The organism is Corynebacterium occultum (assembly GCF_009734425.1).
In the GTDB taxonomy this organism is placed as follows: domain Bacteria; phylum Actinomycetota; class Actinomycetes; order Mycobacteriales; family Mycobacteriaceae; genus Corynebacterium; species Corynebacterium occultum.
Genome location: NZ_CP046455.1, coordinates 2,751,401 through 2,866,743, shown reverse-complemented (window position 1 = coordinate 2,866,743; position 115,343 = coordinate 2,751,401). Strand labels below are relative to the sequence as shown.

Sequence of the window (115,343 nt, the reverse complement as noted above, 5' to 3'; positions counted from 1 at the left end):
TGAGACACCGAAATCTTCCTCGGGTTACAGCGAATCATCTGGGAAGGTGGAGTTGTCTGGGCTGGGCCTGCATTTCGGGTTCCGTGTCTCCGGACAGTGCCCTCCCAGGGTCAGGAATCCCCTGGGGGGAGCGGTGACCGCAGCGGGGAAACTACGGCAGATTCACGGTTCTGAGGACCCATGTTCTTAAAGCGAAAACACTGAGGATAATCGCATTAGATTTCAAGAATCACCATTTTCATCTCGTGACAATTTTAAGCACTAAAGAAGCAGGAAAAGTAGCTAATTAGCCATCTTTACAATTAGTGCAGATGCCTTTCAATACATAAACTGATATAACTATTAGCCTTTTCACATAATATGAGGGGGATTACAGTTAATTGGCTCCAGCGGATTTTCAAATGGAAATATTTTTCCCCCACTGGGGGTGGCGACAGGACTGCAGCCCCTATAATAGGGGTCTGAAATGGGGGTTAATGGATTAACAATCTATACTTCCACGCTGAATTCGGTGCCACCGAAAAAGGGGGCGCTCACACTGGGGCCCTTGATTATGGCGGAAAAGGTGGAAAAATAATGAAATAAACCCTTTTCTTCTCCTAGTTGAAAAGGTAATCTATTTCTTTATTAAGTTCTTTAACTTTTCCTCATCGATAATGGGATCATATCCCTAATTTTCCCAAAAAAAGTACTGCCCCGAATTTCTGGGGGTATTCTAATGGAATACTCGTCCCCTCGAGAAAAGCTGAGAAGTAGACCGAGGGTGGGTGCTGTATTCAGAGGAGCGCTGCAGCCTCTGAGGAACCGTGGAAAGGAACCCTCCCCATGCACCTGGTTGCCGTTAATGCCGGAGCAGATGTCTCCGGTGCCGAAAGGGTGCTGATTGACCTGCTGCGCCATGCCCGTTCGCAGGGGCACCGGGTCACCCTGGCCTGCCCCGAGGGGGCGCTGCCGGAACAGCTCGCCGATGAGGTGGAGCATGTGGCACTCGGGATCAACCGCCTCGGCCGGACCCGGGGATGGCGGCGTCGGTTGGAAATTCTGCAGCTGCCGCTGAACTGGTTCCGGGTCGGTCGGCAACTCCGCCGGATCAGTCGGGATGCCGATGCCCTGATCAGCAACTCCACCTTTGCCCTGCCGGCCATCGGCATGGCCTTCCCCCACCACCGGTTCCGGGGTGGAAACTCCCCCTGGATCTCCTGGCTGGTGCATGACACCATCACCTCCCGCAAGCAACGGGCGGTGCTTCGGCTCGGTGCCCCTGCCCTGGATGTGGCGGTGGCGGTCTCGGAGGTCACTGCCGAATCGGTACGTCCCATGGTCAGCAACGCCCTGGTTCGGCCCAATGGGGTGATTATCCCCGCAGAACCGCGGGGTGGAGTGGAGACTAATCCCACACAGCCCGTGGTGGGGATCCTGGCGGTACTGACCTCCTGGAAAGGGCAGGATGTGCTGCTGGAGGCCATGGTCCACCTGCCCGGGGTCCAACTGGAGATCGCGGGTGCCGCCTTCCCTGGTTCAGAGGACTTCGAACAGCAGTTGCGGGATCGAGCTGCGGCGCCGGACCTGGCGGGGCGGGTCAATTTTCTGGGGCATGTCCACCGCGATGAGGTTTTTCCCCGCTGGGATGTGCTGATCTCCGCCTCCACCTCTCCGGAGGCAGGCCCCCTCGGGGTGCTTGAGGCCATGGCCGCCGGAGTGCCGGTGATCGCCACGGACCATGGGGGAGCGGCCGAATACCTGCGGGGTGGGGCCGGGGTGCTGGTCCCGCCCGGGGATCCTGAGGCGCTTGCCGCGGCCATCGAAAAGCTCCTGCAGGACCGGGATGGGATGCGGGCCTGCCGAGAACAGGCGCGGGCCAGGGTGCTGGCGAAGCATGACCTGGCGGAGACGGTGCCTCGGATGCTCGGGGCGCTGATCAGTGGCTGATCCGGAGAAATCCGGTGGCGGGGGAGGGGCGGGCGAAGGCAGGCGCGGGAAGGGTGACTACTTTGCCTGGTTGACCACTGCCGTGGCGGTGCTGCTCTCTACCTACCTGGTCTGGAACATCCTCACCCCGGCAGGTGGGGAGGGGCCGGAGGTGGAGATGCCGGAGGCCCCCGCCGCCGGCTGCACCAGGCTCGGCATCGCGGGGCCCGCCGCCTGGGAGAAGATGAGTGAAGAGGAATTCCGGAGGATGCTTGAGGAGCAGGTCACCCTCGGAGCAACCTGGATCCGGGTTTCCGCCAGTTGGCATGCCATGGAACGCATACAGGGGGAGCTCTACTGGGACGCGCTGGACATGCGGATCGAGGCGATCGCTGACGCTGGCCTACGCCCCCTCCTGCTCATCCACACCCTGCCCACCTGGGTGGAGGGGTTCGGCACCCTGGGTAGTGGCGCCGCCCAGCAGTACGGTGACTTCGCCGGGGCGGTGGCACAGCGGTACGGCGAGCACATCGAGGCATATGAGATTTGGAATGAACCCAATATTGAACGTTTTTGGCCCGATCCCAGCCCCGCCGCCTATGCCGAAATGCTTGTCGACGCCGCGCCCAAGATCCGCGCCGCCGACCCCTCCGCCACCCTGGTGGCCGGGGGAGTGGCCCCCGCCATCAATGTTGCCGGTGAGTCCTACTCGGCCTACACCTTCCTCGAGGAACTTCATGAACTCGGAGCCATGCAGCAGGTCGACGCCATCGCCGTCCACCCCTACTCCTATCCGGAACGGCCCTCCGGCATGTCCCGGTGGAACACCTTCCACCAACTTGCCAGCTTCAAGAAAATGATGCGCCGCTATGGGGATCCGAAACCGATCTGGCTCACCGAATTTGGTGCCCCCACCGCCGGACAAGGTGGGGTGGGGGAGCAGGAACAGGCCGCCATGATTGCTGAGGCTCTCCACCTCAGCTGGCCGGACCCCATGTTGGGGCCACTGTTCATCTACACCATGTATGACCTCGACTTCGGGGCGGAGGACCGCGAATCCCACTTCGGGATCATGTACGGGCCCGGTGACCCCAAAGCCGCCTTCACTCAGTTGCGGGAAGCGGCGGAACAGTGCCATGAGGACCTGGGGGAGCGGTGATGGTGTTCGCCGGGAAGAAAAACCGGCTGAAAATTGCTGTGAGATCCCTCATGTGAGCATGCTCGCAATGAATTTCCCTTTCATTTTCAACCGGAGAACCCTTCTTCTCCAAAATTCCACATACCTGGGAAGTAGGGGTGTTGAGGGGGTAGGGCGGGACAGAAAACCAAATAGATTCCTTCCGTAAATGTTGATTCCCCTGGGTTTTTTCTTAAGGATTCTCAGCCCCCGCTGTTAAGGGAATGGATCAGATCTTTGCAGCTCATGGCATATTTTTTCAGTGACCGAAGCCATATTTGTATCTGAAGTGAAAACACTTACCCTTTCCTTGAAGCTCCACCAAGGGAAAGGTATTACAAAAGTGAACAGCTTAAGTCTCGCCGGCACATCGCTGATCCTGGCCGCCACCACCTTCTTCGGCGCGCTCAGCTCATCCTCCGGCGCCACCGGAGCGGGCGATCCCGGCACCGGTTATGCCGACGACGCCGGGGGAACGCACGCAACCTGCCAGTCCCTCGGGGTCGCAGCTCCCGCGGACTGGGAGTACATGAGTGACCGTGAATTCCGCGACATGCTCGATGAGCAGGTGGCCATGGGATCCCAGTGGATCCGGGTCTCCGCCATCTGGAAGGACATTGAGTACCGCAAGGGCAGCTATGACTGGAGTGGGCTGGATTCCCGCATGGCAGCCATCTCCGATGCCGGCCTCAAGCCGCTGATGCTCATCCATCAGTGGCCCAACTGGGTCGAAGGTTTCGGTGTCATCGGCAGCGGTGCGGCAGGGGACTACGCGGACTTCGCCGAGCAGGTGGCCCTGCGCTACGGCGATCAGGCCCGGGCCTATGAAATCTGGAATGAGCCCAACCTCGAACGCTTCTGGCCCAACCCCAGCCCGGATGCCTTCGCTGAACTGCTCGCCGCCGCCGGTCCCCGCCTCCAGGCAGCCGACCCCTCCGCCGAAGTCCTCTCCGGCGGACTGGCACCGGCCACCGATGACCCCGGTTACTCCATCTCCGGCAAGACCTTCATGACCCGCCTCTATGAACTCGGCGCCAATGAACACGTCACCGGCCTGGCGATGCACCCCTACTCCTACCCGGAACGTCCCACCGGCACCTCCGATTGGAACAGTTTCAACCAGCTGCACAAGCTGCGCGACCTGATGGACTCCCACGGTGACGGGCACAAGCAGGTCTGGCTCACCGAATATGGCGCACCCACCGGCGGCAACCGGGGTGTCGGGGAGCGGGAACAGGCCGCTATGGTCACCGAGGCGGTGGAGCTTGCCGCCGGATCCTCCAACCTGGGTCCGGTGTTCCTCTACACCATGTACGACATCGACCTCGGGGCCAGTGATCCGGAGTCCCACTTCGGGCTGATGAAGGCCCCGGGGCAGCCCAAACAGGCCTATAATGCGCTGCAGGACATGAGTGAGAACTGCGCTTTCTGATATATCCAATAAGGTTCTGTTGACCTTGTGGTAATGCTGCTCTCATCCCAGCTCAAGGCCTAAATTATCTTTTGGTCACATGTAATGGATCAGGGGGTCCGGGCCGATACACTCAACAGAAAACAATCCCGGATAAGACCCCGGGGCCAACCGAGAAACCCTGATTGGAAGGAAACTCGCATGCTGAGTATCGCCCTGGACCTGAGCACCGAAATCATTGCCTGGATCGTCATGATCGGCAACCAGATCGCCCTGGGTTCCAGCAACTAAAGGCTGTACCCCTTCAAAGAGAGCACCCTCGGTCCGCGAAGTGCGGACCGAGGGTGCTCTGTTTTCAGGTGTCATGCATTCTAGAGTGGGGAAACCGGGGGTTAAGGGTGCCGATAAGGACCCTTAAGTGCCCTTTTCCCCACTCTATCCTGCTTGAGGGAGTGCTGCCGGAGGCTTATTACAGGTGCTGTTGCAAAGGTGGGTGAAGAACCATCCGGCACTCCGGGGTTAGGTGCCAGGGCCGCAGGCTGTACTAGACGGTGACTTTCCGGGACACCTTCGCCACACCACGCCAACCGAGCATCAGCACACCAGACATGATGGTGGCGACCATGATGAAGGACCAGTGGGGGATCCCCTCATTACGGATCGACCAGATCACCAGGCCGGTGAGCACGGTGATGACCCAGGCACTGACACCGGCAGGTACCAGCAGCCGACCCTCCCACTTGAGAACGAGAATCAGCACCCAGCTCAGTGCCACACCGATGAGGAAGGGCCAGAGGGTGGAGAGCCAGCCGTTGAAGTTCAACGGCATATCTTCGCTCTGATGCGCCATGCGCGCCAGGAGCGCGAACAGCGCAATAGCCAGGACATCCAGCATGACGGGAACTGCGGGCTTATTCACTTACTTCTCCTTAGGACGACGCTGCTTCGAGTCTATCGCCGCAGCGTCCGCCCCCCGCGTCGGCCTCGGGGTGCTCTTGCTCTCATCCCGGGTCCGGGGCTTAATTGCCTGGGCCCTGCTCTCCGCTGGCCTGGTCTTTGCTGGCCTGGTCTCCCCGGTCCTGGTGTCTGTAGCAGCCCGCGCATTGAATCCCTTGCGCACGAAGTAGGTGAGGTAGATGATCCAGCCGAGCACGGTCATCAGCAACAGGGAGATCAGCCGGTAGATGATCACGGCGGCGGTGGCGTCAATGACCGTCATGCCGGTTGCCACCAGAGTTGTGATCAGTGCGGCCTCCACCGGGCCCAACCCGCCGGGGGTCGCCTGCACCGAGCCGGCGATCTTGGCGGTGACATAGGCGAGCATCACACCGACGACGGTGGTGTTGTCAGCTTCGGGACTCAGGATCGGCACGGAACCGGTGACGGCCCAGACGCAGGCCCACAGCGTGGCGATATCAAAGAGGCGGTTGAGCAGCGACCAGAGGGAGATACCCGCAAATTGGCGGAGGGTGAGCTTGACGGTGTCCATCTGGTTGATGTGCCGCATCGCGGTGTCCACCCCGGCGCGGGGGTCACGGCGCAGCAGCCGGTTCATCTTGGGCAGCAGGCTTTGCAGGATCCGCCCCACATAGAAGGGGTTCTGTGCCGCCCAGTACATCACCCCGGACAGCAGGAGCATCCCGGCCAGGGTCAGACTCAGGGAGAGGAGGCTGATATTCGCACCGAGGAAGAAGACCCCGGCGATGCCGAGCACCACCAGCCACATGGTGGACAGGGCGGAGGAGAGGACGAAGAACCAGGAGCAGAGAATGACACTCGCACCCCATTTACGCTGCACCTGGAAGGTGAGCACCGCGGCGAAGGCGGGTCCACCGGGGAAGGTGGCGGACCAGGCATTTGAGGCGTAGGTCAGGGCATTGGTGTCCACCCGGCTGATATAGGTGCCGCCGGCACGCAACAGCAGGTGCATGACCTCGGACATGGCGAAGAAGGAGATCAGGATGGCGGTGATCCCGAGGATCACGCCCAGTGGGTGGGCCTCCTGCAGTGCGGCGAAACCCTCCCCGATGAAGTGCAGGCGGCCACGGAAGAGGAAGGCCAGTAACGCCAGGATGGTCAGTGGTACGAGCCACCGCACCCAGGCGTTGTTGAGGACCTTCCCGATACTCCGCATTATTTTTCGATCTCCCCGCGCTTCTGCCGTTCCAGCTCCAGTCGTTTCATCAACTCCGCGAAGGGTACCGCCTCCGTGTTGCGGCGGCGACGCCCCTGGTAGGCGCTTTCGTTTTCCTCCACGATCTCCGCCTCGTAGATCGGTTCGCCATTCTTATCGACGTCCTCGGCCACCTTCTCGGCGACCGGCTCCGGCTCCGGCTTGGGCTCAGGGGAAGCCGCGGCCGTGGCCGCCGCCGCGGTGGGGGCACCGACCAGGGCAGGCTCCGGGGCAGGGGGTTTCGGGGCGCCGTCAAGCGCAAGGGCGGTGGGTTCCGCGCCATGTCCGAGTTTGGCGTAGGCGGTTTTGACGAAGCCGGGTGCCCACCAGTTGTCATCCCGCAGGAGGTGCATCACGGCGGGGACCAGCAGCATGCGGATGACCGTGGCGTCGAGGAAGAGGGCGGCGATCATGCCGAAGGCGATGTACTTCATCATCACGATCTCGGAGAAGCCGAAAGCGGCAGCCACCACGATCATGATCAGTGCGGCGGCGGTGATGATCGAACCGGTGCGGGCGGTGCCGGTGCGGATCGCCTCATCGGTGCTCGCTCCCTTGTCGCGGGCCTCCACCATCCGGGAGACGAGGAAGACCTCATAGTCGGTGGAGAGGCCGTAGACGATGGCGATGATCAGCACCAGCACCGGGCTCATCAGTGGGCCGGGGGAGAAGTTGAACAGTGAGGAACCGACCCCGTCGACGAACATCAGGGTCAGGATGCCGAGGGTGGCGCCCAGGCCCAGGACCGACATGATCACCGCCTTGGCTGGCAGGACCACCGAACCGAAGACCAGTGCCATGAGGATGAAGGTGGCCACCACCATGTACAACGCCATCCAGGGCAGCTTCTCAAAGAGTGCCTCGATGGACTCGACCTCCATGGCCGGGGTGCCGCCGATGTAGATCTCGACACCCTCGGGTGCCTCGATCTGGCGGAGCTGCTCAATGACCTGGGCATTTTGCTCACGGTCCTCGATGCCGGCGGAAAGAACGGTGGTGCCCTCCTGGGTGGCGGTGGAGGGGGAGAAACGACCCGTCAGGCCCGACACCTGGTTGGCCTGCTGGTACACCTGTACTAGTTGATCATTGGTGGCGTTGGTGACCACCAATTTGATCGGCTCGGTGCGGAACTGGGGGAAGTTCTCGTTGAACTGCTCCTGCGCCACCCGGGTCTCATTGTCCGGCGGCAGGTAGGTCTCGTTGATGCCGCCCAGCTTGATGCCGATGATCGGGAAGGTCAGGGCGAGCAGTGCCAGGGCGATGCCGGCGGTGACCAGCTTCGCGTGCTTCATCGACCAGGCCGGGATCCGGTACCAGATGGTGTCCTCCAGGCGGCGGGCCTGACGTGAGGTGCGGCGCACCGACCACTTGTCGATGTTGTGGCCCAGCATGCCGAAGATCGCCGGCAGCACCGTGATCGACAACAGTGCGGCCAGGCCGACCGCAGAGATCGCACCATAGGCCACCGACTTCAGGAAGGCCTGCGGGAAGAGCAGCAGGCTGGAGAGTGCCACCGCGACCATCGCCGCGGAGAAGACCACCGTGGAGCCTGCGGTGGCGGTGGTGACCACCACCGCACTGCGCACGTCCCGCCCCTTGTCCAGTTCCTCCCGGAACCGGGAGACCATGAACAGGCCGTAGTCGATGGCCAGACCCAGCCCCAGCAGGGTGACCACCGACTGGGAGAAGACATTGATCTGGGCGAAACCGGCGATGATGGAGAGAATGCCCAGGGAACCGAGGATGGAGAGCACACCCACGATCAGCGGCATGGTGGCCGCCACCACCGAACCGAAGACGAAGAGCAGCAGGATGGCCACCACCGGCAGGGCGATGACCTCGGCGCGGAGGATATCGGCGGACATGCCGTCATCCAGGGCGTCGGCAACCGCGGTGGCACCCGCCACCGTGACGGTCACACCCTCCGGGGGATCGCCGACCAGCTGATCCTCAATCGCCCGGAAATCCTTCAGGGTCTGCTCCCCATCCCCCACCAGGCCGATCGCGGCGAAGGCGGTGGTGCCGTCCTCCGTGATCAGCTGGGCGTTGCGGGTATCAAAGTAGCTGGTCACATGGGCGATCTGTTCGGGATGTTCGGCTTTGAGTTCCCGGAGGTGCGTGGCCAGGATGTTGAAGAGGGTGGGATCATTCAGGGTGATCCCCTCCGGTGCCTCAAACTGCAGGATCACATCCCCACTGTCATCCCGGCCGAAGGTGTCCAGCTCGATGACGGAGGCAATGGTGGAATCCGCGCCCGGATCCTCCCAACCCTCCTGGCTCATCCGCTCGCCCAGGCGCATCCCGAAAGCCAGGTGCACCACCAGGATTGTGGCGATGATGACCCAGGGCACCACCTTGCGGTAGCGGTAGGTGAGCTCTCCCCATTTCTCGAACAACGAAAACTCCTCTAGTGGCGGTTCTGCAGCAGCGCGGAAAGGGGGCGGAAAGGCTGCAGCCAGGCACCCTCATCCGGCAGGGAATCCAGGCTGATACGCGGCAGCGGTTCCCGGAAGACACCCGGAATCTCCTCCAGATCGAGGAACTCGATGCTGTCCGAGGTGACCGCCCAGGAGGCATGCTCGTGGAAACCGATGACGGTGACCTGCAGGCCCTCCGTCGCCAGTTCCTCCAGGGTCTCCCGGAAGTTCTGGCCGTCGGCACTGGCCACGACCACGCCCTGCAGCAGGCCCTCGGAGTGGCGACGTCGGATATGTGCGAGCATGTCCGGATCGACATCGGTGTCCTCCTCCAGCTTCGGCTTGGCGAAGACCGCGAAACCGACATTGCGCAGCGCCTCCACCCAGGGACGGATCACATCCGCGCCACCGGGGGCCACATTGGTGAAGACCGTGGCCTCCGGCTCAATATGGACACCCCCCGCCTGGGAGAGGTGGGCGGCCTCGGCCAGGAGCCAACGGCCGATGGCATCGAAACGTGGGCGGTAGGCGGCGGTGGGGCGGCCACCCAGGATCGCACCCAGACCCATGTCCAGGTTTGGGGCATCCCAGACCAGCAGCAGATTCTGCGGGCCGCCGGAAGTTTTGGAGGAGTAATTATGGGTGTTTTCGTGAAGATCACTCATGAAATTGGACTTTCTGAAATAGCTAATAATTAATAGGGGTGCACATCGCCCCCCTGTGGGCGGGGTGCCCTGTGGGGAGGCGTGTTCCCCCTAGTGTGCCCCCATGCGAATCCGCATGGGGTGGAATTGGGGATCCCGGGGTGGCTGTTCCAACATTCCCCCGGGGGGGGGCTGCCTGGAAAAGACCCCTGGGGGCTCAAGGGACCTGTTTCAGGTCCCTGCGGTGGGCCGCGGGAAAAGGAGTGGACCGGCGCCTTGGGCAAGGTGCCGGTCCAGATGCCTAGTCACTGGTGCGACGCCACAGGAACTCTGTGATGGTGTGGTCCAGGTCCAGACCGCGTCCCTCGAACTTGGTGATGACCTGACGGTCCGTCAGCTGCGGGCAGTCCTCCCAGGGCCACCCCATGTACTCCAGCTTCGGTTCCACATTGACCAGTTCGCTGATCCACTCCGCGTACTCCGCGTGATCGGTGGCCACATGCAGGACCCCGCCCGGCTTCAGGCGGGAGGCGATCAGGTTCAGGGTGCCGGACTGAATGATGCGACGCTTGTGGTGGCGGGCCTTGGGCCAGGGATCCGGGAAGAAGATACGGACCCCGTCGAGGGAGGCTTCCGGAAACATCCGGTTGAGCACCTCGACACCGTCACCCCGGACCATGCGGACATTCTCAATGTCATTACGGACCACAGCGCCCAGCAACTTCGCCAGACCGGGGCGGTAGATCTCCACGGCGATGACATTATTACCTGCCTCCACCGGTGCCATGGCGGCGGTGGAGGTGCCGGTGCCGGAACCGATCTCCAGGATGGTGCGGGAGCCTTCGCGGCCGAACCAGGCCGGGACGTCGATGAATTCATCGCTGAGCTCACGGCCCAGGCGCGGCCAGTTCGCCTCCCAGGTGGCCTCCTGGTTCTCGGTCAGGGTGCCGCGCCGGAAACCGACGGAACCCAGACGGGGATAGTCGAGGTCATCGTCGAATTCGGACTTCAGGGGGCGACGGTCATTGCCCGCCGCCACGTTCTCGGCTGCCGGTTCCGGGTTTGCCGAGTTATTTTCAGGGATATCAGCGTTATTCATAACACCGCTATTCTTCCCTTTACGTGCGAATACTTCAATTCTATTTGGGGTGGCTCCGGGCGGATTCTCAGTCCGATCCCGGGTTGCGGTCCCCGCGCGGGTGGGTGACTATGGGCTTATCGAGGGAAGAGGGGGACTTCCATGGCGCCGGTTCCGGCGATTTTTCTGGCGGCTGCCGACTGGGCGCAGGCTCGGCCTTTCGGCTGCGTGGTGGGGCAATCCCTGCGTGAGATCCTTTCCGGGTTGACCGGCCCACCCCGGGTCACCGCCTGCACTTTCTCCGCGGTCCTCCCACTCGATCTGCCCGGCGCCATCGCCGTCCACGCCCCCTGGCCGGTCACCCAATCCGGCGTGGACCTCTGCTTCCTCATCCACCCCGGCCCACTGCCGGCCCGCGCCCGCGCCCGGATCGCCGCCGGACCCCTCACCTTCATCCATCTTCAGGACGCCGCCGAACTCTCCGGCTCCCGGATCTCCCAAAAGATGCTTCTCGACGCCCGCGCCAGGGCGCTGGCAGGGGAACTCCAGGCCCTGGCACTCCGCCACCCGGCGCTGGCAGGGGAGCTGGGGGAGTTGGCGGCGCTTGGCCCCGGGATCCGGGAGCCGGAACGGAAAAGGGTGGCGGTGATCGGCCCGGATGCTGGAGCTTGTGGGGCAGTGCGGGACTTGCTGGCGAATTTTGAGGTGCTGGACTCCGCGGAGGTGGATGCCGTGGTGGCCGTCGCCCCTGCTGTCGGTTGGGATGCGAGTGATTCCCGCACCCTCAGTGACGCCTTCCACCGGGTCGGCAGACTGCTGAGCACCGCCCCGCTCCCTGCCGGGGCGCCGGATGGGGCAGTGGTGGTGCGCTCTCCGACGGAGATCCCGGGGATGCTGCAACGGCTGTTGGCACACCCCGCGGTCACGGCCCGGCCGGAACTGCTTCCCGGTGGTGGCAGACGTGCCCTGGCGGTGCTGCGGCAGCGGGAGGGGCAACGCTTCGAATTTGAGTTAAGTGAGTGCACACAAACTTCGCAGTTCCGGGAACTGGCCCAACGCCGAGGTCTCGGCCCGATTCCAGCTCCCGGGGTGCGGCACGTCCTGGAACCTCTGGTCTTCGGGGTTCTGGCGGCTGGGGCGGTGGCTCGGCTCGGATGGCCGCTCTCCCCGGTGGTCGGTATGGTGGCGGGAACCCTGGCAGGGGGGATATCCGCAGTCCTGCGATGGCGCTCGGGGGAGCGTCGGAGAATGCGGGAACTGTCCCTGGAATTGCGTCGCCGCTGGGGCATGCCGGATATAACCAGTGGTGAATCGGGTACCCCCGGAGGGTGGATCCGTCGAGAACTTTCAATGTCCGAATGAGTTAACAGAATTCACATTTTCAAGGGGGTTCAGCTATGGCGTGGTGGCTCGGTCTGCATGGTCTCGATGAGGTTCCGGAATGGTCGGGGGAGGGGGATCTGGAGGAGGGAATACTGCACCTGAGGGTCGACGGGAGGCAGTGGCGGTTATCGGCCCTGGGGGAGTCGGCGATCCTGGCCGATGAAAATGGAATGACCATCTACGCCGATATTGACGGTGATGGGCAGGTCGACCACATCTCAACCGTGCATGCCGACGGTGCTTTTGAGGTATGGTCCACCGATCCGGAGGTGGCCGCCTGGGGGCTGGCGGCGGGTTTTGTTCCGGGCGAAGCGGAATCCTCCGTTCGGGACAATGACGGCTGGGGATTACCCTCAGACGGTACCCCCGAAATGGGTGACCCAGAAGGCGTTCTAGATCACGTTAGGGGGGAGTGGATATGTGTAGAGCGGGGGTAATCTGGCCGGTAATGACATGAGCTCCTAGGTTCCTTCGCTGAACTTTCCCCAATTCTGCGATTCAGTGGATAGTCTAGGAGTTGAGAACTCTTACCGAGGACCCCAATCAGGAGATGTGATGACCACTGCGATCAAGGGATTGAAATCCCCCGCACCCACCGAGAACGAAGAACTGCTGAAGTGGATTGCTGAAGCTGTTGAGCTCTTCGAGCCGGAGTCTGTGGTCTTTGTCGATGGCTCCCAAGAGGAGTGGGATCGCATGGCCGCAGAGCTGGTTGATGCGGGCACCCTGATCAAGCTGAACGAGGAAAAGCGTCCGAACAGCTACCTCGCTCGCTCTAACCCTTCGGATGTCGCCCGCGTTGAGTCGCGTACCTACATCTGTTCCGAGACCGGGGAAGGCGCTGGCCCGACCAATAACTGGGCACCGCCGGCCGCGATGAAGGAGGAGATGCGCACTCATTACAAGGGCTCGATGCGTGGTCGTACCATGTACGTCGTTCCCTTCTGCATGGGCCCGATCACCGATCCGGAGCCGAAGCTGGGTGTTCAGCTCACCGACTCCGAGTACGTCGTCATGTCCATGCGCATCATGACCCGCATGGGTTCCGAGGCCCTGGAGAAGCTGGGCCAGGTCGGCTCCTTCGTCAAGTGCCTCCATTCCGTCGGCGCTCCGCTGGAGCCGGGCCAGGAAGATGTTCCGTGGCCCTGCAACGACACCAAGTACATCACCCAGTTCCCGGAGACCAAGGAAATCTGGTCCTACGGTTCCGGTTACGGCGGCAACGCTATCTTGGCCAAGAAGTGCTACGCCCTGCGTATCGCCTCCGTCATGGCGCGGGAAGAGGGTTGGATGGCTGAGCACATGCTCATCCTGAAGCTGATCAACCCCGAGGGCAAGCCGTACCATATTGCGGCCGCATTCCCCTCTGCCTGCGGTAAGACCAACCTGGCCATGATCCGCCCGACCATCCCGGGCTGGAAGGCTGAGGTGGTCGGCGATGACATCGCATGGCTGAAGTTCCGTGAGGACGGCCAGCTCTATGCCGTCAACCCGGAGAACGGTTTCTTCGGTGTCGCACCGGGCACCGACTACGCCTCCAACCCGGTCGCAATGCAGACCATGGAGCCGGGCAACACCCTGTTCACCAACGTCGCACTAACCGACGATGGTGACGTCTGGTGGGAGGGCATGGACGGCGAGAAGCCGGCCCACCTCATCGACTGGAAGGGCAACGACTGGACCCCCGAGTCCGGCGAGAAGGCCGCCCACCCGAACTCCCGCTACTGCGTCGCCATCGAGCAGTGCCCGGTCGCCGCACCGGAGTTCAACGACTGGAAGGGTGTCAAGATCGACGCCATTCTCTTCGGTGGACGTCGCCCCGACACCGTGCCGCTGGTCACCCAGACCTACGACTGGGAGCATGGCACCATGGTCGGTTCCCTGCTGGCCTCCGGTCAGACCGCTGCCTCTGCTGAGGCCAAGGTCGGTACCCTGCGCCACGACCCGATGGCAATGCTGCCCTTCATGGGCTACAACGCCGGCGAGTACCTGCAGAACTGGATCGACATGGGTGAAAAGGGTGGCGACAAGATGCCCCCGATCTTCCTGGTCAACTGGTTCCGTCGTGGCGAAGACGGCCGTTTTCTGTGGCCTGGCTTCGGCGAGAACTCCCGCGTCCTGAAGTGGGTCGTGGACCGCATCGAGGGCCGCGTCGAAGCTGATGCCACCGTCGTCGGTAACACCGCCCGCGCTGAGGACCTGGATCTCGAAGGCCTGGACACCCCCATCGAAGACATCAAGGAAGCACTCACCGCTCCGGCTGAGCAGTGGGCCCGCGACCTCGATGACAACGAGGCATACCTCACCTTCCTCGGCCCCAAGGTGCCGAATGAGGTTCATGAGCAGTTCGCAGCGCTGAAGAAGCGCGTCGAGAGTGCCCTGAAGTAAGGTATTTCGGCTGCTGGTTGCTTAGCTGACTGGCTCCAAGACCCCTGTTTTCCGGACTGATTCCCGGAGAACAGGGGTTTTTGGGTTGAAGATCAGCCCTCCTATTTCCTGGTGGACCCTCTAGGCCTTCTCGGCTGGTTCGGAATCCACGCCAGTCCTGCTGAGCGCCATTGCTCCGCGGGAAACACCTTCCCTCGGTTCTGTTTCAACGTCTGGCTAAGATGCCTGATCCACGAACCATCATTCAAGGTCTGGGCGGTGATCCGGATCAGCCAGATGCCGGCGTTACCGAACTGTTTGGTCCGCTGCATCTCCGAGATTGCGGCCTCTTCCGGGGTGATCCCATACTGGCCCCGGTATTTCCCCTCGCCGTCGTATTCGACTCCGACGGAGTATTCCGGGTAGAAGAAGTCCGGTCGGCCGATGAAGATTCCATGGTGGTCCAGAATATCGGCCTGGAGGTGTGGGACCGGGAGCCCTTTCTCCCACATTTTGATCCGCACAACTGATTCCCTGGGACTTTCAGCTGCGGAGTGAGCCAGCTGGAGTGCTCGACTGGCCTGCTTAATTCCGTGACGGCCTCTCATTTCCCTTAAGAGAGAACCCAATTGTTTCCTCGTGACCATGTGGTGGTGCAGACAATGGTCGATCGCCTGTACTCCCTCGATGAGTTCATGCCATCTGGCCACATCCATCACGGTCTGCGCCGGTGAAGTCACCTGACCTGAGTCAAAAGGCGGGGGGGAGATTCTGAACTGGATAGCCCGGATATTCAACGAACTCGCGAAACTTCAGGCGGTCCTCCTTCAGTGCAGAACCACCGGTCCTGCCTCCCAGTTCAACCCACCGCGGGACCTTTCCGTACGGGATGTTCAGGACGGAAGCTGCGGCTTTTCCCACCAGCACATTCTTCGGTCGGGTGAGAGCCGTCGCAATACAGTTCAGGTCGAAACGTTGCCAGAGGTTCAGATCCTGGTAATTCGCTGGAACGTAGATCCCTTTTCTTAACCTGTGGAGTTCTCCTCTCTGGCATCTGCGTAGCATTTGGTTCTGTTCCTGCCGACTATGCGCCCCCGCGATAGTCAGCATCCCCCGATGTTGACTCATGGTGACAGCTAAGCAGATCTCGGGAGTTCATGAGAGGCCTGCAGGATAGAGTGGGGAAAACAGCCCTTAAGGATCCCGATCGAGGCCTTAACCCCCCAGTTTCCCCACTCTAGAATGCATAGGGAAAAGTTTCCCCACTCCCAGCTGCAGCGCGAACAGTCAGAGCAGCCAGAGCAACCCAACCAGCCCCTTAAGAATCACAATTTCCGCAGCACCAGCACCAGGTTGCTCACCAGAAATTCCCGCAATACCGGGACCTGCACCATCCACCAGGCCCAACTGGGGTGGTAACGCGGGAAAGCGGCCACCAGCTCTGCCCCGGCCACTGATCCACCCCACCTGAGACCCTCCGCACAGGAGACATCGAAGAGGGAACTTCCGTACACATTCTTGGGTGGGTGCCCGTGTTTTCTGGTGTATCGCTCCCTGGCGAATTCACCACCCACATAGTGTTCCCAGAGTCCGGTCTCATGCCCGCCGAAGGGGCCGAGCCAGATGGTGTAGCTGTAAATGACAAGACCTCCGGGTTTAGTCACCCGCAGCATCTCCTCACCCATCTTCCACGGCTCCGAGACATGTTCCCCCACATTGGAGGAGTAGACCACCTCAAAAACATCAGAAAGAAAAGGCAGATCCAACCCGGATCCCCGCACCGAGGCAGTGACCTCGATATCGGCTGCCGACATCTCTCCCACATCGGGTTCCACCGACACATAGTGGACGCCCCGGTTCTCAAATTCCTGCGCGAAGTAGCCGGGCCCCCCGCCGACGTCCAGGACCGACTTCCCCTGCAGACCGCTGCCCTGAACATCCGCCCATAAGGCCTCCACCATGGAGGCGGTGTCGATCGCGAGTCCCCCGTAGAAGATATCGGGGCGGGGTTGTTCATGGCGGAAGGAACCCAGCAGCCCGAGGGAGCGGCGGAGGGTGGAACGCCGCCGCGTGAACGCCAACCCGCCACCAGCGCCAGCACCGCCAGCACCACCAGCACCACCAGCACCACCAGCACCACCAGCACCACCAGCACCACCAGAAACCCTGAAAAGTCGCCTCAAAAGATTCCCCAAACTCAACGCAGGATATGAACACCCCAAGACTACAAGCAGGATTCCGCTGCTGGTCAGAGGCCCCGCTAGGCTTGGTCGGGAGATGAAGATCCTTTTGTTGTGCTGGCGAGATTCCACCCACCCCCAGGGCGGTGGCTCTGAGCGCTACCTGGAGCGGGTGGGCGAGTATCTGGCCAGGCAGGGCCATGAGGTGGTCTACCGTACCGCCGGTCACACTGATTCCCCACGGCGCAGCATGCGTGAGGGGGTCCGTTATTCCCGGAGTGGTGGAAAGTTCACGGTCTACCCGAAGGCCTGGTTGGGGATTCTGGCCGGGCACCTGGGTTTTGGCACGTTGAAGGGTTTTGATGCGGTGGTGGACACCCAGAACGGCATCCCCTTCTTCGCCCGCCCCCTCTTTCCCCACATTCCCACCATCCTGCTCACTCATCACTGTCACCGGGAGCAGTGGCCGGTGGCTGGTCCGGCGGTGGCCAAGTTGGGTTGGTTCCTGGAGAAGCAGGTGGCCCCGCGCATTTACCGGGGTGCGCCTTATGTGACGGTGTCTCAGCCGAGTGCGGAGGAGCTGGTGGAGCTGCGGATCCGGGAACGTGACATCCACATCATCCGTAATGGCATTGATCCGATTCCCGCGCATCTGCCCCGCCTGGAGCAGACGGACGCCACCCACCTGGCCACCCTGTCCCGCCTGGTGCCCCATAAGCAGATCGAGGATGCCATGGATGTGATCAGGCGGCTCGGGGAGAGCCATAACCTCATTCTCGATGTGATCGGCAGTGGTTGGTGGTCCGATGAGCTCCATGAGTATGCGGACCACACGGGGGTTACGGAGCGCATCCACTTCCACGGCCAGGTCACCGAGGACTATAAGCATGCCCTGTTGGCCCGGGCTGAGCTGCATCTGATGCCCTCCCGCAAGGAGGGTTGGGGGCTGGCGGTGATCGAGGCGGCGCAGCATGGTGTCCCCACCATCGGCTACCGCAGCGCGGGTGGCCTGCGTGATTCCATCAAGCACAATTCCACCGGCTTGCTGGTGGACAACCCCGCCGAGCTGATCACCGCCACCGAGGAGCTGCTCACCGATGCTTCTCGACGCCGCGCCCTGGGCAGCGCCGCTCGTGACCTTGCGGCCGGGTACTCCTGGGAGGACACCGGCCAGCGTTTCGCGGAACTGCTGGAAGAGATCACCGGGAGTTAGTTTCCTCCACCTCCTGGGGGGAGGGGGATTTCTGGATCTCGGCACGCTCATCACGCTTGGTCACATGTGCCTCGGTGCGCATGCGCTCCACCATGTGCGGGTAGTGCAGCTCGAAGGCCGGCCGCTCAGAGCGGATACGTGGCAGGGAGTTGAAGTTGTGTCGCGGGGGCGGGCAGGAGGTGGCCCACTCCAGGGAGTTGCCGTAGCCCCAGGGATCATCAACGGTGACAATCTCGCCGTAGCGCCAGGACTTGAAGACATTCCACACAAAGGGCAGGACGGACATACCCAGGATGAAGGAGAAGACGGTGGAGGTCTGGTTGAGCAGGGTGAAACCGTCGGAGTCCAGGTAGTCGGCGTAACGGCGCGGCATACCCATGTTGCCCAGCCAGTGCTGGATGAAGAAGGTGCCGTGGAAACCGATGAAGGTGAGCCAGAAGTGGATCTTACCCAGCCGCTCATCCAGCATCCGGCCGGTCATCTTCGGGAACCAGAAGTAGATGCCGGAGAAGGTGGCGAAGACAACGGTGCCGAAGACGGTGTAGTGGAAGTGGGCGATGAGGAAGTAGGAGTCGGCCAGCTGGAAGTCCAGGGGAGGGGCAGCCAGCATGATGCCGGTCAGACCACCGAAGAGGAAGGTTCCCAGGAAACCGACGGCGAAGATCATCGGGGTCTCCCAGGAGATCTGTCCCCGCCACATGGTGCCCACCCAGTTGAAGAACTTCACCCCGGTGGGCACCGCGATGAGGAAGGTCATGAAGGAGAAGAAGGGCAGCAGCACCGCGCCGGTGACGAACATGTGGTGTGCCCAGACGGCCATGGACAGGGAGCCGATCGCGAGCGTCGCAAAGATCAGGCCGATGTAGCCGAACATCGGCTTACGGGAGAACACCGGAATAACCTCGGAGATGATGCCGAAGAAGGGCAGGGCGATCACATAGACCTCGGGGTGGCCGAAGAACCAGAAGAGATGCTGCCACAGGATGGCACCACCATTGCCGGGGTCGAAGATGTGGCCACCGAGTTTGCGGTCAAAGAGCACGCCCAGCGCCGCGGCGGTCAGCATCGGGAAAATCAACAGGGCCATGACCGCGGTGACGAAGATATTCCAGGTGAAGATCGGCATCCGGAACATGGTCATGCCCGGCGCGCGCAGACACAGGATGGTGGTCAGCATGTTGATGGCGGAGGCGATCGTGCCGATACCCGTCATGCCCACCCCCAGAATCCACAGCTCGGCACCCACACCGGGGGTGTGGATCTTGTCGGACAGGGGGGTGTACATGGTCCAGCCGAAGTCAGCGGCCCCGCCCGGGGTGAGGAAGCCGGAGATGATGAGGAATCCGCCCAGGGCGGTGATCCACAACCCGAAGGCGTTGAGCCGGGGGAAGGCGACATCCGGGGCGCCGATCTGCAGTGGCAGCACAAAGTTGGAGAAACCCCAGACAATCGGGGTGGCGAACACCAGCAGCATCACCGTGCCATGGATGGTGAAGAGCTGGTTGAACTGCTCATTCGAGAGGAACTGCAGGCCCGGGGTGAAGAGCTCCGCGCGGATCAGCAGGGCCATCAACCCCGCCAGGAAGAAGAAGGTCATGGACATGACGATGTACATCATGCCCAGTTTTTTGTGGTCGGTGGTGGTGATCAGGTCCCAGAACGCGGAACCCTTGCGGCCATGCCCGGTGGGCGCCGCACGGGTGGGTTCAACATAGTCTTCGAGCCTGGGGGACACGGCAGTCATATGGGTCTCCGGAAGTGTGGAAGGATCCGATCGCTATAAGACGGTGAGTCAGGCAGGTGATGCTTTCAGCCGCATGGCCGAGAAGCCTGAACCAACGGATTTTTCAGGCAGAAGTATCAATACAGCCTATTTCATGTGACACAGACCACGGTATCTCTCTTGTCTGGCCAGCGACAGCCCCAGGATTGGTGGGCCCCTGGGGTGGCTTGAGGGTGGGGTGCCCGGAATCGGCCAGCGGGGCGCCGCAACGTAGAAGGCGCATTTAGGGCTGCATTCACCCGTTTTCCCCTCCGCCAGGGCATGGATGCGCCTTCTATGTTGCAGCCTTCCCCGAACCCTTGCCCCGCCCAGCAGCCTTCCGGGCACCCTTCCCAGCACCCTTCCTCAACCCCCGTCGCCTGCCCCCGAATAACAGGAAAAGCAGCGGCGCCGCCAACCACATCCCCAAGAGCGCCAATCCGAGACCGAACTTGAACCCCCGCTGGGGCTGATCCCCGGTCTCCACCACCAGATCACCGTCCACCACCACACCAACACCCAGATCATCCAGGGCCCGAAGGTCCCCCAGGGTCCAGGCCTGTCGGGCCGCACTCCAGCGGGCGGAGGGCGGATCCACCATCACCCCGTCAACGCTCAGGGATCCCGGTTCCACCAGGGAAAACGCCTTGGAGTTGGGGTTGACCGCCACCTGGCCATTCAGGGTGACCAGGGTGGGTTCATTGACCATGAGAACATCCCGGCCGGCGGCGAATTCCACCAGTGCGGTATCCACCGGCACCTCCACCGGGGCCAGCTGCTGCATGGCCTTCGGGGCATCGGGCACCTGGGCGAAGGTGAGCAGGAGGACCACCGCCGCCGGTACCCCGCGGAAACCGGAGGCCAGGGCGGCGTAGGCCGGAAGTGCCAGCATCACCAGTTTCTGGGAGTCACGGAAGAGGCCGGCGCCGGGGATATTGGCCACCACCCAGGCGGTCGCGCCGGGCAGCAGCCAGGTGGCGATCGCCCCACCCAGCCCCAGTACACCCAGCCAGAGGAGAACCGGTGGGCAGTGGCGGAGGCACAGCAGGAGGGCGGCGAAGAGTCCGATGCCGAGGAGGGCGAAACCATTTTCCCGGGAGACCGGTACCGCATCAGCATTCCAGATGCCACCAAGGCCGAGGAGGGAACCAAGTGTTCCGGCCCCCTGTTCCGCCCTGGGGGCGAAGGCGGCCGCCCCTGCCGGGGCGCTGGCGGCGGAGCCGCTGAAGAGTGAGAACAGGGCGGGCACCAGCCAGGGCAGGCACAACCCCAGCCCGACCAGGAAGGTGGACAGGCGTCGCTTCTTGGCGGTGGCAACACCCATGATCAGGGCGAACAGTGCGCCGGTGGGGGTCAGGGAAGCCAGCCACATCCCCAGCCACTGCACCACCGGGCGGCGGCTGAGACCGGCCGCAGCGATCAAGGGCAGCAGCCAGGCGGCGATCACGAGGGACCACTGCCCCTGGAGGAATCTTTCGATGATGAAGGGGTTCCACACCACCACGGTCACAGCGGTGATCTGGCCGAAGACCCCGGATTTCAGGTACCGGGCCAGCCAGGCGGCACCCACCACGGCGAGCGCTCCGCCGAGGATGAGCAACCCCCGGGCGAACCAGGAGGCGGGAAGAACCAGGCCGACCAGGGCGAGTAAACCATCCTGGGGGACATTGCGGGCGGGGAGATCACCGAAGCCCAGGGCGTTCAGGGACAGGGCCGGGGAGTCCAGGACCAGCATGTCGCGGAGTGCGAGCTGGCCGGGGGCGAAGAGCGGGTAAAGCAGCAGTCCGAGCAGGAGCGTGCCCCATGCCACCACCAGCACGCGACGCAACCCCGGGTTCATCTAGGACTCCAATTTCCTGGCGGCGCGGAAGCGGTTGCGCAGGAAGATCAACAGGCCGGCTATCACCAGGATGGTGATGATGGTGTTGGAGGACAGGGAGATGACCTCAAGCACCTTGAGGATGGACTTATTGGACTGGGCTTCCTCCCGGGCCGCAGCCTGGGACACCCCATCCCAGGCCAGGGATCCAGCGAAGAGGGTGCGGTTGGGGTTAGCCTCCCCACCTGCGGCAAAGGCATCGGCCATCTCAGTGGCTTCCTCCTGGTCAGCGGCCAGGTAGAGGTAGACCTCCTCCTCGCGGTCGAGGGTCACCCCGGAGGCCGGTTCCACCCAGAGGGAACGGTCCACGGCGTAGTAGGGGCTGAGCGAAATTCTTTCCTCGGTACTGAAACCATGGGCGGCCAGCTCCCCGGTGTCGTAGAAACGGCCCGCCGGCCCACCGATCCGGAGGCCGGAGATGCTCTCCAATTCCTCGGCACTCATCTCGGAGGGGCGCAGCAGCGGATCCAGTTCGGGTGCATCGGAGATGTCATCCGGCTGGGTGTAGGCGTGCGCCAGGGAGGACATCAGGTTGACGGCCTTAAGATCCTGCTGGAAGTGGAAGGCCCGCATCCCCTCATGTTCCACCAGGTCAACGAAATCCAGGGGAGCGGGCACCTGTGCCAGCGGGTCGAAGAAATCATAGGAGACCCGCTCAGTGGTGAAGGGGAAGAAGTGCTGCAGCCCGGTGCGGCTGAACTCACCGGTCTCCACGGACAACCCCACCCCGGGCAGGGAGAGGGCGACCGAAGAGACCGGCTCCGGCACCGGGAAGGCGGAGTCCACGGTCAGCCGAACCTGATCATCCAGGCGATAGAGCTCCGTGTCCCCCGCGTTCAGGGTGGACAGACTCTGGACCTCCACCGCCTTCTTCTTCTCACTGGGCGAGGTGGTGGTCACCCGTTCCAGCTGCACCTCGGAAAAAACCAGGAAACAGGAGAAATCAGGTTCCTCCCCCCCGCACCCCGGGCGGCCGGCATTGGCGGCGGGAACCTGTCCGGCGCGGTAGGCGGGGGCGTCGATAAGCAGGGCGGTGGTGGGCTCGGTGGCGGACTCGAAGCGGGAATCTTCGGGCAGCTGCTTGAGGGAGGTGATGATGAAACGGGGCAGGATGCTGCCCACCAGCAACAGGGCCAGGATGATGACCCCGAGCACCACGAAAATCCGGTTATGCGTCACCCAACGACGCACCCCTGACTGAGCGGAACTGCTGGTGGTCAAAAACTCTCCTTGAAGTAGGCTTGCCCCAAAGACACCATGAGAGGGAGGCGAGGTTGCATTCCGCCCAATCCTACGCAACAGGATTCATCCCCTCGCTGGAGGGCTTGCGGGCGGTTGCGGCACTCGGGGTGCTTCTCACCCACGTCGCTTTCCAAACCGGCATGGACCCCGCCACCTTCCCCGGGGATATTCTCGCACGATTCGACTTCTTCGTGCCGGTGTTCTTCGCCCTCTCTGCCTTCCTGCTCTGGCGCCGCCACCGCCGGGACTTCGCCGAGGGCTATGGGGTGGGCCGCTACTACCTGAATCGTCTGGGCCGGATCTTCCCCGCCTACCTGGTGCTGGTGGTGGGGGTGTTGCTGCTGCTCCCCGAGGCCTCCGGGGTGAGCTGGCAGGTGGCGCTGGCGAACCTGCTGATGGTGCAGCTCTACGTGCCGGACGCCCTCGCGCCGGGGTTGACCCACCTCTGGTCGCTGGTGGTGGAGTTGGCCTTCTACCTGGCGCTTCCCCTGCTTGGCCTGGGGATCGGCACCCGCTCCCGCAGGGTCCGCTTATCGACGATCGTGGCCCTCGGCCTCGTCGGTTTCGGCTGGCCCTGGCTGGGGTTTGTGGTCTCCTCGGGGACCGCGGAATCGGGGATGCCGAATATGCAGATCTTCCCCTTCTCCTACCTGGCCTGGTTCGCCGTGGGGCTGCTCGCCGCGGAATATGAGGGGCGGGTCCCGGCCGGGGTGCAGCGGATCCTGCGCTGGCGTTGGCTGTGGTGGGCACTTGCCCTGCTCACGGCCTGGGTGGCCGCCCAAAAGTGGTACGGCCCCCTGGGGCTGGAACACCCCACCCCCTGGGAATTCAACCTGCGGGTCATCGCCGGCACCTTATTCGCCGCTTTCGTGGTGGTGCCCTATGCCCTGGCGCCAGGCTCGCGGTGGTTGGAAACCTGGTGGATGCAGGCCCTGGGGCGTTGGAGTTACTCCATCTTCCTCTGGCACCTGGCGGTGCTCACCGTGGCTTTCCCCATCCTGGGGATGAGTCTCTTCAGCGGTTCCCTGATCGACTTCCTGCTCATGTCTGCCTTTGTCACGGTGGCCAGTGTGGTGGTCTCCGCGGCCAGCTATGTGCTGGTGGAGGAACCGGCCCGCAGGTGGGTGCGGGACCTGGGCAAGGGGATCTTCGGGGACAGTGTGCGGGGACGTGCCGGGGCCCAGGTGTCGGTGGGGGATGATGCCGTGCTGGGTGGCAAACACCGGAAGTGACCCGGGGTGGGGGACCCGGCTTCCGGAACCAGTGCCATCAGTGATGGATTCTTAACACCTCAGTCATGGTTTTGTCATCCAAAGTTTGTTAGCGTGGGGACTATCACACCAGTGACCCATGGGGCGCATGTGAAAATTGAGACAAGAGTGACAGTCCGCGGCGTGCGTCCGGGAGTACTGGCCCGTGAATCGACCACGTCGACTCCGCGATCGGCCGAGAAGAAAAGGCGCCACTATGACACTCAAGAACCGCTCCGGCGTACGCTCCGGACGCTCCCCGCTTCAGACCGTCTCCTTCATCTACGGCATCGTCTTCCTCCTGGTGGGCGTCGCCGGTTTCATCCCCGGGATCACCACGGACCTGGGCACCATGCAATTCGCCGGCCATGAGGGCAATGCGATGCTGCTGGGTATCTTCCACGTCTCCATCCTCCACAACATCGTCCACCTGCTCTTCGGTGTCGCCGGCATCCTCCTCGCCCGGAGTGCCACCACCGCCCGCTACTTCCTGCTGGTGGGCGGCATAATCTACCTGGCACTCTTCCTCTACGGGCTCTTCATCGACTATGACTCCGCAGCCAACTTCGTCCCCCTCAACGACGCCAACAACTGGCTCCACCTGGGACTGGGTGTGACCATGGTGGGCCTGTCCTTCCTGCCGCTCCGCACCCGGGACGCCCATGACCCCGATGAGGCGGTGAATATGCCGATGCGGGACAAGGCGGTTTAAGTCCCTGCTGGAAAACTATTTATTGAGCACCTGTTTTATCGAACCCACCCCAAAGGGGCGCGCTGTGGAGAGCGACCCCCTGGGGTGGGTTCATTATTTGGCAGGGCCCCGCTAGTGTTTCAGTCTGCTGTGAAGGCTGGGGCACTTTCGCACTGTTATCGCCAGGGCATCCCGGGGGAGTGATGTCCCTAAAAGGTAGTACATGCAGTGGAGCGGGGCCGTCCCTCCTGTGATGGGCCCCGGCTCTGGACCGCTGATGTCGCTGAAAGCACCCTTGTCCAACTCGGTCATCCAGCTATAGGGCTATAATATAGCTTCTATGATTTACCCCTTTAAAACCTATAATTTTAAAAGTCAGGTCCCTCCGGCCGCGGCAGAATCCGTGATGCCCCAGTGACCCTCAATCATTCATCCTTGGAAGTTCAGGGCCGGAACGCCACCGCGGCAGGGCGCGCCACACCGGAAGATGAAGCCCTCACTCAGCTCAACCATTCAGCCGCCCCACCTGTCGAATCACAAAAAACCCCTTTCGCCCAGCGACACCCCGTCCTCCATTACATCGGCCGACTGTTCATCTTCACGCTCGGTGTTTTCATCATGTCCCTGGGCGTGGCAGCCTCAGTGCGGGCCAACCTCGGCACCTCACCGATCACCTCCTTCCCCACGGTGCTCTCCCTGGCCACACCCCTGACGGTGGGCACCCTGACGATCCTGCTGAACCTCTTCTTCCTGGTGGTGGAGATCGTGTTGCGGGGTCGGAAGTTCCCGCCCATCCAGTTGCTGCAATTCCCGGTGGCCCTGGCCTTCGGCTTCTTCATCGACCTCAACATGTCCTGGACGGGGTGGCTCAACCCCGGCAACTACCTGATGCAGTGGGTGTGGACGATCATCGGTGTCCTCCTCGTCGCCTTAGGCGTCTACCTGGAGATGAAACCGAAGCTCTTTTACATCCCCGGGGATGGCCTGGTCGCTGTCCTGACCATGGTCACCCGCATCAAGGTGGGCACGGTGAAGATGTGCTTCGACTGGACCCTGGTGGCTATCTCCGTGGTGCTCTCCCTGATCCTCATGGGCGGGCTCGAGGGGGTGCGCGAAGGCACCGTCTTTGCCGCCTTCGGCGTGGGCCTGGTGCTCAAGATGATCCACAACATCGAGGAACGCGTCCGCGTGGATCGACGCTTCGATTAAACCCCCCGCTTATCGACGCCCCTGCCAGCCCGCCCCCAGGCAACTCCCTGGGGCGGGCGGCGGCCTTTTCTGACACCCCCCTGCCGCGGGGTGAATGACAAAAATTCCCCGGAACCCCGGGTGGCTGCCGGGGGAGGAGCCGCCGGTAGGAATCACGGGAAATATACTCATCCCCATGACCCGAATCCGAGACTTTGCACAGGTGGACGTCTTCTCCACCGAGCCCTACCGCGGCAACCCCCTGGCCGTGATCCTCGATGCGGAGGGATTGAGCGATGAGGAGATGCTGCGCATCGCCAATTGGACGAACCTCTCGGAAACCACCTTCCTTTTCCCGCCCATCACGCCGGGCGCGGATTATCTGGTGCGCATCTTCACTCCCACCGGGGAGCTTCCCTTCGCCGGCCATCCCACCCTTGGATCTGCTCATGCCTGGCTGGAAAATGGTGGCACCCCGCAACAGACAGGCACAATCATCCAGGAATGCGAGGCAGGACTGGTGGAGATCCGGAACCTGGATGGCCAGCTCTTCTTCGCCGCCCCACCCACCACCCGAAGTGGCCCCCTCGAGGAGGCCGCCCTCACCCAGCTGTGCAGCGCACTGGCCATTCCCCGCACCGATATCCTCGGCCACCAGTGGGTGGACAACGGCCCCGGCTGGTGTGCCATTCAGCTGGGCAGCGCCGAGGAGGTGCTTGCCCTGGAACCTGATTTCCAGCTCGCCGGTGATCTGAAGTTCGGGGTGATCGGGGCTTATCCGGAAGGTTCGGATTTCGCTTTCGAGATCCGCGCCTTCATCCCTTTCGCCGCCAATGGTGAGGACCCGGTGACCGGTAGCCTCAACGCCTCTGTGGCCCAGTGGCTGCACCGCGAAGGCCAGGTTGCGGGCAGTTACCGGGTCTCTCAGGGAACCAGGCTGGGACGTTCCGGATCGGTCAGTATCGAGTGCGTCGAGGATGGAGAGATCTGGGTCGGGGGAGCGGTTGCCACCTGTTTCGGGGGCACGGCACAGGCTTAAGTGAAAGTACTTCCTGTCACATCCAGGAGCCCATTGGTAGCGACATTGTCGCTGGTGATGGGCTTTTTGTTGTAATTTCGGATTTCCCAGAAGTTGAGAAGGCTCAGCATCCACGTTAGCGTCTTATTCCATGACTACAGGGATTATTGGAATAGAAGCACAAGCTGAGAACATCAAGTCACTCAGTGTGGCGTTCAAGGCTTTGGCCAATGAATCCCGACTGGCTCTGGCTGCGATCCTGGCCAGTGGTGAAAAATCCGTGGGAGCTCTCGCGGCAGAACTGGATATGGGTGTCACCACTGTTTCTGCGCACCTGCAGGTGCTTCGTCGCGCCGGCCTGGTGGAGACCCGCCGGGAGGGAACCACCGTCTACTACCACCTGGTCCGGGATGAACTCGCCAGGGTCCGGGGGAAGATCCGTGAGATCGGCCTCAACCAGAGCCCCCGCATGGCCTCACCGACCACGGATTACCTGGAGTAGGTCGGCCTTCAGCTTTCCTTCCGGCTGGACATCTCGGTGATCCAGACCGGGGCATAGGGGGAGACACACCCTGCTGAGGTTGGATAATCCTTGAGTACTTCCAGAGCCTCCCCGATCTTCAGGGCACGCCCCCGCAGTTCAGGGTGCTCAATACCGATCTGGGCGAGACAGGTGTTCATCGCCCACTGCAGCCGCTCCGGGGCCGCAACCATTTCCTGTTCGATGGTGTCCAACAGTCCCGGAAGATCGAGTCCCTCCGGCTTCTTGATCACTTTCTCCGAGGTCAGGGCCCAGCCGGCACTCCCCACAATAGGATCGGGATCTGCGAACCAGATCGCCCGTAGTACCTCCATGTGGTGAGATTTCTTCACCACATAATTGATCAGCCAGTCCTGGACCTTGGGGGAGTTGGCTTCCCGCAACATGGTGTCCAGCTCTTCCTGGCCAAATTCCTTCGGCCGACAGATCAAGAGGGCCAGCAGCCGCGCCGCCGAATCCCCGGTGGCCCATAGCTCCAGTGCCAGGTCGTGGTTCTTCTTCAGCCGCTTGGCCACTGCCCGAAGCTTGCTCAGGTTCACTGCGTGATCATCGCCGTGCTTCTGGTTGACCGTCAGAATCTTCTCATCAGCCAGCTCAGTGAGCTCTGCCATGATCTCATCGACGCTGTTCATCCCGGTCTCACTCATCAGGTTCCTCATCATTCTTGTTATTTGGGGTGGGGGAAGGGATCCCCGGTGGGGGAGAATCCCAAAAAGTATCCGCCGTGGCAAGAAGCAGCGCCGCCAATCCCAGCACGCATACCCAGCCCACCATCGGATTATCTCCGGCATAACCCACCATTGGCCAAGGGGAGCGTGCCAGCCAGGCACCTGCCATCAGGATTGGGGCGCTGGCCAGCAGCCACAACGGGATGATGGTGAATCGCATGATGGCCCAGGCCAGGACAATGATAAGCAGTGCTGGCCAGCCTGCGACCGCTGTCAACGCCAGCACCCCGCTGGCCAAGCCCACCCAGCGGAACCATCCCGGTGCTCTCTCTTCACCGACAAACCCGGGGCGCCGTAGCGTAGCCACTGCCACAGCTGCAAGAACGCTCAGAATACCCAATGCCCCACCCAGGAAAAGGCTGGCCTGATAGGCGGAATCACCGGCGAAGCTGAACTTCACCGGGCCCTGGACCCCGGGCGGAATGACAAAACCTTGGGCCCCGGCATCTATCCGACGTGGCTCCAGGTCAACGCCCTTGATGGCTGCCTCCAGCCCGGAATTCCAGGAACGACCCGTCAGCAGGAGTCGCTCATCTTCAGCGGCGGGGATCTCCTCACCTGCCCTCAGATCCTGGAAAGCGGGGGAGGGATCAAAATCGGGTTCCTTCAGACTCACCCAGGTCTGGTGGGTGCGCAGTTCATGTTGACCTGCCTCAAGTTCCACCAGATCCCCATCCCAGAACTCCTTTTCGTCGATGAAAACTGATCCTTCATCGGGGAGCGCGAGTTCAAATGACATATTTCGGGGCGTGCTGAAGGAACGAATGAGAACTCCGGTGTCCACGAACATCCGCTGGAAGAGGAAGTGGCGGACGCTTACTGAGGTGTCCGGCACGGTCACCATTCTCTCGAGCTGGTGTCCCACCAGCCCGATCTCGCTGATCCCGGTTTGCCCTTTCAAGGTCACCCGTACTGCTTCAGTGGCCCCACCCGGCACCCGGATGGTGGCCTGCTCCCCGGCACTCACCTCCACTTCGGTGGCGGCGGTGCCGGAGGAAATGACAAGAGTTGTGTCTTCCGTGGTGGTGATCTCCAGAACGGGATCCGGGAAATCACCCCGCAGCTCCAGCCACTGACCTTCGGCAGTACCTGGGGTGGGGAACCAGGCGGTATCAGTCTGACGGTCCACCGCGGCAGTCACGGAATGAGCGGGATCTGCCCCACCGAAGCTGGTGGCATCAGCTGCAGAGGAGGAGGCAAGCACCTGCCCGCCAATCTCCTCCACATAGGTGAAGGGACCGGCGGAGGGATAGTCCTTTACCGCATTACGTACATCAGCGCCTTCGGCCAGGGAAGCCAGGGGGGCGGACACCGCACCTTCCAAGGTGCCGTAATTACGGACGCTGAGCATCGGGGTGTCGGTGACTATCTCGGCGTCCTCCGCGACCAGCTCCCTGGGGCCGGGGCCGAAGATCGAATCCAGGAGTGCCAGGGACTCCCCACCACCGGCCACCTGCACCGGTGCCGCCGAGGTCACCGCCATGTCAGCGGCAGGATCAATCATGATCACCTCGATTTCGCCGAAGGTGTACCTTTCACCAGGTAATTCCTCGATGGCCCGGGAGGCAGTGTCCGGATCCGCCGCCAGATCCTGACGAACCAGCACCGCACCAATCCCCAGGCGGCGTAGTGAAGCCGCGCCTGAAGCGGGATCTTCCTCAAGCACCGCCATGACCCCGTCCAATCCGCGGATGGCCTCAGGCTCGATCAAGGGAACCGCATCGCGCACAGCCCAGGGGACGTGGAGAAGCGGCTGGACGGGTTCATCCCGGGTCCAGCCCCAGTCCTGCCGGGCGAAGGAGGATTCAGGATAAATCAGGGTGCGGGTGCCGGCGGTATTCTGACTGAGGAAATCCGCCGCCTCCTGCCAGTACACCGGCACCTCCTCATAAGCACCCCGGGGAAGCAGACGTCCGGTCCACGCCGGGGAGGTGGCTCCCAACCCGATCAGGATGACCAACCCGGCGACGGCCATCCGTCGGGCAGGGAAGGCCCGCTTCCGAACAACTGCCCAGCTTGAAGGCAAGCGCAGAACACTCCCCAGTGCAGCGATGCCCACCATCAGCGGAATCCGCACCAGGGGATCAAATTTATGCAGGTTGCGCAGTGCTGCCCCGGCACCATCCAGGAAAGCCAACCAGGTAGTGCCGAGAGGTCCGTGAGCCATGCCCAGAATCAGGAACCCAGTCAACAACATCCCCACCCACAGGCCAGCATGGCTGGACCGGTTGCGGATCAGGAGACTTAAACCCGCCAGCCCAAGTGCCGCCACCACCACAGTGGCCAGCACAAACACCGGTTCGCTGACCAGGAGGTTCCCGGCTTCCCGCTCAGTGTCCACGAAAGGTGACCAACTGGTGGTGCCCCGGAGAATCTCCAACGGATTGAGCCAACGGGTGGTCACATAAGAAGACTCAATGAAATCAGTGAAGGGGGCGGAATAGCGTCCCAGAACCAGGAGGGGACCGATCCACCAGATGCTCACCGCCAGGCACCCCAGCAGCCAGAGTCCCAGGGCACGCCAACCCCAGGGTGCGCGATGCAGAATACGCCAGATCAGAACTATCCCGGCCGGAACGCAGGCCGCCAAGGTGGCCGTGGCATTGACTGCCCCCATGGCAGCCACCGGCAGCACCGCCAGTGCCACCGCCCGGATTCCCAGGGGGCCGAGCAGCGGCAGGATCACCCAAGGTGCCAACATCACCGGCCAACTCTCGGAGGAGATGGCCCCCAAGGTGGTCAAGGTCCGTGGTGATAAGGCGAAAAGCAGGGCGGCCAACACCCTGAAAGGAACTGAACCTATCCCGAGCCGTGAAACCAGCAGCAGGAACCCGGAGTAACCCACCCCGAGGACAATCAGCCACCAGAGACGCTGCGCCACCCAGTCGGGCAGGAAATCCGTGAGCAGGAAGAAGAAGCCCTGTGGAAAAAGATAGCCATAGGCCTGATTCTGGAGCTGCCCGAGGGTGAAGATATCGGTCCAGGCATGCAGCGTGCCACCCAGAAAACCAGCCGGGTTGGCCGCCAGATCATGCTTCGTGTCCGCGGCCGTCAATCCCCAGGGTTGGGTGAATGACAAAAACGCGAGCAACAACCAACCACCCAGGTGAAGAACTCCCTGGAGGTTAAGCTGCGGCCCGCGTTTCACGTGGAACGGGGCGCTAGCCGCGGGTGCCGTACTCCGGGCCACCGAGCATCGCATCTTCCACGGTCACCGCATTTCCCTGGGGGAGGGAATCCTGATCAGAGAAAGCTGCGACACCCAGCACTGCAACAATGCCGGCAGCGACACCGACAACGGCACTGGCAATCGCCGGGCCAAGAGTACGTCGGTTGAGAGAATCAGATGTATAAGCCATAGGAGTGAAAGATTACCGTTAATCCTCCATATCTTCGAGTGGCGGAACCACGAACACCGGAATCCCGGAATTATGGATGACATTGTCCGCGGTGGAGGACTGCCACAGAGACTTCAGTCCACTGATCGCCCGGGTACCGGTGACGATGACATCCGGGCGCAGCTCCTTGGCGGCATCCACAATGGCAGACCAGATCGCGGTGGCCGATTCCACCATATGGGCACGAGCCTCCAGACCGAGAGACTGTGCCAGGGTCACACCCTCCCGACAGGTGGCCCTGCCCTGGACATAGGCCGGATCCTCATTCTCAGCATTGCTGCCGAAATCCGCCTGGCGCAAACCGGAAACACTCACCGCCCGAGCCGCCTGGCGGTGCATCGGCTCCCAGGCGGTCAGAATCTCCACCCGACGGGGACGGAGCAGGGCCGCTGCATACTCCAAGGCCCGCCGAGACTCCGGGGAGCCGTCATAGGCGATGAGCATCGTGGTCTGTTTCGCTTCACTCATGGGGGACTCCTAGCACTAGTGGTACCCCAAGTTTAAGTGCCTTCAGTGGATCCGCGCGCACTGATGCAGAAGACCGGGAAGATAAGGCAGACTGGCCAGCATGAACAAGAACTTCTCGGTGAAGGTGGCCGCCATGACCGCCGCCGCACTCTGCGGCGGACTACTGGTCGCCTGCACCCCGGAAACCATCGGCTCCGACACAACCGAGACCAGCAGCAGCCCCATCTCCGAAAAGCCCACCGGACGCCCCGGCGAACCAGCCCCCACCAGTTCCACCTCAGCCCTGCCCGCCACCGAAGAAACCCCGGAGCAGGAGGAACTACGGGCCCAGGTGGCCTCCCTCATGATGGTCGGAGTCACCAGCTACGAAGACGCCCTGGCCAAACTGCAACAGGGAGCCGGCGGCATCTTCATCACCAGCTGGGCGGACCCCGCAATCCTCACCGAACCCGGCCGAGACATCGCCGCACTCAGGGAAACCGTGGGCCGAGACTTCAGCGTCTCCATCGACTTCGAAGGCGGCCGGGTCCAACGACACTCCGAAATCCTGGGCAACTGGCCCGCACCCCGGGAAATGGCCGCCACCCGCACCCCGGAAGAGGTCCGCGCCCTGGCCGCCGAGATGGGCAAGAGCCTGGCAGACCACGGCATCACCGTGAATTTCGCCCCCGTGGTGGACCTGGACATCGCCGAACTCGATGTCATCGGAGACCGCTCCTTCTCCCCGGACCCGGTGGTGGCCGCCGACTACGCCGCAGCCTTCGCCACCGGCATGAAGGATGCCGGAGTCACGGCAGTGTTCAAACACTTCCCGGGCCATGGCCAGGCCTCCGGAGACACTCATACCGGCTTTGCGGTCACCCCTCCCATCGAGGTCATCCGCGAACAAGACCTCCCGCCCTTCGGCCGGGCACTCACCGGCGCGCCGGGTGAGGTGATGGTCGGTCACATGGTGGTTCCCGGACTGGGGGATGAATCCCTGCCGAGTAGCCTTGATCCGGCCGTCTATCAGCTGCTGCGCAGTGGTGCTTATCCGGAGGGGGTTCCCTTCAACGGTGTCGCTTATACCGATGATCTTTCCGGCATGGCGGCAATCACCGATCTGATGAGTACTCCTGAGGCTGTGGCGGCGGCGATCGGGGCCGGGGCGGACCAGGCACTCTGGTCCAGTGATGAGTCCCTGGAGGTAGTTATTGACACCGTCATGGCTGCTATTGAGGCCGGAACTATCTCTGAGGAGCAGATACAGGAGTCTGCTGAACGGGTTCAGGTGTAGCTTGGGGCATAACTCTCCCTGCGCAGTCAATGGTGAAACATCTCAATTAAGAGATCGTGCGGACAGGGCATCAGGCGGGGCGATGAAATAGGGCAGGCACGAGGCCTGGTACATACGAATTCGATCAAGAATCACCTAAACCGCTCAGGAGCACTCGAGCGTGGGCGTTCCATCATTGATCATCGGTCCCCTCTTCGACCAACTCATCCCGGTCCTCGTCCTGGGTACCTCATACACCACGATCGCCGATTCCACGCGGGGTCTCGACCCGCTACCGCGATCTCTACGACATTGCGCTGATCGCCCTCTCCCTCGAGGTCAAGGGGGGAAGAGCTTGCTCAAGCGCTGCGGGCACAGGAGAAGATCCGGGGCATGTCCCTACCCCAGGTGCTGCATCTTCCCGGGCACGAATGGGAGAAGGGATATGCGGGGTTGAACAAGAACTCCCCGTACCTGCGTGCAGAGATTATCGCTGTGGCCGATGCCCTCCAGGTGGCCGGGGCCTTGATCGACCCGATTTTGTCCACCGAAAACACGCCTGTGGGAACCTGGCCACCGAAACACCAATCCTGGACCTGGGGCCGGACCCCGGAGCAATAAACGACTCAATGACCCGGACACGACGCTCGGTACACACCTTCAACTTTTTAAAACCCCGGTTATGCCAGGAATTCGTCCGATCAACCACCCGCCGGGAAGGCGTGACCATCTACGACCACCTGGTCCGCGAGGAAATGATGCGCGTGCAGAGCTGGTCTTCCGAGATCGGCATGGGCTGGACTTCGATGCCGCAGACCTACGCCTCCGACTACCTGGAGTAGCCCAGGATCAACTATCCTTGTGTTGACTCATCTCGGTGATCCAGATCGGGGCGTAGGGGGAGATGCACCCGGGGGAGGTGGGGTAGTCCCGGAGCACTCCGAGGCTTTCTCCGAGGTCAGGGCCCGATCGCGGAGATCTGGGTGCTCGATTCCGATCTGGGCCAGGCAGTTGTTCATCGCCCACTGCAGCCGCTCCGGAGCCTGCACCATCTCGGCCTCGATGGTGTCCAACAGACCGGTCAGATCCAGCCCCTTCACGTTCTTGATCACCTTCTCCGAGGTCAGGGTCCAACTGGCGCTGGTCACATCCGGGTCCACCTCCCCGAACCAGTCCCCGCGCAGCTGCTCAGCGTGCGGGGATTTTTCACGTGGTAGTTGACCAGCCAGTCCCGGACCTTCGGGGTACGAGACTCCCGCAGCATGGTGTCCAGCTCAGTGGCGGAGAACTCCTTGGTCCGGGCGATCAGCAGGGCCAGCAGGCGGGCATTGCTGTCTCCGGTGGCCCAGAGCTCGAGAGCCAGCGGATGGTTCTTCTTCAGCTGCTTGGCCACCGCCCGCAGCTTGGTCAGGTTCACCGAGTGATCGTCACCGTGCTTTTCGTTGACGGCGAGGATCGTGTGGCCGGAGAGGTCTTCTAGATCCTGCTGGATTTCCTGGGTGGAGTTGGTCACCGGTGGCTCCTAGATGTTGACGTGCTCGGTATTGCAGCCGAAGGACTCGACCACTCCATTGGCGAGGAATTCGGTGTCTACGGCATCCCAGGTGTGAGTCCCATGCCCCCTGACCTGGATGAAGTTGAAGCGGTCCGCAGCGTAGATCCTTCGGCCCGACTCGAGAACCTCCTCCAGGAAGCGGGAGTCCTCTCCCCGGGTGCGATCGGCGAAGGGAACCGCTTCGAAGGTCTCTCGGCGACCGACGAGGGTGGGGCCGCAGACGAAGTCGGTCCACCGGTGCTCCAAATCGGGGCGTCGCAGGAGCAAGGTGCCCGAGGACTCCAAGTAGGCGAAGGCCGCGGCCTTGCCCACCAGATCTGCCCCTGAGTAGAACAACGCGTTGACCTGGTCCAGCAGATAATGGGGACCGTAGAGGTCATCATCGTCGAACTTAGCCAGGATGTCCCCGGTGGATTCGGCAACGAGCTGGTTGAGACAGGTGCCCAGACTGTGGGAGGACGGGGCGGTCAGGCACCGGACTGTCTCGATTCCACGCTCAGAGCAGGCCGACTCTACTTGGGTCGTGTCGAACTCGAAGCCGTGGCCGAGCAGGAGCAGCTCGATATCCACATCGAGCTGGGCTGCTACCTGGTCCAGGACATGCTCCAGCTGGTGGGGTCGGTTGGTGGAGACGAGGACGGATACCCGAGGCCGTTCTTGAGCGGAGGTCTCAAGGCCGACTGCATCCAGGATCTGCTGGGCCCGGTGAGTGTAGGTGTGGTTTCCCCAGATGCGCCGCTGCGCCCGGTGCACCATCCGATCCCGAAGGCGGGGGGAATTAACCAAGGAGCGCAGCATCCACTGCGTCTCCTGCGGATCCGTGACAGTGGGGATCTCATCGATGGGGAAGAACTGCTCGATGGCGGCGCTGGGGGCGCTGACCACGGGAGTGCCGCTGGCGGTGATTTCAAAGATGCGACGGGCGCACATACTCGGGCTGTCGATTACGGAGTTGACGTTTAGGAAGACTTTGAAGTCCCGATAGGCGCTGAGCATCTTCTCGTAGGGCAGGGAACCGGCGACATAGCGGTCCACCGGAGCCGGGAACTGGTACTTCTCGTCCGTCCCGATGAAACGAGAGAAGATGGTCAGCCCGTGCTCCATCCGCGGAGAGACCTCGGCGGCGGCATTGAGTAGCAGGTCCATCTGCTCCCGACGCTCGGGGAACTTGTGGGCGAAGTAGGTGCCGGCGAAAGCGATGTCCCCGCGCTGGTGCATACTCTTGATCCGAATCGGATTGTGGATCGCAGGCTGCGCGGCGAAGCTCATGACGTGGATGTTCTCGTGCCCAAGCTCCTTCCGGTACTCCGGGACCTTATTGATGTCGGTGGTGAACACGACGTCGAAAAGCTTCGCGGTGTCCAGGAAGTCCTCGAAGTGAGGCGGATCCTCCTTGTTCCAAAAAACTGTGGGGATGTCCTTCCCCCGGCAGTGACCGACTAGATCGACCAGGGCGGTGCTGGGGGCCTTGGAACCTGTCAGCTGGTACTGCCAGGCCCCGCCCACGCCATTCCATGCGGATTCCACGAGGAGGAGGTCGATGGAATCATCGATCCGGTCCCGCCAGTTGCCGGGGGTTACCGGCACGGTGTCGAACTCGTAGTCCCAGGCAGCCAGGGAAAAGTTGTCGAGAATAACCGCGACCCGGACATCCCCGAATCGACGGGGGCGGTCATTAGGCACGTACTCGGGAATGTCGAGGGGGTTCCACTCCACACCGGGGCGTAACGACGCCCTGGTGCCCGCACCGTCGATGCGACGGCGGGTCAGCCAGGTGCGCAACTGGGCGGGACCGCCCTTGCGGAGGTGCCAGAATCCGGTGCGTGCCTGCTGGAGGGAGGATGACAATCCCATGGTGTCTCTGCTTCTCTTCGTGCGGTGGAGTGATGGGTGTGTGGTGCTTAGATGCTGGACCAGGACGTGAGCTGCCGGTAGACGCTGCGCTTCAGCCGGTCTTTATAAGGCAGAGAAAGCATGGCGTGTAGCAATCGACGGGAATTCAAGGGAAGCACGACATCCGGCCCGAAGTCCGCTTCGGAGTAGCCGTAGGCAGCCCAGGAGGACATGCGGTGTTCCCAATAGAAGAGGTCCAGCAGGTCATGGCCGGCGGAATTAGCCTCGCTTAGCTGCGTGTACTGCATGTATTCGTCCATGGTCTCAATCAACCGCGGATCATGCTGAAACTCCGACTGGGTGAATTTGCTAGCCAGCACCTCCGGGGTGATGGCTGGGTAGTCCCGATCACGGTAGAAAGCGGTACCTACTTCGCCTCCGATGCCGATGATGACCGATTCCTCCGCGCTGAAGGATTCGTAGTACATGCGGGCCAGGCTGGGGAAGCGGGCCCACGAGGGAAAAGTCTTCCGGTACATCGCCCAGAAGGGGTCAGAGCCAGCCTCGTGCTTCGGTACATTGAGGACCCGGTGGTTGAGTTCTGCCAGCTCCGCGAGGCGATTGGCTCCTAGCAAGTCCTTCCGGGAATGATCGGCGTTGCGCTCGAAGAAGTGGTAGGTCATGGCCTCAGCACCGGCATCCTGAAGAAGGTCGAGGCTGCCAGCGAGGATGGCCCGGGAATCGGACCCCGAGGTAAGGGCAAGTACTGAACGCGGTCGGCGGTCTAGAGCTGCATCCATCTGGAAACGAAGCTCCGAGAGATAGCGTTCGGTGGCCTCGGCAATGCTGAGCTTTTCCGGCGGGGTGTCAAAGAAGCGGCGGTGGGTAGCTTGTCCATCCTTGACTTCTAGAAAACAGTTGGCAAAGACTAGTTTCACCCCGTCATGTGGGGCAATCATTCCGGGAAGGCACTTCCCCGCTGGGTTGACATAGTTCTTGTGGGAGAGCACCCACTGGGCCTGCTTGGCGCTGGGGGTACCGCAGGCTGCAGCCACCAGTGCGGAGTGGGAAGCTAGGACGAGCCTTCCTCCCTGATCGCTCCAATAGCAGGATCGGGTGGCCATAGCGTCGACGTGCACTCGGAGGTCTACGCCGCGGCGGGCGACAATGATGAAACGTCCGCCGAGCCAGGTCACCATCCTATCGAGCCCGGCCCAGTCGGTGGAGCCTTCCAAACTCTTCAGAAGAGCTGGCGCCACCTTGGCAGAGGTTCGGAGTCGGCGCTCCGAATCTGTGGTGTGCCCCAGAATCAAGACCTCGATCTGCCCGGTCTGATCCTTGGCCTGGGTGAATTCCAGGTCAGGGTCATGGGAGATGATCCAAGACCCGATGCTGTGGGTCTCCCATTTCCTGGGTACCAGATCCGGATGTGGGGAAGACTCAGCCGTGAGAATCCATCCCTGGGCGAAGGCATTGGCGTATTGTCGGGCCTCTGAGGCTGGGGGAAAGACAGCGCTATGCTCGGCGAAGTGTTTCCAGGCCTCATTGAGGCGGGGGTAGTCCCGAGTGAGCCCCGCCTGGGGCAGAGGAAGACGACGCTCGCCGCCTTGCTCGGTAGCTAGCCTCCTGATGTTCCATTGCCGGACCTGAGCCGGGCCACCTTTGCGCAGATGCCAGAAGGCTTGCCGAAGTAGCTCCACCTGGCTGGTCACTGTGTACCGCTTTCCTGAATGAATGTGAGAATCCGTTCCTTGAAGAGCTGGTAGGCCTCGGTGGTGTAGTGGAAGGGGGCTCGGCCCCACTTGTGGTTCAGATCCGAGACCAGTCCATCGAACCTGGCTATTTTAAGCCCTAGACCCTCAAGATGCTCGATATAGGGGGCGAAGGCCTGGGGCGCATCAACAGGAGCCAGTCCTCCCAACGGCCGAGTGGGGTTTCCCTCTGAATCGATGAGCGCCCAGTCCGGAGCCAAGACTAGGGTCCGCTCTTTCAGCTTCAACTGGCGTAGAGAATCTACGAAGAGCGAAGCAGCGCCTTTCCAGCGATCGAGGTGCTCCATGGTCCCGAAGTCGATCTTCCGAGCATCCTCGAGCCTGGCCTTGAGCTCGGGAACCTTCCGCAGATCTGGGCTGTTGGTGACGATGGAACCATCGGGAAAGACCCAGACTCCGGATCGTTCTACGTTGAGATCCCAGACAAAGACATCGACATTCCCTAGGGCTGCCAGGTCAGAGGTGATAAAGCCGTGGACATCGAACTCGAGCATGCGCTGCTGGAATTTGCTGGGCACCTGGAACTTCGGAAGACTACCTCGGGCATCACTGCCGGAGGAGAGAAGTGAATGACGGGCAATGTATCGGGCGAGTTTGAACTCTTCCTCGCCGGCGATCGCCAAAGTGTCCCGGCTCACACAACCGCCGAAAATCGCAACGTTATACTTGTGATTCAAATTGTCCGTATCCACTCGATGGTCCAATCTTGATACTGATTATTGGTCGTTAGGTCAGTATAGTGATCTCAATATGTGTCTAGCGTGACTGAGGTTGAAGGAGGTGGGTTATGGAAGAAGCCGTGGGATCTGATCCCCAGACTAAAGGAAAGTCGAATGTCATCCTTGTCGATGGCAGTAATCTTCGCCGCCTGAATTCTCGACCGAATCTATTTCAGTACATTCGGCAGCTCTGGAGTCGGCGATTCTTTATTGCCGCTGATGCCAGTGGAAAGTCTTTCGAGTCTCAGCGGGACATGTTCCTCGGCCGAGCCTGGATCATCTTGTCTCCCATGCTTGAGGCAGCGATGTACGGCGTTCTTTTCGGCCTATTGCTGCGAACTTCCCGAGGTATCGAGAACTTCATCGGCTACCTCTTTATCGGCATCATCTTCTTCGGATTTCTGCAGTCCGGCCTTACTCGGGGTACTAACCTGATCAGGAGCTCTCAGAGCATGATCAAGGCCTTCACCTTTCCCCGCGCTGCGCTGGTGTTCTCCCAGAGTCTGAGGGGTTTCATCAGTGGTATCGCCCCTGCTTTCGTGGCAGTCATTGGTGCCCTTCTGTTCCAATGGGGGAATCCTCCCACCTGGCGGCTTCTCTTGGTGATTCCGCTTTATCTCTTGATCCACGTCTTCAGCACGGGGCTGATGCTCTTGATTGCCAGAATCTGCGCTTTTATCCCGGATCTGGCGGCGTTGGTGAAGTTGGCGGGAAGAGCCTGGTTCTTCACCTCTGGCGTGTTCTTCTCTATTGAGAGATACGCGACGCATCCGGAGATTCAGGCGTTCATGGTGGCTAATCCTGCCTACCAATTTCTCCAGGCAGTGCGCGGTGCAGTGATGTACGCAGAGGTGCCGAGCCTGGAGACCTGGCTCTACTTGTCTGCATGGTCATTCGGGCTCCTTCTTGTCGGGCTCATCGTTTTCTGGTCGGTTGAGGAGCGCTATGGAACCATCAACTGATCATCCGACGGTGGTAGTCCGAGACCTAATTAAGGATTACCAGATCCGCGGAGCCGGGCGACGTAGATCCTTCCGGGCTCTGCATGGGGTGTCACTGGTGGCCAACTCCGGGGATTCCATTGGAGTACTGGGAAAGAACGGGTCTGGAAAGTCGACGATGCTCCGGTTGATCGCGGGAGGAGAGTCTCCGACCTCCGGAGATATCCGGGTATCCTCTCAGCCCACTCTCTTGGGGGTGGCCGCTGCGCTCCAACCGAAGTTGACCGGAGCCAGGAATATTCGGCTGGGGCTCCTTGCTATGGGATTGACCCCAGATGACGTAGAGGATAAGTTCGACGAGATCTGTGAGTTCGCGGATATCGGTGAGGCCATTGACCGGCCAATGAACACCTACTCCTCAGGCATGGGATCGCGCTTGAAGTTCGCGATCTCCACGAGCCTCAGTCCTGAGATTCTCCTGGTGGATGAAGCTCTGTCCACTGGAGATGCCTCCTTCACAGATCGGGCCAAGGAACGCATGGACGGATTCCTCAGTAATTCGGGGACGGTCTTCATGGTCTCCCACGCGGCAGACACGATTCAGAAGAGCTGCAACCGGGCGATTTGGTTGCATGAGGGAAGAATCATCGCCGATGGTGCTGCCGAAAGCGTGACTAAGTCCTATCGTGTCTGGGGGAACAGGGCGGCCACCGGAAAGCATGAGGAAGCCGCCGAGATCATCAGGAAGATCGAGGGCTACTACAAGCCACCGATCATTAAGCTCGAAAACGAACGGAAGTAGACCGTCAAGGTCGTTCAGAAAACCTGAACCGATGGCTGTGGAGCCAGAAGGATACTCATGACGAAGAAGTACCTGAGGAAGCTGATTTTCGCGTGGGCGGTACTGCTCATCTCTCTGCTTCTTCTCATCTGGGGACTGTTCACCCTAGCGGATGATTTCATGTTCGGCATCGGTTTGACGCTGCTCGGTATCGGAGCTCTGGTGCCCATGGTCTGGTGGACTAGGCGATCGCAGAGTGGAAAACAAACCCCCAGATTCAAAGCCATGTCCGCTGCTGGTGGTGTTTTCATGATCGCGGGAGCTGTGACTATTGTGTACCCTCTGACAACTACTGATGTCAGTATGGGCGAGGATGACATCATCCAGGCAGACGAAGTCGATGCACGATCCGCAAATGAATCGAGCGAGCCAACAACGGTGCTGAACAACACCGCAACAACCAGAGTCTCCGAGGCTGATAGCGGAACGGCTTCACTTGGGGCGATGAAGCGGTACGGCACAGTGGTTCGGACTTCGGAACCGGTCGCCCCGACGGCCAGCAGCATTACGTCCACAACCATCTCGAGCGCAACTCCGGAACCGGTCCCTACGCCATCAGAGCCCACAACTTCCCAGCCTGCGAACCCCGGTGGTCAGGGGCTGCCTGACGGTGGTGCACATGTTCTCCCGACTCAGGAACCGTCCGCAACCCCCGAACCTTCGGAGACAGAGGAAACAACAGCCGAGGAAGGTACCCCTGGAGAGGGAGGCGAAGGGGAGCAGACGACTCCCGAGACCACCACCGGAACTACTACTTCGCCGACGCCTTATGGGCTGGAGGGCCTTGTCCCAGGGCTTCTTGAGAATTCCCCTTTTGATCCTTCTATGCCCAATTGAGTGCCAAAAGGAGAAAGCAAACATTTCTCGATGAGAAAGCTCAGCTCAGGGGCAGGAATTGTCAAGTTTTGACTGATGTATGAAAGCAGTTGTACTTGGACTGTTAATCGCGAGTTGGAACAGGCTGGCAAAGGTGGGCCTGACCAATGGCACAGATGCTCCCAACAGAGGGTGGGCAATCCTCCTTCAGAAAATTAAATGACTGTATGGACTCTTTGAATCGAGAGGGTATGTGTTTGCCCCATTGTAGAGTGTTCCTAAGGCCGGATCAGGCGCGATGTCCTAATATTGCGTTGTGTCGAGACAACAGGAACTAACGCGGAATTCCGCGTCTCTACTGTCAGTCTTTAGTGGGTAGACCAGATGCTGGTAGTGAAATATTTCAGCACTAATTTAAAGGAGTTGCTTGATGGCTGATGATTACACCTTGCTGAGAAAATTTATCCGAGAGCGGCTTACCGGTCCAGGCTTGCAAATGAATCACCTGGATACTACGCGATCCGCGATCCGGAGTATAACGGGAAAATTTGAAAAATTTGGTTGGGTGGTCGAATCCATCGAGGACCCTGCGAGCCGATTTACCCAGAACAAGATCACCTCTCCAGACGGTTCCACTACCCTTTCAATGGTGGGGGGGGGGGGAAGGTGTACAAGCACCCACCTGCGACTGAACAAATTTGTCGGCGTAAGCATCTGACCAAGAGAATGCTTGATCTCGCAAATCTTTCGACCCCAGCTGGTGGAGATTTCGCACCGTCCGAGCCGGAAGTAGCGGCTGCCTTCTTTGAGAAAATGCCGAAACCGGTAGTCGTAAAGGCGACAGATTCCGGGGGGTCTAAGGGCGTTACGGTCGGGGTGCGCAATCGTGAGCAGTTTGAACTTGCTTGGAGCCATGCTCTTGCCGATGGGCGAAAGAGCTCGAACGTGTTGATTGAAAAGTACGTGGATGGCGTTGAGCTTCGGGCTTTTGTCATTGGGGATGAAGTCGTCAGCGTAGTTGCACGTATCCAGCCTTTTGTCGAAGGTGACGGCATTAGGAATCTCACAACCCTGATCGAAGAAATCCACAAATCGCGGGAGGTTCACTACCGTGCTAAGAAAATGCCGGTTGTTATAAAATGGGAATTTATCGCTGGCCAAGGGTATCAGGAAGATTCTGTTCCGGCTGCAGGTGAGATCGTGTTCTTGAACCCCTTCAACACTCCCACCAATGGAGGATTCATCCTTGATGTCACGTCGGCAGTCTGCGACGAGATCAAGGAGCTGTCGATCAGATCGATGCAGGCTATTCCTCACCTGGAGGTTGCCGGTATTGATCTGATGGTCAGTGACTTGGGGGATGCCGATACTGCCTACGTTATTGAAGTGAATACGGCGGCTTCTTTGGAACTTCATCGTTATCCGACACATGGAGAGCCACGAGCGGTTGATTTGGATATCGTGGAGTACTTCAATTCGAAGTACGGCGAAAAGTGATTGAGTGCTGAGCCTACCATTACGCGGATAGATCGAACCTCCGCAATTCTTGTAGTGGTTTCAGATTTATATTGGAATTTTCATGGTACAGCGTTAGAAACTGTTTGAAAGGACTTTCTTTCATGAAAGATGTCAATTTGCGGAGTATCTCATTCAAGGACTTGAATATTTCAAGTCGCCGAGTCTCGCTGACTATGCACTACGATAACACCGACCATGAAATTTGGTATGAGTTCGATCGTGAGATTGAAACTACATCTTCATTGGTGGCAATCGCAGTTGCTCCGTTGTGCGGTCGCGCATTTGATGAGGTCTCATTCGACTTTGAAATTGATGGTGAAGCGCTCGAAAGCATTAGGAGTTTCACTAGGGCAGACGTGAGTGCCCCGACCAAACCGAGGGAACCTCAACGAGATTCTGAGGATCGGGACGGCACCATTCTCAGCTTTAGCGGAGGCTTCGACTCGATTGCGGCCAAGGCACTCTTGCCTGATGACACTCACCTGGTTTCATTGGATCTAGGGGGATGGTTCAAGCGAGAAGCCGAGTACTTTGGCCGATTCAATCCCATTACAATCAAAACCAACATCAGGCAAGTTCCCGATCAACGGACGGCGTTGACTAGCAATAACTGGTTATTTATGGCGACAGGCACCATTCTCTGTTCTTACCATCTCGGAGCCAAGTACCACGTCTTCGGTACGATTCTCGGGGAAAGGTTCTCCTTCCCAGCCTCTCCGAGAAAGATTCCTCTCATGGAAAGCATCGGTCTTCAAGAGGCGCCGATTACCTCTGGTATCACCGAAATTGGGACCACTAGGATCATGCTGCAGACACACCCCGAAGAGGTGGCTGCCTCGTTGCAGTCCCTGGCAAATAATGGAGACAGAAAGCAGTACTACAAACAGTCGATGGTGACTTTGCTGGCGGAGGAACTTGGAGTCAAGAACCCGATTTCTGACTTCAATCCGGAGTGGAAGAACAAAGTCGGCTTTGGGGGCTCCTATACCACGGCGCTCTCTGCCCTTTATTTCATGGCTAAAGGGCGGATGGACCTAATTGCTCCATTGTATGACGAGATTCCGGCTGAAGCCGTTACTTTCTCAAAATCGCACAGGATGGATTTTATGACCCGTGTGAATACGGATTTTTATCACTGGACACCCCGCCATCTCCGCAATCCACTATTTGAAAAGCTGAGCAACCTTGATTTGGTCCCGTACTCAGAATCTGACTGGGACGAAGTTCATGAAACCCGAGAATTCCTCAAGAAATGGTTCTAGATGATTGAGTCCAAGGGTGTGCTGGGGGTTTAGTGGTCATAGGCGATCAGTGATCGCAGGGCAGGTTGGCCGGTGGCGTGGTTATGCCAGATCGCTGCGGTTAATGCCAGCAGGCGTTTAACGACCTGGCAGACCAACCCACCGGCAGTGCGGCTGCCGTGTCGTTCAAGATGGAGCTGGCTTTTCATCGTGTTGAACACCGACTCGATAGTCTGCCGCAATGGTTTCAAGAATTGTTTTCCTGGCCTGGGTTTTTCCCCTTTCCGGGCCGGGCGAAGCAACTCAACACCACCAGTTGTCAGCTCGTCTTCCAGCCAGGCACCGTTAGCCCGGTGTTTTCATGGGAATGAAGAAAATAGGGACAAGGAAGACGACGAAAGTGATCCTGACCAGGTAAAATGGGAGTTCTCGACGCTTCCAAAACCAGGTCGAAAGGATCACCTTCTTAGGTGACAACTCACCAGCTTTCATATCGATACCCCCGCCACTTCCCAACTATGTTCCAACGCCGGACTCATGCTACTGGCACAAGCCGCCGACCGGGTCGGCGTCGCCGACGCAATCGACACCGCACTTGGTGACCGGCAGAAGCCGAACCTGGTCCACACCACCGGCCACACCATGACCTCACTCGCCCTGGCCCTGGCGATCGGTGGCGACGACGCCAGCGACATCGACCTGCTGAACCCGTTGGTCGGAACCGGGCTGATCGATAAGATCCCCTCGGACTCGACGATCCATCGCCGCCACCACGAACTCCACGATTCCGGCGACGAGGACGAACACAGTGCTGAACTCATCGATGATGCCAGCACCGCAGCGGTGCTGTCAGGGATGAAAACCGCCCGCACCACAGCCTGGCGCGCGTGCAGGGCCCGCAACCCCGCCACCACAGCAACCATTGCGAATCCGCTGGTCGTGGACATCGACGCCACGGAAGTCGCGTCCCACTCGGACAAGGAAAAGGCGATGCCGACGTGGAAGAAACACTTCGGGTTCCACCCCTTAACTGCGATCATCGATCACGGAGCAGGGCTGACCGGGGAGCCGACCGCCGTACTCCTGCGCCCCGGCAACGCCGGATCCAATACCGCCGCTGATCACATCATGGTGCTGAATCAGACGATGAACAGCATGCCTGACCACGTGGACGGTCATGACTGGGGCCGTAGATTGCTGGTCCGTACGGATGCTGCCGGCGGATCAAAGAAGTTTATCAACCACCTCGACCAACAAGGCCTGGCGTACTCAGTCGGGATCGGTACGTTCTGGCAGGTCGCCGATATCGCTTCCACGCTCGGCGGTAAGGTCAAGCAGGGCATTATCCGCCCCGATGGAACAGTCAGCGATATCGATGATGCCTATGTCGCTGACATCACCAGCCGGGTGCATTGCTGGGCCGGGGAACCAGTCGGGATCACCCTGGAGGATTATCCACCGGATATGCGGTTTATCATCCGTGTTGAGCACGCTGCCAGCGGTGCGCAGTTGCGCACCACTGATCTGGATGGGCGACGGATCCAGATGTTTGTCACCAACCGGAACGGCCATGCCCAGCGCTTGGATGAGCTTCACCGGGCACGCGGCCGCTGTGAGCAACGCATCCGCGACGTCAAGGACTGTGGCCTGGGAAAACTCCCGCACACCGCCTTCCGGATGAATCAGGCGTGGGCCTACTCAGCCATGCTGGCGATGAACCTGATCAGCTGGGCAGGACTGATCACCGCCGCCACACCGCCACCATCAACCACATCTCGGCAATGGTGGTGGGTCTGGGAACCAAAAACCCTACGCGTCCGAATGCTATCGATCGCTGGTGTCGTCGTCCGGCACGCCAGACAGTTAAGCATCCGGTTCGATGGCGCTGCTGCCCACCGCGAGCTGCTGGAACACGGCTTGTCCCGGCTGAGATCCACGGCCTGACCCCGGCTCCTTGTTGCCCCGCCTTTTTTATCAACGCGCAGTCCACAGCCACCACTACTCAACGGACCTGGAACCTGGGTACCCCGGCACCAGCACCCGCCGGGATCTCGTCGATCTTTGCTGCTGCTACCCCCACGTGCTCATCACGAAACGAATTCACGTGAAAAATTCGGGCTAGATCGAGTTGATCTTGCGAAGCCAGGGCAGCGATGCTCATGAGAATGCGGATTTGTCTTTGGGCTGGATCGTCTCTGGGAGCAACCTGAACCGAAGTCTACTCCTCAGGAGATCAGATGGAGAAGTCGGCTCCACGGATAACTGAAGCAGTATGACGGAGAACCTTCTATCGCGAAGCGCTCTTGGCTTCGGGAAAGAACGGATGGAGACGGTTGGTCGGCACCCCATCTCGATTCATGATTCCCCAATTGTCCGGAGGTCCGACTTGGGTTGGTGCAGGATACTCTATCAAGATTCGATTTCTGCAGTATAGTTGCGAGTCTGTGCAGTAGCGCCAAAGTGATGAGTAGGATCTCTTCCTTACCCACCAATCTGTGTAGTGAGCAGATCTCGGGGCATATTAGTCTGAGGTGAACCGACGCCAAAGTTCCCAGTAGCAATTGCCTCTGTGATGCGAATTTTCAGGTCGTGGTGGACCATTCTCTGGGGTAAAATCTCCCCAGTGAAGCAGCCACTTGAGCAAGTCCCTTTTTGCGTGTGATACTGCTTGGTTGAGCTGAGTCAGCGGAGCGAGAGGCTCCCATAGGTGACTCCGCAGAATCCCGAGAGAAATGAGGAACGTTAGGATGCAATTGATAGCTGGTTCTCCTGCAGTCGTACTCGCGTATATAGATAGTGCGGTAATGGATGAACTTGATCTACGATTTTTGCCTTCAGAGAGTCGGTTCATTCAAGAGCTACCTCAGATCGAGGAGATCTCTTGCCCGACAAGGCTGGTAGTTGCAAACTCAGACCCAGTAATTCTCAATTCAATTGCGGACAGGGTTCTTCAGAATACCGATGTCGTACTTGAACTGATCTGGAACATTGAGCGACGGTCTGATATTGCCCATGCACTCTCCCCGGTAGCTGAGCGCGCGAATTTCTCACAGTTTCGGGTCGTCGAAGGTACCGCACATTTGCTCCTTTCCGCCTCGGGAGATCAGGAAATTTCTGCCAAACGGCCTGGTCTTATCCCTTCGACTCCTGAGCTTTTGGAAGAAATTGGAAGTGAATCGGTGCCCATGCCTCCTCAGCTGTTTAAACAGCTACTGTGGCGGTACTCCTACCTTCTTGAACACTTCGACGACGCAAATTCGAAATATGACAATGTCTTCTCTCAGCTGGAGAGGGTGAAGAGGGAGAAGAAGGCGCAGGATCTTGAACTCAAAGCTGTCCAGGAAGAGGTTGCTGACCTTTCTTCAGTGAATAGTGATTTAGATGGGAAACTGCGAGAGCTGGATTCCGAGCACTCCAAACTGCAGTCCAGTTACAACGCACTTGCCAGTTCCAAACTGGGATCGATGACACTGAAGTACTGGGCGCGAAGGAATAACAGGGCATGACTGACCTAACAAATACTGTATTAGCTTATAAGCTGCTTCAAAGTGGAACTGCAATTCAGCAGGAGCGGCAATGGCTGGATCGTCTTCAGAATCGCGACTGGAAAGACCCGAAGGTTCGCAGAAGGTATGAGAGTGGAATCTCTGTCATCGTTGCTTCATACCTCTCGGTGGGCACCGTTATTGAAACTCTACGCTCGCTCGAAGAACAGTCTCTAGATCACTCGAAGTTTGAAGTGATCGTCGTCTGCAACGGACCGGATGATGGTACTGAAAAGGCAATCCACGACTTTGCAGAAGAGTTCCCAGATTTCAATTTGAGAGTATTCGGCTCAGATGTATCTAATGCTGGGAACGCTCGGAATATTGGTATTTCCCTCGCGAAGTATGAGTACATAACTTTTATTGATGCAGATGACCAAGTTGAACCGCATTTTCTGGAGAATTCCTTTAGTCTTGCGAGTGAAGATGCAGTCGTGATTAGTCCCATCATCAACTGCTCTGAATCTGGTAGGGATGAGAACAATGCTCTCAATACGAAGATTTCCGAACGATCGGGTACCTCTGTTCCGTTGAAAGAGGTTCCATGGGTTTTGGGTTTCAATGCGTGCAAGCTGATTTCGGTCTACCAGTTGATGAAGTTCAAATACAGCACAAAACTGAGGAGTGGAGAAGATTTAGTCTTCTTTGCAAATCTTCTCAGCACGAGTGATTTGAAAGTTGTCTTTTCTGAAGTACTTTCCGATAGTGCTTACCTACGTACTCTGAGCCCTGATTCTGTGTCACGCCAACCTGAATCTTTCGACTTCAACGTCAAGCAGCGAGTTGATTGCATTTTTGAGCTGCGTAGGATTGCCGTTCCAGAAGTCAATTTGGCAGCTAGGCAACAGCTGGAGAATGCCCAACTAGGTTTTGTGAAGCGATATTTGGACGGGCATCCGGAGGAAGCAGAGGACCTGGAGAACTATCTGGGATCGTTGGGTTTTCTCGATTTTCCATGGGGTACTGTGAACAGGGGAAAAGCACATGATCTTGTAATTTCGTATTGCTTCTCGCCATTTTCGGACACCTCAGCAGTAGTTGCGGAAAAGGCTATCGCAGAGCGTCAGAAGTACGTAGACGTTATCTCAAATGATATGTCTAAGGTTCGGCGCAAGGATCAGTCGTCGTCGTTCCTGTCGGCGCGCTGGATTGAAGACAGAATCGTGATCAATTCTGCGCCTTCTTTTGCTGGTTGGGCGAGTATTTCGCAGTTTGCAGAGGAAGCCTTGAAACGTGCGGAGAGTCTGTCGGAGGAAAAATCTTACCGCAGTCTCTACTCTCGGGCGTTGTGGGTTGGTTCTCATGTGGCTGCTGCGCTCTACAAGCGGCGGAACCCACATGTTGTCTGGACCGCAGAGTTCTCCGATCCGCTTCGATTCGGAGTTGACGGTCAGAAGCGGCCTGGTGGTTTGGTCCACAATAATGTCTCGAAGTCACTTTTTGATGTTGTGGAGGCTCATCATTATGAAGTGGGGGAGGTGGAAACACTGTTTGATCTCGTCGAGATCTCGACGTTTATCCTTGCGGATGAAGTGATTTTTACGAACCAGAATCAGATGGACTACATGCTCTCACACTATGAGCCGAGCTTTCGTCACATGGTGCAGGAGAAGTCTGTTGTCCGGCCACATCCTACGCCCACGAAGAGTTCCTATTTCGCCGTCGAATCGAATTACAATTTGTCAAATTCCGTAGTGAACATCGGCTATTTTGGTTCCTTCTACACGAATCGTGGACTAGGTGACCTGTTCACGGCGCTGATAAATTGTAGAGCCGAGGAAAGATCCCAGGTCATGCTCCATATTTTCTGCAATTCCGTTGAGGAGGCGAAGAAGAAAGTTGATCAATGGAACCTGAATGATGTGGTGAAGATCAATCCTTATCTTCCCTACATGGAGTTCCTCAATGCGACGACAAAATTTGATGTTCTCCTCGTGAATGACATTTCCCGGAACGCCGGATTGAGTATTAACCCCTTCCTTCCTTCCAAGTTGTCGGATTATCGGGGATCGGGCGCAAGGATCTGGGGTCTGATTGATGACGGATCGCCGTTGTCTCAGCAAGAGTTGGACTACTCCTCGGCGGTCGGCGATTCGCTGGGGGCGCTAAAGATCATTTCATCAGTTGTCGAGGAACACATGGATAGGCCACATTAGCCTGGTGTTTTCACGGTAATGAGGAAAACAACTACTAGTGTCCTGCGCCGTTAATTCGTTGTAGGTAACGGGCGATGGATGACAGGATCTCCTCGGCTGTTTTCGTCCAGACAAACGGCTGGGGGTTTTCGTTCCACGCTTTCACCCAGTTGCGCAGGTCTTTTTCCAGGGCCTGCACGCTTCGGTGGTCACTGCGTTGCAGAAGTTCGCGAGTCACCTCGGCAAAGAGCCGTTCAACCTGATTGATCCACGAGGAGTACGTCGGGGCGAAGTGCATATGAAACCGAGGATGTTTCCCCAACCAGGTCTGAATTGTAGGGTGCTTGTGGGTGGCGTAGTTATCGCAGATGACATGCACGTCCAGCTCTGCGGGGACGGTTTTGTCGATCGGCAGATCGGCTCGACACCGAAGCAGTCCTTGTGGGAAGAGATGTAGTCGATGACTACCGGGAGGGGCGGTCTGGCTCCGCTGCGAAGAAAGCCGACGCAGACTTCAGAATTTCGTTGGCTCGACGTAGTTCTTTGTTTTCTTTCTCCAGTTGGGCCAGGCGCTCGGCGTCGCTGGTGGTGTTGCCGGGCCGGTCACCGTTGTCGATCTGGGCTTGGCGGACCCAGGTTCGCAGGGTCTCTGCGTTGAGGTCGAGCTGGGCTGCGATGCGCTTGTAGGCGCCGTGTTTGGTGGCCGGGTCGCTGAGGGCGTCTAGGGTCAGGCGGACTGCTCGGGCTTTGAGCTCGTCGGAGTACTTCTTCGGGGCGGGCATAGGATCTATCCTTCCGTGGTTTCCCACCCTCCATCAAACCCAGGAAAGCTCAACGCACCCGGGGTCGTCGACGCTGCGGGGGCGGTGGGTTCTACCGTGACTGGGGGATGTTTGCGATGATCGGTCAGCTGCTCTTTGATCCTGCGTACCGACGGCACCTGGCGGGTGCGGATGACGACGTCGCAGGCCTGCTCGAGTTCACTACGGGAGAAATCCTTCGACAGTGCCAGCACCGCAAGGCAGCTATTATAGGCCTGAGCTTCGACTTTCCTGGCGTTAAACATCTGCTCGATGACCGCGAAGGTATAGCTCTCTCAAATCAAAAGCTTCACCCACCAGGTCAGATCCGGTAGGAAAAAGTTGATGACGCAATAAACGTCTCAAACCCAACCACGGTGTCCTCAAAGTGCAATCGCTGGCGGTTGCTGATCGCTGCTTTCGCCTCGTTCCACACCTTCTCAATCGGATTATGATCCGGTGCATAGGGTGGCAACCACACCAGGTGCACGTTGGCCAATACATTGCCTTCACCCAGGTGCTCGCGGAGCTTCTTTGACCTGTGCCACCTCGTGTTATCCCACACCACGGTGATCTTCTTGCCCGGATGCCTGTCCACCAAGGTGGTCAGTGCCCGGGTGATGGTCTCGGTGTTCTGCCACGTCAACCGCAGTAAATCCACCTCGCCGGTGGTCTGTGACAGGAACCCGATGTAGGACTGTGCCCGACGGATGCGATCCACACTTAACGTTGTGGGATGACCCTTGTGTATCCCGGCTTTACGTACTTCTGCTTCATGCTCAACACGGACTTCATCAGCAGCAAAAACCACCTGGCCTGGATCTTTAAGTGCATCTGCGATCTCGTCACGGATCTGGGCCATCCGGGCATCAATGTCTGCGTCACTGCCGCGGCGTTTATCAAAGACCTGTGGGTATTTAAAGCTCAGGCCCGCATGCCGAAGCAGCAGGTGGTAGGTGGTATCAGAGTCGTAGACGACATCAAACTGGCTGGCTATCCAGTCTTTTACCTGTGGCACGGTCCAGAACTGGGCTGGGATGCCCCTAGCGGACGGCGGCTGGGATAGGGCCGTGGCTATCTCTGCGCGTTGTGCCGGGGTGAGTTTTGAGGCGTTGGTATTGGCTGCGTGGCCGGTGAAAAGGCTGGCGATCCGTAGTCGGTTGAACTCCAGAATCCAGGTGGTAATGGTGGAGGGTTGCCGCTCGACGAACCGGGCGATGATGTCCGGGGTCACGCCGTCATCAAGAAGCAGGAGTGCTTCGGCTTTGTGTTGGACGAGGCTGAATCGGGAGCGTTTATAGGTTTTGAGGATGGTGATTTCCTCACCCGTGAGGGCGGTGGTCAAGGTTGCGGCCATGGTTAGAAAGTCAACAACCCTGGTGAAGCGGATCAGCGCTCAAACACGCTTATCAGGAAGCTTTTGTTTTGAGAGAGCTATAATTACCCCCGGTACCCGATGAGCAGAACAGAGGTACCCGATCACCAGAACTTCAGTACCAAATACCCGCGCGCGTCATTCCCGCTCCGGCTGTCGGATCCGCTCGGCCTCCGTCACCGAGTGTGGTGAGGCCTATGAGATCAGCCGGTGGGTCTACGGGCTTCGTGTCGGGCGCAACGGGCACGTGGTGTGGGAGGAGAATTTCTGACTGCAGTGCCAGTCACCCATATCGGCACGAGTGTGGATCTGCGGATCACCGACCGGGTCCTGCGGATCACCGATCGGGTGCTGCAGATCTACTCCGGCCATCAGCGGCTGAGCAGTCACCTGCTACTTCCCGAGGGATCAGCCAATCAGTACCGCACCAATGATGCTGATCTCCCGTCGGTGAGCGCTACCAACCCTGGGACGCCCCGCGTGTGCGGGAGTGGGCAGGTCGGGTCGGGCCGTCCGCGACGGTGGTGGTCAACCGGATCTTCGAATCAGTGGCCGTCGACGAGCAGGGCCTGAACGTGGCCCTAGCGGTGCTGCGGTTGACGCGGCGCTACTCTGCTGAGCGGGTCGAGGCCGCCTGCCGGATTGCCCTGGCCGGGCATGTCCGGTCCCCGCGCTATGTGCACCTGCACCCGATCCTTGTCACCGGTCAAGACCAAGCCGCGAGGCTGTGGCCACAGACATTGCCGCCGGGCGGATCCGGATCAGCCGCTGTGGTCCCGTGAACAGCCGTTGCCCGAGGTCATTGACACGTCGTGGCTGCCATCCATTCGGGTGAGATTTCCGAGGACTGCATTCACGAAGCGGCCGAGAGAATTTAGGCGCAGTTTGTGGCGTGGCTTTCTAATAACAGCGGAAGTGATAGAGCCGATTTAAGTATGAGATTAAGTTCTACAGCGATACCCTGGGTGTGTGAGTCAACCTAATCATGGGAAAAGCAGTGGTCGCGGAGCGAAGATCCTCATCGGGACTCTGGTCGGCCTCATTGCTATCGCCGCAGTCGTCCTCGGGGTCGACTACTTTCTGAACAAAGATAAGGTTCCTCGCGGAGCCACCGTCGGCGGAATCGCCATCGGCGGAATGTCCCCCGAGGAAGCCCGCACCACCCTGGAATACAGCCTCGGTGGGGCCGTCGAGGAGCCGGTGATCATCCACGCCGGGGAGCTTCAGTCCCAGCTCATCCCGGCCCAATCCGGCATCAGCGTCAACTGGCAGGAGACCGTCGAGGCCGCCGGCACCCAGTCCCTCAACCCGGTGACCCGCCTGCTGGGGCTGTCCCGGGACTATGAGGTCGACATCGTCAGTGATGTCGACCCTGCCGTGCTCACCCCCACTCTGGACCGAGTCGAGAGGGATCTCACCCGTGAGCCCACGGACGCCACCGTCACCATCGAGACCGGGGCAGTAGAGACCACCCCGGCCGTCAACGGCCAGACGATCAGCCGCGAAGAACTTAACGACGCACTGGCCACCAGCTGGCTGGACCCGGCCGGCGTGGAGCTCGACGCCGAGATCACCGAGCCCGCCATCCTCGACGACTCGGTCCAGGAAGTCGCCGAGGGCCCAGCAGCCCGGGCCGTGGCCGCCCCCCTGGTGGCCCACGGCCGCGAGGAGATCGACGGGATCATCCCGCCGGAGCGTATGCCTGAGGTGGTCACCTTCCACTTCGAGGGCGGATCCTTCCGCACCGACGTCAACGTTGAGGCCGCTCAGGGCATCCTCAACGAGACCCTGGGGGCCACCGAGCACGAACGTCAAGAGGCGAACATCAGCTTCGCCAGTGGCTCTAAGGCCATCACCCCGAGCGTCGACGGTGAGGAGATTAACTGGGAGGAGACCCTGGCCGATCTGCCGGAACGCATCACCGGGGAAGGTGAGAAGGAGTTCGAGGTCATCTACATCGATGACCCAGCCGAATTCACCACCGAGCAGGCCGAGGCCGCCACCTTCAATAACACCATGGGTACCTTCACCACCGGCGGTTTCTCCGAGACCTCCGGCACGAACATGGGTATCACCGCCCGCACCGTCAACGGCGCCGTGGTCCTGCCGGGGGAGACCTTCTCGCTCAACGGCTTCACCGGTCCCCGCGGCACCGCTCAGGGTTACGTCGAGGGTGGCATCATCCTCAACGGCCGGGCCGATACCGCCGTCGGCGGCGGCGTGAGTCAGTTCGCCACCACCCTCTACAACGCCGCCTACTTCGCAGGTATGGAAGACGTGGCCCACACCCCGCACAGCTACTACATTAACCGCTACCCGGCGGGGCGTGAGGCCACCATCTTTGATGGGGCCATTGACCTGCAGTTCCGTAACACCTCCGATTCTCCTATCCGGATCGACACCAGCATGAGCGATAGCGAGCTGACCGTGAGCATCATCGGTGTCAAGACCGTCGAGGTGGAATCCGTCAACGGCGGCCGCTGGGCCCAGACTTCCCCGAACACGGTGAGCGTGCCCGCCGATGAGTGCTCGCCCTCCGGTGGCGCGCCGGGCTTCACCACCTCGGACACTCGCATTATCCGGGATCTATCGGGTAATGAGATTTCCCGGGAGACTCAAACCACCGTCTATGATCCCCAGCCGATTGTGCGTTGTTCCTAATATTTGCATGAGATCTTGGTCCCGCGGTGGGACCGGGTTTTTCGCTTATTCGGATCCTTTAGTCGGAGGCGTTCGAATATTAAGCTGATAAAGGACTTTGTTAGCCTATTCGGCATCGCCTGCAACTGATACCCTGATTCCGACGCGGATCGGGTGAAGTCCCGCCGCTTCCGTCTTGTCCGCCGTATTCGAATGTAGGCTTCAGCGTTGAAAATTCTCGTTCTCTCCCAGTACTGGCATCCTGAGAACGGTGTCCCCCAACGTCGCTGGACCTGGCTGAGCAAGATCTTGAGCGACGCGGGCCATGAGGTCACCGTCATCGCACCTCCGCCGCACTATCTTCGCAATCTGAGTCTGCGGGAGTGGTGGAAGGAACGTAAATTCTCCTCCCACCGGGAACCCGGGAGGGGGCAGTCCGGGGAATTGATCATTCGGAGTGGTTTTGTTCCCTCCGGAAGCTCTTTGACCCAGAAGGCGATCAACCAGTCAACGGTGGCCCTCGGATCGCTGTGGGTGGTGCTGAAGCGCCCTGGGGTACTCAAGGGCTACCGTCCCGACCTCATTATCGGAACCGTCCCAGCCTTGCCCACAGCTCTGACCACCTGGCTGAGCGCCTGGATTCTGTGTTCCCCCTATGTCATTGATCTGCGGGACAACTGGCCGGAACTGCTGGACCAGGCCCGAGAGTGGAATAAGGGGACGGGACAGCGCTCCCTGCGGGAGAAGCTCCTGTCCCGGGGGCCGCTGCAGGCAGCCAGTACCGCGACTCGATTCACCATGCACCGAGTGCTGGCCGGGGCCGCGGGCATTGTTGTGACCTCGGGGCACCTGCGCCGGGATCTGCTTGAGGGGCAGCCCGCGAACTCTGAGCGTGAGGTCATCACGGTGCGCAATGTGTTCCCTCCGGAGACGGATTACGTGGCCTCCGGAAAGGATGAGGGCTCGGCGGATTCCCTCAATGTGCTCTACGCCGGCACCCTGGGAAGGGCGCAGAACCTGGCGAATGCACTAGAGGCGGCCTACCTTGCCGAGCAGCAGGGACTGCACGTCCACCTGCGTTTCGTGGGCGCGGGGGCCACCAAGAAGGCCCTGGTGGAGCGCGCCAAGGAGCTGGGAGTCGAGGCCTCCTTTGAGTCACGCCGACCGGCGGATGCCCTAGAGGGCCACTACGAGTGGGCGGACACCGCGCTGGTCCACCTCACGGACTGGGAACCGCTGGGTTCCGCCGTTCCCTCGAAGACCTATGAACTCATGGCGGCTGGCCTCCACATCTCCGGGGTCATTAACGGTGAGACCGCCGAGTTGATCCGGGAGCACCAGGCCGGAGATATCGTGGAGGCCGAGGATCCGCAGGCTTTGGCCGATCTGTGGGTGACCCTGGCGAAGGACCGCTCCCGCCTGCGGATCACCGGCACCGGGCAGGCCTGGGTGGCGGAGCAGCGCGAACACGTAGTTCCTCCCCGGCTGCTAGGACTGGTGGAGAGGACCGCGCGGCCGTGATACGACCTGCCCTCCTCCTGCGAACTCTTACCCTCCTGGGCTCCGCTGGAACCCGTCTGGCGCTGGAGGACCCCCAGGGTTTCCTATCCAAGGCGAAGGAACGGGTGCGCACCGCAGACAACCGTTTCCTCGCAGGGCTTCCGGTATCGCTGCTGCCGGATCTTCCGACGGGCTCCAGTTTGGCTCGGGAGCTCATCGACCGGGGTGAGCTAAGCGCCGGGATCGAGGCAATCGAAGGAGTTGCAGGGCAGGCATCCCGAGCTGAGCGTCACCTGGGGCGGATCACCAGGCAGCGTCTCTCCCAGCTCCGTGAGCGTCCAGTGCCAGGTATCAAAGCCGTGGCTGCGGCGGAGGCCCGAGTGCTCTACGTACTGACCAATAGCCAGCCCTTTACCAACTCGGGTTATACCGTCCGTACCCAGAGCGTCCTTCAGGCGGCCACCGAGGCGGGAGTACCCGTGCACGCGGTGACACGGCTAGCCTATCCGGTGCTGGTGGGCAAGATCCCGAGTTCGCTGATTCAGGAGGTGAAGGGGATCTCTTATGAGCGGCTGCTTCCCTGGGTTTATCCCCGGAGCCTGCGGTCACGGGATGACCTGGCGGTCAAGATGATTGTGGAGCGGGCGCGACGCTTTAATGCGACGATCCTCCACACCACCACTGACTTCAAGAACGCCCTAGTCACCTCGCATGCGGCCGCTGAACTCGGGATCCCCTGGGTCTATGAGGTGCGAGGTGAGCTGGAGGGCACCTGGTTGTCCCGCCGGCCGGCAGAGCAGCAGGAGGAGGCGGCTCTGTCGGAGTTCTACCGGCTGGCGAGGGAGCAGGAGACTCGGTGTTGCCAGGCGGCCTCGGCCGTGGTGGCTCTTAGCGAGGTGTCGAAGCAAAAGCTGGTGGACCGCGGTGTCGCAGCCTCTAAAATCCAGGTCATCCCCAATGCGATCGAGGAGCAGGAGGTCGGGAGGGACTACTCCCGGGCCGAACTCCGGACCGAGCTTGGACTGCCGGAGGGATCTCTGATCGGGTCGGTGACCTCGGTGGTGGATTACGAGGGGCTGGACACCTTGATCCGTGCCCTGGAGTACCTTCCGGAGGGGACCCGGGTGCTCATCGTGGGGGAGGGGACTGCCCGGCCTGAACTGGAGAAACTTGCGAAGATGCTCGGTGTGGAGGACCGGGTGTTGTTCCCCGGGAGAAAGCCGCAGCAGGAGATCTGGAAGTGGTATGCCAGTCTGGATGTCTTCGTCGTGCCGCGTAAGGACACCCCGGTGTGCCGCACTGTGACTCCTCTGAAGCCACTGATGGCGCAGGCGCTGGGTGTGCCGGTGGTGGCCTCAGACCTGCCCGCGCTGCGCGAGGTGACCGGGGGACTGGCCGAGTACACGCAGGCAGAGAACCCGGAGGCACTGGCCCGGGCTATCAGCAGGGTGGGTTCGGCACCGGAGGTCGGGGAGTGGATCCGGACCCGGACCTGGAGGCACAATGGGCGTCGGCTCTTCGAGCTCTACGACTCACTCCACCCGAAGCGCTGAGAAAAATTCACACCCTGAGCTCTCCCGTTAGTGGAGAGCTCAGGGTGTGAGTGGACGGAGTGAATCTCCGGTTGGAGGCTACTTCCAAAGGCCCTTGGTATCGACGAGCGCCTTGCCCTTGATCTGGTGGGCGGTGATGTCCTTGAACTCGTTGTGATCGACGAGGAGAACGATCACGTCAGCGGCTGCGAGAGCGGCGGTGCACTCCTCCAGCTTGATGTTCTCGAGACCATCAAAGGCCTTGGGCAGCTCCTGGATGTTCGGCTCGACAGCCAGAATGGTGCTCTCCGGCAGGCTCTGGGCGATGTCCTTGGTGATCTCCAGGGCCGGGGACTCGCGCAGATCGTCGATGTTGGCCTTGAATGCCAGACCCAGGGTTGCGATGGTCGAACCGCCGGTCTCCTTCACGGCCTGGGCGACCTTGTCCTTGACCCACTCGGGCTTGGCATCGTTGACCTCGCGGGCGGTGCGGATGAGCTGCGAGTTCGTGGGGTCGGAGGAGACGATGAACCACGGGTCAACGGCGATGCAGTGGCCACCGACGCCGGGGCCCGGCTGCAGGATGTTGACGCGGGGGTGGTGGTTGGCGAGCTCGATCAGCTCCCAGACATTAATGCCGAGGTTGTCGCAGATCAGGGACAGTTCGTTGGCGAAGGCGATGTTGACGTCGCGGAAGGAGTTTTCGGTCAGCTTGGCCATCTCCGCGGTGACCGCGTCGGTCGGGAGGAGCTCGCCCTGACAGAAGGAGCGGTAGATCTCGGTGGCGCGTTTGGTGGCTTCCTCGGTGGCGCCACCAATGATCCGGTCGTTGGCGATCAGCTCTTCCATGGCCTTGCCCGGCAGGATCCGCTCAGGGCAGTGGGCGAAGAAGATGACCGGCTTGCCCTCGGGGTTCGGCGCACCGTCGGCGATGAGGTCCGGGCGGAGCTCCAGAATGCGGGCGGCCATGCGTTCGGTGGTCTTGGGCGGGGAGGTGGACTCCAAAACTACCAGTTCATCGCCCTCGAGCTTGGGGGCGATGGACTCGGCCACGGAGTAGATGAACTTCATATCGACATCGTGGTTGTCGGTGAAGGGGGTGGGGACGGCGACCACATAAGCATCGGCGTGAACCATATCGGTGGTGGCCCGGAAGTTGCCGGAGGCTAGGGCCTGCTGCAGTCCCTCCTCAAGACCGGGTTCAACGATGGTGACCTCGCCCCGGTTGATCCGCTCGACGTTCTCGGCCTTGATATCAATACCGGTGACATCCATGCCACTGTTGGCGAGGACAACTGCAGTCGGGAGCCCGATGTAGCCAAGACCGACGAATGCGACCGAGGAGATGCTCATGAATATTCAACTTTCCGTTAGGGTGCGAAATCTGCAGGGGGGAGTTTGTCTCCAGAACTTATGGGGCTGATTGTGGAGTTGCCCGATACTACAAGAAATAAGGTATCAATGATCCGGGCCAAGTGTTTGGCCTGAAGGGAAGTGGAGACGCAAGTCATGCACTTTCGGGGGCTCCGAATTTCGTGACATCCTACTTCGAGGCACAGCTAACCATTGCTCAATGAGCTATCATCCCAATTCTTACGGTCGTGTAAAAATCCCGTGGTACGTTTGGGAAAGCCCGCACCAAATTACAGGAATTTTTTCAGTTTAAATTCATGTTTTCATGAATCTGGCACCGCGAAAATGCTGATTCAAACGGAAGTAGTGAAGGAAAAGTATGTCGAATCCGAAGGTCATGACTGTGTACGGGACCCGTCCGGAGGCCATCAAGGTGGCTCCGGTTATTAAGGCTCTGGAGGCTGATCCGCGTCTGGAGTCTGTTGTGGTCTCCACCGGCCAGCACCGTGAGATGCTGGACCAGGTCAATGGGATGTTCGGCATTAACCCGCACCATGATCTGAACATCATGCGCCCCGGCCAGTCCCTTAATGGAATCGTCGCCCGCGCCATCAGTGGCCTGGATGCGATTATCGAGGTGGAGCGGCCCGACGTAGTCATCTCCCAGGGTGACACCTCCACCGCCATGGCTGCCGCTATCGCCGGATTTAACCGTCAGATCAAGATCGTCCACCTCGAGGCGGGCTTGCGCACCGGAAACCTCCTTTCCCCCTTCCCGGAGGAGGCTAACCGTAAGCTGATCGGGCAGGTCTCCTCCCTGCACCTGGCCCCGACGGAGATGTCCAAGGCTAACCTAACGCGCGAGGCCGTTCCGGAGCGCGACATCGTGGTCACTGGCAACACCGTCATCGACGCTCTCCTAGAGGCGGCTTCGTGGGATACCCAGTTTTCCAATGAGCGACTGAAGACCTTCGCTGCGGAGGATCGGAAGATGGTTCTGGTGACCACCCACCGCCGTGAGAACCTCGAAGATATGGCGAACATCGGCCGAGCCATGCGTCGTATCTCGGAGCGCTTCCCCGAAGTTTTCCTGGTCCTGCCGGCCCACCTGAACCCGGCTGTCCGAGCCGCCGTCTTCCCGGAGATCGAGGGGCGCAACAACATCCTCATCACCGAGCCGGCACCCTATGACCGCTTTACTAAGCTGATGGGCCGTGCATACATCGTGCTCACTGACTCTGGTGGAGTCCAGGAGGAGGCGCCGAGCCTTGGTAAGCCGGTCCTGGTCATGCGGGAAAACACCGAGCGTCCCGAGGCGGTCGAAGCCGGCACTGTCCGACTCATCGGCACCGGTGAGGACCGAATCGTCGATGAGGTGACCGAGCTGCTCACCGATGCCGAGGCTTATGAGCGTATGGCTAATGCCGTGAATCCTTATGGTGACGGCAAGGCTTCTGAGCGCGCCGTTGCCGCCATCGCAGAGCTTCTCGGCGTCGGTAAGCGAATCGAGGACTTCGTGCCCCAGAAGGCTGAGGCGCTGGTCTTTAGCGGCTGAAGTTGCCTGTCTCGAAGGGAAGCGGGTGTCGCCGGGGATCGGTGGCACCCGCTTTGTGGTGAGAATGCTAGGGATGCTGAAAACCGGGCTCCCTGGAATTCAGAACACTCTCAATTCCTAGAACCCGGCTGGTCCATGAACGTATATTTCATGGTTTGGAGCCGATGACGGGAATCGAACCCGCGCCACCTGCTTGGGAAGCAGGAGTTCTACCATTGAACTACATCGGCAGCGTCCTCGAAGTGCTCTGAGGAACTATTCCAATACTCTACACCGTTGCTGAATTTTCACGGCAACTCGGGGTGGGAAAAGCTGTGACGTACACTGAGATACGTGCTTCTTTCAGATCGTGACATTCGTGCCGCCATTGACTCCGGAAAACTCGGGATCGAACCCTATGATGAATCTCTGGTTCAGCCCTCGAGCGTTGACGTGCGGATGGACCGGTTCTTCCGGGTATTCAATAATTCCAAATACACCCACATTGACCCGAAAATGCAGCAAGATGAGCTGACCAGTCTGGTCGAGGTCAATGAGGATGAACCCTTTGTGCTTCACCCAGGTGAGTTCGTGCTCGGCTCCACCCTGGAGCGCTTCACTTTGCCGGCAGATCTGGCGGGCCGTCTCGAGGGTAAGTCCTCCCTGGGGCGCCTGGGTCTGCTGACCCACTCCACCGCTGGATTCATTGATCCGGGATTTGATGGCTACATCACCCTGGAGCTTTCGAACGTGGCGAACCTGCCCATCATGCTGTGGCCGGGAATGAAGGTCGGGCAGCTTGCCCTCTTCGATATGACCTCCCCCGCAGAGGTCCCCTATGGCTCCGGAAAACTGGGTTCCAAGTATCAGGGACAGCGTGGTCCTACCCCCTCTCGGGCCTACCTGAACTTTCGGGACTGATTTCAGAATCCTAGAACCTGCAGGTCAAGGACATCGGAAGGGTTCCTCACCTGCATTCAACCGGAATTAAGCCCTCGTTCACGTACACGGGGTAAAAAGGTGCCTTATGCGTATGACAGTGATCGGTACAGGTTACCTAGGTGCTACCCACGCAGCCTGCATGGCACAACTTGGCCATGAGGTGCTGGGCGTGGATGTTGACCAGAGCAAGATTGATCTGCTGAAGTCGGGTGAGGTCCCTTTTTATGAGCCTGGCCTCCCTGAGGTGCTCAGCCGCAATCTCGAAAGTGGTCGGCTGAACTTCACCACTGATTACGCGGCAGTGGCGGAGTTCGCGAATGTGCACTTCCTTGGTGTGGGCACCCCCCAGAAGCGTGGCTCCTACGCGGCGGATGTCACCTACGTGCGTGCGGTCATTGAGTCACTGGTTCCGCTGCTGGAGGGGGACCATTTGATCCTGGGCAAGTCCACTGTCCCTGTGGGAACTGCTGCAGAGCTTCAGGAACTGGCAGATGAGCTGGCTGGAGACAAAGCCAATGTGGAGATCGCCTGGAACCCGGAATTCCTGCGTGAGGGGTATGCGGTCAAGGACACCCTCACCCCGGACCGCATCGTGCTCGGAATCCGCAAGGGGGAGTCCTCGGCAGAAGAGATCGCCCGCGAGGTTTATGCCACCGCGATTGAAGCCGAAACCCCTTTCCTGGTCATGGATCTGGCAACCTCTGAGCTGGTCAAGGTATCCGCCAATGCCTTCCTGGCCACCAAGATCTCCTTCATCAATGCTGTCTCTGAGATCTGTGAGATCGCCGGCGCAGATGTCACCCAGCTGGCGGATGCCATCGGCCTGGATGAGCGCATCGGCCGGAAGTTCTTGGGCGCCGGCCTCGGTTTCGGAGGTGGCTGTCTACCCAAGGACATCCGCGCCTTCATGGCCCGAGCCGGCGAGCTGGGGGCCGATCAGGCACTGACTTTCCTGCGTGAGGTGGATGCCATCAACATGCGACGCCGTGACCACATGGTTCAGCTGGCCAAGCATGCCTGCGGGGGCAGTGCCCTGGGCAAGAACATCACGGTGCTCGGTGCTTCCTTCAAACCAAACTCTGATGACGTGCGGGATTCCCCGGCGCTGAGCGTTGCGGGTTCCCTCTCCCTGGCAGGTGGAGAGGTAACCGTCTATGACCCGCAGGGCATGGACAATGCCCGCAAGGTGTTCCCGACTCTGACCTACGCTGAGTCGACTGATGATGCGCTCAAGGGCGCAGATATTGTCATTCTGGCCACCGAATGGCAGGAGTTCCGGGAGATTGATCCGGTGCGTGCCGCTGAGCTGGTGGCTGACAAGGTCATCATTGACGGCCGTAATGTTCTTCCCGTCCAGGCCTGGCAGGATGCCGGCTGGAACCTGACCGCCCTGGGGCGCAGCCTCTAAAACCATTTGAATGACAACAGCGCGTGGCCCTGGGAAGGGGCCGCGCGCTGTTGTCATGCCGGGGGCGTCGTTAAGCGGTGGCGGTGGCCAGAGCCTGCCGGTTGGGGACGACCACCGCGGCAATCAGCGTGGTGATCGGGACCGCCAGGGTCAGGGCGAGGGCGCCGATGCCGGAACGCAGCAGTTCGGTGGCCACGATATCGCTACTCAGGGTCTGCAGCAGGGGGCGTTGGGAAACCGAGATGAGCAGCAGCAGGGGGAGTGCGGCACCGGTGTAGGTAAGTACCAGGGTGTAGACCATCGAGGAAATGTGATCCCGACCCACCTTCATGGCGCCGAGGAAGAGACGGGTGGGGGAGGCGTCCGGTTCCAGTTCGGCAAGCTCATTGATGGTGGAAGCCTGGGAGATCGTCACATCGTTGAGCACACCCAGAGCACCGATGATGAAACCACAGAGCATCAGGCCGGTGACCGAGACCTCGGGCAGGTAGAGCAAGATGTGGAGATTCGACTCATCTCCCAGGCCCCGGAGATCAGTGGTGTCGATGGCCAGGGAAGCCAGGACCGCGGCGATACCTAAGGAGAGCAGGGTTCCGGCCAGGGCCGCGCAGGACTTCCAGTTGAAACCGTGGACCAGGAGCACCACCAGGAAGAGGATCGTGGAACCACCGACCACTGCCAAGGGCAGGGCCGGGCCACCGTGCACCAGGGCAGGCAGTAGGAACACCCCGAGGATCATCAACGTGATCACCAGACCGACCAGCGCCCGGACACCACGCAGGGCGGCGAAGAGGATGATCGCGGCGGCAATCAGCAGGCCCCACACCAGCAGGGCATTGCCACGCTGATAGTCGGTGAAACTGTAGGAGAGGGAACCATCCGCACCCAGGGACTCCATGAGGCGGATCTGATCACCCTCCTGCAGCTCTGGCTCACCGGGCTGACCATAGGTGATGAGCAGGGTGCGTTTGCCCTCATTCTCCCCACCCTGGATCTGGACGATGGCATTGTCGCAGGTCTGGTCCGGGGAGGTCATGGGCGCGGCTGGCATGATGTCGATGATTTTGCCGGTGACGGTGGACTGGCAGGCACCCTGGGTGACCGAGGTGACCTCAGCATTAACCTGGTTCTGGCCCAGGGAGAAGGTGTTGGCGAACTCCGGAGAGACAGCCGGTTCCTCATCCGGTGGCCACAGGGCAACCAGGCCGATGGTGGTGGCGATCCCGCAGAGGATCAGGAACCCCAGCAGAATCCTCCGCCAGAAAGTTGTGCTCCCCGATGCCGGGGCTGAGGTGGTGGACTTATCGGCGGCGAGGGCATGACGGCCCACGTCGACCTCCCTAATCAGTGATGGAACCAGTGGTGATGCCTGGTGCTGGCTGCACCGGGCTAAGGGAACCGAGCTTAATGGAGATCAAGGTGGGGACGTGGGTTGGCTGTGGGAGAAATCAGGGTGGGGGTGCGTATTCAATCCTGGATCAGATCACCTGGCCCGATCTGCGGAAACCCTGAACCCATATCCCCCAGTGCTGAGAAAACTGTACTCCCATCAGTTGGTGGCTGATTTCTCAGTCTCCGGGGAGCAATCCCAATGGCCTAGGATTGGGGCTGTTGGTTGCTTAGGTGAGGGTTTCGCCACCGCCATGGGATATCCCCGCAGGGAGATTCGCTTCTTACTCAGCAAGCGCGGGTATCAAGGAGACTGCATTGCTCTGAGAACGCAGAGGACAAGAGCGACGACATGACCACCGGGAATCCAATCGAGATGTTTATTATCGCCCGAAGCTCGGGCGATAGCGGGGCGGAAAGATTCTCGATGGAAATCCCGACCGGAGTGGCGGCCTGGGCTTGAGCGGGGGCGGTGGTGGCGCCGAGAACCAGGGTGGCGCTGGCGAGAGCAATCATGGCGTTACGGGTGAAAGTACGGAGCGGACGGGGCATGTGCTTCTCCTCGGGATGAATGCGATTTTCCTTAACCACCTGCTTACCTGAGTCCCTTTCGCATGTATAGGGCCCTGATGATTGGTGCTTTCAAAGCGGAGGTTGGGGAATCCTGGCTTTCACTGCCCGCCCAGGTTGGGGCACGGTCCTGCTGCCGCAGAAGAAAGTTGCAGGTGAACCGAAGAACGGGGAGTGCCTTCCCTCTGCAATCAGGGGGAGAACCGAGGGGATGGGCCAATTAACCCCGAGCCGCAAGTTCCCCCGATCAGGGGCAGGCGGGGAAAGTTCAAAGAAGAGCGTGGGATCCACCCGGGGGACGGAATCCACGGGGTGTTGGCGTTGCCCGGTCCGCGTCGGGGAACGCGAAGATGATGAAAAAGGGGTTGCCCGATCCGGGAGGGGAACCCCGCCGGTGCTGGAGGTCTGGGCGGGTAGGGCGCTGGCACCCCTCAACCCAGCTGAAACGCAGCGGCCGCAGCCAATGCCCCCACCGCATTCATGGCCCAGTGCAGGGCTATCGGGGCAAGGATGGACTGGGAACGGTACCGCAGCCAGGTGAAGACGGCGCCGGCGCAGGAGGTGGCGATCACCGCCAGTCCGATACCCACCCACTGGCCGAAGGTTCCGGTTCCCAACACCCCGCTCAATCCGGCATTTCCAGCGGTCAAATGCAACGAAGAAGCCACGTGCCAGAAACCGAAGAGCAGGGAACCTCCCATGAACACGGCCCTCATTCCGCCGAGTCTCTTGAGTGAACCATGCAGGACACCACGGAAGGCGAGCTCTTCGGGTAGCACGGTTTTCAGCGGAATGATCACCAGCGCGGCCAAGAGGGCCGTGCGAGTGGAGGCATAGGTTTCATTGAGGAAGAATTCCCTGGTCAGGGGGAGAGCAACTCCGACTGCTACTGCTGCGATGATCACCCCGGCAGCGACCCCGCCATAGACCAGCCCCCGTTTCAGGGAGGAAGGGGAAAGCCCGAGATCCCGCCAGCTCAGTCCCAGGGCTTTCGCCAAGCCGAGCAGTAGGAGAGCCCCCAGGGGAATGGTGTAGAACCAGGAGCCCAGAATGGTGAAGTGGGCTGTCAGGTTCAGTGTCGCCAAGGCCGCGATGACCGTGGCCAGGGTGGTGCCCTCCCGCCGCTGGGAGGGAGTGCCGGGGCGGTATTTAAAGCTCCGGAAGGCGCGGAACCGGGGCAGCGCGGAAGTCATGGCCGGCAGTATAGCGAGAGGGGCTGGCAACGCAATGAGAATTCCTGGGAAGAAGCCCCGGGAAGGTGGCCTCTTGGCCTAATTTCAGGCGGAAACCCATGTGAAAATAATTCGCAGGAGAACCAGGGGGTGCGTAAATTCATTGCCGACATAGGCGCGGGCATCATCGGAATTGGTGTGTGGGGCAGCCAGGCCGAGACCACAGAGCTTGACCCGGGGGATGCAGAACAGGCTTCCGCCAGCTCCTCGAGATCTTCTCGGGGCCTCAGAGGGGATGATCTGCTCATGGCAGGTCTTTCTTCGCCGCTGTCATCGGTGTAGTTGTGGCCGGCGGGGCCTGGGTAGTGCAATAGGGGCGGCTCCTGAATCCACTACCAGGGATTCTCCCTGCTCCGGCACACTGAGTTAGATCAGGGAGTGTTCTTAGTGCCGCGGCCACGATGAATGAACCCACCGAAGATATTCCACAGGGCGTAGATAAAGAGGAGTCCAGCGGCAACCGGAATCAACCACTGCCGAGTTTGTCCGGAGATTGCCTGATTCACCCATCCCAACCAGGGGATGGTATACCAGACGCTACCGACCACCTGGACAGCTTTCACCGGCTGCTCATCGGGAGTGTCATTGGCATCGCCTTGGGTGATGAAAGTGAGTTCCCCGTTCGTGCTCATTGAACGTGAGAGCACGCGGTGTGTGACCAGGGTGGGGTCATCGGAACGCAGCTGGTAGGTCAGTACTTGACCGACCTGAACCTCATCGGCAGGGGTGGGGCGAATGACCACCAGATCCCCGGGGGAATAAGAAGGCTCCATCGACCCGGATAGAACCGTCACTGGCATCCCGCCCACCACGGCCGGCACCCCGATCACCAGGACAGCCATCCCAAGCACTAGGGAGAGAATGCCGCCACAGAGTCCGGTCCATAGGTACTGCCAGATGGAGGATTCTTGAGGAGAGTTGTCCTCGGGGAGAACTGTCCGGGTTTGGGTGCCCCGGAACCGGGTGGGAAGTGCGCTCATGACAGATTCCGATCTTGATGTGGGAAAGGTGCTCGTGGTGGGGGTGCGCTTAGAGTCCGCAGCGCAGATGATTGCCCATGCCGCCACCCTGAGCGAGGAAGATATTCTGGCGTGTCGGGGTGGAGTTGCCCTGAGCGTTTAGTGCCACCACTTCGACCTGAGTGATATCCGGGTTGTGCTTCCCCCCGCTGTATTCGTCCAGGAAGACCGAGTTGAGCATCGTTTCCTGGAGGAGCTGGCCTCGTCGGTCAAAGACCTGGTAGCTGGTGGCTCCGGAAACTGGCATCCAGGACAATTCAACTCCCGAATTATGGGGATGATCGCCGACATCGGTGCACTGTAGATTGCTTACCGGGAGGGGCGGGGAAGCGATGGGCGTAGAGATGGTGTGCGTGAACTCATCACCGGCGGCGACAGCTGTCCACGCACTTGTGCCCAGGTGGGCGGTCAAGTTGGGTTTCATGATCAAGGTGCCTTTATCAATGCTGGCCAGCGGACCAGTGAAACGGGTTGCGGCGCATACTGTGGTGTCGGATTCTGGGAGTGCGGTCACTGCTGACAGCTCCAGGGAATCCGTGAAGGTACCGGAATAGATCCCGATGGGCGGGATGGTGTCGGAGCAGATCGGGCTCAGGGACTCCCAGACCGCCAGCTCGAACTGCGTGGGATCCAAATTTCCGGCGAGGGGGTCCAGCTCCAGGGAGTAACTCACCGGCACCGGATTAGGGTTGTGCAGGGTAAGGGCCACCGGCCGGGTGAAATCATGATTGTTGATTTCAGTATTGCCCAGCGCAACAGTTCCACTGATACCGGTGCTCAGCGTCCCTGCCTCGACTGAGGAGTGGACGGTGTCCTTGATGATCCACTCCGCGGTGGCCAGACCCGTTCCGCCGAGGGCAACTGCGAGAATCAACCCGAGAACGAGGGCGGTCCGGGTGGAAATCCGGCTGATATTGGTGGCGTGTTTCACTGCTGGATCCCTTCGAGGGTGAGCTGAAAATCGAGGCTGGCACCCTGGGCGGAATTCGGGGCAGTGAGAGACAAGGTGGTGGCCAGGCACATCTTTTGGATGGCATCCGGAGCTACGGTGATTCCCAGGTCACCGCTGCTGAAAGGTGCTGTGCCCTGCCAGGAAGATCCGGGGGCCGGTACCTCGCATCCGCTGCCGGAGTCTGGCCAGAGGTTGAAGATCAATGCTTGAGCGAATTCCTCTTGCGCGGAGGAGGGTTGTGCCTCTACCTCGGTCGCAGCAGTGTTCCAGGTCAGGGTATCCACCGCCAATCCGAGAGCCACGGTGCCGGTGTTGTGCACGCTAAACGGAACGGATGTTGTCTGTCCGGGAAACAGCGGGGTGGGAGCGAGAGCTTCTGGAGACTGGATATCCATATCTGCGTTGCCCGCGGTGAGCACCGCCCCGGGGATCACCACATCGGAGCTCCACATCGCGTGGGTGCCGCCGGCGGCACTGACAGTGAGGAGAACCACCCCGGCCAATCCGGCGGCAGTCATCAGGAGACGTGATGACCACGATGTCATGTGTGGGGATCCCTTTACTGTGATTTTCTACTGCGGATTGTTGGTGTTGGTCTGAGTGAGCTTGACACTCATGTCGCTGATGTCCACGGAGCCGTTCATGGCATCCTCATCCGTTGCGGTACCGGCGGCGAAGGGGAATTCCAGTCTCACTGAGACGAGGACATCCTCGACAATGGTGCCGCTGCCAGCATTGATGGCATAGGTGCCGTCAGCATTCGAGGTGATTCGGTTACTTTCCGGGGTCAGCTCTAGCATGGCCTCTTTCTCCAGATGTGCGGAGAGAGCCTCGCTCGCCCAGTCACCTGGGGTGGCCGTGATGGCAGCGTCGGTCAGTTCCAGAGAAGCCGTCAGGTTGTCACCTTCAGCTTCCAGCTTGACCAGGGTGGTGTACTCCACGACATCACCCGGCACGATGCGGAATGCAGAGATATCCTCCACCTTCTGCTCATTGACTTCCCAGGTGGCGGGACCCTCGGACGGCAGCAGGCGGAGGTGGCCGGCGGCCACGGCACCGCCGGTGATGGTGGCATCGGCATTCCAGGACATGAAGGTGCCGGCGCCGCCGAGCAGCAAGATCGTACCGGCAGCAGCAGCGAGGGAACCCTTGGCGAGCTTGTTCATTATTTTTCCTTTGAAGATGAACCCTTCAATTCACCGCGTCTGCAAATTTGGGCGCGCTGAAGAAAGGTGAAAAGGGATGAGGGGCTGGCGCGATCCTTCCTGGGACAAAATCCGGGTATCAGGTCACGCCAGCAGAAACGCAGAAGGTTAACTTCAGGTTAACTCGTGCTCTCTGAGGAAAAATATATGTGACAAGGCCACAAAGTCGCAAGTAAATAATGCGGGAAAATCATGTTTTAATAGAAATGTTTCCTGACAATATAAAGCATAAAGTCGTTCCTAGCTGGCTTTATTACATTTCTGGCCCAGGGTCCTGAACCTCGCCTATTGGTAGCATTTCCCCCCATGGGGGGTAGGGAACATTCTTTGCTTGATGAAGTAAATAAGTTCACGCTGTGAGAAAGTCTTGTTGGGTACGGCGATGATCTGCCTGATCGCTTGGTGCGCGTGCGCATTAAGACCCATCCAAGATGGTGTAAATCGTTCGGGTGACGGGTAGGTCAAAGTCTCTTTGGCCGGGTTTCGAACCTAGGGGCGAGAAAGAAGGTTGTGCTCTCCCCTTGGGGATAAGATTCCTCCCGACACTTACCTGGACAACTCTTGGGAGACTGCTGTGCGTAAATTTTTAGCCGGAGCCTGTGCTGGCATCATCGGGATCAGTGCGCTGGTGACCCCCGCTGCGGCGCAGGACCTTCCCGAGCCTCCGATGGCAGAGGCTCCAGCTGACCTGGCCCACGAAGAGGGGCAGGGCAGTTCTTTGAGCAGTGGCTCTTCTGCTGACAGTGATCTTCTGGTCGGTGGGATCATGGTCGCCGGCGTGCTGGGGGCAGCCGCGGCAGGCGGGGCCTGGGCAGTGCAGCAGGGCCTGATCCCGAACCCGCTGCCGGGCATCATTCCGGGGCCGGCACCCGCACCGCAGGCTCCGGCCCCTGCTCCGGTGGTACAGCCGACCCCGGTGTTAAATAATTGTGGCTTCGGGGAGAAGGAAGTACGTCCTACGTATATCTTGCTCTACTGCGGTGATGGACATTCAGCGCTCAACGACATCACCTGGAACTCCTGGAGCATTGACGGAGCTTCAGGTCGAGCTCTGCTTCGTGAACTCACGTGCGATCCGAGCTGTGCCACCGGTGGTGCCACCTATCGATGGGTTGACTTCACCCTTGGTGGTCTCGTGTGGAAGAACGGTGAGCCGCAGTTCACTCGTGCTTATGTTGTTGGCGGGCGTGAGTACCGCATCGATTAATCGAGCGGACCTGATGGCCTCCCGCGGGCGTCGATAAGCAAGAAGCCTCAGGTCGCAAGGTGACCTGAGGCTTCGTGCATTAGCGGGCTTTAACCAGCTGAGCGTGCCAACTCGGCACGGTTGGAACTGCGGTGAGTTAGTACTCGATGCCCATCTCATCCAGGACAGCTGCCAGGGTGGAGGGGTAGTCGGTGATGATGCCGTCGACACCGGCCTCAATCTGCTCGTGCATGGTGGCGGCATCATTGATCGTCCACGGTGCCACGGTAAGGCCCCGCTCGTGTGCGGTGGCCACGAACTCCGGGGTGGCTACGGGGTTGTAGTCAGCATCCCCGGCGGAGGCGCCATAGGGCTGGGCGTAACCGGGGGAGAGGACCTCGATATCCAGCTGATCGACGGCCGCGAAGATATCACCGTTGACAGCGTCATAGTCGACCTCACCGGTCCACATTGAACCGGACTTCCAGGTGGAGTCATCCCAGAGAATTGCCAGCGGAATTTCCGGCTCCTGTTCGCGCACCAGCGGCAGGGTACGCCAGTCGAAGGACTGGATCATGGTGCGCTTTTCCACGCCGTACTCCTGCACGACGGGCACGATGGCGTCGACGAACTCCTCCGGGGTGGCGGAGTCGGCACGGTTCTCGCCTTCGATCTTGGTCTCAATGTTGAAGTGGACATCGGTGCCCTCCGCGATGTCGAAGACCTCGCTGAGCTGGATGAGCTTATTGCCTTCGACTGCTTCGGCATCCGGGTAACCGGGCAGCACCTTATCGCAGTTCAGGGTCTGCAACTGAGCCCAGGAAAGCTCGTGGACCAGGTTGCCGACATAGGGGAATTCCGGGTCATCGGCGGTGGCGGGCGCGGTATCGGAGCACTTATCTGCCTGGATGGAGGGATCGTGCCAGACGACGGGGACATTGTCCTCGGACAGGACGATATCGAACTCCAAGGTGGTCGCGCCCAGGGCGATCGACTCCTCGAAGGCCCGGGCGGATTCCTCGGTCCACTCCCCGCGGCCACCCCGATGGGACTGCAGGTCAAAGGTTTGGGGCAGGTTCGCTGCAGCATCGACGACAGGGGTGGTGTCCTCGGATGAGGAGGACAACGAAGAGCTGGAGGAGGACAGCTGGGAGGGCATGGTCCAGGCTCCGAGAGACAGTGCCAGCGGCACAACGGTAATGGCAGCGGCGATGGTGCGGTGTTTCATGAGTTCTCCTCAATGCATTCCACCAGTGATAGGTGGTCGTTTTTAAGTGATAGGCGTGTCGTATCTAGCGAAGTCGAACCTACGCACTGAGAACAACCAACAGGAGAACCTGCGGTAGAGGAGAGGTGAAATCTCCGCCTGGGGCACGCTTTTTGCTGTCACACGGTGGTCATCGCGCTGCCGCCGTAGCAGGTGCGCCCCGCCCACCCGGACCCAAGCGGGGGCGTCGATAAGCGAAAACCCTCAGGTCAGCTGACCTGAGGGTTTTCTGCGTGGCCGGACTACTGCTTGTAGCTGACCAGGAAGTTGCCGAGCCGCTCGATGGCGTTCTCCAGCTGGGAGGCCCAGGGGAGGGTGACCACCCGGAAGTGATCGTGCTCCGGCCAGTTGAAACCGGTGCCCTGCACCATGAGGATCTTCTCGGAACGGAGGATATCCAGCATCAGCTGGGAATCATCATGGATCTCGTAGACATTCGGATCCAACTTCGGGAAGGCATAGAGCGCACCCTTGGGCTTGACCACGCTGACACCGGGGATCTCATTGAGCTTCTCCACGGCCACGTCACGCTGCTTGTGCAGACGTCCCTGCTCAGCAGTCAGCGCATAGATGGACTGCCGGCCACCCAACGCCACCTGGATGGCATGCTGCGCCGGCACATTGGGGCACAGGCGGGTACCTGCAAGCAGTTCCAGACCCTCGATGAAACCCCGGGCGTGCTGCTTCGGGCCGGTCAGGATCATCCAGCCAGCACGGTAACCGGCCACCCGGTAGGCCTTGGACAGGCCGTTGAAGGTGATGGTCAGCAGATCCGGGGCCAGATCCGCGATGGAGATGTGCTTGGCACCATCGTAGAGAATACGGTCATAGATCTCATCGGCCAGGATCAGCAGCTGATGCTCCCGGGCGATGTCCACGATCTTCTGCAACACCGCCCGCGGGTAAACCGCACCGGTGGGGTTATTCGGGTTGATCACCACGATGGCCTTGGTCTTCGGGGTGATCTTGGCCTCGATGTCCTCGATGGAGGGGTTCCACTCATCCTCCTCATCACAGAGGTAGTGCACCGGCTTACCGCCGGCCAGGGAGGTGGCGGCGGTCCACAACGGATAGTCCGGGGCGGGGATGAGCACCTCATCCCCGTCATTGAGCAACGCCTGGGTGGTCATGGTGATCAGCTCTGAGACACCATTGCCCAGGAAGACATCCTCGACGTCGAACTCCGGGAAATCCTCCAGCTCATAGCGGGTGACGATGGCGCGCCGGGCCGGGATGATGCCCTTGGAGGTGGAGTAACCCTGGGAGGTCGGCAGGGCGGCGATCATGTCACGCATGATCACATCAGGGGCATCGAAACCGAAGATGGCGGGGTTGCCGGTGTTCAGCTTCAGGATGTTGTGGCCGTCCAGCTCCAGGCGCTCAGCTTCCGCGGCCACCGGGCCACGGATCTCGTAGAGGACGTTCTTCATCTTCTCGGACTGGTCGAAGACACGTGGGGCGCGACGGGGGGTCTGCTTCCGGGGCTTTTCGACGGTGGCGGATCCGGCGCTGGTGGTCTTGAGATCGTCCGCGGCGGCGGCTGCGGCGGCTGCACCCGGGGCCGACTCGCTGACCGGGTGATGGATGGTTACCTGCTGGGTGTCTGTACTCACCAGGAACACTTTGCCACTTTTGGTTTCACATCGGTAGATGGGGTGAGCAATCCGTGTCATGGGAAGGTGCGGACAGGCCCGGGGCAGGTCCCGCTTTCTGGGGAACTGGCACCAACCAGGAAGCATGAATCTTGGGAAGCTGAAGGGGGAAATTTCTTCTCGCCCCCGGCACTCCCACGTTGGGTTGATAGCTCGGGGATGACCGGTTCGTCGGAGGAACCTCGCAGGGGGTGCGCAGGGTGGGCTTGTCCTTTCCTTACCGCGAACCCCCAGGTCGCGACTGTGGATAAGCGCCCAAATGACAAAAACCACCGCATTCCCGGGCCGGGGGATGCGGTGGTTGTGTGTGCGGTGTCGATAAGCGCCGCTGTGGGGAAGGGATCAGGCGTTGACGAGTTCGGTTTCCGTGGTTTTCTTCGTCGCTTCCATGTGGGCGGCGAGCTCGGCTTTGGCATCCTCGCCGTATTTCTCGGTGCCCTCCGCCGGGAGGTAGGCGATGAGGTCGGTGGAGGTGCTCACCGGTTTGATGCGGTCGATGATGAAGACCAGGGCCAGGGAGACCACACCCCAGATGGCGAAGGTGCTCAGGTGGGCGCCCACCACATCCCCGTTGAAGTAGAGGATGGAGCGGATCGTCTCGACCGCGGCGGGCATGGGGAGGTAGTTGTGGAGGAGCCGGAAGAGTTCGGGTTCCATGTAGATCGAGAGCGCACCATTGGAGGCGGGCACACCCAGGAACATCAGGACACCGATCACCGGGATCACCGAGAGCATGCCGATGAGCCGTTCAAAGACCGCTGCGAACATGGCCACGCAGAAGATCGCCACGGCACCGGTGCCCAGCAGGGCCCAGAAGTGGCCGTCGATGGCGCCGGTGATCGGGTCGGCGATCAGCCAGACGAAGGCGGACATGAAGGGCGCGTAGATGGCGGCGATGGGCAGCAGTTTGCGCAGCGGTCGGCTGGAAGGTGCCGCGTTGGCGCCGACGATGATGATCATGAATCCAGAGAGCATCCAGCCCATGGCGATGTACATGGTGGAGGTGCCGTTGCTGTCCGAGTCCGGCAGCGGGGCGATGTCCTCAATGCTGAGTTCAATCTGCTGCGCGCCCATGACCTGGGTGAACACCTGGGAGATGACCATCTGGGCGCTGGAACTGCCAGCCTGGTTGCTCAGCAGGGTGGCGGTGGGGTTCTCGGCGCTCGGCAGGATCAGGGCACCGACGATCTCTCTTTCGGCCACCTGCTCCCGGGCTTCCGTCTCGTTGTTCAGGGCACGCAGATCGAAAAGTCCTGTCATGTTCTGTTCCAGGCCGGCGATGGTCTGTTCCGCCTGCTCGGTGGTGGTGCCCACCACGGCCACCGGCATGTCCTTCGGGCTGGGCTCATGCATGGCGCCGAGCATGACCGTCAGCATCATGGAGACCATGACGAAAGGGAAGACGAACAGGGATGCGTAGCGCCAGAAGCGTGACTTGGGGCGCTTGCCGCCGTGCAGCGAAGGCATGTTGATCACCATGGGCTTAGGTGCCGGGTGCTTGCGCTTTTTGAGGACATCATAAAGCAGGGTGGCACCCAGGCCGGCGATCGCGCCGAAGACCAGCACCAGCAGGTGCCTGCCTGCTCCCGCCCCACCGAAGTAGAGCTCGGAGCGCAATGCCTCACCAATGGCCGGCATGGGCAGGAAGGCGTGCAGCTGGGTGTAGAAGGAGGGCATCGTCGAGATCGGGAAGCTCATGTTGGAGGCCGGCATTCCCAACACCATGAGGAAGAGCATGCCCACCAGGACTGCCATGGGGCCGAAGAGACGGGTGAAGAAGAGCTGTACGCTGCCGATGGCGAAGACCCCCAGCCAGGAGATTCCGAGTACCGCGGTGGTGTGTTCACTGCCGACCACACCCAGCATCGGGCCGGTGACCAGCCAGGCAAGTGCCGCGATCAGTGCGGACCAACCCGCCAGCAGCGGCAGAGCACGGCGAAAGCGCAGTAGTTCCGGGGAGTTGGAGATCAGCACGCTGAAGGGCAGATAACCTGCCATGACCAGTGCGGTGGTCAGAAACATTGCGGCCAGGCCGGAGATATCCTGTTCCGGCAGCGGGGCCAGATCCTCGGTGGTTAGTTCCAGGTCGAGGGCGAGCACCTCCGGGGCCACCAGGCCGGTGACGGTGGAGCCGAGTTGGGCGCCGGCTCCGCTGGCGGTGTACAGGGTGGCGGTGGAACCACTGAGGGATACCGCGGCGGTGACCTCACGGTCGAAGACCATGTTCCGGGCGGTCTGCTCATCGGCAGCCACCTCCACGTCCACCGCGCCGGGGTTGTTCGCCACGAGGTTCTGGGTGAAGGCCTGGGTGACGGTGGTGTTGCCGGTGACGGCGATGGGCATGTCATTGGGGCTGGGGGAGTGCATGGCGCCCAGGTAGCCGGTGATCATCATGCCGACCATGAGCACCGGCATGAGGAACATCGCCACATAACGGCCGATCTTCTCCGCCTTCTCACGTTTGGCGGCTGCCGCGGCTGCTGTTTCTACACTTGGGGCTTCGGGGTCGGAGTGCTCCGGCGGATAGGTGGTGCTGCTCAAGAAGGTGCTCCTGTGAGTGGGATGGATCTGGCCGGGGGAACGCTCTCAGGGATCTGAGGCGCCCTGGCGGGCTGGTTGGGGAACCAATTTTCCGAGTTTAAGACACTTGGCGTAAATTGAGCAAGGAATGTGCTGGGAAACATATGTCAGTGTTGGGCTCCGGTACCGTTCGAGTCAGAAAGAGGGAGGGCCACTGATGGGACAGCGCAGCGAGCGGGCGCAGCGGGCATTGCTGGATTCCGCCGAGGAGCTCTACGCCCGGCACGGGATCGATGCGGTGTCCAACCGAAAGATCACCGAACATGCCGGGGCGTCCAATCATTCGGCCGTGACCTATCACTTCGGCGGGCGGGATGAACTGATCAAGGCCCTGTTGCGTCGGCAGCTGGCGGAGATGGAGTCCCGGCGCGCCGAGCTGGTGGCCGGGTTGGCTGCTGATGCCGGTCTCTGGGATCTGGTGGCCTGTCGGATCCTGCCGTTGGTGGAGCAGTTGGCGGCGCTGCCGGTGCCCAGCTGGCGGGCACGTTTCCTCCATCAGGTCCATGGGGTTTCAGCGGTGGCGCCCCTGATGAATTCCGCCTTCGATGACAGTGAGACCCTGGCGGAGGTGCGGCGGCGGGTCCTGCCCCATGTTGAGGGGGTGCCGGAGAAGGTGCTGCAGGCCCGTTCCGGGATCCTCGGGCACATGGTGTTGGGGTTGTGTGCGGAATATGAGGCACAGGTGGAGGCCGGCACCCAGGAGGGGGACTGGATCAGTGTGGGCTATTTTCTTATCGACGCCGTGACCGGCATGCTCGTCGCCCCGGTCACCCGGCGCGGTGGCCGGGTGGCACCCGCTTCCTCCCACAACCTGATCTAAAGGCAGAAATCCGCCGCTTCCCCAGGCGGGGGAGGCGGCGGATCGGGCCCGTCGATAAGTTCTTTTTAAACGTTGAGTTCTTCGCGGCCTGCTGCGGCGCGGGCGAGCGCACGGATCGGACGCATCACGAAGACCAGGGTGAACAGCAGGGCGGCGGACACCACGGAGCCACAGGCGAAGGCGATGAACGCGCCGTCGACACCCGCGGAGGTGGAGAGGAGGAAGCCGATCACCATCGGGGCCATGATGGCGCCGATACGACCCACGCCCACGGACCAGCCGACCGCGGTGCCACGCAGGTGGGCCGGGAAGTACTTGGTGATGGTGGCATTTAGCAGGATCTGGGTGCCGTGGGTGCCCACGCCGGCGACGATGAGCAGGACGTAGATGACCCAGACCGGGACACCGCCCTGCATCATGACGAAGAGGGAGATGGCGGCCAGTGCAGCGGCGACGGCACCCGCGGACATCGGGGTGAAGCGGTCACCGGCCCAGGCGGTGATGGCGGAGCCGGCGACGGCGCCCAGGTTCAGTGCCAGGGAGAAGGTCAGGGCGGAACCGAGGTCATAGCCCTTCATCTCCATGAGGGTGGGCAGCCAGGTGCCCAGGCCGTACCAGGCGAAGGTGGTGCCGGCGGTGCCGACCACCAGCGCCAGGGCTGCGAGCAGGTAGGGCTGGCGGAGGAGTTCGCCGAAGCCACCCTTCGGTGCTTCCTCGGTGTCACCGGCCTTGGTGGCGGGCTTGTCCGCGAGGGTCTCGGGGACCCACTTGAGCACGGCGGGGATCATCAGCAGACCGATAATCACCGGCAGGTAGAACATGGTGCGCCAGTCGAAGTTCTGCAGGATCGGGATGCCGATCAGTGCGGCGATACTGCCACCCAGCGGAATGCCGGACATCATGGCGGTGGCCACAACAGCACGCCAGCGGTTGGAAACCAGCTCAGCGGACAGGGCCATGACCGCCGGGACCAGGCCTCCCAGGCCGATGCCCGCGAGCAGGCGCATGGCGCCGAAGACAGTGGCGTTCGGGGCCAGGCCACAACCGAGGGTGGCCAGGGTGAAGATGATCGTCACCAGGATCATGGTGCGCTTGCGGCCGAAGGCGTCCGAGAGTCGGCCGGCGAAGAGTGCGCCGACCATCATGCCGATGAAGGCCATCGAACCGACGGTGCCGGCATTTTCCTTGGTCAGGCCGAAGGTCGGGTCTGCGAGCAGGGTGGACTGGACGGTGCCGTAGACGATGAGATCATAGCCATCGAAAACCAACAGCAGCCAGCACAGGACCAGGGCAAGAACATTGCTCTTTCCGGCCACGCGGCCGGTCTTCACCGCTGAATCAGCAATTGCAGACATCGGATACCTCACTAGTTCGTGATCAGGCGGCGAGGAAAATCTCGCGCACAAAAACCCGGGACGCTCCTGAGGGAACATCCAGGGTGGGACGGCAGAACTCGCGCCTGGGGGTTGAAACACTGCACGGGGCGCCTTGAAAGGGCGTGCCGGGGGTGAGTTAAAGCCCCTGGAAGTTTCACAACCGAAGTCTCCGAGATGGAGAGGTCGGGTGAAATATAAGGGCCAGATTCAACTCCACGGTGGCGGATAGCGACATGCTAACACCCATATGTGCCGCGTCACCTAAATTGTTCACTGTGAGAACAGTCCCCAAGTGGGGGGATTGAGCGGGGCATCGCGTGCTCCATGTTGTTTGAACTGGGCTTTCACTGGGAAAGTAAAATACGTCACAGTGAGGTGAAATAGGGTAGCTGATCAGGGCTGGGCAAGGATTAAAATCGAGTAATTGACATTCATTTCTTATTTGGCGGGGGTGATTAGCGGGGGAGGGTGTGGGTGTAGGGGAGGACAAGGAGTGCTCCCCGGCTCTCAGATGGTGACCCCCGGGGAACCAGCTCCGGGAGGATAGGAAAGACGAAACCCGCCACCAGGGGGAACGAATGCTCGGTGACGGGTTGCGTGGTTGGACAATGTGCCCCCAGGTTAGGGCTTCTTCTTGTCCAGAAAGTTCTTGGCCACATTCATCGCCTGAGACGTCAACTCATGCTGACGCTGCTTGCGTTCCACCCGCAGCTCTGCAGCCCGGATCTTTTCGGAGGTGCGCAACTCCCGGAGACGGTTGCGCTCCAGCTGACGTTTGCTCGGAACATGCCAGGATGCCGGGCCGATCTTCATCACGTACAGCAGGATCGCCATCATCGGGATGAAGAGAAGGAAGAGGGCGGAGAAACCACTGATGGCTGGGGCCGCGACCGCCGTAGCCCCGATGGAGGCGATGATGGTCAGACCCAGGATGCCGGCCTTCGGGCGGGAAGCTGAATGGCGGGCCTCTTCAAGCTCCTTGGCGCTGTAGATCGGCTGCAATTCCTGGCCGACCTGGCTGGCCACAAACTTCTGGGGCAGATCCAGGAAGAGGGCATCGAGTTCCCCACGGGTCTGGGCGGCCGCGACCTTCCGGCAGCGTTCGTCGTACTCGGCAATGCTCAAACGCCCCTCGGACATCGCACGCCCCAGCTGAGACATGGCTGCGGTGCGTTCATCATCACTGAGTCGGACGTTATAGCTACTGAGAGGGTCGACGTTCATGCTCTCAATTCTAGACCCTGGGAAAATAGGTGTCTGTCCGGGATTTCCCTGATTTTCCGGGGCGAGGAACCAGGGGGTTTCTTAAACGGAAGGGATTCTTCCTTCTGAATCCATCTGGCACTCAGGCGAAGCAAAACCCCAAGCAAACGCTGCTTGGGGTTTCGGGCTTAAGAATCGGACTGTTCCTCCGCAGATTCCGTGGGCTTGGCTACCGGAGGGGTCGCTGAACCGGGAGCGGCGGGCGCACCACCCGGAGGAACTGGTGCACCACCCGGAGGGGCCGGAGCTGAAGCACCGGGAGCAACAGGTGTACTACCAGGGGTCGGCGGCTGAGGTGCTGCTCCACCGGGGGCGGCCGGCGCGCTGCCGGGAGCAGGGACAGCCGCGCCGGGTGGGACCGGGGTGGAACCCGGTGCTGCTGGGGCACCGCCGGGGGCGGTGGGTGCTCCACTAGACGCTGCGGGAGGTGCCGGAGTGGCTGCGCCAGGAGCAGCGGGTGCCCCACCCGGTGCAGCTGGTGCGGAACCGGGAGCTGCGGGAGCTCTGCCCGGCGCGGTGGGCACCCCGCCAGGGGCGGTGGGAGCAGACCCCGGTGCAGCCGGGACTGCCGGGGTGGCTGCACCGGGCGCTGCGGGTGCGGAACCGGGAACTGCAGGTGCTCCGCCCGGCGCGGTGGGTGCTGCGAGAGGTGTCGGAGTGGCTGCGCTGGGCACCGTAGGCGTTCCACCTGGCGCTGCCGGTGCGGAACCTGGAGCCATAGGGGTTCCCCCGGGTGCCCCACCTGGTGCTGCAGGGGTTGCCGGAGAAGCAGCGCCGGGGGCTGCCGGTGCAGATCCGGGAGCCAAGGGTGCAGACCCTGGTCCCGCGGGTGTGCCGCCTGGGGCGGTGGGTGTTCCACCTGGTGCTGCCGGTGCAGAACTGGGCGCTGCTGGGGCGCTTCCGGGAGCAGCGGGCGTCCCACCCGGTGCCGCGGGAGTGGTTGCACCGGGTGCGATAGGTGCGGAACCGGGAGCCAAGGGTGCTCCACCCGGCGCGATGGGTGCAGACCCAGGTGCCGCGGGAGCCATTGCACCAGGAGTCCCCGGTGCGCCCGGTGCCGATGGAGCAGCCGGAGCTCCTCCAGGTGCTGCTGGCGGGGTGGGAACTCCACCCGGTGCAACCGGGGTGGATCCCGGTGCTGGGGGAGTCATCGCACCCGGTGCCGCAGGCGCACCTAGTGCCCCTCCCGCCGGCGGTGCGACCGGGGTCGAACCTGCCGTGGGTGCGGGGTTGGTCTTCGGGGCGTCGTTAAGCGCCTTGTCCTTCTTCTTCGGGGTAATGCCCAGGTTGAGGGCTTCCCGGGTGGGGGATTCGAGGAACTGCTTTTCGCGGGGTGCGGGGAGCGTGCCGTCGACAAGCACGGAGTCACGCAGCATGCGGGAGACATCCCGGACCTTGGGCTGCTCGGCCTTGGGGGCGTCGGAAAGTGCCTTGACACCATTGCCGATCATGACGTTGCAGAAGGGGCAGCCCACCGCAATTTCCTCGGCACCGGTGGAAAGTGCCTCGGCGGTGCGGTTCTCGTTGATGCGGGTGCCGATGTTCTCCTCCATGAACATCCGAGCACCGCCGGCACCACAACAGAAACCTTCGTTGCGGTTGCGGTCCATCTCGCGGACCTCCATGCCGGTGACGTTGAGGAGTTCCCGCGGCGGGTCGAAGACCTTGTTGTGGCGGCCCAGGAAGCAGGGGTCGTGGTAGGTGATCGGCTTGCGGTTTTCCTCGGTGCGGGGGACCGGGGTCAGCAGCTTCTCCCGCACCAGGCGGTTGAGCAGCTGGGTGTGGTGGAAGACGTCATAATGGCCGTCGAAGTCGGGATACTCGTTGCGCAGGGTGTTGAAGCAGTGCGGGCAGGTGGTGATGATCTTGCGTTGCCCCTCTGGCACACCCTCGAAAACGCCGTTGAGGGTTTCGATATTCTCCGCCGCCAGCATCTGGAAGAGGAACTCATTGCCGGCGCGACGGGCCGGATCACCGGTACAGGTCTCACCCTTGGACAGCACCGCGAACTTCACGCCCGCGGTGTGCAGCAGTTCGACGACCGCGCGGGTGGTCTTGCGTCCATCATCATCGAAGGCGCCGGCGCAACCGACCCAGAAGAGGTATTCGGTGTCCTGGAAATCCTGGATGTCTTCACCGAAGACGGGGACCTCCAGACCATCGCGCCGGGCCTCCTCGACCCAGGTGGCGCGCTGCTTGTTGTTCTGACCCCAGGGGTTGCCCTTGGCCTCGAGGTTCTTGAAAAGTCCGGTCAGTTCGGAGGGGAACTCCGAGTCCGCGAGCACCTGGAAACGGCGCAGGTCGGAGATGTGGTCGATGTGTTCGATGTCCACCGGGCACTGTTCCACGCAGGCACCACAGCTGGTGCAGGACCAGAGCACATCATCGCTGATCACCCCACCTTCCCCGGCGAGCTTGAGCACATCCATCCCGGCATGGGAGTTGTCCTGATCCAGGGAGGAGGGGTCCATCAGGTAGGAGGCGTTGGCCACGGCTGCCTCACGGATGTCCATGACGAACTTCTTGGGGCTCAGGGGTTTCTCGGTGGCCCAGGCGGGGCACTGGTCCTGGCAGCGGCCGCACTCCGTGCAGGTCGAGACGTCGAGAAGCATCTTCCAGGAGGCGTCCTGGAGGGTGCCCACCCCGAGCACATCATCATCTTCGACATTGTCCATGGTCAGGGCCTTGCCCCGGGACTCCATGGGCTTCATCTTGCCCAGGGCCTGCTCCCCGGTGGGGAAGCGGCGGAAGTAGATGTTGAAGAAGGCGAGGAAACGGTGCCAGGCCACACCCCAGGTGAGGCTGCGGGCCACCAGGATGAGGAAGGCCATGCCGCCGAGCAGCTTGAACACGGCGAAGACGGAGACCATCACCGGGCTGGCGGGCAGCAGTTCGGCGATGTGGATGCTGAGGAAATCAGCGACCGGGTGGCCGCCCCCGAAGGTGGCGATCTTGCCGGCCTTGACCAGCAGCATGCCCAGTCCCTCCAGCAGGACGATCGCCTCAATGGCCCAGGCGGCCTGCTTCTGGGAGTAGTAGAAACGGGAACTGCGCTCACTATGGCCCAATTTCATGCGCACCCCGATGAGGAAGAGGATGCCGATGATCGTGCCGAGCGCCAGCACCTCCTCCACGAAGTGGTACACCGGCCAGGAATTCAGGAAGGGCCAACCCCCGGCCGGGTCAAAGGCCTGGATATAGGCCTCGAACCAGACAATTGAGCCGAAGAGGAAACCGACCATCACAAACCAGTGCGCCACACCCACCCAGGGGCGTTTGAGCATGGTGGTGTGGCCGAAGATTTCCTTGGACATGGTCCAGAGGCGCTTGATGGGCTGATCGAAGCGGGGGACGGTGGTGGGCTGTCCGGCGGTGATGAACCGGAAGAGGGTGCTCACCGCCTTGATGAAGAGCACCCAGGCGGGCAGGGACAGCAGGATGCCGATGAATCCGAGCACGATGGTGGCGGTGCTCATGCTCGGCGGTGCCGCGGCGAGGAACAGAGAGCTCACGTTTGAATCGTTCCCTTTGCTAAAGGCTGTTATATGGGCTGGTCTCAAGAGCTGCTTTGAGAGTCAGTTCCCCAGCTTAGGGGGTGGGGTGGACATGGCCTAAGCCTGCGCAGGGTTTTTATGCGGGGAGGCCAGGAAAGCGTGCATGAGAGTTGCCCGGCCCGGGGGGAGGGGCAGGGTCTGGCTGGGGATATTCATCCTGGGGAGATCGGCTTCATGTGCCAGGGGTCCGCGGCGGGATTCAACCGAGACCATGAAACTTTTCGGTTCCGCCCCTCTGCACTATGCCTCGGTGAGGATCACCGACCCGGCACCAGCCCCGCCAGCCGGGCGATCCTCAACCCGGTGTGCAGCTCCCGGCGGAAGACACCGTCATGGAGATCCCCGCTGAGGGCGGCACGCAGCTTGTCCAGCCGGTAGTAGAGGGTGGATCGGTGGATGTGGAGGTTAAGTGCGGTGCGCTGGGCATCCCCGCCGGTATCCAGGTAAGCCGTCAGGGTGTCCAGCAGGTCCGGGGAATCCACCGCCGCCAGTAGTTCCCGGGCGCTGGGGGGAAGATCATCCAGGGTGAAGTCCTCCACCGGCATCCGGGCCAAGGTCCCGTCCAGCCCCACCTGCTCCCAGGCGGCCACGATGCCATGATCCGCAGGAGCCAACCAGGAGGCCCGCCAGGCTAATTGCGCCCGCTGGAAGGAGCGGTGGATCTCCGACAGTGTGCTCAGCGAACCCACCCCGGCCCGGACCGGGCTCAACTCAGGGCTGGAGAGAATACGGCTCAGGCGGGGGACAACCACCGGGCGGGGAAATACCAGGACACCAAGGTGGTTTTTCAGGGTGCCGCCCACCACTGTTGCGGTGGAGGTTTCCCGCACAAACTGCAGGGTGCGTGCCACCGCTTGCGAGGTCTTCTCATTATCCAGTGCGGTGGCGGCACGCGGATCCACCCCCAGCGCCACGGCACAATACCCGGCGGCGGAACTCAGGAGACGCTCGCGGAGGAGATGCTCAGCCGCGGACTCCCGTTCCCCGGCAGCCCCGCTGACCAGCGTCACCGCCAGGCGGTTGGCGCGGGCGTCGCGTCGGGCCTCTTCCTGCTGTCGGGCGCCCAGCAGTTCGGCCAGCTGCTCGGTGGCTTCCAAGGCTGCCGAAAGGGGTGCAGAGAGGGGTGTTTCCTCCTGCCCTGGTGCCACCGCGGGTAGGAGCAGATGCCCGATGATATGACGCTGCGGATCCAGCAGGCGGATGAACAACACGGTACCGACCTCGGGTAACTCCTCGAGGGAGTACGGGGCTGTGGCGGTACGCGGTGCAGGCCAGGAGTCACTGTGGGTGAGCAGGTGGAAAAGCCTGCGGCGGTCCTCCGGGCTTTCGTGGATGGAATAAGCCACCACCTTCCCCGCCTCATCAATCAACGCGATCCTGCACCCCAGGGTTTCAGAGAGATCCTGGAGCGCATCATCGAGTTCGGGGAGTTGATCCATGACGTTCACCCTATCCAATTCCGACAAAGTGTCGGAAAATTTCTTGAACAAGCGGCACAAAATGCTGATGCTTTCAGTGTTGCTGCACTCCTACACTCAGGCCCAGACACATTCACCTGGAGGAAGGCACACCATGACCACGATTTCTGCCACTGGCCAAGGAACCCGCATCGCCATCGTCGGAGCCGGCATCGGCGGGCTCACCCTGGCCGTGGAACTGCGCCGCCGAGGCCTGGAACCACAGGTCTTCGAGCAGGCCGCCGAACTACGGGAGGTAGGTGCCGCAGTGGCACTATCCGCCAATGCAGTCAGATTCCTACGGGACCGCATCGGGATCGGGGAGCAGCTGGCGGAAAAGGCCGCAGATGTCGATGGCCTCATCTTCCGGGATGGCCGCGACGGCCGGGTCCTCGGCAGGGTTCTCTCCCGCTCTGAATACCATGAGCGCGCCGGGGCACCCTACTACGGTGTCCACCGCGCGGACCTCCAGCAGATGCTCAAAGAAGCACTCGGGGAAGAGGGGCTGCACCTGAACAAGAAATGCGTGCGCGTTGAGGACGGCCCACAGTCCGCGGTACTCCACTTCGCCGACGGCGACTCCTTCGAGGCCGATCTGGTGATCGGTGCCGATGGCATCCGCTCCCAGCTGCGCAAGGAAATCCTCGGCTACGATGACGCTCAATTTTCCGGCTGTCACGGCTGGCGCGGGATGGTTCCCCCGGAGCAGGTGCCCTCCCTGCCGGACCCGGAGGCCATCCAGTTCTGGATGGGCCCCGGCGGACACCTGCTCCATTACCCGATCGGCAACGGTGAACAGAACTTCCTGCTGGTACGCCGTCACGACGGTCCCTGGGCAGATAAATCCTGGGTGGTACCGGCCGAGAAGGATGAACACCTGGCAGCCTTCGAGGGCTGGGATCCGGCCTTCATCGAGATGATCAGCGCCGCCCCCGCAACGGAACGATGGGCACTCTTCCACCGCCCACCCCTCCACCAGTGGAGCCGCGGACGGATCACCCTGCTTGGCGACGCCGCCCACGCCATGGTCCCGCACCACGGCCAAGGCGCCAACCAATCCATCGAAGATGCGATTGTGCTGGCAGACTGCCTGATGGAAGGCCTGGAACAGGGTTCCGGCTGGGATGCCGCACGCCAGCGCTACCAGGACATCCGGGAGGGCAGGGCGCGCCGAGTCCAGATCACCTCCCTGGCCACCGCCGATATGCTGCACCTTCCCGACGGTCCCCTGGCGCAGGAACGTAACGCCCGTCTTGGTTCCCCGCAGGTCTGGGACCGCTCCCTGGCCTGGATCCACGAGCATGTGGCGGACCGTCAGCTGAGCCCGGCAGGTATATAGACGGCTGGTGTGTATCTGGGGGAGAAGGGGTGTCTCCCGCCCCAGGTGATCTGACCCGGATGAATCAGGTGGGCAGCCGGCTGACCCCCATGACTTCTTAGCCTGGGGATTCCCCGCCGCCGCACAGCAAAGCAAGTGATGAGGGCCTGGCTGACAGGGAAGAGCCGGACCGCACTTGAACAGCAGGACCTTCTGCCAACGGTTTAGCTCGGCCCGGATCGGGTCGGCTCGGGAGCCGGGGGATTGAGAATGGGGGCAGCTACCTGGGCCGTGTACGCGGGCAGCACCATCAGGGCTGCGGTGGCGATGATCATCGCCACACCATGTTGATTGCTCAAGATCGGGAACTCCCTTTTCGATCCAGATTCTCAGCCGGTGGAATTTTCAGCCTGCCATCATTATGGATGGCGCTGAAGCTCTGGGGAAGATGAATCGAGATAATGGGCAGATCTTAACCGGAAATGTCCTCCTTTTCGGGGGCTTAGACAAGGAAGTGGCCGGGGTTGCTGTGACTGGGGGAGGGAAAGTTGATCTTCAACCTCCCATTTGCCGACCTTAAGAGTGTTTTCCCATCCTCCTGGAAGCATGCCACCCTCTTGTAGATCCAGAGAATATTTTTCCCGCTGCCCTGAGGAACCTGGAGTATTCAGGCAGTTCAGGGAAGGGGTGGTCTCGGCCTGGAATGATTGCAGATTGGTATAGACCATTGAAAATGGTCACACGAAGGGGAAAGGTAGGAAGGGTTGTTGCTGAGCGGGCCATGAGAGTTCGCTCCACGACAGCGCGGTCATGGGCGAGCGTCCCGTACCGCAGAGGGAGTGCATCATGAAGAACTGGCTTCTACCCCTGGGAATTGGTGCCTGCGTAATCCTGGCGGGCATCATCTATTTCACCACCGGATCTGCCTTACTCGCCTTATTGCTGGCCTTGGGCGGAATGCTGCTTGCGGTGGTCGGCCATCCGATCACCGGACATGTACCCCGCCGGCGCAGCGATACTGATGCCAAGGCCACTAAGCAGCACCAGGAGGAAAATCCCGGTGCCACCGTCGGGGACTCGATCGAGGTGCTCTCCCGGCAGGAGTGATATCCCCCGGGGTCGTTGGTCTTCGGCAGGTTTTCGCCCGGGAATATCTCCGAAGGGTAAGGATTATCTTTCAACATCATCCTGTCTAATCCAAGGATAAGGCTTATCCTTGGACTGGATTTCCCCCGTACGCTATCCCAGATCTATTGAAAATCAGGTTGGGTTACTGAACTGTGAGGTTTGCGAAATCTCCTGGAAATCTTCCCGGGGAAGTGGGGGATGCCCTCATTCCCGGGGACAGAACCCGGGTCTGCCGAAGAAGGCCCGGGAAATCCATTTTATGTCACCCGCCATCTGGCTAGACTGCAGTCACCAGGTGAGGGAAATCACCACAAAGAACATTGATGGGTGACACGTGTGAAAGAACTGCTCTTTGAACATGAGGGTCGGCTCGCAGAGGATCTCTTTGAATTTTCTGAGACGATAGACACCTTGGTGGAATCGGAGGTTTCACTCCAGGACTTCTTTGGGGCGGTGGCAAGGTGTTTGAATCGGGTGATTCAGGGGAGTGTGTTCCGGCTCCAATTACAGGCGTTGCCGGATATTTCCCCGGCCGCCGAGGGCTGGTCGAGCTTGGGGGAGGGGGAGATCATTCTCCAGATATCCCCGCCTCTTCCAGATCTTGCGGCCCGTCTGGTGGAGCAGCGCCTCATCCATGCACTGAAGATCATTCTGCGCAATGGCCCGGCCACAACGGCCGTCGAAAGTGATGCCGACCGGCTCCGTTCCCTGCTGGGAAAGTCGGGCAGTCCGGCGCAGCGTGTCGATAATCTGCAGCGTCTCGGCCTGGCTGAATCCCGCTTATTGACGGTCGTGGCCATCGCCGGTGACAGCGGTGAGCTGCGGCGCGCGGCAGCCCTGGCACAGGACTTGGGGGGCGGGCAATCTCCGCTGCTGGCCCGGGTGGGCGATGTTCTGGCGGTCATCCTGCGGGAGGAACCACATCAGGAAGTAGGTGTTCCCAAGGGGTTGTCCGTGGGGTTGGGGGAGGCCCTGCCGCCGGAACGGATCCATGAATCCTGGGAGGGGGCGAAAACCGCCCTGCGTTTCTCCCAGCCGAGCAAGAGCCGCCGGGCCCCCCACCGCGTGATTGACGCTGTGGTCGTGGATATCGCCAAGGTGGGTTGCCTGCGGGTGTTGGTGGATGCGGTGGACCATCGTAATGTGCGGGAGCTTGATGATGTCCGGGCGATTCATGAGTTGGCGGAGAAGGGTCCGCCGGACACTCTGAATGTATTGGAAGCGGTAGCTGCCACCGAGTCGATCCGCCAGGCCGCTCAGTTGGTGCATCTGCACCACAACACGGTGGCCACCCGCGTTGACGCGGCGGAGGGGGTGTTGCGTTTCCCGCTTCGAGAAATATACGGACGCACCCGGCTGCTGATCGCGTTGACCCTCTATCGCCTGCATGGCAGCTCTGGGGCGCGAAGGTTGGACGGGGCTCCTGTTCACGCTTGATCACAGCTATTAGCCAATTGTCCCTGATTGCTTAACAATCATTCGCCATGTGCCCGATGACCTGGCCCCGCTCCGTGATTAGTGTCTCTAACAAGTCAAGAAGATGATTTACATCACACTTGAATGGGCACGTTAGAGACTGAGGAGTCGACATGGCTATTGATGAGGCAACCAAGCAGTTCCTGGCACAGGCCGGGGAGAACCCCGACGCTAAGCCGATCCACCTCTCCACCCCGGAGGAAGCCCGAGCCGGCGCCCTGGCCACCCTGGACCTGATCGGCCCCGGTGTGGACATGGCCGAGGTTCAGGACCTCAAGCTGAAGAGTTCCGAGCAGGACGCGGACTTCGAGGTACGCGTACTCAAGCCCACGGAGCAGCCCAAGGGCATCTTCATCTACCTCCACGGCGGTGGCTGGGTGGTCAGCGACATCGTCGCCTATGACGCTATCGGCCGCCAGCTCGCCCAGGAGACCGGCTACACCGTGGTGCTGGTCAATTACCGCAAGGCCCCGGAACACGCCTACCCGGCGGCTCCCAATGACTGCTGGACTGCCCTGCAGTGGGTGGAGGAGCACCGCGCCGAGCTGGCCGAAGAGGGTGCACCCCTGGTTATCGGTGGAGACAGTGCCGGTGGAAACCTCGCTGCCGCCATGACCCTGCGCTCCCGTGAGCTGGCTGGCCCCAAGATCGACTTCCAGGTGCTGGTCTACCCGGTCACCGACGCCGACTTCACCCGCCCCAGCTACCTGGACCCGGAGAACCAGCTGATGCTGATGACCGAATCCATGGTCTGGTTCTGGGATCATTACGCCCCGGTGGAGAAGCGCGGGGAGCAGGAAGCTTCCCCGATCCGCGCCGAATCCCTGGCAGGGCTGCCCGACGCCTATGTCGCCATCGCCGAGCATGATGTGCTCCGCGATGAGGGTGAGGCCTACGCCAAGCGACTGGCGGAGGAGGGCGTGAAGGTTGAGACCGAGCTCTTCCCGGGCCAGATGCACGGCTTCATCTCCATGTTCAACATCCTGCCCGCCAGCGCACAGCTGATCAGCCGCATCGCGGAGCAGGTCCTGCAGCGTGCTGCTGTCACCGAGGAGGTCCGCTAATCATGAAAACTGATGTTGATGTCGTGGTTGTCGGTGCCGGCTTCGCGGGCATCTACGCCACCCACCTGCTGCGCAACAAGAATGGTCTTAGTGTTCAGGGCTTCGAGAAGGGCTCCGGGGTCGGCGGCACCTGGTTCTGGAACCGCTACCCGGGTGCTCGTTGTGATGCCGAGTCCATCGTCTACTCCTACTCCTTCGATGATGAGATCCAGCAGGAGTGGACCTGGTCGGAGCGTTGGGCCACCCAGCCGGAGATCCTGAACTACGCCAACTTCGTGGCCGATAAGCTCGGTGTCCGGGAGTCCTACGCTTTCAACACCGAGGTGACCTCCATCGAGTGGGATGATGCCGCCGGCCTCTGGACCACCACCACCGCCGAGGGCAGGTCCACCACCTCCCGCTTCGTCATCACCGCGGTGGGTTGCCTCTCCGCGGCCCAGATGCCGCAGTTCGAGGGCCTCCAGGATTTCCAGGGCGAGCTCTATCACACCGGATCCTGGCCCCATGAGGGCGTGGACTTCGCCGGCAAGAAGGTCGCCGTCATCGGCACCGGCTCCTCCGGCATCCAGGCCATCCCGGTGATCGCCCAGCAGGCGGATCAGGTCACCATCTTCCAGCGCACCCCGAATTACACCGTCCCGGCGCGCAACCGCACGCTCGGTGTGGATGAGATGGCACTAGTCAAGGCGGTTTATCCGACCCTGCGGGAGAAGCTGAAGCAGACTCCGGCCGGTGTGATGGTCAAGCCGCCGATCGGTTCTGCCCTGAAGCTGCCTGCGGAGGAAATCCGGGCTGAGCTGGATAGCCGTTGGGCCCAGGGTGGCCCGACCTTCATGAACGCCTTCACCGACACCATGTCGGACCGGCAGGCGAATGAGATCACCGCCGAGTATGTCCGGGAGAAGATCGCGGAGATCGTCAAGGACCCGGAGCGGGCCGAGCTGATCACCCCGAAGTCTTACCCGGTGGGCACCAAGCGCATCTGTGTGGACACGGATTATTACGAGACCTACAACCGCCCGAATGTGGAGCTGGTGGATGTCCGCGAGCATCGCATCGAGCGCATCGGTGCCAAGGGGCCTGTGGTCAATGGTCAGGAATATGAGTGCGACATCCTGGTCATGGCCACCGGTTATGATGCGATCACTGGTCCGCTGCTGCGGTTGGGCATCAAGGGCCGGGAGGGTCTGCCCCTGAAGGAGGCTTGGGATGAGGGCGGCAAGTCCTACCTGGGTCTGTCGGTCGCAGGTTTCCCGAACCTCTTCACCGTGACCGGCCCGGGCAGCCCCTCGGTGCTGACCAACATGATCCCCTCGATTGAGCAGCATGTGGAGTGGATCTCCACCCTGCTGAGTGATCTGGAGGAGCGGGGCATCGAGCGGATCGAGGCTTCCGCTGAGGCTCAGGAGGAGTGGGTGGCCAAGGTCAACGCCATTGCGGCCCAGACCCTCTACCCGGAGGCAGCCTCCTGGTACATGGGCTCCAATATCCCGGGCAAGCCCAGGGTGTTCATGCCCTACGCCGGTGGTCTCCACACCTACCGTCAGCTCTGTGATGAGATCGCGGCCGCCGGATACACCGGCTTCACCCTCGGTGAGGATGCGGAGAGCAGCGCGGCGAAGCCGTTGGTGGGTGTCGCCACCGCCTGATTCATCCCCGGTTTCAGCTTGAGGACCGGCATCTCCTGTCATAACAGCAGGAGGGTGCCGGTCTTCGGCTTTTCTCGGCGTGCTGCTTGGGGGAAGGACACGAGGGGGCGCATGAAAAAACCTGGCCTGCGGGTCGCGCCGTAATATTTCAGCAGCACAACCCTGGCAGACCAGGTATGCCGGATCTTTCTTATCCGGCAGAGTAGGCAATCCTGTAATCACCACATTCTCTACCCGCCGGGCCTTGTGAAGATCAGGCCTCATCAGCTGGTGGGAGAAGGTGGCCGGGGAAGGAGGGAACCCTCCCTGGTCTCGGCGATACTACATTGCCGAGAAGATCCAGATGGCCAGGGCGATAATGGCCAAAATACCTACGATGGTCCAAATCAATCCGCTTCCGCGCATCTCGTTCTCCTTTCATTGGGTTTAGAACAAGTGTAACGGGGATCTCCTTTCCGGTGGGGTGGGGAAAGAAATTTCTCGGCTAACAGTTCCATAACCTGGGGGTTGTGCCTCCGGGAAATAAGACCACCGCACCCTTTTTAACGGGCACAGGTGTCTTTTAAGGGGTTTTCTTCGTCCCGAGTCGTCGGATACTCAGGGCCATCAACCCGGCCTGCACCGCCACCACCACAAACACCAGACCCGCCAAGGCTGGCATCCCCGCCAGCCCGATCACCGGCCCGGCGAGCAGCCCGCCGCTGGCCCCGGCGAGGTTCATCACCAGGTCACTGCGACCCTGGGTGCGGGCATGGTGGCGGGTGGGCGTGGCGTCGTTAAGCAGTGCCGAGGAGGCGACCAGGGTGGCGTTCCAGCCCAGCCCGAGGAAGATCATCGCAGTGATGATCCCCCGCTCTGATTCCGGGAAGAAGATGAGGGAGCAGGCGGCGACCAGGAGCATGCCGAAACCGAGGAAGATGGTGTAACTGCGCCCCACCTTGTCCGTGAGAACACCGAAGAGCGGGGAGAGGGCGTACATGCCCGCCACGTGCAGACTGATGGTCAGGCCGATGAGGGTCAATCCGGCGCCGTGGCCCTGCATGTGGACCGCCGCCATGGACATCAGGCCGACCATGGAGAAGTGGGCGATGGCGATGGAGGTGATGGCGCGCCGGGCCAGGGGAGTGAGCCGGGCAACCGGGCTTTGGGCGGGACTTGTGTCGGGGGCGGGTTTGAGGCCACGGGGCAGGGTGAACCACCAGACCATGATGGCGATCAACTGGCCCACCAGGCACAACAGGTAGGCGCCGGCGTGTTCCTCCAGGCCGAGGGCTGCGCTGAAACGTGCGCTCGGGGTAAATAGGTTCGGCCCGGCGATCGCGCCGATGGTGGTGGACCAGACCACCAGGGAAAGGTCACTACCCCGGGTTTTCTCCCCGGCTACATCGGTGGCGGCGAAACGGGCCTGCAGGTTCACCGCGCTCATCGCCCCCAGGAAGAGGAAAGCCAGCAGCACCACCGGGAAGATGCTGAACTGGGCACCGATGATGGAGAGCACCGCACCGAGGGATCCGATGAGCATGCCGGTGCTCAGCGAGGTACGACGGTCATGGCGCTGCACCATCCGTGCCAGGGGGACCGCGAAGATCGCCGCACCGATGGTGGTCAGGGTCGCCGCTGAACCGCCCCACACCGGGCCGGCGAGGGAGGCGGCGAGCAGGCTGCCCATGGATAAGGTGATGCCATTGGACAGACCGATCATCACCTGGGCGAAGATCAGGCCGGTGAGCACCCTGCGGCGGGCGGGGTGCGCGGGGGCTGCATCCGGGTGACCGGTCTGTGGATCACGGTCAGGGGTGGTGGCCATGAGTCACAGATTAGACGGGTGGGAAATCCTGGGAGAGCTAATGCTGAGGCTGGGAGACCGGGTTCTGGGGCAGTGCGACTACCCGATCTGGACCTTGGAGGTGCAGTCGATCTTGGCGTAGGGGCGACCCTTATCGTCCACCGAGGTCAGCGCATAATTTCCGCCATAGGCACGGCACCCGGTGTAACCGTCATATCCGGAAGGGGATGCTGGTTGAGGAGCCAGTGCCGGCTGAGGTGCGGGAGCTGGCCGCACTGCGGGGGCTGGGGCTGCTGTTTCCGGTTGCTGCTGGAACCGGGCCTGACGCTGTTTTTCCGCGGCTTCCTCCTGCTCCTTCTGTTTCTGTTCGGCTTCTGCTTTTCCCGTTCACGACGTTCCGAGGCTGCTGCCGCCGCAGCTTTCTTTGCTGCTGCCTCCCGGACCTTCTTCTCCCTGCCTTCCCGGGTCTCCCGGGCGTCAGCCAGCTCTTTCTCCGCCTTAGTGATCAAGGAGAGCAACGTGCTGCGCTCCGAGTCATAGGATGGTTCCTGACGCGGCCTGGCGAGCACAGTTCGGCCTTGATCCGGAGGAGCATCCCCTGGATCTGAGCCAGCGGGAGTTGAGACTGGCACAGTTCGCTGCAGAACTTGCCTCTGAACCGGCGGTACTGCTGGTAGATGAGCCGGATGTGGGGCTTGATCTAGCTGGTCGGGTGCTTTTCCACCGGGGGTTGGCCGAGTTCCTGCGCCGGGGTGGTGCCCTGCTACTTAGTTGCCATGATGAGGGTTTCGTGGCCGAGGTGCGGGAATATGCAGTGGTGCAGGAGTATCGGATGGAGAATGTGATTACCTGGTAAAAGCAGCCCTGTCCCGGAGTAAATGGAAGAATAATTTTATGGAGACACAAACTTTCCCCGCTCAAGCCCTGCAATTCATCCAGCAGTACACTTCCGCTGCGGCGTTGAAGAAAGGTTTGGAGCTATTCCGCCATAAGTCGGTGTTTCTCAGTGGTAGCCCTCATTTGGACGGTGCCATGGTCTTTGACTTCTATGTGCGGGAGGTACCGGGAAAGAACCGGATGGTGCAGACCAGTGTGTACGTGGAAGATGATGGGCAGCTCGACAGTGACTGCACCTGCCCTGATATCCCCTGCGCCCATGAAGCCGCCGCGATTCTTTATCTTGTGAACAGGGGAAACCTGCATATCGGGAAGTCGGCAGACCGGCATTCCCGGCGGCCGAGCTGGCGTAGAGCATTCGATGAGGTGCTGCCGCCCATTCCAGAGGAAGAGGGAGGCCGGGAAAATATCTGTCTCTTTTTTCATACTCAGCGTGATCAGTTGGGGATCCGGCCAGGTGAACGGGGTAAGACAGGATGGATCAAAGGGAAAGCCAAATGGGATTCCCTCTATAATCTGGAGTGCAGCACCAGGACGCGAAAACTTCTGGAACAGCTCCATCAGTTCAGCTATCAGCAGACCGCGCGCCACCACTATGGTTATGGCTGGGGTGGTTATCAGATGGAATGGCTCCCCTTGGGAGAGCTGCCCACCCTCCAGCTGGGGGAGATCCTCATGGAGTTGAAATACAACGGGGTGGCCATGCTGACCTGGGAGGGCAGACGCCCAGTGGAGCTGAGCCCTGACCTACTCCGGAGCCGGATCACAGTCCGGCAGGAGAAAAACGGTGATCTCGTCCTGGAGCCGGAACTATGTCAGGATGACACCCCGATACTTCCCCGGGAACACCACACCCAGCTCCTGCTCGGTGCGCCCCCGACAGTGCTCGCTGAAATCCAGTACCACAATGAGAAAACCCAGGAGATCCGGCTGCAACGTTTTGTCGAACCTTTGAGCCGGGAGTTCCTGATGCTCCACCATCAGGATGAGGAACTGCGAGTGGGTTCTGCTGAAGTGGAGGACTTCGAGGAGGAGTACCTGCCCCGGCTGCAGCGGCTGATGAGTCTGGAGTCCCCTGATGACTCTTATCACGCACCTCAACCACGCCCGGCCGTCCTCCAGATCGATGCCACACCGCTGATACAGAAGCCGGAGGGACTCCAGGAGCTGCGATTGCAGTGGTCCTGGGATCGTGGGTCGTGGGGAAAGGTGGACCCTGAGCATGAGTCTTCCGTGAGCAGGGCAGTAGAGGCCACTGGCGCCACCATTGCGAACCAGGTTCTGGAGAAGCACCGCGCGGTACCCTTCCTGGCGAATGTTCTGCCGCAGCTGATGGAATTGGAGCACGTCAGGGTCAACTTGACTGAGGAAACGCCGAAGTTCCGCCTGGCCGAAGAAACCCCACAGGTGACAGTGGGAATCAGCGCCGGTGAAACCGACTGGTTTGACCTGCAGGTACAGGTGGCGGTCGGCGGTGAAAAAGTGGAGTTCAGTGAACTGTTTGCAGCGCTCAGCCAGGGGCAGGAACTGTTCGTGCTGCCCTCAGGCACCTACTTCGACCTGAACATCCCGGAACTTGAGCAGCTGCGGCGCATCATCGAGGAAGCCAAGACTCTCAACGACACCACCGTGGACGCACTGAAGGTCAGCCGCTATCAGGTGGATCTCTGGCAGGAACTGGTGGAGACCGGCATCGTTGACGCCCAGGAACATGAGTGGTGGTCCCGGGTGCAAAGCCTGGTACAGAACCCGGGACGCATCGAGACGGCTGCGGAGATTGAGGTTCCCGCTGCGGTGCATGCCGAACTGCGCGATTATCAGAAAACAGGGTATCGCTGGTTGGAGACCTTAAGACGTAATAATCTCGGTGGGGTGCTGGCCGATGACATGGGGCTGGGCAAGACGCTGCAGGTCATCGCCATGATCGCGGCCGCCACCGAGGAGGATCCACACGGTGCTCCCTTCTTGGTCGTCGCCCCCACCAGCGTGGTGGGTAACTGGGTCCGCGAGGTGCAGAAGTTCACCCCGGATCTCCATGCCCTGATGATTGAGGGGACGGAGAAGAAGCGGGGCATCTCCCTGGCGGAGATGCTCAGCAGTGCCGCAGATATCCGGGTGGTGGTCACCAGTTACAACCTCTTCCGACTTGAATTCGAGGCCTATGCCGAGCAGAACTGGTCTGCGGTGATCTTCGACGAGGCGCAGATGATCAAGAACCACAACTCCAAGGCGTATAAGAGCGCCCGGATGCTGGAGGCACCGTTCAAGTTGGCTGTCACCGGCACCCCGATGGAGAATAACCTCATGGAGCTGTGGTCCCTGGTGTCATTGACCAGCCCCGGGCTGCTCGGCGGCAAGACCCATTTCACTGAGTTCTACCGCGCTCCCATCGAGAAGGAGAAGGACACCGGGAAGCTCGAGCTGCTGCAGCGCAGGATGCGGCCCTTCCTGCTCCGGCGCACCAAGGAACTGGTGGCGGCAGATCTGCCGGAGAAGACCGAGAATGTCCTGGAGGTGGAGCTCTATCCGAAGCACCGACGGATCTATGACCGCCGGCTCCAGCGAGAACGCCAGAAGGTGCTCGGTCTGGTTGATGATCTGGACAACAACCGCTTTGAGGTGTTCCGTTCCCTGACTCTGCTGCGTCAACTTGCCCTGGACAGTGAGTTGGCCGCGGAGGAGAGTACGCCTTCAGCCAAGTTGGATGTCCTGACGGAGCTGCTCAGCTCGGCGGCCACCGAGGGGCACCGGGTGCTGGTACTCAGCCAGTTCACCCGCTTTCTGAAAAAAGCCCGAGAGGCTGCCAACGAGGCTGACATTGAGAGTCTCTACCTGGACGGCAAGACCAGAGGCAGGCAGAAGCTGATCGATGACTTCCGGGAGGGTGACTCCTCCGTGTTCTTCATCTCCCTCAAGGCAGGCGGCTTCGGCTTGAACCTGACCGAGGCGGATTATGTGGTCCTGCTCGACCCCTGGTGGAACCCGGCGACGGAGTCTCAGGCCGTGGATCGGGCACACCGGATCGGCCAGACTCGGCAGGTGATGGTCTACCGCCTGGTGGCCAAGGACACCATCGAATCCAAGGTCATGGAACTCAAGAAAACCAAGGCAGCCCTCTTCGATCTGGTCCTGGAAGGCGGTGGCAGCGTCGAAGCAGATGGCTTGGGAATCGATGAGATAAGGGCACTGATGGAGTAGCTCTTGCCCAGGGGCCTGTACGTTGTGCGACGCAATGTAGCAGGCGCATTTATGCCCTTGCGGGTGTGAAAACGGGTGAATATCACCCTGGATGTGCCTTCTACATTTCCCTGCTCCTCAAACCTCCTGCTCCCCTGGCCAGACTTCCCACCCCCCGGCACAAGAAAACCGCCCCAACCCCCAGGGCAGGGGGAGTGGGGCGGTTTTGGGAAGCAGGCTTTAGCTCCGAAGCTAATTACTGCGCGTGCACCGGCACGGCTTTGGCGTACTTGACCATTTCTTCCCAGTCGACGATCTTCTTGCGCTCCCGACCCTCAGGCTCCCCGAGACCGCGCTCCGCCTCGTCCAGGCGGTACCAGCCTTCCCAGGTGGTGTAGGCGATGCCGCGCTCCTCGAGCAGGGAGGTGATGGCCTCGTGCTCGGGGTGTGCCGGGGCGGCCAGCTTGCCGGCGTTGGCGTCGGCGATGAGCATGTCGGTGGTTTCCTTGGCGTCGGACTTGGTGTTGCCGATCAGGCCGATCGGGCCACGCTTGATCCAGCCGGTGGCGTAGAGGCCCGGAACCGGGTCGGCTGCCGGTGCCTGCAGGACGTGGCCGCCATCATTGGGGATCACATGCTTGGCCTCGTCGAAGGGCACGCCCTCGATCGGGTCGGACTTGTAGCCCACGGCGCGGTAGACGGACTGGACCGGCCAGTCGGTGAACTTGCCGGTGCCCACAACGCCACCCTTGCCGTCCAGCTTGGTGCGCTCCGTGCGCAGGCCCACGACCTGGTTGTTCTCGGTCAGCACCTCGACGGGGGATTCGAAGAGGTGGATGTAGAGGTTGTGCGGGGCGTCCTTGGGCTCACGCATGGCGTAGCCCTCCAGGAGCTGGCAGACCAGGTCCTGGGACTTGGAGGAGCGGCGAGCTTCCTCGGAGGCTTCGTCGTAGTCGATGTCCTCGGGGTCCACCACCACGTTGATGGTGGGGGAGTGGTCGAGTTCCTTCAGTTCCTGGGGGGTGAACTTGGCCTGGGCGGGGCCGCGGCGGCCGAAGACGTGGACCTCGGTGGCCTGGTTGTTCTTCAGGGACTCGTAGACGTTGTCCGGGATTTCGGTGACCTTGAGCTCTTCGCCGGTCTTGGCGAGGATGCGGGCCACGTCCAGGCCGACATTGCCCACGCCGATCACGGCTGCGGACTTGGCGGAGAGATCCCAGGAGCGCTCGAAACGCGGGTTGCCGTCATAGAAACCGACGAATTCGCCGGCGCCCCAGGAACCTTCGGCGTCGATGCCCGGAATGTTCAGGTCGCGGTCCGCGACGGCACCGGTGGAGAAGACGACTGCGTCATAGTACTGGCGTAGCTCATCGACGGTGATGTCCTTGCCCACCTCGATGTTGCCGAGCAGGCGCAGCTGCGGCTTGTCCAGCACATTGTGCAGAGACTTGACGATGCCCTTGATGCGGGGGTGGTCCGGGGCGACGCCGTAGCGGATCAGACCGAAAGGTGCCGGCATCTGCTCGAAGAGGTCAACGTGGACATCCAGATCGGACTTGATCAGGAGGTCGGAGGCGTAGATGCCGGCGGGGCCGGCACCGATGACGGCTACGCGCAGGGGGCGGGAAATCTCAGTCATGACTGCGTTTTACCTTTCGGTTCTTGGTTTCGGTCGGATTCGATCAGGTTCTAATGGGCGGTTCCCGGGGATTCCCCCGGGGGGGGGCCAGGGGGTGGGACTGCCCGGAGTTCTCGGGATCCACCACAGCTCTTTTCAGGGCCTCGGGGTGAGGGATCCATCCCAGAACCTTGGGTCCTTGGTGAATAAGGACCCCGTTAGCAGGTTCCAACGCTTTCTCAGGGCGGAATATTCTCACCGGCGGCAGCTCAGGGATGCATCTCACATGAGGTGCGTGCCAACCGACAAGAAGTCGCAGTAGTACGAATCTCGTAGACCGCTTGGTCTGGAAAGCTATCACTGTTTCCCGGCCATGCCAAGGAGCGGGGGTATTTATATTCACAATATTTTCCTGAGTGTAGACCGTTCTGTCTATTATATTCATCGTGAATATTTGAAGAATCCCCAGTTCAAGTCTGTTATATTCGATTAAATTAGCCTGCCCTAAGATTCTGGAGGTGAAAGTAACTCTTGTTGCAGACTGCTCGGTATGGTTAGGTTCTTGCCAGTGGCCGAGCTCTGTAGAGTGAGGCAGCACCCGGAAGGCTTTCGGTCAGATCCCCTGAAAAGGAGAGGCCGGAAAGTAGACCGCTCGGTTCAAGGCTTCGGTCCGTCACCGGGCCCAGTCGGATCAGAGCAAGAGAACTTTTGAGTCAAGGAGAAGTAATGGCATCCACCACGGTCCCCAGCGAGCAAAAGGGACGTCCTGCTCGTCCTGCCCGCGCCAAGAAGCCGGAGGGTCAGTGGAAGATCGACGGCACTGCTCCCCTGAACCGCGATGAAGAGGTCAAGCAGGAGGATCCTGCCCTCAACGCCAAGCAGCGGGTCATTGACGTCTACTCCAAGGAAGGTTTCGATTCCATCCCGGAGGAGGACGTCCTCAAGCGCTTCAAGTGGCTGGGCATCTACACCCAGCGCAAGCAGAACCTGGGCACCGAGCAGACCAGCCAGCTGGAGCCCTATGAGCTCTCCGACAAGTACTTCATGATGCGCATCCGCTTCGACGGGGGCATCGCCTCCCCGGCCAAGCTTCGTGCCGTCGGTGAGATCTCCCGGGACTACGCCCGCGGCACCGCGGACTTCACCGACCGCCAGAACATTCAGCTGCACTGGATCCGCATCGAGGATGTCCCCACCATCTGGGAGAAGCTCGAGTCCGTCGGCCTGACCACCCTGATGGGTTGCGGTGATGTGCCGCGCGTGATCCTGGGTTCCCCGGTGGCGGGTGTGGCCACGGATGAGATCATCGACGGCACCCCGGCGATCGAGGAGATCCAGCGTCGCTACATCGGTGCGGAGGAATTCCAGAACCTGCCGCGCAAGTTCAAGTCCGCCATCTCCGGCAACGCCCGCCAGGATGTCACCCACGAGATCCAGGACGTCGCCTTCATCGGCAGCGAGCACCCCGAGCTGGGCCCCGGTTTCGAGCTCTACGTCGGCGGTGGCCTCTCCACCAACCCGATGCTCGCCCAGTCCGTGGGGGCCTGGGTCTCCCTGGAGCAGGTGCCTGAGGTCTGGGCCGGTGTCGCCGGCATCTTCCGTGACTATGGTTTCCGTCGCCTGCGCAACCGTGCCCGCCTGAAGTTCCTGGTCGCCCAGTGGGGTGTGGAGAAGTTCCGTGAGGTGCTCGAGGAGGAGTACCTGGGATACCAGCTTCCCGACGGCCCGCACCAGCCCATCAACCCGGGGGACCGCGACCACATCGGCCTGCACCAGCAGAAGGACGGCCGCTTCTACCTGGGTGTCAAGCCCACCGTGGGTCACACCACCGGTGAGCAGCTGATCGAGATCGCCGAGATCGCCGAGAAATTCGGCATCGAGCGGATCCGCACCACCGCGGACAAGGAACTGCTCTTCCTGGACCTGGACAAGGAGATTGTCCCGGCCCTGGAGAAGGAGCTCTCCGCCGTCGGTCTCTACCCGCGGCCGAGCGAGTTCCGCCGCGGCATCATCTCCTGCACCGGCCTCGAGTTCTGCAAACTGGCACACACCACCACCAAGGCCCGGGCCATCGAACTGGTCGATGACCTGGAGGAGCGCATCGGTGATCTGGACACCCCGATCAAGATCGCCCTGAACGGCTGCCCCAACTCCTGCGCCCGCACCCAGGTCTCCGACATCGGGTTCAAGGGCCAGACCGTCACCGATGAGGAGGGCAACCGGGTGGAGGGTTTCCAGGTCCACCTCGGTGGCTCCATGAACATCGACGCCAACTTCGGCCGCAAGCTCAAGGGCCACAAGGTGCTGGCCGATGACGTCAGTGACTACGTCACCCGGGTGGTCTCCAACTTCAAGACGGAGCGCAACGAAGGTGAGCTCTTCCGCGAGTGGGTCCAGCGCGCACCGGAGGAGCAGCTGCAGTGAGTTTCCGCCGCAAGCCCAACCCGAACCGGAATCATCCCCAGTACTGCCCCTACTGCGCCGGGGAGGACCTCTACCCGGACGAGGAGACCGAGTTCGCATGGGCCTGCCAGGAATGCGCCCGGGTCTTCTCCGTGATGTTCCACGGGCAGAACGCCCCCAAGCACACCCCCGCACAGTCCCTCTCCACCAATGACGCGCTGCGGGCCAGCCTGGAACGTAGTAAAGCAGGCAGTGACGATATTGCCGAAGACACAGGAAACGCGAGTTAGTTCCATGACTTTCATCCAGATCAACGCCCTGGGCAACCAGCCCGGTGACAGGGCCACGAGAGACCCGGAGCAGAGCCCGGAGGGGCCGAACAGCACCACCCCCTTGCCCATGGACGTCGCAAAGCGCAACGCCGAGCTGGTCGAGGAGTGGGCAGACCAGCTCTACGACGCTGACGCACAAACCATCCTGGAGTGGGCCGCCGAGCACGCTCCCGGCAAGATCGCGGTGACCCTGTCCATGGAGAACACCGTGCTGGCGGAACTGGCGTCGAAGTACCTCCCGGAATCCGACTTCCTCTTCCTGGACACCGGCTACCACTTCAAGGAGACCCTTGAGGTGGCCCAGCAGGTGGATCAGCGTTATCCCCAGGAACTGGTCACCGCCCTGCCGCTCCTGAGCCGTCCGGAACAGGACTCGGTGTACGGGAAGAACCTGTACCAGAACAATCCGACCGCCTGCTGCCGGATGCGCAAGGTCGAGCCGCTCGCGGTGAACCTCTCGCCCTACGCAGGATGGGTCACCGGGTTGCGTCGGGTGGACGGGCCCACCCGGGCCCAGGCCCCGGCGTTGAGCCTGGATGCCACCGGCCGGTTGAAGATCTCCCCGATCATCACCTGGTCGCTGGAGGACACCGAGAACTACATCGAGCAGCAGCAGCTGATCATCCACCCCCTGACCAAGCAGGGGTACCCCTCCATCGGGTGCGAAACCTGCACCCTGCCCGTCGCCGAGGGTGAAGACCCCCGGGCCGGCCGCTGGGCCGGTTCCAACAAGACAGAATGCGGACTCCACTGATGACCCTTTTGAACACCAAGACCGACACCGTGCTCTCCCCGCACCTGAAGGACCTCGAGAACGAGTCCATCCACATCCTTCGCGAGGTAGCCGGCCAGTTCGACAAGATCGGCCTGCTCTTCTCCGGCGGCAAGGACTCCGTCGTGGTTTATGAACTGGCACGCCGCGCCTTCGCCCCGGCCGCCGTTCCCTTCGAGCTGCTGCACGTGGACACCGGCCATAACTTCCCCGAGGTGCTGGAATTCCGCGACAACCTCGTGGAGCGCACCGGAGCACGTCTCCGGGTGGCCAAGGTCCAGGACTGGATCGACCGTGGTGACCTGCAGGAACGTCCCGACGGCACCCGCAACCCGCTGCAGACCGTCCCCCTGGTGGAGACCATCGCCGAGCAGGGCTATGACGCCGTCCTCGGTGGCGCCCGCCGTGATGAGGAGCGCGCCCGAGCCAAGGAACGTGTCTTCTCCGTCCGTGACTCCTTCGGTGGCTGGGATCCCCGCCGCCAGCGCCCCGAGCTGTGGAGCCTCTACAACGGTGGTCACCTCCCCGGTGAGAACATCCGTGTCTTCCCCATCTCCAACTGGACCGAGGCCGACATCTGGGAGTACATCGGTGCCCGCGGCATCGAACTTCCCCCCATCTACTTCGCCCATGAGCGTGAGGTCTTCGAGCGCGACGGCATGTGGCTGACCGCCGGGGAATGGGGCGGGCCGAAGAAGGGCGAGGAGCTCGTCACCAAGCAGGTGCGTTTCCGCACCGTGGGCGATATGTCCTGCACCGGTGCCGTCCTCTCCGATGCCACCACCATCGATGATGTGATCTCCGAGATCGCCTCCTCCACCCTCACCGAACGCGGCGCCACCCGGGCCGATGACCGACTCTCCGAATCCGCCATGGAAGACCGCAAGAAGGAAGGCTACTTCTGATGACCCTCTCCACCCTCGACACCGCCACCCAGAAACTGGCACACCGCGAGACCCTGCGCCTGTGCACCGCCGGTTCCGTGGATGACGGCAAGTCCACCTTCGTCGGACGTCTCCTGCACGACACCAAGTCCGTGCTGGCCGACACCCTCGCCTCCGTGGAGCGCACCTCCGCGGACCGCGGCTTCGAAGGCCTGGACCTCTCCCTGCTGGTGGATGGTCTGCGCGCGGAACGCGAGCAGGGCATCACCATCGACGTGGCCTACCGTTACTTCGCCACCGACAAGCGCTCCTTCATCCTCGCCGACACCCCCGGCCACATCGAGTACACCCGTAACACCGTCACCGGTGTCTCCACCTCCCAGGTGGTCGTGCTGCTGGTGGATTCCCGCCACGGCGTGGTCGAGCAGACCCGCCGCCACCTCAACGTCGCCGCCCTGCTGGGTGTGCGCACCGTGGTGCTGGCAGTGAACAAGATCGACCTGGTCGACTTCTCCCAGGAAGTCTTCCGCGGCATCGAGTCCGAGTTCACCACCGCCGCATCCGCACTGGGTGTCGATGATGTCCGCGTCGTCCCGATCTCCGCACTGCTGGGCGATAATGTCGTCGAACCCTCCACCAACATGGACTGGTACGAAGGCCCCACCGTCCTCGAGATCCTCGAGAGCATCGAGGTCTCCCGGGGTCGTGCCAATGACCTGGGCTTCCGTTTCCCCATCCAGTACGTCATCCGGGAGCACGCCTCCGACTACCGGGGTTACGCCGGGCGTATCGATGCCGGTGAGATCAGCGTCGGCGACACCGTCCACCTGGGTGAGGGCCGCACCTCCACCATCGCTGGCATCGACTCCCCGGACGGGGAGCTCCAGACCGCCGGCCCCGGTGAGTCCGTGGTGCTGCGACTGTCCAGTGATGTGGACCTGACCCGCGGTGACCTCATCGCCGGTGCGGACCGCCCCGAGGATGTCCGCAGCTTCGACGCCACCGTCGTCGGCTTGACCGAGCGTTCCCTCAAGGCCGGTGCCCCGGTCAAGGTGCGCTACGGCGCCCAGCTGGTCCGGGGTCGTGTCTCCGCCATCGAGCGGCTGCTCGACATTGACGGTGTCTCCGACGTGGAGACCCCGGAAACCTTCGGTCTCAACGACATCGCCCATGTCCGCATCGACGTCGCCTCCGAACTGCCCGTCGAGAACTACGCAGCCCGCGGCGCGATCGGCTCCTTCCTGCTGATCGACCAGTCCAGCGGCAACACCCTGGCGGCCGGCCTGGCCGGCCACCGCCTGCGTTAGGAGCAGCGCCATGACCGCCTTGATCACGCTTTCGCACGGCTCGCGGCACCAGTCCGCAGAACCCGTGGTCCGGAAATTGACTGAGGCGGCTGGCTCCCTGCTGGGCGTGCCCACCATGGCCGCCCACCTGGACTTCACGGCCCCGGATCTACCCACCGCAGCCATTCAGTTGGCCGCGGTGGGGGAAACCGAGGCTGTGGTGGTGCCCCTGCTGTTCACCCGGGCCTTCCACGCCCGACTCGATGTGCCCATGGTCTTCGCGGAGGCACTGGCCAGCTCCGGCCTGCAACTGCACCTCGCACGTGGGTTGGACACCGGTCCGGAGGTGGCGGAGGTACTGGCCGCGAAGGTTCAGGCTGAAGCCCCGGCCGGTTCCCATGTGGTGCTCTACTCCGTGGGTTCCTCCAATATGGCCGCCAACCAGGATGTCGTCGACCTGGCACAGGATGTCGGCCGCCGGACCGGACACAGCATTGAGGTGCTGCCCGCCACCGGAGGGCCGGGCCGCGGAGGCGCCGGACTCATCGAGATCTCCCTGCAACACCGCAGTGTGCATCTGCTGCCACTGTTCGTCGCCGAGGGACTGCTGTTGGAGAAGGTCAGCACCCAGCTGGAAAAAATCAGCTTGGCGACGGGCGCGACGCTCACCGCCAGCGCCCCGCTCGGCGTGGATCTTGCCGGGGTCGTCGTCAAGCGTTACCAGCAGGCCCAGGACACCCTGGCCACCTCCCTCTAATCCAGACCCAAGGAAACCGTCATGAAGACACTGATACTCATCGCCATAGCGGGGCTTGCCGCACAGCTCGTCGACGGTGGGCTGGGCATGGGCTTCGGCGCGACCTCCACCACCATCCTGATCATCCTCGCCGGACTGGGCCCCGCCCAGGCCAGTGCTGTGGTGCACACCGCAGAGCTGGGAACCACCCTGGTATCCGGTTTCAGCCACTGGCGTTTCGGCAATGTCGACTGGAAGGTCGTCGTCCGCCTCGCGGTGCCCGGCGCGGTGGGTGCCTTCCTCGGTGCGACTCTGCTCTCCAATATCTCCACTGAGGCGGCTGCCCCGGTCACCGCTGCGATTCTTGCGGCGATCGGCATGAACCTGATGTGGCGTTTTTCGCGGGGCAAGGTCCGCCGGGAGTACTCCGGCAAGGAGTATCACACCGGATTCCTGGCGGGGTTGGGTAGTTTCGGTGGTTTCGTGGATGCCACCGGTGGTGGTGGTTGGGGTCCGGTGACCACTTCCACGCTGCTGTCCCTGGGACGTACGGAGCCCCGCAGGGTGGTGGGTACCGTCAACACCGCCGAGTTCCTGGTCACCGCCGCTGCGACCCTGGGTTTTGCGATCGGGATGTGGCAGGATCTGGTGGATAATCTCGCTGCTGTGGCTGCGCTGCTGATCGGCGGTACCATTGCTGCCCCGATCGCCGCCCTGATGGTGACGAAGCTGAATCCGGCGGCCCTGGGTGGGATTGTGGGTACCGCCCTGGTGGTTCTCAACCTGCCGAAGGTGGTGGGGTTGTTCGGGCTTGATGATGTCTGGGTCAATATTCTCAGGGTGCTCATCGCGGTGATCGGCGTGGGGCTCTCCATCCTGGGTTATCGCCGCGCCAAGGTCAATGCCTCCCAGGTGGATGTGGTCACCGGTGTGTCGTATAAGCCGGGGGAGGATGATGAGTCTGATGATCCGGAGGGGGAATCACCCTCGGGGAAGGAACCTGAGGTGGATGCCGATTCCCCGGTGGTCAGGGCTCGGATCCGTTAGCCACCAGCGGAGAAGAATGAGGGGGTCCCGGAGAGTTCCGGGGCCCCCTCTGCCATGTCCGGACTGTCGCAGGATCTGGTTGCTGCTGAGGTTCTTTAGGGCAGTGGCTAGGATCGTGGGCATGGACATTATCGACGGTGCCCCGCTCCTGGTCTGTGCCACTGAGGAAGAGGCACGCTACGCCCCGGCGGACTTACCGCTTCTGATCACCGGGATGGGGACCGTCGCCTGCGCAGTCCGGCTCACCCGTGCCCTCACCCAGGCGGAAGGTGAGGGACGCAAACCCTCCCGCCTGGTTAACTTCGGCACTGCCGGGGCCCTGAAGAACGGGCTCAACGGTATTTTCGAGATCTCCTCGGTGTACAAGCATGATTTTGACAGCGATATCCTGGAGCAGATCACCGCCAAGCCCTGCCCCAACCGGATGTTGGTGGAGGTCAGTGGGTCTTTCCCCACTGCCCGCCTGGCCACCGGTGACCGTTTTGTCAATGACTCTGAGCTGCGGACCAGGTTGGCGGGGAATGCCGATCTGGTGGAGATGGAGGGCGCCATCGTTGCCTGGATCGGCCGGGAGTACGACATCCCGGTGACCCTGCTCAAGCAGGTCAGTGATCGGGCTGATGAAGAGGCCCCGAAGAGTTGGGCGGCTGCGGTGGATGCCGGGGCGATGGAGCTGGGCAAGGCCCTGCTCAAGGTGGTGCGTTAAGGGCCGGAACTCCGTTCCTCCCCTCGGTGGACGGTCCTGAGGCGGTGGGAGACGTTGTGGCGCAGACCCACTGTTTCTCCGGATTCCGTGAGGAAGCAGATCTAACACAGCTAAGGGGCGGCGCCCATGGGATAACCATGGGCACCGCCCCCTTTTTTCCGTTGGTGCCAGCTGCTGTCAGTTAATGCTGTCTAGTGCTGGCCTTCGGCGAATTCCTCGAGGATCTTCTCATTGAAGGCGGGCAGATCATCCGGGGTGCGGGAGGAGACCAAGCCCTGATCGCAGTGGACCTCCTCATCAACCCAGGTGGCCCCGGCGTTCTGCAGGTCGGTTTTGAGGCTGCGGAAGGAGGTGAGGGTACGGCCCTTCAGGACATCGGCATCGGTCAGGATCCAACCTCCGTGGCAGATCACCCCGGTGGGCTTGCCGGCGGCGAAGATGTCCTGCACAAACTTCACGGCTGCCTCGTCCATGCGTAGCTTGTCTGCGTTGGAGGTTCCACCGGGAAGGATGAGGGCATCAAAATCACCCGCATCTGCCTGGGCGGATTCCAGATCCACCTTGACGGAGGTGCCGTTCTTGCCCTCGATCGTGCCCGCCTTGGGGGAGATGATGGTGACGGTGGCACCTGCACCACGTACCGCCTCCACCGGGCTGGTCAGCTCGGAATCCTCGAAACCGTCCATGGCGATAACGGCTACCTTGCGATTGCTCAGATCAGTCATGTCTTGGAACTCCTTGATTGCCGTTGGTTCTGGGTACGCCGCCCAGCCTAACTACTTCTTCCGAGCTCCGCAGCGAGCTGCTGGAACCCCCGGAAAGGCTCTGAGCAGGGGGAATGTTGATCTGGTTGGAATTTTCAGCTTCCGGATCGCTGGACCTCAGTAATTGATCAGCTTGCTGGGGGGTGAAGTTGAGGCCGCTTTTCAGGAGAGGTCCCGGTGAGTGACTGCCAAAGGGATAACGATTGCATTAAGACCTTCCCCCTTGCCGGGAAAAATCTCCTCCCGGCTTGTAGTGTTCTGGGCCATACTCAAGGGGCTTGAGAGCTCACGGAACTGACTTCAGCGACACCGGGAAGAAGGGGTCGCATGACCTCGGAGGGGACAGCAGATGAGCACCAAAGAGCAGGATGCGGCTGGCAGCAGCGCTGCCGATGTGAAGGCGGGGAAAGCGGGGGAGGGCCACCGCTCCCTGGGTGAACGTTTTCTTGACGGGGTGGAGCGGGTGGGCAATAAGCTCCCCGAACCTTTCGCTCTCTTCCTCATCCTCTTCCTGATCACGGGTGTCATCTCGACGGTCATGGAGTGGCTGGATGTCAGCGTCCAGGTGCCTGGTTCCGATGAGGAACTGGCGATCAACGGACTCTTCACCGGTGAGGGCATGGTCTGGCTGACCACCATGCTCGGTGAGAACTACATCGGGTTCCCGCCCCTGGTGACGGTCCTGCCGATCATGCTGGGTGTGGGTATCGCGGAGCGCACCGGCATGCTTTCGGCGCTGATCCGGAAACTCTTCGGCTCGGCGAAGAAGTGGATCCTGCCCTATGCGGTGGGTGTGGTCGGGGTGACGGCCTCGGTGATGGCTGATGCCGCCTGGGTGGTTGTTCCACCCCTGGCCGCCATGGTGTTCAAGGCCGCCGGGCGTCACCCCGTGGCCGGGTTGGTCGGTGGTTTCGCGGCTGTGGGTGCGGGTTACTCCACCTCTTTGTTCCCGACCAGCCTGGATGCCCTCTTCGCGGGCATCACCAATGCGGTGATGGATTCCCTGCCGGACCTGGAGTACACGGTGGTCAACCCGCTCTCCAACTACTACTTCAACATCGCCTCCGCCCTGGTGCTGGGCGTCATCTGTGGTTTCATCATCGACCGGGTGCTGGAACCACGCATGGTCAAGCAGAACGTCCCCACCGAGGAGTCCCTGGAAGATGAGGATGCCTCCCAGCGTGGGGACCGTGATGAACAGGGCAATGAGCTTTCCACCACCCTGAGCAAGGAGGAGTCCCGGGGCCTGGTCGCCTCCCTGGTGGCGGCGCTGATCCTGACCGTGGTCTTCGTGGCCGTGGTGCTGTTGCCGGGATCCCCCTGGCGCAATGAGGCGGGTGGTTTTCTGCCGGAGTCCCCGGCACTGGACTCCATTGTTTTCGTGGTCTTCGCCTATTTCATCGTCCTCGGCCTGGTCTACGGTTTCTACACCGGCACCATCAAGTCCTCCACTGATGTGGTGGACATGATGATGAGCGCGCTGAAGGACATGCTCAGTTTCCTGGTGCTGGCTTTCATCCTCGGCCAGTTCGTGGCTCTCTTCTCCTGGACCGGCATCGGCACCTGGACGGCGGTGCAGGGTGCGGCCGGCCTGGAGGCGATCGGGCTCACCGGCTTCCCGGCGATCCTGGCCTTCATCATCCTGGCCAGTTGCCTGAACCTGCTGATCATCTCCGGTTCCGGCATGTGGACCCTGATGGCCACGGTCTTCGTGCCGATGTTCGCCCTGATCGGCTATGAACCCTCCTTTGTGCAGGCTGCCTTCCGGGTCGGTGATTCCGCCACCCAGATCATGACCCCGCTGAACCCCTTCATGATCGTGATGCTGGCCATGCTGCGGCGCTATGAGCCGGAAGCCGGCCTGGGCACCCTGATGTCCCGCCTGGTGCCCTTCGTGATTCCCTTCTGGATCGCCTGGGTGATTCTGCTGGCCGTCTGGTTCTTCGTGGACCTGCCCCTGGGCCCGGGTTCCGCCATCTTCCTGTCCTGACCCCGGGGATCCCACTGCCCCACCCCCCCCTGAACCCAGGTAGAAAGGTGATCATGAAGCCCTCCAAACCCTCGACCTCGTATCTGGACCATGCCACCGAAGGAATCCGCCAGCGGATCCGGAGAGCTGAGGCGGAACCGAAGGAACCCATCCCGGGGGAGGATTTCCCCGGTCAGGCCCGGATCTGGGCGGATATCGCACAGGTGGTGGAGGGCTTGGCCCCGGAACTGGACTTCCTCCTGCGTGACCTGCACGAGAATCCGGAACTGGCCTTCGAGGAACGCTACGCCCAGGCCCGGATCACGGCGCTACTGGAACAGCATGGCCATGAGGTGGCCCAGGGTGTGCATGGGGTGGACACTTCCCTGCGTGCGGAGTTCCAGACCCCACGCCATGACCCCACAGTCCACCCCACCATCGCGATCATGGCCGAATATGACGCCCTCCCCGACATCGGGCACGCCTGTGGGCACAATGTCATCGCCGCCGCCGGGGTGGGGGCCTTTCTCGCGGCCGTCGATACGCTGCGGAAGGGGGATCTGCAGGGACGGTTGATGCTGCTGGGCACTCCGGCGGAGGAGGGCCATTCCGGTAAGGAGTACATGATCCGGGGTGGGGCCCTGGAGGGAATTGATTTCGCCATCATGATCCACCCCTTCAGCTATGACATCGCCAGCCATGTCTGGGTGGGGCGACGAACCCTCAAGGTCGTCTTTGAAGGTGTGGCCGCGCACGCCTCCGCCCAACCCTTCATGGGGCGCAACGCCCTCGACGCCGCCACCCTGGCCTATCAGGGACTGGGTCTGCTGCGGCAGCAGATGCCCCCGAGTGACCGCCTGCACGCCTCGATCACCGACGGTGGGGGACGCCCCAGCGTGATTCCCCACCGCGCTGAGATGAGCATCTACGTCCGTTCGCTCTACACCGACACCCTGCGGGATCTTTCCCTGCGGGTGGATGAGGTGCTGGAGGGTGCTGCCCTGATGGCCGGGGTGGGCGTGCACAAGGAATGGGATGTCCACCCCGTGACCCTGCCGATCCGGAACAACCAGGTGCTGGCGGGGCGTTGGGCGCACACCCAGGGGCTGCGGGACCGCAGAGCCCTGCCGGCCGGGGTGGTGCCGGAATCCCTGGCGGCCTCCACGGACTTCGGTAATGTCTCCCACCTGGTGCCCGCCATCCATCCGATGGTGAAGATCGCACCCTCCGGGGTGGCCCTGCACACCGAGGCCTTCGCCAGTTATTCGGTGGGGGATGAGGCTTTACGTGGGGTGGTGGACTCCGCGGCGGGTCTGGCCCAGGTGGCGTTGGACATCCTTGCGGAACCGGCCCTGGCCGAGGAAGCGAAGGCCGAGTTCGAGGCCGGGGGCGGGAGATTCAGCGTGGCGCGGGAACTGGGGGAAAACAACCCGGAAACTCAGACCGGGAGGTAGACCTCGAGGTCCTCCCCATTGTCCCGGAGCAGCGCATTCTTCGGCTGTTTCAGGGCGATGGCACTCTCGACATAGTCCCCGGCGGAACCGGCGAAGTTGAGCGACAACAGGATGTAGAGGGTCATCCGGAAATCCGCCGGCATCAGGAGCAGGGCAGCCAAGAGGAGTCCACCGAGGAGCACCACTGGTGCCAGGGCGGCAGTCACCAGACTCAGCTGGGTGAAAAAACTCTGGTTTCCGGTGCTGAGGAACGGCAGGCGGAGGGAATAGGAGGAGGGTTTCCCGCTCAATATGTGCAGCGCAATGCCATGGGTTGCCTCGTGCAACGCCATGTAGATGAGGGCGGCGATGATCGTGACGGCAATGACGATGCCGGGGTGCCAACCGGAGCTGATCGGCAGTTCGAAGAGCAGCGCAACAGCAACTGCCAGCAGAACGACGGCAATGAAATAGCTCTGGATCTGGACCTTGTGGTCCCCGGGAAAATTGATGCTCCGGTGGTGTTTATGGCCTACCGGGAGGTGGGTGCTGTTGTTGGGTCGGGGCCTGTTGAAGATGTTCATCATGAAGCCTTTCCATCCTCCATTCTAGGCTGCTCAGAGGGGGTTTCCGGGCCAGTGTGAGCAAGGGCTCCCTCAGGGATTCAGCAGGGGGATAGCTGTGGCCCCCCTGGAGAGACAAAAGCACCACCCCAGGGGGAACAACCTGTCCCCTGGGGTGGTGCCCCACCTTAAAAGCGAAGAACCTACTTCTTCTCTTCCCGCTCCGCGATCTCCTCCGGGGCACCCGGTGCCGTCTTGGAGGATTTACGGCGGCCGATGCTGATGAGCCGGTCCCGGACCCCGGTGAAGGACTCGGAGGTGGAGGATCCGGCCCCACGGGCGGTTTCGATCTTGATGTCATCGACGGTGATCTCACCGGAACGCAGCGAGACCATCTCGGCGTGATAGCGGAACCACACGGCGAAGACCGCGGCCACCGGAACCGCCAGGAAGGCACCGAGGATACCGAAGAGGGTGGAGCCGACGGTGACGGAGAGCAGCACGATGGCGGCGTGCATCTGCATGGCCCGGCCCTGGAGGAAGGGCTGGAGAATATTTCCCTCGATCTGCTGCACCAGAACGATCAGGCCCAGCACCAGCAAAGCATTGGTGAAACCATTGGTGACCAGAGCGATGATCACAGCCAGGGCACCGGCGGTGAAGGCACCCACGATCGGGATGAAACCGGCGAAGAAGGTGATCACGGCCAGCGCCAGGGCCATCGGAACCTGGAGGACGAGCAGGCCCACACCGATGAACACGGCATCCACAAAGGAAACCAGAGCCTGGGTGCGGATGAAACCCGCCAGGGTGTTCCAGCTGCGGGAAAGCACCTCGGTCAGGTGCCAGCCGGCGGTTTCACCGGTGTACTTGCGCAGCCAGGGCAGGAACTTGACGCCGTCCTTGAGGAAGAAGAAGGTCAGGACGAACATCACCACAATGGTCACCAGGATGGTGGTGGCGGCCGAGAAGCCGCTGAACACACCGGAGGCGATATTGGAGGACTGATCCTGCAGCCAGGCGGTGGCATCAGCCAGGAAACCGTCCACCTGACTGAGGTTCAGGTTGAAGGGTTCCCCCTGGAGATAATCCATCAGGGACTGGATACCCTCATAGGCCCGCTGGTAGACCTCCTGGGACTGGGAGGCCACACTCGGCGCGATGGCGGTGAAAATGCCGCCCAGGGCCAGGAAGAAGGTCAGGATGGTGGTGATCGCAGCCAGAGCCGCGGGCCATTTATGGTCACGGAGGAACTTGGTCACCGGCCAGAGCACGGTGCTCACCAAAAGTGCCAACAGGATCGGCAGCAGACCGGCCCAGACGATGGACAGACCCTGCCAGAAGATCCAGGCGGCGATCACCATGATGATGAAACGCAAGGCCCAGCCCGCCACCCAACGACCGTCCCGGCCGATGACGGCCGCCCGGTCGATGGTCCTCGGGTTGTCCTTGTCGTCGAAGACCTCCTCGGTGCCCTCCACGGCATAGGAGATAATCCCGGGCAGATCTCTTTCGATGGCCTGCTCGCCATATTCCAGGGCAGCCGGCTCGGACTGCTCCCCTGAGTTCTCCGCCCGCACACTCTCCGTGTGGGTCACCTCATCCGGCACCCCATCATCGAGACCGCGTTTCTCCCTATCAGGGCGCTCGTTCATGTTTCCTCCAGTTTTCAGGGTCTTTAAATGAAGCACCCGGTGAAAAGCTCCCGGAAAATCTTCCTGGAAAAGCAGGCTACCTGGCAATCAGGTGCGCTGCAGGTGTCCCACTTCGCGGATGATGCCGAATCGGTGCATCGTCACGGAAAGCGCCTGCTCCAACAGGAAGTGCAACAGCTCCCGACGGCCATCAGCCAGGACCGGCTCATCGAGGATGACGGAACCCGACTCCACCGCCGCCTCCCGCAGTGAACTGTCCACTTCACCGATGGTGCGCACCCTGGTGGAGGGGGCATCCTCGATCTCCACCGCGAAGGCATCATCGGAGATCTCCCGGACGGTCAGTCCCATCTCCTTCAGCCCACGGGTGATCCGCTGGGCGGCACTGACATCCACCGCCACCCCAGTGCGATGACTGGCGATCTGGAGTCGCAGCAGGTCACGGAGGTGGAAACCATCTCCCAGGCGGATCCGCAGGGGTTCGCCCAGGGGGCGGTAACGGAAGATATTGGCCTCGGCGCTCAGTGCGGTTTTGTCATGTTCCACACCGAACTCCTTCCGCCAGGCCAGCTCATCCAGTTCGGCGGCACGCCAGAGCCAGGCGATGTCGGCCTCATCCAGTTGTTTGCTGAATCGGGAGGCGGCATCGCGCAGCACCTTGGCCACGGCGGGTCGGACCGAAACATCCCGGGCCGGCAGCTCCCCATCGGCCCAGGTGCCCTGCTGGGCGACATAGTTCGGGCCGCCAGCCTTCGCACCATTGCCGATGGTGGAGTTCTTCCAGCCACCGAAGGGCTGACGCTGCACAATCGCGCCGGTGATACCCCGGTTGACGTAGGCGTTACCCACCTCGACGCGGTCCATCCAGTGCGCGATCTCATCATTGTTGAGGGAGTGGATGCCACCGGTCAGGCCATATCCGGTGGAGTTCTGCCATTCGATCGCCTCATCCAGGGTGCTGGCGTGCATGATGCCCAACACCGGGCCGAAGCACTCATTGGTGTGGTACCAGGAACCGGGTTGCACCCCATCCCGGACACCCGGGGACCAGAGGGTGCCCTCCTCATTGAGCTGCTCCGGCTTGATCAACCAGCGCTCACCCGGATCCAGGACGGTCAAACCCCGCATCAGCTTCTCAGAGGGTGGTTCCACCAGACCATTCATGGTGGTGGAGATATCCGTGCCAGGACCGACCTTGAGGGTTTTCACGGCGTCGAGAAGCTGGTTGAGAAAACGCTTGGACTCCCCCTGGGAACCCACCAGGATGGCCAGGGACGCAGCCGAACACTTCTGTCCGGAATGCCCGAAAGCAGACTTGAAGAGATCCGCCACCGCCAGATCGGGATCCGCACTCGGGGTGATGATGATGGCGTTCTTGCCCGAGGTCTCCGCATTCAGACGCAGCTCCGGCTGCCAGGAACGGAAGAGCTTCGCGGTCTCCGAAGCGCCGGTCAGGATCACCGAATCCACATGCTCATGGGTGATCAACCGCTGCCCGGCCTCACCCTCATCGGCGCGCACCAGCTGCAGCAGATCCGGGTCCACCCCGGCCGCATCCATGCCGCGGTGAATGGCGTCCACCGCGATCTCGGCGCAACGCACCACCTGCGGCGCAGGCTTGACGATGACCGCGGCTCCCGCAGCAAGCGCAGCCAGCATCCCGCCGACCGGGATGGCCACGGGGAAGTTCCAGGGTGGGGTGACCACCACAACGCGGTGCGGGGTGAACCGAGAATGCGCAGCATCCAGGGCCCGGGCGGACTCTGCGTAGTAGGTGGCGAAGTCAA

At 61.3% G+C, this 115,343-nt stretch carries 92 protein-coding genes, 1 tRNA gene and 3 pseudogenes (1 of these 96 cut by a window edge); 48 read left to right on the top strand and 48 right to left on the bottom strand.

Features of this window, described 5'->3' with window-relative positions:
• Positions 1-825 precede the first annotated feature (825 nt).
• The 3 genes from COCCU_RS12990 to COCCU_RS12980 all read left to right on the top strand — a co-directional run bounded on the left by COCCU_RS12990 (position 826) and on the right by COCCU_RS12980 (position 4,517).
• Positions 826-1,929 (top strand): glycosyltransferase family 4 protein, encoded by a 1,104-nt coding sequence (locus tag COCCU_RS12990; RefSeq protein ID WP_156232106.1) that lies wholly within the window; start codon positions 826-828, stop codon positions 1,927-1,929.
• Positions 1,922-3,067, top strand: coding sequence for a cellulase family glycosylhydrolase (locus COCCU_RS12985; protein ID WP_231598780.1), 1,146 nt, complete (start codon positions 1,922-1,924; stop codon positions 3,065-3,067). Before COCCU_RS12990 ends, COCCU_RS12985 begins: the two co-directional genes overlap by 8 nt.
• A 361-nt stretch (positions 3,068-3,428) precedes the next feature.
• Positions 3,429-4,517, top strand: a complete 1,089-nt coding sequence (locus tag COCCU_RS12980) for a cellulase family glycosylhydrolase (protein ID WP_197088368.1) — start codon at positions 3,429-3,431, stop codon at positions 4,515-4,517.
• 523 nt (positions 4,518-5,040) lie between these two features.
• On the opposite strand, the gene COCCU_RS12975 is transcribed toward COCCU_RS12980, so the two are convergent.
• The 5 genes from COCCU_RS12975 to trmB form a co-directional block, all read right to left on the bottom strand.
• Positions 5,041-5,415, bottom strand: coding sequence for a DUF3054 domain-containing protein (locus COCCU_RS12975; protein WP_407924143.1), 375 nt, complete (start codon positions 5,413-5,415; stop codon positions 5,041-5,043).
• Positions 5,416-6,630, bottom strand: coding sequence for a lysylphosphatidylglycerol synthase transmembrane domain-containing protein (locus tag COCCU_RS12970; RefSeq protein WP_156232104.1), 1,215 nt, complete (start codon positions 6,628-6,630; stop codon positions 5,416-5,418).
• On the bottom strand, positions 6,630-9,065 hold the full coding sequence (locus COCCU_RS12965; protein ID WP_156232102.1) for an MMPL family transporter: 2,436 nt from the start codon (positions 9,063-9,065) through the stop codon (positions 6,630-6,632). Before COCCU_RS12965 ends, COCCU_RS12970 begins: the two co-directional genes overlap by 1 nt.
• Before the next feature lie 11 nt (positions 9,066-9,076).
• A complete protein-coding gene (locus COCCU_RS12960; protein ID WP_156232100.1) occupies positions 9,077-9,751 on the bottom strand; it encodes an NYN domain-containing protein in 675 nt (224 codons plus the stop codon).
• Positions 9,752-10,031: 280 nt separating this feature from the next.
• Positions 10,032-10,829, bottom strand: a complete 798-nt coding sequence (trmB, locus tag COCCU_RS12955) for a tRNA (guanosine(46)-N7)-methyltransferase TrmB (protein WP_156232098.1) — start codon at positions 10,827-10,829, stop codon at positions 10,032-10,034.
• Positions 10,830-10,970: 141 nt separating this feature from the next.
• On the opposite strand from trmB, the gene COCCU_RS12950 reads away from it, so the two are divergent.
• The 3 genes from COCCU_RS12950 to COCCU_RS12940 all read left to right on the top strand — a co-directional run bounded on the left by COCCU_RS12950 (position 10,971) and on the right by COCCU_RS12940 (position 14,579).
• Positions 10,971-12,170 (top strand): hypothetical protein, encoded by a 1,200-nt coding sequence (locus tag COCCU_RS12950; protein ID WP_156232096.1) that lies wholly within the window; start codon positions 10,971-10,973, stop codon positions 12,168-12,170.
• A gap of 35 nt (positions 12,171-12,205) precedes the next feature.
• Positions 12,206-12,628 (top strand): DUF6802 family protein, encoded by a 423-nt coding sequence (locus COCCU_RS12945; protein WP_156232094.1) that lies wholly within the window; start codon positions 12,206-12,208, stop codon positions 12,626-12,628.
• A 115-nt stretch (positions 12,629-12,743) separates the two neighbouring features.
• Positions 12,744-14,579: a phosphoenolpyruvate carboxykinase (GTP) gene (locus COCCU_RS12940; protein WP_156232092.1), complete on the top strand. Its 1,836-nt coding sequence runs from the start codon at positions 12,744-12,746 to the stop codon at positions 14,577-14,579.
• A gap of 101 nt (positions 14,580-14,680) precedes the next feature.
• Here COCCU_RS12940 and COCCU_RS12935 read toward each other — a convergent pair whose 3' ends face one another.
• Entirely contained in the window at positions 14,681-15,082 is a 402-nt protein-coding gene (locus COCCU_RS12935; protein ID WP_156232090.1) for a hypothetical protein, read from the bottom strand.
• 801 nt (positions 15,083-15,883) lie between these two features.
• The gene (locus COCCU_RS12930; protein ID WP_156232881.1) at positions 15,884-16,639 is read right to left on the bottom strand and encodes a class I SAM-dependent methyltransferase; all 756 of its coding nucleotides are present in this window, start codon (positions 16,637-16,639) and stop codon (positions 15,884-15,886) included.
• 196 nt (positions 16,640-16,835) lie between these two features.
• Here COCCU_RS12930 and COCCU_RS12925 point away from each other — a divergent pair, with 196 nt between their 5' ends.
• A complete protein-coding gene (locus tag COCCU_RS12925) occupies positions 16,836-17,951 on the top strand; it encodes a glycosyltransferase family 4 protein (RefSeq protein ID WP_156232088.1) in 1,116 nt (371 codons plus the stop codon).
• On the opposite strand, the gene ctaD is transcribed toward COCCU_RS12925, so the two are convergent.
• From ctaD to COCCU_RS12910, 3 genes are all read right to left on the bottom strand, one after another.
• Positions 17,938-19,695 carry an aa3-type cytochrome oxidase subunit I gene (ctaD, locus tag COCCU_RS12920; protein WP_156232086.1) on the bottom strand — a complete coding sequence of 586 codons (1,758 nt, stop codon included), beginning with the start codon at positions 19,693-19,695 and terminating at the stop codon, positions 17,938-17,940. The two genes, COCCU_RS12925 and ctaD, sit on opposite strands and share 14 nt — an antisense overlap.
• Before the next feature lie 313 nt (positions 19,696-20,008).
• A complete protein-coding gene (locus COCCU_RS12915) occupies positions 20,009-21,553 on the bottom strand; it encodes a hypothetical protein (RefSeq protein ID WP_231598779.1) in 1,545 nt (514 codons plus the stop codon).
• Positions 21,554-22,813: a porin PorA family protein gene (locus tag COCCU_RS12910; RefSeq protein ID WP_197088367.1), complete on the bottom strand. Its 1,260-nt coding sequence runs from the start codon at positions 22,811-22,813 to the stop codon at positions 21,554-21,556.
• A gap of 53 nt (positions 22,814-22,866) precedes the next feature.
• On the opposite strand from COCCU_RS12910, the gene COCCU_RS12905 reads away from it, so the two are divergent.
• The 5 genes from COCCU_RS12905 to COCCU_RS12885 all read left to right on the top strand — a co-directional run bounded on the left by COCCU_RS12905 (position 22,867) and on the right by COCCU_RS12885 (position 27,483).
• On the top strand, positions 22,867-24,066 hold the full coding sequence (locus COCCU_RS12905; RefSeq protein WP_156232082.1) for an acyltransferase family protein: 1,200 nt from the start codon (positions 22,867-22,869) through the stop codon (positions 24,064-24,066).
• A gap of 235 nt (positions 24,067-24,301) precedes the next feature.
• On the top strand, positions 24,302-24,796 hold the full coding sequence (locus COCCU_RS12900) for a DUF4383 domain-containing protein (protein WP_156232080.1): 495 nt from the start codon (positions 24,302-24,304) through the stop codon (positions 24,794-24,796).
• A 414-nt stretch (positions 24,797-25,210) separates the two neighbouring features.
• A complete protein-coding gene (locus tag COCCU_RS12895) occupies positions 25,211-25,984 on the top strand; it encodes a YczE/YyaS/YitT family protein (RefSeq protein WP_231598778.1) in 774 nt (257 codons plus the stop codon).
• Between the two features lie 175 nt (positions 25,985-26,159).
• On the top strand, positions 26,160-27,002 hold the full coding sequence (locus tag COCCU_RS12890) for a PhzF family phenazine biosynthesis protein (RefSeq protein WP_156232078.1): 843 nt from the start codon (positions 26,160-26,162) through the stop codon (positions 27,000-27,002).
• A 130-nt stretch (positions 27,003-27,132) separates the two neighbouring features.
• Positions 27,133-27,483, top strand: a complete 351-nt coding sequence (locus COCCU_RS12885) for an ArsR/SmtB family transcription factor (RefSeq protein ID WP_156232076.1) — start codon at positions 27,133-27,135, stop codon at positions 27,481-27,483.
• 8 nt (positions 27,484-27,491) lie between these two features.
• On the opposite strand, the gene COCCU_RS12880 is transcribed toward COCCU_RS12885, so the two are convergent.
• From COCCU_RS12880 to COCCU_RS12865, 4 genes are read right to left on the bottom strand one after another with little or no spacing between them, the layout of a single operon-like run.
• Positions 27,492-28,169 (bottom strand): DNA alkylation repair protein, encoded by a 678-nt coding sequence (locus tag COCCU_RS12880; RefSeq protein ID WP_156232074.1) that lies wholly within the window; start codon positions 28,167-28,169, stop codon positions 27,492-27,494.
• Positions 28,162-31,452: a DUF3367 domain-containing protein gene (locus COCCU_RS12875; protein WP_156232072.1), complete on the bottom strand. Its 3,291-nt coding sequence runs from the start codon at positions 31,450-31,452 to the stop codon at positions 28,162-28,164. The genes COCCU_RS12880 and COCCU_RS12875 overlap by 8 nt, the downstream gene beginning before the upstream one ends.
• Positions 31,412-31,609, bottom strand: a complete 198-nt coding sequence (locus COCCU_RS12870; protein WP_156232070.1) for a DUF2613 domain-containing protein — start codon at positions 31,607-31,609, stop codon at positions 31,412-31,414. The genes COCCU_RS12875 and COCCU_RS12870 overlap by 41 nt, the downstream gene beginning before the upstream one ends.
• Positions 31,610-31,627: 18 nt before the next feature.
• On the bottom strand, positions 31,628-32,116 hold the full coding sequence (locus COCCU_RS12865) for a universal stress protein (RefSeq protein WP_156232068.1): 489 nt from the start codon (positions 32,114-32,116) through the stop codon (positions 31,628-31,630).
• 100 nt (positions 32,117-32,216) lie between these two features.
• Between COCCU_RS12865 and COCCU_RS12860 the strand changes: the two genes are divergently transcribed.
• Together COCCU_RS12860 and COCCU_RS14575 are read left to right on the top strand one after the other, a co-directional pair.
• Positions 32,217-33,392 carry a glycoside hydrolase family 3 N-terminal domain-containing protein gene (locus COCCU_RS12860; protein ID WP_407924142.1) on the top strand — a complete coding sequence of 392 codons (1,176 nt, stop codon included), beginning with the start codon at positions 32,217-32,219 and terminating at the stop codon, positions 33,390-33,392.
• 372 nt (positions 33,393-33,764) lie between these two features.
• On the top strand, positions 33,765-33,992 hold the full coding sequence (locus tag COCCU_RS14575) for a hypothetical protein (protein WP_197088524.1): 228 nt from the start codon (positions 33,765-33,767) through the stop codon (positions 33,990-33,992).
• On the opposite strand, the pseudogene COCCU_RS12855 reads toward COCCU_RS14575, so the two are convergent.
• From COCCU_RS12855 to COCCU_RS12835, 5 genes and pseudogenes are all read right to left on the bottom strand, one after another.
• Positions 33,985-34,089 (bottom strand): annotated as a pseudogene (locus COCCU_RS12855) (IS5/IS1182 family transposase); the annotation flags it as partial. The gene COCCU_RS14575 and the pseudogene COCCU_RS12855 sit on opposite strands and share 8 nt — an antisense overlap.
• A 131-nt stretch (positions 34,090-34,220) precedes the next feature.
• A pseudogene (locus COCCU_RS12850) lies at positions 34,221-34,863 on the bottom strand (DNA alkylation repair protein).
• A gap of 30 nt (positions 34,864-34,893) precedes the next feature.
• Positions 34,894-36,780, bottom strand: a complete 1,887-nt coding sequence (locus tag COCCU_RS12845) for a glycosyltransferase family protein (protein ID WP_156232066.1) — start codon at positions 36,778-36,780, stop codon at positions 34,894-34,896.
• 47 nt (positions 36,781-36,827) lie between these two features.
• Positions 36,828-38,471 (bottom strand): hypothetical protein, encoded by a 1,644-nt coding sequence (locus tag COCCU_RS12840; protein ID WP_156232064.1) that lies wholly within the window; start codon positions 38,469-38,471, stop codon positions 36,828-36,830.
• A complete protein-coding gene (locus tag COCCU_RS12835; protein WP_156232062.1) occupies positions 38,468-39,223 on the bottom strand; it encodes a DUF6270 domain-containing protein in 756 nt (251 codons plus the stop codon). The genes COCCU_RS12840 and COCCU_RS12835 overlap by 4 nt, the downstream gene beginning before the upstream one ends.
• Positions 39,224-39,318: 95 nt before the next feature.
• Between COCCU_RS12835 and COCCU_RS12830 the strand changes: the two genes are divergently transcribed.
• The 5 genes from COCCU_RS12830 (at position 39,319) to COCCU_RS12810 (ending at position 44,628) form a co-directional block, all read left to right on the top strand.
• Positions 39,319-40,212: an ABC transporter permease gene (locus COCCU_RS12830; RefSeq protein ID WP_156232060.1), complete on the top strand. Its 894-nt coding sequence runs from the start codon at positions 39,319-39,321 to the stop codon at positions 40,210-40,212.
• Complete coding sequence (locus COCCU_RS12825) at positions 40,196-40,993, top strand: ABC transporter ATP-binding protein (protein WP_156232058.1); 798 nt, start codon at positions 40,196-40,198, stop codon at positions 40,991-40,993. The genes COCCU_RS12830 and COCCU_RS12825 overlap by 17 nt, the downstream gene beginning before the upstream one ends.
• Before the next feature lie 57 nt (positions 40,994-41,050).
• Positions 41,051-41,869 carry a hypothetical protein gene (locus COCCU_RS12820; protein WP_156232056.1) on the top strand — a complete coding sequence of 273 codons (819 nt, stop codon included), beginning with the start codon at positions 41,051-41,053 and terminating at the stop codon, positions 41,867-41,869.
• Positions 41,870-42,514: 645 nt separating this feature from the next.
• A complete protein-coding gene (locus COCCU_RS12815) occupies positions 42,515-43,345 on the top strand; it encodes an ATP-grasp domain-containing protein (protein WP_269434462.1) in 831 nt (276 codons plus the stop codon).
• Positions 43,346-43,467: 122 nt separating this feature from the next.
• Entirely contained in the window at positions 43,468-44,628 is a 1,161-nt protein-coding gene (locus COCCU_RS12810) for a hypothetical protein (protein ID WP_156232052.1), read from the top strand.
• Positions 44,629-44,657: 29 nt separating this feature from the next.
• Here COCCU_RS12810 and COCCU_RS12805 read toward each other — a convergent pair.
• A pseudogene (locus COCCU_RS12805) lies at positions 44,658-44,954 on the bottom strand (IS982 family transposase); the annotation flags it as partial.
• A gap of 145 nt (positions 44,955-45,099) precedes the next feature.
• On the opposite strand from COCCU_RS12805, the gene COCCU_RS12800 reads away from it, so the two are divergent.
• The 3 genes from COCCU_RS12800 (at position 45,100) to COCCU_RS12790 (ending at position 50,308) form a co-directional block, all read left to right on the top strand.
• On the top strand, positions 45,100-46,551 hold the full coding sequence (locus COCCU_RS12800; RefSeq protein ID WP_269434476.1) for an IS1380 family transposase: 1,452 nt from the start codon (positions 45,100-45,102) through the stop codon (positions 46,549-46,551).
• Positions 46,552-47,411: 860 nt separating this feature from the next.
• Positions 47,412-48,113, top strand: coding sequence for a hypothetical protein (locus COCCU_RS12795; RefSeq protein WP_156232048.1), 702 nt, complete (start codon positions 47,412-47,414; stop codon positions 48,111-48,113).
• The gene (locus tag COCCU_RS12790) at positions 48,110-50,308 is read left to right on the top strand and encodes a glycosyltransferase (protein WP_156232046.1); all 2,199 of its coding nucleotides are present in this window, start codon (positions 48,110-48,112) and stop codon (positions 50,306-50,308) included. The genes COCCU_RS12795 and COCCU_RS12790 overlap by 4 nt, the downstream gene beginning before the upstream one ends.
• 34 nt (positions 50,309-50,342) lie before the next feature.
• Here COCCU_RS12790 and COCCU_RS12785 read toward each other — a convergent pair whose 3' ends face one another.
• The 4 genes from COCCU_RS12785 to COCCU_RS12770 form a co-directional block, all read right to left on the bottom strand.
• Positions 50,343-50,672, bottom strand: coding sequence for a transposase (locus COCCU_RS12785; RefSeq protein ID WP_269434475.1), 330 nt, complete (start codon positions 50,670-50,672; stop codon positions 50,343-50,345).
• 79 nt (positions 50,673-50,751) lie between these two features.
• On the bottom strand, positions 50,752-51,069 hold the full coding sequence (locus tag COCCU_RS12780) for a transposase (protein ID WP_156232044.1): 318 nt from the start codon (positions 51,067-51,069) through the stop codon (positions 50,752-50,754).
• A 5-nt stretch (positions 51,070-51,074) separates the two neighbouring features.
• Entirely contained in the window at positions 51,075-51,353 is a 279-nt protein-coding gene (locus tag COCCU_RS12775; RefSeq protein ID WP_156232042.1) for a hypothetical protein, read from the bottom strand.
• A gap of 56 nt (positions 51,354-51,409) precedes the next feature.
• On the bottom strand, positions 51,410-52,444 hold the full coding sequence (locus tag COCCU_RS12770) for an IS630 family transposase (RefSeq protein ID WP_156232040.1): 1,035 nt from the start codon (positions 52,442-52,444) through the stop codon (positions 51,410-51,412).
• A 987-nt stretch (positions 52,445-53,431) separates the two neighbouring features.
• Here COCCU_RS12770 and COCCU_RS12760 point away from each other — a divergent pair.
• From COCCU_RS12760 to COCCU_RS12750, 3 genes are all read left to right on the top strand, one after another.
• Complete coding sequence (locus COCCU_RS12760) at positions 53,432-55,123, top strand: VanW family protein (RefSeq protein ID WP_156232038.1); 1,692 nt, start codon at positions 53,432-53,434, stop codon at positions 55,121-55,123.
• A 207-nt stretch (positions 55,124-55,330) separates the two neighbouring features.
• On the top strand, positions 55,331-56,623 hold the full coding sequence (locus COCCU_RS12755; protein ID WP_156232036.1) for a glycosyltransferase family 4 protein: 1,293 nt from the start codon (positions 55,331-55,333) through the stop codon (positions 56,621-56,623).
• Entirely contained in the window at positions 56,620-58,155 is a 1,536-nt protein-coding gene (locus COCCU_RS12750; protein WP_197088366.1) for a glycosyltransferase, read from the top strand. Before COCCU_RS12755 ends, COCCU_RS12750 begins: the two co-directional genes overlap by 4 nt.
• Positions 58,156-58,233: 78 nt before the next feature.
• On the opposite strand, the gene wecC is transcribed toward COCCU_RS12750, so the two are convergent.
• Positions 58,234-59,487 carry a UDP-N-acetyl-D-mannosamine dehydrogenase gene (gene wecC / locus COCCU_RS12745; RefSeq protein WP_156232032.1) on the bottom strand — a complete coding sequence of 418 codons (1,254 nt, stop codon included), beginning with the start codon at positions 59,485-59,487 and terminating at the stop codon, positions 58,234-58,236.
• Positions 59,488-59,866: 379 nt separating this feature from the next.
• On the opposite strand from wecC, the gene wecB reads away from it, so the two are divergent.
• Positions 59,867-61,042, top strand: coding sequence for a non-hydrolyzing UDP-N-acetylglucosamine 2-epimerase (gene wecB / locus COCCU_RS12740; RefSeq protein ID WP_156232030.1), 1,176 nt, complete (start codon positions 59,867-59,869; stop codon positions 61,040-61,042).
• Positions 61,043-61,198: 156 nt separating this feature from the next.
• Here wecB and COCCU_RS12735 read toward each other — a convergent pair.
• Positions 61,199-61,272, bottom strand: a tRNA-Gly gene (locus COCCU_RS12735).
• Between the two features lie 103 nt (positions 61,273-61,375).
• Here COCCU_RS12735 and dcd point away from each other — a divergent pair.
• Both dcd and COCCU_RS12725 read left to right on the top strand, forming a co-directional pair.
• Positions 61,376-61,942: a dCTP deaminase gene (gene dcd, locus COCCU_RS12730; RefSeq protein WP_156232028.1), complete on the top strand. Its 567-nt coding sequence runs from the start codon at positions 61,376-61,378 to the stop codon at positions 61,940-61,942.
• A 106-nt stretch (positions 61,943-62,048) separates the two neighbouring features.
• Complete coding sequence (locus tag COCCU_RS12725; protein ID WP_156232026.1) at positions 62,049-63,371, top strand: UDP-glucose dehydrogenase family protein; 1,323 nt, start codon at positions 62,049-62,051, stop codon at positions 63,369-63,371.
• A 70-nt stretch (positions 63,372-63,441) separates the two neighbouring features.
• On the opposite strand, the gene COCCU_RS12720 is transcribed toward COCCU_RS12725, so the two are convergent.
• The 7 genes from COCCU_RS12720 to COCCU_RS12690 form a co-directional block, all read right to left on the bottom strand.
• Positions 63,442-64,701, bottom strand: a complete 1,260-nt coding sequence (locus COCCU_RS12720) for a YibE/F family protein (RefSeq protein ID WP_156232024.1) — start codon at positions 64,699-64,701, stop codon at positions 63,442-63,444.
• A 347-nt stretch (positions 64,702-65,048) separates the two neighbouring features.
• The gene (locus COCCU_RS12715) at positions 65,049-65,312 is read right to left on the bottom strand and encodes a hypothetical protein (protein WP_156232022.1); all 264 of its coding nucleotides are present in this window, start codon (positions 65,310-65,312) and stop codon (positions 65,049-65,051) included.
• A gap of 449 nt (positions 65,313-65,761) precedes the next feature.
• Positions 65,762-66,523: a CPBP family intramembrane glutamic endopeptidase gene (locus COCCU_RS12710; protein WP_156232021.1), complete on the bottom strand. Its 762-nt coding sequence runs from the start codon at positions 66,521-66,523 to the stop codon at positions 65,762-65,764.
• A gap of 410 nt (positions 66,524-66,933) precedes the next feature.
• Positions 66,934-67,542: a signal peptidase I gene (locus COCCU_RS12705; protein WP_156232020.1), complete on the bottom strand. Its 609-nt coding sequence runs from the start codon at positions 67,540-67,542 to the stop codon at positions 66,934-66,936.
• A gap of 49 nt (positions 67,543-67,591) precedes the next feature.
• The gene (locus COCCU_RS12700) at positions 67,592-68,512 is read right to left on the bottom strand and encodes a hypothetical protein (RefSeq protein WP_156232018.1); all 921 of its coding nucleotides are present in this window, start codon (positions 68,510-68,512) and stop codon (positions 67,592-67,594) included.
• On the bottom strand, positions 68,509-69,078 hold the full coding sequence (locus tag COCCU_RS12695; RefSeq protein WP_156232016.1) for a hypothetical protein: 570 nt from the start codon (positions 69,076-69,078) through the stop codon (positions 68,509-68,511). Before COCCU_RS12695 ends, COCCU_RS12700 begins: the two co-directional genes overlap by 4 nt.
• Before the next feature lie 27 nt (positions 69,079-69,105).
• On the bottom strand, positions 69,106-69,699 hold the full coding sequence (locus tag COCCU_RS12690; RefSeq protein ID WP_156232014.1) for an alternate-type signal peptide domain-containing protein: 594 nt from the start codon (positions 69,697-69,699) through the stop codon (positions 69,106-69,108).
• 613 nt (positions 69,700-70,312) lie between these two features.
• Between COCCU_RS12690 and COCCU_RS12685 the strand changes: the two genes are divergently transcribed.
• Complete coding sequence (locus COCCU_RS12685; RefSeq protein ID WP_156232012.1) at positions 70,313-70,945, top strand: hypothetical protein; 633 nt, start codon at positions 70,313-70,315, stop codon at positions 70,943-70,945.
• 136 nt (positions 70,946-71,081) lie between these two features.
• Here the strand turns inward: COCCU_RS12685 and COCCU_RS12680 are convergent, their stop codons facing one another.
• The 3 genes from COCCU_RS12680 to COCCU_RS12670 form a co-directional block, all read right to left on the bottom strand.
• On the bottom strand, positions 71,082-72,152 hold the full coding sequence (locus COCCU_RS12680) for a glycerophosphodiester phosphodiesterase family protein (protein ID WP_156232010.1): 1,071 nt from the start codon (positions 72,150-72,152) through the stop codon (positions 71,082-71,084).
• A 281-nt stretch (positions 72,153-72,433) separates the two neighbouring features.
• Complete coding sequence (locus COCCU_RS12675) at positions 72,434-73,621, bottom strand: pyridoxal phosphate-dependent aminotransferase (RefSeq protein WP_156232875.1); 1,188 nt, start codon at positions 73,619-73,621, stop codon at positions 72,434-72,436.
• Positions 73,622-74,185: 564 nt separating this feature from the next.
• On the bottom strand, positions 74,186-76,384 hold the full coding sequence (locus tag COCCU_RS12670) for an ABC transporter permease (RefSeq protein ID WP_231598773.1): 2,199 nt from the start codon (positions 76,382-76,384) through the stop codon (positions 74,186-74,188).
• Between the two features lie 196 nt (positions 76,385-76,580).
• Between COCCU_RS12670 and COCCU_RS12665 the strand changes: the two genes are divergently transcribed.
• Positions 76,581-77,243, top strand: coding sequence for a TetR/AcrR family transcriptional regulator (locus COCCU_RS12665; protein WP_197088365.1), 663 nt, complete (start codon positions 76,581-76,583; stop codon positions 77,241-77,243).
• A gap of 65 nt (positions 77,244-77,308) precedes the next feature.
• Here COCCU_RS12665 and COCCU_RS12660 read toward each other — a convergent pair whose 3' ends face one another.
• From COCCU_RS12660 to COCCU_RS12645, 4 genes are all read right to left on the bottom strand, one after another.
• Positions 77,309-78,598, bottom strand: a complete 1,290-nt coding sequence (locus COCCU_RS12660) for an MFS transporter (RefSeq protein ID WP_156232006.1) — start codon at positions 78,596-78,598, stop codon at positions 77,309-77,311.
• Positions 78,599-79,240: 642 nt separating this feature from the next.
• Positions 79,241-79,843 carry a DUF1707 SHOCT-like domain-containing protein gene (locus tag COCCU_RS12655; RefSeq protein ID WP_156232004.1) on the bottom strand — a complete coding sequence of 201 codons (603 nt, stop codon included), beginning with the start codon at positions 79,841-79,843 and terminating at the stop codon, positions 79,241-79,243.
• Between the two features lie 167 nt (positions 79,844-80,010).
• The gene (locus tag COCCU_RS12650; protein ID WP_156232871.1) at positions 80,011-83,358 is read right to left on the bottom strand and encodes a heterodisulfide reductase-related iron-sulfur binding cluster; all 3,348 of its coding nucleotides are present in this window, start codon (positions 83,356-83,358) and stop codon (positions 80,011-80,013) included.
• Positions 83,359-83,693: 335 nt separating this feature from the next.
• Positions 83,694-84,875: a PucR family transcriptional regulator gene (locus COCCU_RS12645; protein ID WP_156232002.1), complete on the bottom strand. Its 1,182-nt coding sequence runs from the start codon at positions 84,873-84,875 to the stop codon at positions 83,694-83,696.
• Positions 84,876-85,008: 133 nt separating this feature from the next.
• Between COCCU_RS12645 and COCCU_RS12640 the strand changes: the two genes are divergently transcribed.
• The gene (locus COCCU_RS12640; protein WP_156232000.1) at positions 85,009-86,232 is read left to right on the top strand and encodes an FAD-dependent monooxygenase; all 1,224 of its coding nucleotides are present in this window, start codon (positions 85,009-85,011) and stop codon (positions 86,230-86,232) included.
• A 203-nt stretch (positions 86,233-86,435) separates the two neighbouring features.
• On the opposite strand, the gene COCCU_RS14860 is transcribed toward COCCU_RS12640, so the two are convergent.
• Positions 86,436-86,570 (bottom strand): hypothetical protein, encoded by a 135-nt coding sequence (locus COCCU_RS14860; RefSeq protein ID WP_269434461.1) that lies wholly within the window; start codon positions 86,568-86,570, stop codon positions 86,436-86,438.
• A 487-nt stretch (positions 86,571-87,057) separates the two neighbouring features.
• Here COCCU_RS14860 and COCCU_RS12635 point away from each other — a divergent pair, with 487 nt between their 5' ends.
• The 4 genes from COCCU_RS12635 (at position 87,058) to COCCU_RS12620 (ending at position 91,528) form a co-directional block, all read left to right on the top strand.
• Positions 87,058-87,318 (top strand): hypothetical protein, encoded by a 261-nt coding sequence (locus tag COCCU_RS12635; RefSeq protein ID WP_156231998.1) that lies wholly within the window; start codon positions 87,058-87,060, stop codon positions 87,316-87,318.
• Between the two features lie 495 nt (positions 87,319-87,813).
• A complete protein-coding gene (locus COCCU_RS12630) occupies positions 87,814-88,776 on the top strand; it encodes a helix-turn-helix domain-containing protein (RefSeq protein WP_156231996.1) in 963 nt (320 codons plus the stop codon).
• Positions 88,777-88,928: 152 nt separating this feature from the next.
• Positions 88,929-89,879, top strand: coding sequence for an alpha/beta hydrolase (locus tag COCCU_RS12625; RefSeq protein WP_156231994.1), 951 nt, complete (start codon positions 88,929-88,931; stop codon positions 89,877-89,879).
• 2 nt (positions 89,880-89,881) lie between these two features.
• Entirely contained in the window at positions 89,882-91,528 is a 1,647-nt protein-coding gene (locus COCCU_RS12620; protein WP_156231992.1) for a flavin-containing monooxygenase, read from the top strand.
• 562 nt (positions 91,529-92,090) lie between these two features.
• On the opposite strand, the gene COCCU_RS12615 is transcribed toward COCCU_RS12620, so the two are convergent.
• Positions 92,091-93,335, bottom strand: coding sequence for an MFS transporter (locus COCCU_RS12615; RefSeq protein WP_156231990.1), 1,245 nt, complete (start codon positions 93,333-93,335; stop codon positions 92,091-92,093).
• A gap of 282 nt (positions 93,336-93,617) precedes the next feature.
• On the opposite strand from COCCU_RS12615, the gene COCCU_RS12610 reads away from it, so the two are divergent.
• A complete protein-coding gene (locus COCCU_RS12610; protein WP_156231988.1) occupies positions 93,618-93,854 on the top strand; it encodes a hypothetical protein in 237 nt (78 codons plus the stop codon).
• Position 93,855: 1 nt separating this feature from the next.
• Positions 93,856-94,170, top strand: coding sequence for an ATP-binding cassette domain-containing protein (locus COCCU_RS12605; protein WP_156231986.1), 315 nt, complete (start codon positions 93,856-93,858; stop codon positions 94,168-94,170).
• Between the two features lie 122 nt (positions 94,171-94,292).
• Here COCCU_RS12605 and COCCU_RS14750 read toward each other — a convergent pair whose 3' ends face one another.
• On the bottom strand, positions 94,293-94,802 hold the full coding sequence (locus COCCU_RS14750) for a hypothetical protein (RefSeq protein ID WP_231598772.1): 510 nt from the start codon (positions 94,800-94,802) through the stop codon (positions 94,293-94,295).
• 30 nt (positions 94,803-94,832) lie between these two features.
• Here COCCU_RS14750 and COCCU_RS12600 point away from each other — a divergent pair, with 30 nt between their 5' ends.
• The gene (locus COCCU_RS12600; protein WP_231598771.1) at positions 94,833-97,409 is read left to right on the top strand and encodes a DEAD/DEAH box helicase; all 2,577 of its coding nucleotides are present in this window, start codon (positions 94,833-94,835) and stop codon (positions 97,407-97,409) included.
• A gap of 235 nt (positions 97,410-97,644) precedes the next feature.
• Here the strand turns inward: COCCU_RS12600 and COCCU_RS12595 are convergent, their stop codons facing one another.
• Complete coding sequence (locus COCCU_RS12595; protein WP_156232867.1) at positions 97,645-99,018, bottom strand: FAD-dependent oxidoreductase; 1,374 nt, start codon at positions 99,016-99,018, stop codon at positions 97,645-97,647.
• A 714-nt stretch (positions 99,019-99,732) separates the two neighbouring features.
• On the opposite strand from COCCU_RS12595, the gene COCCU_RS12590 reads away from it, so the two are divergent.
• The 8 genes from COCCU_RS12590 to COCCU_RS12555 all read left to right on the top strand — a co-directional run bounded on the left by COCCU_RS12590 (position 99,733) and on the right by COCCU_RS12555 (position 107,172).
• Positions 99,733-101,430: a nitrite/sulfite reductase gene (locus COCCU_RS12590; protein WP_156231984.1), complete on the top strand. Its 1,698-nt coding sequence runs from the start codon at positions 99,733-99,735 to the stop codon at positions 101,428-101,430.
• Positions 101,427-101,699 carry a hypothetical protein gene (locus tag COCCU_RS12585; protein WP_156231982.1) on the top strand — a complete coding sequence of 91 codons (273 nt, stop codon included), beginning with the start codon at positions 101,427-101,429 and terminating at the stop codon, positions 101,697-101,699. Before COCCU_RS12590 ends, COCCU_RS12585 begins: the two co-directional genes overlap by 4 nt.
• 4 nt (positions 101,700-101,703) lie before the next feature.
• Positions 101,704-102,495, top strand: a complete 792-nt coding sequence (locus COCCU_RS12580) for a phosphoadenylyl-sulfate reductase (protein ID WP_197088364.1) — start codon at positions 101,704-101,706, stop codon at positions 102,493-102,495.
• A gap of 8 nt (positions 102,496-102,503) precedes the next feature.
• Positions 102,504-103,418, top strand: coding sequence for a sulfate adenylyltransferase subunit CysD (gene cysD, locus COCCU_RS12575; protein ID WP_197088522.1), 915 nt, complete (start codon positions 102,504-102,506; stop codon positions 103,416-103,418).
• Entirely contained in the window at positions 103,418-104,704 is a 1,287-nt protein-coding gene (locus COCCU_RS12570) for a sulfate adenylyltransferase subunit 1 (protein ID WP_156231978.1), read from the top strand. The genes cysD and COCCU_RS12570 overlap by 1 nt, the downstream gene beginning before the upstream one ends.
• Positions 104,705-104,714: 10 nt before the next feature.
• Complete coding sequence (locus COCCU_RS12565) at positions 104,715-105,440, top strand: sirohydrochlorin chelatase (RefSeq protein ID WP_156231976.1); 726 nt, start codon at positions 104,715-104,717, stop codon at positions 105,438-105,440.
• Between the two features lie 21 nt (positions 105,441-105,461).
• The gene (locus COCCU_RS12560; protein WP_156231974.1) at positions 105,462-106,466 is read left to right on the top strand and encodes a sulfite exporter TauE/SafE family protein; all 1,005 of its coding nucleotides are present in this window, start codon (positions 105,462-105,464) and stop codon (positions 106,464-106,466) included.
• 121 nt (positions 106,467-106,587) lie between these two features.
• Positions 106,588-107,172, top strand: a complete 585-nt coding sequence (locus tag COCCU_RS12555; RefSeq protein WP_156231972.1) for a nucleosidase — start codon at positions 106,588-106,590, stop codon at positions 107,170-107,172.
• A 191-nt stretch (positions 107,173-107,363) separates the two neighbouring features.
• On the opposite strand, the gene COCCU_RS12550 is transcribed toward COCCU_RS12555, so the two are convergent.
• Complete coding sequence (locus COCCU_RS12550) at positions 107,364-107,897, bottom strand: type 1 glutamine amidotransferase domain-containing protein (RefSeq protein ID WP_156231970.1); 534 nt, start codon at positions 107,895-107,897, stop codon at positions 107,364-107,366.
• 388 nt (positions 107,898-108,285) lie between these two features.
• Here COCCU_RS12550 and COCCU_RS12545 point away from each other — a divergent pair, with 388 nt between their 5' ends.
• Entirely contained in the window at positions 108,286-109,926 is a 1,641-nt protein-coding gene (locus COCCU_RS12545) for an AbgT family transporter (RefSeq protein ID WP_156231968.1), read from the top strand.
• A gap of 53 nt (positions 109,927-109,979) precedes the next feature.
• On the top strand, positions 109,980-111,359 hold the full coding sequence (locus tag COCCU_RS12540; RefSeq protein ID WP_156231966.1) for a M20 family metallopeptidase: 1,380 nt from the start codon (positions 109,980-109,982) through the stop codon (positions 111,357-111,359).
• Here the strand turns inward: COCCU_RS12540 and COCCU_RS12535 are convergent.
• The 3 genes from COCCU_RS12535 to COCCU_RS12525 form a co-directional block, all read right to left on the bottom strand.
• A complete protein-coding gene (locus tag COCCU_RS12535) occupies positions 111,344-111,925 on the bottom strand; it encodes a DUF3267 domain-containing protein (protein WP_156231964.1) in 582 nt (193 codons plus the stop codon). The genes COCCU_RS12540 and COCCU_RS12535 overlap by 16 nt on opposite strands.
• A 179-nt stretch (positions 111,926-112,104) precedes the next feature.
• Positions 112,105-113,556, bottom strand: a complete 1,452-nt coding sequence (locus COCCU_RS12530) for an AI-2E family transporter (RefSeq protein ID WP_156231962.1) — start codon at positions 113,554-113,556, stop codon at positions 112,105-112,107.
• 87 nt (positions 113,557-113,643) lie between these two features.
• On the bottom strand, positions 113,644-115,343 hold the final stretch of the coding sequence (locus COCCU_RS12525) for a bifunctional proline dehydrogenase/L-glutamate gamma-semialdehyde dehydrogenase (RefSeq protein WP_156231960.1). Its footprint extends 1,789 nt past the window's final position; the window shows 1,700 of its 3,489 coding nt (coding positions 1,790-3,489); its start codon lies beyond the right edge, outside the window; its stop codon occupies positions 113,644-113,646.

Coding starts and splice junctions, on each gene's coding strand:
- COCCU_RS12885 (WP_156232076.1), top strand. CDS start 27,133: ATGACTACAGGGATTATTGGAATAGAAGCACAAGCTGAGAACATCAAG.
- COCCU_RS12770 (WP_156232040.1), bottom strand. CDS start 52,444: ATGGCCGCAACCTTGACCACCGCCCTCACGGGTGAGGAAATCACCATC.
- COCCU_RS12725 (WP_156232026.1), top strand. CDS start 62,049: ATGCGTATGACAGTGATCGGTACAGGTTACCTAGGTGCTACCCACGCA.
- COCCU_RS12655 (WP_156232004.1), bottom strand. CDS start 79,843: ATGAACGTCGACCCTCTCAGTAGCTATAACGTCCGACTCAGTGATGAT.
- COCCU_RS12710 (WP_156232021.1), bottom strand. CDS start 66,523: ATGACTTCCGCGCTGCCCCGGTTCCGCGCCTTCCGGAGCTTTAAATAC.
- COCCU_RS12880 (WP_156232074.1), bottom strand. CDS start 28,169: ATGAGTGAGACCGGGATGAACAGCGTCGATGAGATCATGGCAGAGCTC.
- COCCU_RS12645 (WP_156232002.1), bottom strand. CDS start 84,875: ATGGATCAACTCCCCGAACTCGATGATGCGCTCCAGGATCTCTCTGAA.
- wecB (WP_156232030.1), top strand. CDS start 59,867: ATGTCGAATCCGAAGGTCATGACTGTGTACGGGACCCGTCCGGAGGCC.
- COCCU_RS12950 (WP_156232096.1), top strand. CDS start 10,971: ATGGCGCCGGTTCCGGCGATTTTTCTGGCGGCTGCCGACTGGGCGCAG.
- COCCU_RS12890 (WP_156232078.1), top strand. CDS start 26,160: ATGACCCGAATCCGAGACTTTGCACAGGTGGACGTCTTCTCCACCGAG.
- COCCU_RS12875 (WP_156232072.1), bottom strand. CDS start 31,452: ATGCGATGCTCGGTGGCCCGGAGTACGGCACCCGCGGCTAGCGCCCCG.
- COCCU_RS12845 (WP_156232066.1), bottom strand. CDS start 36,780: ATGGGATTGTCATCCTCCCTCCAGCAGGCACGCACCGGATTCTGGCAC.
- COCCU_RS12540 (WP_156231966.1), top strand. CDS start 109,980: ATGAAGCCCTCCAAACCCTCGACCTCGTATCTGGACCATGCCACCGAA.
- COCCU_RS12900 (WP_156232080.1), top strand. CDS start 24,302: ATGACACTCAAGAACCGCTCCGGCGTACGCTCCGGACGCTCCCCGCTT.
- COCCU_RS12605 (WP_156231986.1), top strand. CDS start 93,856: ATGGTTCCTGACGCGGCCTGGCGAGCACAGTTCGGCCTTGATCCGGAG.
- COCCU_RS12810 (WP_156232052.1), top strand. CDS start 43,468: ATGAAAGATGTCAATTTGCGGAGTATCTCATTCAAGGACTTGAATATT.
- COCCU_RS12705 (WP_156232020.1), bottom strand. CDS start 67,542: ATGAGCGCACTTCCCACCCGGTTCCGGGGCACCCAAACCCGGACAGTT.
- COCCU_RS12865 (WP_156232068.1), bottom strand. CDS start 32,116: ATGAGTGAAGCGAAACAGACCACGATGCTCATCGCCTATGACGGCTCC.
- COCCU_RS12690 (WP_156232014.1), bottom strand. CDS start 69,699: ATGAACAAGCTCGCCAAGGGTTCCCTCGCTGCTGCTGCCGGTACGATC.
- COCCU_RS12925 (WP_156232088.1), top strand. CDS start 16,836: ATGAAGATCCTTTTGTTGTGCTGGCGAGATTCCACCCACCCCCAGGGC.
- COCCU_RS14575 (WP_197088524.1), top strand. CDS start 33,765: ATGTCCCTACCCCAGGTGCTGCATCTTCCCGGGCACGAATGGGAGAAG.
- COCCU_RS12960 (WP_156232100.1), bottom strand. CDS start 9,751: ATGAGTGATCTTCACGAAAACACCCATAATTACTCCTCCAAAACTTCC.
- COCCU_RS12650 (WP_156232871.1), bottom strand. CDS start 83,358: ATGAGCACCGCCACCATCGTGCTCGGATTCATCGGCATCCTGCTGTCC.
- COCCU_RS12715 (WP_156232022.1), bottom strand. CDS start 65,312: ATGCCCCGTCCGCTCCGTACTTTCACCCGTAACGCCATGATTGCTCTC.
- COCCU_RS12790 (WP_156232046.1), top strand. CDS start 48,110: ATGACTGACCTAACAAATACTGTATTAGCTTATAAGCTGCTTCAAAGT.
- COCCU_RS12945 (WP_156232094.1), top strand. CDS start 12,206: ATGGCGTGGTGGCTCGGTCTGCATGGTCTCGATGAGGTTCCGGAATGG.
- COCCU_RS12545 (WP_156231968.1), top strand. CDS start 108,286: ATGAGCACCAAAGAGCAGGATGCGGCTGGCAGCAGCGCTGCCGATGTG.
- COCCU_RS12780 (WP_156232044.1), bottom strand. CDS start 51,069: ATGCCCGCCCCGAAGAAGTACTCCGACGAGCTCAAAGCCCGAGCAGTC.
- COCCU_RS12795 (WP_156232048.1), top strand. CDS start 47,412: ATGGATGAACTTGATCTACGATTTTTGCCTTCAGAGAGTCGGTTCATT.
- COCCU_RS12550 (WP_156231970.1), bottom strand. CDS start 107,897: ATGACTGATCTGAGCAATCGCAAGGTAGCCGTTATCGCCATGGACGGT.
- COCCU_RS12570 (WP_156231978.1), top strand. CDS start 103,418: ATGACCCTCTCCACCCTCGACACCGCCACCCAGAAACTGGCACACCGC.
- COCCU_RS12675 (WP_156232875.1), bottom strand. CDS start 73,621: ATGAAGAACGTCCTCTACGAGATCCGTGGCCCGGTGGCCGCGGAAGCT.
- COCCU_RS12870 (WP_156232070.1), bottom strand. CDS start 31,609: ATGGCTTATACATCTGATTCTCTCAACCGACGTACTCTTGGCCCGGCG.
- COCCU_RS12590 (WP_156231984.1), top strand. CDS start 99,733: ATGGCATCCACCACGGTCCCCAGCGAGCAAAAGGGACGTCCTGCTCGT.
- COCCU_RS12830 (WP_156232060.1), top strand. CDS start 39,319: ATGGAAGAAGCCGTGGGATCTGATCCCCAGACTAAAGGAAAGTCGAAT.
- COCCU_RS12775 (WP_156232042.1), bottom strand. CDS start 51,353: ATGTTTAACGCCAGGAAAGTCGAAGCTCAGGCCTATAATAGCTGCCTT.
- COCCU_RS12665 (WP_197088365.1), top strand. CDS start 76,581: ATGGGACAGCGCAGCGAGCGGGCGCAGCGGGCATTGCTGGATTCCGCC.
- COCCU_RS12680 (WP_156232010.1), bottom strand. CDS start 72,152: ATGAAACACCGCACCATCGCCGCTGCCATTACCGTTGTGCCGCTGGCA.
- COCCU_RS12635 (WP_156231998.1), top strand. CDS start 87,058: ATGAAGAACTGGCTTCTACCCCTGGGAATTGGTGCCTGCGTAATCCTG.
- wecC (WP_156232032.1), bottom strand. CDS start 59,487: ATGAGCATCTCCTCGGTCGCATTCGTCGGTCTTGGCTACATCGGGCTC.
- COCCU_RS12625 (WP_156231994.1), top strand. CDS start 88,929: ATGGCTATTGATGAGGCAACCAAGCAGTTCCTGGCACAGGCCGGGGAG.
- COCCU_RS12640 (WP_156232000.1), top strand. CDS start 85,009: ATGACCACGATTTCTGCCACTGGCCAAGGAACCCGCATCGCCATCGTC.
- COCCU_RS12820 (WP_156232056.1), top strand. CDS start 41,051: ATGACGAAGAAGTACCTGAGGAAGCTGATTTTCGCGTGGGCGGTACTG.
- COCCU_RS12560 (WP_156231974.1), top strand. CDS start 105,462: ATGAAGACACTGATACTCATCGCCATAGCGGGGCTTGCCGCACAGCTC.
- COCCU_RS12660 (WP_156232006.1), bottom strand. CDS start 78,598: ATGTCTGCAATTGCTGATTCAGCGGTGAAGACCGGCCGCGTGGCCGGA.
- COCCU_RS12580 (WP_197088364.1), top strand. CDS start 101,704: ATGACTTTCATCCAGATCAACGCCCTGGGCAACCAGCCCGGTGACAGG.
- COCCU_RS12555 (WP_156231972.1), top strand. CDS start 106,588: ATGGACATTATCGACGGTGCCCCGCTCCTGGTCTGTGCCACTGAGGAA.
- COCCU_RS12990 (WP_156232106.1), top strand. CDS start 826: ATGCACCTGGTTGCCGTTAATGCCGGAGCAGATGTCTCCGGTGCCGAA.
- ctaD (WP_156232086.1), bottom strand. CDS start 19,695: ATGACTGCCGTGTCCCCCAGGCTCGAAGACTATGTTGAACCCACCCGT.
- COCCU_RS12620 (WP_156231992.1), top strand. CDS start 89,882: ATGAAAACTGATGTTGATGTCGTGGTTGTCGGTGCCGGCTTCGCGGGC.
- COCCU_RS12600 (WP_231598771.1), top strand. CDS start 94,833: ATGGAATGGCTCCCCTTGGGAGAGCTGCCCACCCTCCAGCTGGGGGAG.
- trmB (WP_156232098.1), bottom strand. CDS start 10,829: ATGAATAACGCTGATATCCCTGAAAATAACTCGGCAAACCCGGAACCG.
- COCCU_RS12695 (WP_156232016.1), bottom strand. CDS start 69,078: ATGACATCGTGGTCATCACGTCTCCTGATGACTGCCGCCGGATTGGCC.
- COCCU_RS12915 (WP_231598779.1), bottom strand. CDS start 21,553: ATGAACCCGGGGTTGCGTCGCGTGCTGGTGGTGGCATGGGGCACGCTC.
- COCCU_RS12970 (WP_156232104.1), bottom strand. CDS start 6,630: ATGCGGAGTATCGGGAAGGTCCTCAACAACGCCTGGGTGCGGTGGCTC.
- COCCU_RS12530 (WP_156231962.1), bottom strand. CDS start 113,556: ATGAACGAGCGCCCTGATAGGGAGAAACGCGGTCTCGATGATGGGGTG.
- COCCU_RS12565 (WP_156231976.1), top strand. CDS start 104,715: ATGACCGCCTTGATCACGCTTTCGCACGGCTCGCGGCACCAGTCCGCA.
- COCCU_RS12860 (WP_407924142.1), top strand. CDS start 32,217: ATGAACAAGAACTTCTCGGTGAAGGTGGCCGCCATGACCGCCGCCGCA.
- COCCU_RS12535 (WP_156231964.1), bottom strand. CDS start 111,925: ATGATGAACATCTTCAACAGGCCCCGACCCAACAACAGCACCCACCTC.
- COCCU_RS12615 (WP_156231990.1), bottom strand. CDS start 93,335: ATGGCCACCACCCCTGACCGTGATCCACAGACCGGTCACCCGGATGCA.
- COCCU_RS12825 (WP_156232058.1), top strand. CDS start 40,196: ATGGAACCATCAACTGATCATCCGACGGTGGTAGTCCGAGACCTAATT.